This is a genomic window from Sphingomonas sp. (genome assembly GCF_036388435.1).
Lineage (GTDB): Bacteria > Pseudomonadota > Alphaproteobacteria > Sphingomonadales > Sphingomonadaceae > Sphingomonas.
The window spans coordinates 1-110031 of the sequence record NZ_DASVRV010000013.1; the positions used below are offsets into that span (position 1 = coordinate 1).

125 protein-coding genes and 2 tRNA genes are annotated in these 110031 nt (G+C 68.5%); 77 read left to right on the plus strand and 50 right to left on the minus strand.

The window, feature by feature from the left end; all coding sequences use genetic code 11:
• Positions 1 to 47: 47 nt before the first annotated feature.
• From VF592_RS03215 to VF592_RS03225, 3 genes are read right to left on the minus strand one after another with little or no spacing between them, the layout of a single operon-like run.
• Positions 48 to 530, minus strand: a complete 483-nt coding sequence (locus tag VF592_RS03215) for a hypothetical protein (protein ID WP_331004163.1) — start codon at positions 528 to 530, stop codon at positions 48 to 50.
• A gap of 59 nt (positions 531 to 589) precedes the next feature.
• On the minus strand, positions 590 to 2020 hold the full coding sequence (locus VF592_RS03220) for an AMP nucleosidase (protein WP_331004164.1): 1431 nt from the start codon (positions 2018 to 2020) through the stop codon (positions 590 to 592).
• A gap of 56 nt (positions 2021 to 2076) precedes the next feature.
• Positions 2077 to 2556 carry a peroxiredoxin gene (locus VF592_RS03225; RefSeq protein ID WP_331004165.1) on the minus strand — a complete coding sequence of 160 codons (480 nt, stop codon included), beginning with the start codon at positions 2554 to 2556 and terminating at the stop codon, positions 2077 to 2079.
• Positions 2557 to 2655: 99 nt separating this feature from the next.
• Here VF592_RS03225 and VF592_RS03230 point away from each other — a divergent pair, with 99 nt between their 5' ends.
• The 11 genes from VF592_RS03230 to VF592_RS03280 all read left to right on the plus strand — a co-directional run bounded on the left by VF592_RS03230 (position 2656) and on the right by VF592_RS03280 (position 19885).
• A complete protein-coding gene (locus tag VF592_RS03230) occupies positions 2656 to 3216 on the plus strand; it encodes a YqgE/AlgH family protein (protein WP_331004303.1) in 561 nt (186 codons plus the stop codon).
• Positions 3217 to 3466: 250 nt separating this feature from the next.
• Entirely contained in the window at positions 3467 to 4888 is a 1422-nt protein-coding gene (ahcY, locus tag VF592_RS03235; protein WP_331004166.1) for an adenosylhomocysteinase, read from the plus strand.
• Positions 4889 to 5115: 227 nt separating this feature from the next.
• Positions 5116 to 8112 carry a TonB-dependent receptor plug domain-containing protein gene (locus VF592_RS03240; RefSeq protein ID WP_331004167.1) on the plus strand — a complete coding sequence of 999 codons (2997 nt, stop codon included), beginning with the start codon at positions 5116 to 5118 and terminating at the stop codon, positions 8110 to 8112.
• Positions 8113 to 8255: 143 nt separating this feature from the next.
• On the plus strand, positions 8256 to 10583 hold the full coding sequence (locus VF592_RS03245) for a sensor histidine kinase (RefSeq protein WP_331004304.1): 2328 nt from the start codon (positions 8256 to 8258) through the stop codon (positions 10581 to 10583).
• Positions 10580 to 11020, plus strand: coding sequence for a tRNA (adenosine(37)-N6)-threonylcarbamoyltransferase complex ATPase subunit type 1 TsaE (gene tsaE / locus VF592_RS03250; protein ID WP_331004168.1), 441 nt, complete (start codon positions 10580 to 10582; stop codon positions 11018 to 11020). Before VF592_RS03245 ends, tsaE begins: the two co-directional genes overlap by 4 nt.
• Positions 11017 to 11979, plus strand: coding sequence for an aminoglycoside phosphotransferase family protein (locus VF592_RS03255; RefSeq protein ID WP_331004305.1), 963 nt, complete (start codon positions 11017 to 11019; stop codon positions 11977 to 11979). The genes tsaE and VF592_RS03255 overlap by 4 nt, the downstream gene beginning before the upstream one ends.
• Positions 11976 to 12731, plus strand: coding sequence for a nucleotidyltransferase family protein (locus VF592_RS03260; RefSeq protein WP_331004169.1), 756 nt, complete (start codon positions 11976 to 11978; stop codon positions 12729 to 12731). The genes VF592_RS03255 and VF592_RS03260 overlap by 4 nt, the downstream gene beginning before the upstream one ends.
• A gap of 70 nt (positions 12732 to 12801) precedes the next feature.
• The gene (addB, locus tag VF592_RS03265) at positions 12802 to 15708 is read left to right on the plus strand and encodes a double-strand break repair protein AddB (RefSeq protein WP_414714150.1); all 2907 of its coding nucleotides are present in this window, start codon (positions 12802 to 12804) and stop codon (positions 15706 to 15708) included.
• On the plus strand, positions 15692 to 19123 hold the full coding sequence (gene addA / locus VF592_RS03270) for a double-strand break repair helicase AddA (RefSeq protein WP_331004171.1): 3432 nt from the start codon (positions 15692 to 15694) through the stop codon (positions 19121 to 19123). Before addB ends, addA begins: the two co-directional genes overlap by 17 nt.
• A 68-nt stretch (positions 19124 to 19191) precedes the next feature.
• Entirely contained in the window at positions 19192 to 19512 is a 321-nt protein-coding gene (gene trxA, locus VF592_RS03275) for a thioredoxin (RefSeq protein WP_331004172.1), read from the plus strand.
• A gap of 88 nt (positions 19513 to 19600) precedes the next feature.
• Positions 19601 to 19885 (plus strand): virulence factor, encoded by a 285-nt coding sequence (locus tag VF592_RS03280; protein ID WP_331004173.1) that lies wholly within the window; start codon positions 19601 to 19603, stop codon positions 19883 to 19885.
• Here VF592_RS03280 and argJ read toward each other — a convergent pair.
• Both argJ and VF592_RS03290 read right to left on the minus strand, forming a co-directional pair.
• Positions 19882 to 21102, minus strand: coding sequence for a bifunctional glutamate N-acetyltransferase/amino-acid acetyltransferase ArgJ (argJ, locus tag VF592_RS03285; RefSeq protein ID WP_331004174.1), 1221 nt, complete (start codon positions 21100 to 21102; stop codon positions 19882 to 19884). The genes VF592_RS03280 and argJ overlap by 4 nt on opposite strands.
• Before the next feature lie 42 nt (positions 21103 to 21144).
• On the minus strand, positions 21145 to 21702 hold the full coding sequence (locus VF592_RS03290) for a hypothetical protein (protein ID WP_331004175.1): 558 nt from the start codon (positions 21700 to 21702) through the stop codon (positions 21145 to 21147).
• 170 nt (positions 21703 to 21872) lie between these two features.
• Here VF592_RS03290 and VF592_RS03295 point away from each other — a divergent pair, with 170 nt between their 5' ends.
• The 4 genes from VF592_RS03295 (at position 21873) to secA (ending at position 25937) form a co-directional block, all read left to right on the plus strand.
• Positions 21873 to 22457, plus strand: a complete 585-nt coding sequence (locus tag VF592_RS03295) for an energy transducer TonB (RefSeq protein WP_331004176.1) — start codon at positions 21873 to 21875, stop codon at positions 22455 to 22457.
• Positions 22454 to 22762, plus strand: a complete 309-nt coding sequence (locus VF592_RS03300; RefSeq protein WP_331004177.1) for a hypothetical protein — start codon at positions 22454 to 22456, stop codon at positions 22760 to 22762. Before VF592_RS03295 ends, VF592_RS03300 begins: the two co-directional genes overlap by 4 nt.
• 75 nt (positions 22763 to 22837) lie before the next feature.
• Complete coding sequence (locus tag VF592_RS03305; protein WP_331004178.1) at positions 22838 to 23092, plus strand: hypothetical protein; 255 nt, start codon at positions 22838 to 22840, stop codon at positions 23090 to 23092.
• Between the two features lie 103 nt (positions 23093 to 23195).
• Positions 23196 to 25937, plus strand: a complete 2742-nt coding sequence (gene secA, locus VF592_RS03310) for a preprotein translocase subunit SecA (RefSeq protein ID WP_331004179.1) — start codon at positions 23196 to 23198, stop codon at positions 25935 to 25937.
• Between the two features lie 164 nt (positions 25938 to 26101).
• Here the strand turns inward: secA and VF592_RS03315 are convergent, their stop codons facing one another.
• The 4 genes from VF592_RS03315 to moaA form a co-directional block, all read right to left on the minus strand.
• Positions 26102 to 26716, minus strand: a complete 615-nt coding sequence (locus tag VF592_RS03315) for a CC0125/CC1285 family lipoprotein (protein ID WP_331004180.1) — start codon at positions 26714 to 26716, stop codon at positions 26102 to 26104.
• 80 nt (positions 26717 to 26796) lie between these two features.
• Positions 26797 to 26871: transfer RNA gene (locus VF592_RS03320), tRNA-Asn, on the minus strand.
• An 88-nt stretch (positions 26872 to 26959) separates the two neighbouring features.
• A complete protein-coding gene (locus VF592_RS03325; RefSeq protein ID WP_331004181.1) occupies positions 26960 to 27739 on the minus strand; it encodes an NAD kinase in 780 nt (259 codons plus the stop codon).
• A complete protein-coding gene (moaA, locus tag VF592_RS03330) occupies positions 27736 to 28767 on the minus strand; it encodes a GTP 3',8-cyclase MoaA (RefSeq protein ID WP_414714145.1) in 1032 nt (343 codons plus the stop codon). The genes VF592_RS03325 and moaA overlap by 4 nt, the downstream gene beginning before the upstream one ends.
• 77 nt (positions 28768 to 28844) lie before the next feature.
• Here moaA and VF592_RS03335 point away from each other — a divergent pair, with 77 nt between their 5' ends.
• The gene (locus VF592_RS03335) at positions 28845 to 30494 is read left to right on the plus strand and encodes a GGDEF domain-containing phosphodiesterase (protein WP_331004182.1); all 1650 of its coding nucleotides are present in this window, start codon (positions 28845 to 28847) and stop codon (positions 30492 to 30494) included.
• A gap of 365 nt (positions 30495 to 30859) precedes the next feature.
• On the plus strand, positions 30860 to 31282 hold the full coding sequence (locus VF592_RS03340) for a hypothetical protein (protein WP_331004183.1): 423 nt from the start codon (positions 30860 to 30862) through the stop codon (positions 31280 to 31282).
• Between the two features lie 80 nt (positions 31283 to 31362).
• Here the strand turns inward: VF592_RS03340 and mfd are convergent, their stop codons facing one another.
• Together mfd and VF592_RS03350 are read right to left on the minus strand one after the other, a co-directional pair.
• A complete protein-coding gene (mfd, locus tag VF592_RS03345) occupies positions 31363 to 34818 on the minus strand; it encodes a transcription-repair coupling factor (protein WP_331004184.1) in 3456 nt (1151 codons plus the stop codon).
• On the minus strand, positions 34818 to 35084 hold the full coding sequence (locus VF592_RS03350; protein ID WP_331004185.1) for a succinate dehydrogenase assembly factor 2: 267 nt from the start codon (positions 35082 to 35084) through the stop codon (positions 34818 to 34820). Before VF592_RS03350 ends, mfd begins: the two co-directional genes overlap by 1 nt.
• A gap of 74 nt (positions 35085 to 35158) precedes the next feature.
• On the opposite strand from VF592_RS03350, the gene recG reads away from it, so the two are divergent.
• Complete coding sequence (recG, locus tag VF592_RS03355) at positions 35159 to 37207, plus strand: ATP-dependent DNA helicase RecG (protein WP_331004186.1); 2049 nt, start codon at positions 35159 to 35161, stop codon at positions 37205 to 37207.
• Here recG and VF592_RS03360 read toward each other — a convergent pair.
• The 5 genes from VF592_RS03360 to serS form a co-directional block, all read right to left on the minus strand.
• Entirely contained in the window at positions 37204 to 37518 is a 315-nt protein-coding gene (locus VF592_RS03360; RefSeq protein WP_331004187.1) for a PilZ domain-containing protein, read from the minus strand. The genes recG and VF592_RS03360 overlap by 4 nt on opposite strands.
• Before the next feature lie 74 nt (positions 37519 to 37592).
• On the minus strand, positions 37593 to 38816 hold the full coding sequence (gene tyrS, locus VF592_RS03365) for a tyrosine--tRNA ligase (protein WP_331004188.1): 1224 nt from the start codon (positions 38814 to 38816) through the stop codon (positions 37593 to 37595).
• Between the two features lie 43 nt (positions 38817 to 38859).
• Positions 38860 to 39936, minus strand: a complete 1077-nt coding sequence (locus VF592_RS03370; protein ID WP_331004189.1) for a M23 family metallopeptidase — start codon at positions 39934 to 39936, stop codon at positions 38860 to 38862.
• Between the two features lie 5 nt (positions 39937 to 39941).
• On the minus strand, positions 39942 to 40715 hold the full coding sequence (gene surE, locus VF592_RS03375; RefSeq protein WP_331004190.1) for a 5'/3'-nucleotidase SurE: 774 nt from the start codon (positions 40713 to 40715) through the stop codon (positions 39942 to 39944).
• Positions 40716 to 41993 (minus strand): serine--tRNA ligase, encoded by a 1278-nt coding sequence (serS, locus tag VF592_RS03380; RefSeq protein ID WP_331004191.1) that lies wholly within the window; start codon positions 41991 to 41993, stop codon positions 40716 to 40718.
• A 90-nt stretch (positions 41994 to 42083) separates the two neighbouring features.
• Between serS and VF592_RS03385 the strand changes: the two genes are divergently transcribed.
• From VF592_RS03385 to VF592_RS03405, 5 genes are all read left to right on the plus strand, one after another.
• Complete coding sequence (locus VF592_RS03385) at positions 42084 to 42602, plus strand: host attachment family protein (RefSeq protein ID WP_331004192.1); 519 nt, start codon at positions 42084 to 42086, stop codon at positions 42600 to 42602.
• 98 nt (positions 42603 to 42700) lie between these two features.
• Positions 42701 to 42931: a hypothetical protein gene (locus VF592_RS03390; RefSeq protein ID WP_331004193.1), complete on the plus strand. Its 231-nt coding sequence runs from the start codon at positions 42701 to 42703 to the stop codon at positions 42929 to 42931.
• 162 nt (positions 42932 to 43093) lie between these two features.
• Positions 43094 to 43432 (plus strand): hypothetical protein, encoded by a 339-nt coding sequence (locus VF592_RS03395; protein ID WP_331004194.1) that lies wholly within the window; start codon positions 43094 to 43096, stop codon positions 43430 to 43432.
• 779 nt (positions 43433 to 44211) lie between these two features.
• Positions 44212 to 44577, plus strand: coding sequence for an RNA polymerase-binding protein DksA (gene dksA / locus VF592_RS03400; RefSeq protein ID WP_331004307.1), 366 nt, complete (start codon positions 44212 to 44214; stop codon positions 44575 to 44577).
• Between the two features lie 70 nt (positions 44578 to 44647).
• Positions 44648 to 45028: a PilZ domain-containing protein gene (locus VF592_RS03405; RefSeq protein ID WP_331004195.1), complete on the plus strand. Its 381-nt coding sequence runs from the start codon at positions 44648 to 44650 to the stop codon at positions 45026 to 45028.
• Positions 45029 to 45064: 36 nt separating this feature from the next.
• Here the strand turns inward: VF592_RS03405 and VF592_RS03410 are convergent, their stop codons facing one another.
• Positions 45065 to 45220: a YdcH family protein gene (locus tag VF592_RS03410; RefSeq protein WP_331004196.1), complete on the minus strand. Its 156-nt coding sequence runs from the start codon at positions 45218 to 45220 to the stop codon at positions 45065 to 45067.
• 156 nt (positions 45221 to 45376) lie between these two features.
• Between VF592_RS03410 and VF592_RS03415 the strand changes: the two genes are divergently transcribed.
• Entirely contained in the window at positions 45377 to 45574 is a 198-nt protein-coding gene (locus tag VF592_RS03415) for a YdcH family protein (RefSeq protein WP_331004197.1), read from the plus strand.
• Between the two features lie 22 nt (positions 45575 to 45596).
• Positions 45597 to 46082, plus strand: coding sequence for a DUF1465 family protein (locus VF592_RS03420; RefSeq protein ID WP_331004198.1), 486 nt, complete (start codon positions 45597 to 45599; stop codon positions 46080 to 46082).
• Here VF592_RS03420 and VF592_RS03425 read toward each other — a convergent pair.
• The 6 genes from VF592_RS03425 to VF592_RS03450 all read right to left on the minus strand — a co-directional run bounded on the left by VF592_RS03425 (position 46079) and on the right by VF592_RS03450 (position 50460).
• Positions 46079 to 47044, minus strand: coding sequence for a nitronate monooxygenase family protein (locus tag VF592_RS03425; RefSeq protein WP_331004199.1), 966 nt, complete (start codon positions 47042 to 47044; stop codon positions 46079 to 46081). The two genes, VF592_RS03420 and VF592_RS03425, sit on opposite strands and share 4 nt — an antisense overlap.
• Positions 47045 to 47093: 49 nt before the next feature.
• Positions 47094 to 47618, minus strand: coding sequence for a gamma carbonic anhydrase family protein (locus tag VF592_RS03430; RefSeq protein ID WP_331004200.1), 525 nt, complete (start codon positions 47616 to 47618; stop codon positions 47094 to 47096).
• Between the two features lie 254 nt (positions 47619 to 47872).
• A complete protein-coding gene (locus VF592_RS03435; RefSeq protein WP_331004201.1) occupies positions 47873 to 49138 on the minus strand; it encodes a tyrosine-type recombinase/integrase in 1266 nt (421 codons plus the stop codon).
• Entirely contained in the window at positions 49138 to 49371 is a 234-nt protein-coding gene (locus VF592_RS03440) for a hypothetical protein (protein ID WP_331004202.1), read from the minus strand. The genes VF592_RS03435 and VF592_RS03440 overlap by 1 nt, the downstream gene beginning before the upstream one ends.
• A gap of 208 nt (positions 49372 to 49579) precedes the next feature.
• The gene (locus VF592_RS03445) at positions 49580 to 49705 is read right to left on the minus strand and encodes a hypothetical protein (protein WP_331004203.1); all 126 of its coding nucleotides are present in this window, start codon (positions 49703 to 49705) and stop codon (positions 49580 to 49582) included.
• Complete coding sequence (locus VF592_RS03450) at positions 49702 to 50460, minus strand: hypothetical protein (protein WP_331004204.1); 759 nt, start codon at positions 50458 to 50460, stop codon at positions 49702 to 49704. The genes VF592_RS03445 and VF592_RS03450 overlap by 4 nt, the downstream gene beginning before the upstream one ends.
• Positions 50461 to 50536: 76 nt before the next feature.
• On the opposite strand from VF592_RS03450, the gene VF592_RS03455 reads away from it, so the two are divergent.
• On the plus strand, positions 50537 to 50743 hold the full coding sequence (locus tag VF592_RS03455) for a hypothetical protein (protein ID WP_331004205.1): 207 nt from the start codon (positions 50537 to 50539) through the stop codon (positions 50741 to 50743).
• A 160-nt stretch (positions 50744 to 50903) separates the two neighbouring features.
• On the opposite strand, the gene VF592_RS03460 is transcribed toward VF592_RS03455, so the two are convergent.
• The 11 genes from VF592_RS03460 to VF592_RS03510 form a co-directional block, all read right to left on the minus strand.
• The gene (locus VF592_RS03460) at positions 50904 to 51284 is read right to left on the minus strand and encodes a hypothetical protein (protein ID WP_331004206.1); all 381 of its coding nucleotides are present in this window, start codon (positions 51282 to 51284) and stop codon (positions 50904 to 50906) included.
• Complete coding sequence (locus VF592_RS03465) at positions 51281 to 51505, minus strand: hypothetical protein (RefSeq protein ID WP_331004207.1); 225 nt, start codon at positions 51503 to 51505, stop codon at positions 51281 to 51283. The genes VF592_RS03460 and VF592_RS03465 overlap by 4 nt, the downstream gene beginning before the upstream one ends.
• A complete protein-coding gene (locus VF592_RS03470) occupies positions 51502 to 51843 on the minus strand; it encodes a DUF3307 domain-containing protein (RefSeq protein WP_331004308.1) in 342 nt (113 codons plus the stop codon). The genes VF592_RS03465 and VF592_RS03470 overlap by 4 nt, the downstream gene beginning before the upstream one ends.
• Before the next feature lie 127 nt (positions 51844 to 51970).
• Complete coding sequence (locus tag VF592_RS03475; RefSeq protein WP_331004208.1) at positions 51971 to 52456, minus strand: hypothetical protein; 486 nt, start codon at positions 52454 to 52456, stop codon at positions 51971 to 51973.
• On the minus strand, positions 52438 to 52806 hold the full coding sequence (locus VF592_RS03480) for a hypothetical protein (RefSeq protein WP_331004209.1): 369 nt from the start codon (positions 52804 to 52806) through the stop codon (positions 52438 to 52440). The genes VF592_RS03475 and VF592_RS03480 overlap by 19 nt, the downstream gene beginning before the upstream one ends.
• Positions 52807 to 52841: 35 nt before the next feature.
• Complete coding sequence (locus tag VF592_RS03485) at positions 52842 to 53267, minus strand: hypothetical protein (RefSeq protein ID WP_331004210.1); 426 nt, start codon at positions 53265 to 53267, stop codon at positions 52842 to 52844.
• Complete coding sequence (locus VF592_RS03490) at positions 53264 to 53518, minus strand: phosphopantetheine-binding protein (protein WP_331004211.1); 255 nt, start codon at positions 53516 to 53518, stop codon at positions 53264 to 53266. Before VF592_RS03490 ends, VF592_RS03485 begins: the two co-directional genes overlap by 4 nt.
• Entirely contained in the window at positions 53515 to 53679 is a 165-nt protein-coding gene (locus VF592_RS03495) for a hypothetical protein (protein ID WP_331004212.1), read from the minus strand. The genes VF592_RS03490 and VF592_RS03495 overlap by 4 nt, the downstream gene beginning before the upstream one ends.
• Positions 53680 to 53815: 136 nt before the next feature.
• The gene (locus VF592_RS03500; protein WP_331004213.1) at positions 53816 to 54097 is read right to left on the minus strand and encodes a hypothetical protein; all 282 of its coding nucleotides are present in this window, start codon (positions 54095 to 54097) and stop codon (positions 53816 to 53818) included.
• Positions 54094 to 54450 (minus strand): hypothetical protein, encoded by a 357-nt coding sequence (locus VF592_RS03505; RefSeq protein ID WP_331004214.1) that lies wholly within the window; start codon positions 54448 to 54450, stop codon positions 54094 to 54096. Before VF592_RS03505 ends, VF592_RS03500 begins: the two co-directional genes overlap by 4 nt.
• Before the next feature lie 3 nt (positions 54451 to 54453).
• Complete coding sequence (locus VF592_RS03510; protein ID WP_331004215.1) at positions 54454 to 55044, minus strand: hypothetical protein; 591 nt, start codon at positions 55042 to 55044, stop codon at positions 54454 to 54456.
• 295 nt (positions 55045 to 55339) lie between these two features.
• Between VF592_RS03510 and VF592_RS03515 the strand changes: the two genes are divergently transcribed.
• The 44 genes from VF592_RS03515 to VF592_RS03730 all read left to right on the plus strand — a co-directional run bounded on the left by VF592_RS03515 (position 55340) and on the right by VF592_RS03730 (position 90952).
• A complete protein-coding gene (locus tag VF592_RS03515; RefSeq protein ID WP_331004216.1) occupies positions 55340 to 55945 on the plus strand; it encodes a hypothetical protein in 606 nt (201 codons plus the stop codon).
• A 403-nt stretch (positions 55946 to 56348) separates the two neighbouring features.
• Positions 56349 to 56573: a carph-isopro domain-containing protein gene (locus tag VF592_RS03520; protein ID WP_331004217.1), complete on the plus strand. Its 225-nt coding sequence runs from the start codon at positions 56349 to 56351 to the stop codon at positions 56571 to 56573.
• A 186-nt stretch (positions 56574 to 56759) separates the two neighbouring features.
• Entirely contained in the window at positions 56760 to 56981 is a 222-nt protein-coding gene (locus VF592_RS03525; RefSeq protein ID WP_331004218.1) for a hypothetical protein, read from the plus strand.
• Positions 56978 to 57226 carry a hypothetical protein gene (locus tag VF592_RS03530; protein WP_331004219.1) on the plus strand — a complete coding sequence of 83 codons (249 nt, stop codon included), beginning with the start codon at positions 56978 to 56980 and terminating at the stop codon, positions 57224 to 57226. The genes VF592_RS03525 and VF592_RS03530 overlap by 4 nt, the downstream gene beginning before the upstream one ends.
• The gene (locus VF592_RS03535; RefSeq protein ID WP_331004220.1) at positions 57216 to 57641 is read left to right on the plus strand and encodes a hypothetical protein; all 426 of its coding nucleotides are present in this window, start codon (positions 57216 to 57218) and stop codon (positions 57639 to 57641) included. Before VF592_RS03530 ends, VF592_RS03535 begins: the two co-directional genes overlap by 11 nt.
• Positions 57642 to 57833: 192 nt before the next feature.
• Positions 57834 to 58028 carry a conjugal transfer protein TraR gene (locus VF592_RS03540; protein WP_331004221.1) on the plus strand — a complete coding sequence of 65 codons (195 nt, stop codon included), beginning with the start codon at positions 57834 to 57836 and terminating at the stop codon, positions 58026 to 58028.
• Positions 58025 to 58498: a hypothetical protein gene (locus VF592_RS03545; protein WP_331004222.1), complete on the plus strand. Its 474-nt coding sequence runs from the start codon at positions 58025 to 58027 to the stop codon at positions 58496 to 58498. The genes VF592_RS03540 and VF592_RS03545 overlap by 4 nt, the downstream gene beginning before the upstream one ends.
• Positions 58495 to 61110: a DNA methyltransferase gene (locus VF592_RS03550; protein ID WP_331004223.1), complete on the plus strand. Its 2616-nt coding sequence runs from the start codon at positions 58495 to 58497 to the stop codon at positions 61108 to 61110. The genes VF592_RS03545 and VF592_RS03550 overlap by 4 nt, the downstream gene beginning before the upstream one ends.
• Positions 61111 to 61187: 77 nt before the next feature.
• Complete coding sequence (locus VF592_RS03555) at positions 61188 to 61400, plus strand: hypothetical protein (RefSeq protein WP_331004224.1); 213 nt, start codon at positions 61188 to 61190, stop codon at positions 61398 to 61400.
• Positions 61397 to 61675 (plus strand): hypothetical protein, encoded by a 279-nt coding sequence (locus VF592_RS03560; RefSeq protein ID WP_331004225.1) that lies wholly within the window; start codon positions 61397 to 61399, stop codon positions 61673 to 61675. Before VF592_RS03555 ends, VF592_RS03560 begins: the two co-directional genes overlap by 4 nt.
• Positions 61672 to 61998, plus strand: coding sequence for a hypothetical protein (locus tag VF592_RS03565; RefSeq protein WP_331004226.1), 327 nt, complete (start codon positions 61672 to 61674; stop codon positions 61996 to 61998). The genes VF592_RS03560 and VF592_RS03565 overlap by 4 nt, the downstream gene beginning before the upstream one ends.
• Entirely contained in the window at positions 61995 to 62726 is a 732-nt protein-coding gene (locus tag VF592_RS03570) for a helix-turn-helix domain-containing protein (RefSeq protein ID WP_331004227.1), read from the plus strand. The genes VF592_RS03565 and VF592_RS03570 overlap by 4 nt, the downstream gene beginning before the upstream one ends.
• Positions 62727 to 62799: 73 nt before the next feature.
• A complete protein-coding gene (locus VF592_RS03575; RefSeq protein WP_331004228.1) occupies positions 62800 to 63270 on the plus strand; it encodes a hypothetical protein in 471 nt (156 codons plus the stop codon).
• 5 nt (positions 63271 to 63275) lie between these two features.
• Positions 63276 to 64034, plus strand: a complete 759-nt coding sequence (locus VF592_RS03580; RefSeq protein WP_331004229.1) for a hypothetical protein — start codon at positions 63276 to 63278, stop codon at positions 64032 to 64034.
• 81 nt (positions 64035 to 64115) lie between these two features.
• Entirely contained in the window at positions 64116 to 64502 is a 387-nt protein-coding gene (locus VF592_RS03585) for an HIRAN domain-containing protein (protein WP_331004230.1), read from the plus strand.
• A gap of 364 nt (positions 64503 to 64866) precedes the next feature.
• On the plus strand, positions 64867 to 65244 hold the full coding sequence (locus VF592_RS03590) for a hypothetical protein (RefSeq protein ID WP_331004231.1): 378 nt from the start codon (positions 64867 to 64869) through the stop codon (positions 65242 to 65244).
• 52 nt (positions 65245 to 65296) lie between these two features.
• The gene (locus tag VF592_RS03595; protein ID WP_331004232.1) at positions 65297 to 67318 is read left to right on the plus strand and encodes a phage terminase large subunit family protein; all 2022 of its coding nucleotides are present in this window, start codon (positions 65297 to 65299) and stop codon (positions 67316 to 67318) included.
• A complete protein-coding gene (locus tag VF592_RS03600) occupies positions 67318 to 67533 on the plus strand; it encodes a phage head-tail joining protein (RefSeq protein ID WP_331004233.1) in 216 nt (71 codons plus the stop codon). The genes VF592_RS03595 and VF592_RS03600 overlap by 1 nt, the downstream gene beginning before the upstream one ends.
• Entirely contained in the window at positions 67530 to 69032 is a 1503-nt protein-coding gene (locus VF592_RS03605) for a phage portal protein (RefSeq protein WP_331004234.1), read from the plus strand. Before VF592_RS03600 ends, VF592_RS03605 begins: the two co-directional genes overlap by 4 nt.
• A 14-nt stretch (positions 69033 to 69046) precedes the next feature.
• Positions 69047 to 71248 carry a prohead protease/major capsid protein fusion protein gene (locus tag VF592_RS03610; protein ID WP_331004235.1) on the plus strand — a complete coding sequence of 734 codons (2202 nt, stop codon included), beginning with the start codon at positions 69047 to 69049 and terminating at the stop codon, positions 71246 to 71248.
• A gap of 81 nt (positions 71249 to 71329) precedes the next feature.
• Positions 71330 to 71599 (plus strand): hypothetical protein, encoded by a 270-nt coding sequence (locus tag VF592_RS03615; protein ID WP_331004236.1) that lies wholly within the window; start codon positions 71330 to 71332, stop codon positions 71597 to 71599.
• Between the two features lie 12 nt (positions 71600 to 71611).
• The gene (locus VF592_RS03620; protein WP_331004237.1) at positions 71612 to 71941 is read left to right on the plus strand and encodes a DUF2190 family protein; all 330 of its coding nucleotides are present in this window, start codon (positions 71612 to 71614) and stop codon (positions 71939 to 71941) included.
• A gap of 89 nt (positions 71942 to 72030) precedes the next feature.
• Positions 72031 to 72657 carry a head-tail joining protein gene (locus tag VF592_RS03625; protein ID WP_331004238.1) on the plus strand — a complete coding sequence of 209 codons (627 nt, stop codon included), beginning with the start codon at positions 72031 to 72033 and terminating at the stop codon, positions 72655 to 72657.
• Positions 72657 to 73091, plus strand: coding sequence for a hypothetical protein (locus VF592_RS03630; RefSeq protein ID WP_331004239.1), 435 nt, complete (start codon positions 72657 to 72659; stop codon positions 73089 to 73091). Before VF592_RS03625 ends, VF592_RS03630 begins: the two co-directional genes overlap by 1 nt.
• 4 nt (positions 73092 to 73095) lie before the next feature.
• A complete protein-coding gene (gene gp17, locus VF592_RS03635; protein WP_331004240.1) occupies positions 73096 to 73494 on the plus strand; it encodes a tail completion protein gp17 in 399 nt (132 codons plus the stop codon).
• 11 nt (positions 73495 to 73505) lie between these two features.
• Positions 73506 to 73940 (plus strand): phage tail tube protein, encoded by a 435-nt coding sequence (locus tag VF592_RS03640; protein ID WP_331004241.1) that lies wholly within the window; start codon positions 73506 to 73508, stop codon positions 73938 to 73940.
• A 1-nt stretch (position 73941) separates the two neighbouring features.
• Positions 73942 to 74304: a hypothetical protein gene (locus VF592_RS03645; protein ID WP_331004242.1), complete on the plus strand. Its 363-nt coding sequence runs from the start codon at positions 73942 to 73944 to the stop codon at positions 74302 to 74304.
• 59 nt (positions 74305 to 74363) lie between these two features.
• A complete protein-coding gene (locus VF592_RS03650) occupies positions 74364 to 74594 on the plus strand; it encodes a hypothetical protein (RefSeq protein ID WP_331004243.1) in 231 nt (76 codons plus the stop codon).
• Positions 74595 to 74634: 40 nt separating this feature from the next.
• On the plus strand, positions 74635 to 75198 hold the full coding sequence (locus tag VF592_RS03655) for a hypothetical protein (RefSeq protein WP_331004244.1): 564 nt from the start codon (positions 74635 to 74637) through the stop codon (positions 75196 to 75198).
• Between the two features lie 295 nt (positions 75199 to 75493).
• Positions 75494 to 75871 (plus strand): hypothetical protein, encoded by a 378-nt coding sequence (locus VF592_RS03660; protein ID WP_331004245.1) that lies wholly within the window; start codon positions 75494 to 75496, stop codon positions 75869 to 75871.
• A gap of 53 nt (positions 75872 to 75924) precedes the next feature.
• Positions 75925 to 76545 carry a hypothetical protein gene (locus VF592_RS03665; protein WP_331004246.1) on the plus strand — a complete coding sequence of 207 codons (621 nt, stop codon included), beginning with the start codon at positions 75925 to 75927 and terminating at the stop codon, positions 76543 to 76545.
• Between the two features lie 248 nt (positions 76546 to 76793).
• The gene (locus tag VF592_RS03670) at positions 76794 to 80276 is read left to right on the plus strand and encodes a phage tail tape measure protein (protein WP_331004247.1); all 3483 of its coding nucleotides are present in this window, start codon (positions 76794 to 76796) and stop codon (positions 80274 to 80276) included.
• Complete coding sequence (locus VF592_RS03675; RefSeq protein ID WP_331004248.1) at positions 80269 to 80949, plus strand: hypothetical protein; 681 nt, start codon at positions 80269 to 80271, stop codon at positions 80947 to 80949. Before VF592_RS03670 ends, VF592_RS03675 begins: the two co-directional genes overlap by 8 nt.
• Positions 80939 to 81514 (plus strand): hypothetical protein, encoded by a 576-nt coding sequence (locus VF592_RS03680; RefSeq protein ID WP_331004249.1) that lies wholly within the window; start codon positions 80939 to 80941, stop codon positions 81512 to 81514. Before VF592_RS03675 ends, VF592_RS03680 begins: the two co-directional genes overlap by 11 nt.
• A complete protein-coding gene (locus VF592_RS03685) occupies positions 81511 to 81846 on the plus strand; it encodes a DUF6950 family protein (protein WP_331004250.1) in 336 nt (111 codons plus the stop codon). The genes VF592_RS03680 and VF592_RS03685 overlap by 4 nt, the downstream gene beginning before the upstream one ends.
• A 54-nt stretch (positions 81847 to 81900) precedes the next feature.
• The gene (locus VF592_RS03690) at positions 81901 to 83418 is read left to right on the plus strand and encodes a phage tail protein (protein WP_331004251.1); all 1518 of its coding nucleotides are present in this window, start codon (positions 81901 to 81903) and stop codon (positions 83416 to 83418) included.
• Between the two features lie 14 nt (positions 83419 to 83432).
• Positions 83433 to 83843 carry a hypothetical protein gene (locus VF592_RS03695; protein WP_331004252.1) on the plus strand — a complete coding sequence of 137 codons (411 nt, stop codon included), beginning with the start codon at positions 83433 to 83435 and terminating at the stop codon, positions 83841 to 83843.
• Positions 83840 to 86176, plus strand: coding sequence for a hypothetical protein (locus VF592_RS03700; RefSeq protein WP_331004253.1), 2337 nt, complete (start codon positions 83840 to 83842; stop codon positions 86174 to 86176). Before VF592_RS03695 ends, VF592_RS03700 begins: the two co-directional genes overlap by 4 nt.
• Complete coding sequence (locus VF592_RS03705; RefSeq protein ID WP_331004254.1) at positions 86173 to 86649, plus strand: hypothetical protein; 477 nt, start codon at positions 86173 to 86175, stop codon at positions 86647 to 86649. Before VF592_RS03700 ends, VF592_RS03705 begins: the two co-directional genes overlap by 4 nt.
• A gap of 37 nt (positions 86650 to 86686) precedes the next feature.
• Positions 86687 to 87199, plus strand: a complete 513-nt coding sequence (locus VF592_RS03710) for a TIGR02594 family protein (protein WP_331004255.1) — start codon at positions 86687 to 86689, stop codon at positions 87197 to 87199.
• A complete protein-coding gene (locus VF592_RS03715; RefSeq protein WP_331004256.1) occupies positions 87196 to 87540 on the plus strand; it encodes a hypothetical protein in 345 nt (114 codons plus the stop codon). Before VF592_RS03710 ends, VF592_RS03715 begins: the two co-directional genes overlap by 4 nt.
• Positions 87541 to 87564: 24 nt before the next feature.
• A complete protein-coding gene (locus tag VF592_RS03720) occupies positions 87565 to 87819 on the plus strand; it encodes a spike base protein, RCAP_Rcc01079 family (protein WP_331004257.1) in 255 nt (84 codons plus the stop codon).
• 206 nt (positions 87820 to 88025) lie between these two features.
• Positions 88026 to 90227 carry a hypothetical protein gene (locus VF592_RS03725; RefSeq protein WP_331004258.1) on the plus strand — a complete coding sequence of 734 codons (2202 nt, stop codon included), beginning with the start codon at positions 88026 to 88028 and terminating at the stop codon, positions 90225 to 90227.
• Positions 90228 to 90718: 491 nt separating this feature from the next.
• On the plus strand, positions 90719 to 90952 hold the full coding sequence (locus tag VF592_RS03730) for a hypothetical protein (RefSeq protein WP_331004259.1): 234 nt from the start codon (positions 90719 to 90721) through the stop codon (positions 90950 to 90952).
• A gap of 25 nt (positions 90953 to 90977) precedes the next feature.
• Here VF592_RS03730 and VF592_RS03735 read toward each other — a convergent pair whose 3' ends face one another.
• The 6 genes from VF592_RS03735 to VF592_RS03760 form a co-directional block, all read right to left on the minus strand.
• Positions 90978 to 91229 (minus strand): hypothetical protein, encoded by a 252-nt coding sequence (locus VF592_RS03735; RefSeq protein ID WP_331004260.1) that lies wholly within the window; start codon positions 91227 to 91229, stop codon positions 90978 to 90980.
• 115 nt (positions 91230 to 91344) lie between these two features.
• Positions 91345 to 91420, minus strand: a tRNA-Lys gene (locus VF592_RS03740).
• 79 nt (positions 91421 to 91499) lie between these two features.
• The gene (mrdA, locus tag VF592_RS03745) at positions 91500 to 93569 is read right to left on the minus strand and encodes a penicillin-binding protein 2 (protein WP_331004261.1); all 2070 of its coding nucleotides are present in this window, start codon (positions 93567 to 93569) and stop codon (positions 91500 to 91502) included.
• A complete protein-coding gene (gene mreD / locus VF592_RS03750) occupies positions 93569 to 94090 on the minus strand; it encodes a rod shape-determining protein MreD (protein WP_331004262.1) in 522 nt (173 codons plus the stop codon). Before mreD ends, mrdA begins: the two co-directional genes overlap by 1 nt.
• Complete coding sequence (gene mreC, locus VF592_RS03755; protein ID WP_331004263.1) at positions 94087 to 94989, minus strand: rod shape-determining protein MreC; 903 nt, start codon at positions 94987 to 94989, stop codon at positions 94087 to 94089. The genes mreD and mreC overlap by 4 nt, the downstream gene beginning before the upstream one ends.
• A 20-nt stretch (positions 94990 to 95009) precedes the next feature.
• Positions 95010 to 96053, minus strand: a complete 1044-nt coding sequence (locus VF592_RS03760) for a rod shape-determining protein (RefSeq protein WP_331004264.1) — start codon at positions 96051 to 96053, stop codon at positions 95010 to 95012.
• 150 nt (positions 96054 to 96203) lie between these two features.
• Here VF592_RS03760 and mutL point away from each other — a divergent pair, with 150 nt between their 5' ends.
• The gene (mutL, locus tag VF592_RS03765; protein WP_331004265.1) at positions 96204 to 97973 is read left to right on the plus strand and encodes a DNA mismatch repair endonuclease MutL; all 1770 of its coding nucleotides are present in this window, start codon (positions 96204 to 96206) and stop codon (positions 97971 to 97973) included.
• An 80-nt stretch (positions 97974 to 98053) separates the two neighbouring features.
• On the opposite strand, the gene rplI is transcribed toward mutL, so the two are convergent.
• The 3 genes from rplI to rpsF are packed head-to-tail and all read right to left on the minus strand — an operon-like array spanning position 98054 to position 99339.
• Positions 98054 to 98644: a 50S ribosomal protein L9 gene (gene rplI / locus VF592_RS03770; RefSeq protein WP_331004266.1), complete on the minus strand. Its 591-nt coding sequence runs from the start codon at positions 98642 to 98644 to the stop codon at positions 98054 to 98056.
• Between the two features lie 12 nt (positions 98645 to 98656).
• Positions 98657 to 98881: a 30S ribosomal protein S18 gene (rpsR, locus tag VF592_RS03775; RefSeq protein WP_331004267.1), complete on the minus strand. Its 225-nt coding sequence runs from the start codon at positions 98879 to 98881 to the stop codon at positions 98657 to 98659.
• The gene (gene rpsF, locus VF592_RS03780) at positions 98881 to 99339 is read right to left on the minus strand and encodes a 30S ribosomal protein S6 (protein ID WP_331004268.1); all 459 of its coding nucleotides are present in this window, start codon (positions 99337 to 99339) and stop codon (positions 98881 to 98883) included. Before rpsF ends, rpsR begins: the two co-directional genes overlap by 1 nt.
• 258 nt (positions 99340 to 99597) lie before the next feature.
• On the opposite strand from rpsF, the gene fabD reads away from it, so the two are divergent.
• From fabD to mltG, 6 genes are all read left to right on the plus strand, one after another.
• Positions 99598 to 100557: an ACP S-malonyltransferase gene (fabD, locus tag VF592_RS03785; RefSeq protein WP_331004269.1), complete on the plus strand. Its 960-nt coding sequence runs from the start codon at positions 99598 to 99600 to the stop codon at positions 100555 to 100557.
• A gap of 30 nt (positions 100558 to 100587) precedes the next feature.
• Positions 100588 to 101019, plus strand: coding sequence for a GxxExxY protein (locus VF592_RS03790; protein WP_331004270.1), 432 nt, complete (start codon positions 100588 to 100590; stop codon positions 101017 to 101019).
• The gene (gene fabG, locus VF592_RS03795) at positions 101019 to 101759 is read left to right on the plus strand and encodes a 3-oxoacyl-[acyl-carrier-protein] reductase (protein WP_331004271.1); all 741 of its coding nucleotides are present in this window, start codon (positions 101019 to 101021) and stop codon (positions 101757 to 101759) included. Before VF592_RS03790 ends, fabG begins: the two co-directional genes overlap by 1 nt.
• A gap of 100 nt (positions 101760 to 101859) precedes the next feature.
• The gene (locus VF592_RS03800; protein ID WP_331004272.1) at positions 101860 to 102096 is read left to right on the plus strand and encodes an acyl carrier protein; all 237 of its coding nucleotides are present in this window, start codon (positions 101860 to 101862) and stop codon (positions 102094 to 102096) included.
• 84 nt (positions 102097 to 102180) lie between these two features.
• A complete protein-coding gene (gene fabF / locus VF592_RS03805; RefSeq protein ID WP_331004273.1) occupies positions 102181 to 103443 on the plus strand; it encodes a beta-ketoacyl-ACP synthase II in 1263 nt (420 codons plus the stop codon).
• Between the two features lie 16 nt (positions 103444 to 103459).
• Complete coding sequence (gene mltG, locus VF592_RS03810) at positions 103460 to 104431, plus strand: endolytic transglycosylase MltG (RefSeq protein WP_331004274.1); 972 nt, start codon at positions 103460 to 103462, stop codon at positions 104429 to 104431.
• Between the two features lie 4 nt (positions 104432 to 104435).
• Here mltG and eda read toward each other — a convergent pair whose 3' ends face one another.
• Genes eda through VF592_RS03845 form a run of 7 tightly spaced genes read right to left on the minus strand, consistent with a single transcriptional unit; the run spans position 104436 to position 109838 of the window.
• Positions 104436 to 105038 carry a bifunctional 4-hydroxy-2-oxoglutarate aldolase/2-dehydro-3-deoxy-phosphogluconate aldolase gene (gene eda / locus VF592_RS03815; RefSeq protein WP_414714151.1) on the minus strand — a complete coding sequence of 201 codons (603 nt, stop codon included), beginning with the start codon at positions 105036 to 105038 and terminating at the stop codon, positions 104436 to 104438.
• A gap of 10 nt (positions 105039 to 105048) precedes the next feature.
• A complete protein-coding gene (gene glk / locus VF592_RS03820) occupies positions 105049 to 106014 on the minus strand; it encodes a glucokinase (protein ID WP_331004276.1) in 966 nt (321 codons plus the stop codon).
• Positions 106015 to 106041: 27 nt separating this feature from the next.
• Positions 106042 to 106746, minus strand: coding sequence for a 6-phosphogluconolactonase (gene pgl, locus VF592_RS03825; RefSeq protein ID WP_331004277.1), 705 nt, complete (start codon positions 106744 to 106746; stop codon positions 106042 to 106044).
• Between the two features lie 52 nt (positions 106747 to 106798).
• Positions 106799 to 108262, minus strand: coding sequence for a glucose-6-phosphate dehydrogenase (gene zwf / locus VF592_RS03830; protein WP_331004278.1), 1464 nt, complete (start codon positions 108260 to 108262; stop codon positions 106799 to 106801).
• Positions 108263 to 108275: 13 nt separating this feature from the next.
• Positions 108276 to 109190 carry an N-acetyl-gamma-glutamyl-phosphate reductase gene (argC, locus tag VF592_RS03835; protein WP_331004279.1) on the minus strand — a complete coding sequence of 305 codons (915 nt, stop codon included), beginning with the start codon at positions 109188 to 109190 and terminating at the stop codon, positions 108276 to 108278.
• Positions 109184 to 109537 carry an SH3 domain-containing protein gene (locus tag VF592_RS03840; RefSeq protein WP_331004280.1) on the minus strand — a complete coding sequence of 118 codons (354 nt, stop codon included), beginning with the start codon at positions 109535 to 109537 and terminating at the stop codon, positions 109184 to 109186. The genes argC and VF592_RS03840 overlap by 7 nt, the downstream gene beginning before the upstream one ends.
• Positions 109500 to 109838, minus strand: a complete 339-nt coding sequence (locus VF592_RS03845) for a MarR family transcriptional regulator (RefSeq protein WP_331004309.1) — start codon at positions 109836 to 109838, stop codon at positions 109500 to 109502. The genes VF592_RS03840 and VF592_RS03845 overlap by 38 nt, the downstream gene beginning before the upstream one ends.
• Positions 109839 to 110031 lie beyond the last annotated feature (193 nt).

Below are 110031 nucleotides of genomic sequence, written 5' to 3' on the forward strand. Positions count from 1 at the left end.
TCGGGCCGCCGGTCGGGATCATGCCCGATCGGCGGCCCGACCATCACTCAGGCGTTGGGCGTGGTCTCGGGGATCATCGATTCGTCGGCGATCATCGCCTCCATCTGCCCGGACGAGTCGGTCCCGTCCGGCTGATGCGCCTTGGTGCCTGTCGCCGATGCCGGCACGGCCTTGTTCTTCGCCGTCGACCCGCGCAGCGCCAGCAGGGCCGCGGTCGCCGCGCCGGCGGCCGCCGCGACCAGGCCACCGGCGATCAGGCCGCGCTTGCCGCCTACCGCGTCGCCGGCCCTGCCCAGCGTGTCGCGCGCGCGATCCGTGCGCGACGGTGCTTTGGCGGCCGGCGTCGATGCGCGGCGCGGGGGTGCCTTTGCCGCGGTCGCCGGCTTCTTGGTCGACGTGGTCGCGGGGCGCGATGCGCGCTTGGTGACGGGCTTGGCTGCTTCCGTTTTCGGGGCCGCCTTGCGCGTCGCGCGACGACGGGGAACGGGTGCGCCGGTCTCGCTGGTGGGGGTGTCGTTCTCGTCGGCCATGGGTGATCTCCTGATCGGTTCGGGAGCGTAACGCACCTGGCCCAAGACGTTTCCGCGCTTCAGCGGAACGGGGGCTCCGCAAAGGCGCGCAGCTTGCGGCTGTGAAGCTTGGCGCCTTCCAGGCGGAGCTGCTCGCAGGCTTCGATGCCGATACGCATATGCTCGCTGATCGCGCGTTCGTAGAAGCGGTTGGCTTGGCCGGGCAGCTTGAGCTCGCCGTGAAGCGGCTTGTCCGACACGCAGAGCAGCGTGCCATAGGGAACGCGGAAGCGATAACCCTGGGCGGCGATCGTCGCCGACTCCATGTCGATCCCGACCGCGCGGCTGAGCGAGAAACGCAGCGCCGAGCGCGAATAGCGCAGCTCCCAGTTGCGGTCGTCGGTGGTGACCACGGTGCCGGTGCGCAGGCGGCGTTTGAGCTCCTCGCCCGATTGCCCCGACACGATCTCGGCGGCGCGGGCCAGCGCCTGCTGGACCTCCGCGATGGCGGGGACGGGGATCTCCGGGGGCAGCACGTCGTCGAGGATATGGTCGTCGCGCAGATAGGCGTGGGCCAGGACATAATCGCCGATCCGCTGGCTGGGACGCAGCCCGCCGCAATGGCCGATCATCAGCCACGCCTCGGGGCGCATCACCGCCAGATGGTCGCAGATCGTCTTGGCGTTGGACGGACCGACGCCGATATTGACCAGGGTGATGCCGGTGCGATCGGGCGCGACGAGGTGATAGGCGGGCATCTGGTGCCGCCGCCACGCGCTGTCGGTGACCAGCCGCTCGACATCGGTCGCGTCCGTGACCTCGACGCCGCCCGCGCCGGACAGGAGGGTATAGCGACTGTCGGGGCCGAGCTGGCTGGCGGCCCAGCGGACGAACTCGTCGACATAGCGGTGATAGTTGGTGAACAGCACGAAGCGCTGCGTGTGTTCGGCCGGGGTGCCGGTGTAATGGCGCAGCCGCGCGAGCGAGAAGTCGGTGCGCAGCGCGTCGAACAGCGCGAGCGGGCGGGTGTCGCCGGCGACATAAAGGCCGTCCGCGACCTCGTCGCCGATATGGGCGAGTTCGGTGGCGGGGAACCAGCGCGCGAGCTCGGAGGCGGAGACCGCGTCCAGGCTGAGCGCGTGGCCGGGATCGAGGACATAGGGAAAGGGGATTTCCTGGCGGCCGGGGACGGCGGAGACGGTGACGTCGTAATCCTCGATCAGCAGGGTGAGCTGTTCGGTCAGGTAATCGGCGAACAGGCCCGGCTTGGTGACGCTGATGCTGTATTCGCCGGGCAGGACCAGCCGGCCGAAGGAGCGCATGGGCGTGGGCCGGTCGGCCTGGCCGCCATAGATCAGTCGGATCTCGGGATAGGCGAAGCTGCCGTCGTGGCGCTGTTCGGGTGTGGGCGGCACGCCCTCGACGAGATAGCGGGTGAGCGCGGCTTTAAGCCGGTCGACGGAGGCGGTATAAAGGCGGTCGAGCTCGGCGACGATGTCGGAAGCGGTCATCGGCGGCGGTTAAGCCGCCGGTGACGCGCTGACAAGTAACCGGGATCAGTTTGCGTTCAGGCCATGTTGGCCAGGAGATGGTCGGCGGAGCTGACGCGGAACTCGCCCGGCGCTTCGACATGAACCTGCTCGACGATGCCGTCATTGACGAGCATCGCATAGCGGCGGCTGCGCTTGCCCATGCCGAATTTGGACACGTCGGCGTCGAGGCCGAGCGCCTCGGCGAAATGGCCGTTGCCGTCGGCGAGCATCGTCACGCCGCGTGCGTCGGTCGACTTGGCCCAGGCATCGAGGACGAAGGCGTCGTTGACGGCCGTGCAGGCGATCTCGTCGACACCCTTGGCGCGCAGCTCGTCCGCGCGGTTGAGGAAGCTGGGCAGGTGCTGCGCCGAGCAGGTGGGGGTGAAAGCGCCCGGCACCGCGAACAGCGCGACGCGGCGGCCGGCGAAGAAGGCGTGGCTGTCCACGGCTTCGGGACCCTGGGGCGTGACCTTGACGAGGTTGGCGGAGGGCAGGCGTTCACCGACGGCGATCATGGTCTCATACTCCTTGGGATTCGTCGCCGATCCCCTTCATCAAGCGGCACGGCAATTCAAGCGCGACGATTTGCCGGTGCGCGCGTTGGACGTGCCATGATGGAGACAACACGCTTTCTCGTCGGGCAATTCCTGCTTGCGACACCCGGGATCGGCGATCCCCGCTTCGAACGGGCGGTGATCGCGCTGTGCTCGCATGACGAGGAGGGCGCGGTCGGGATCGGGCTGGGCGAGGTGATCCCCGGCCTGGGCCTCCACGCCCTGCTCGACCAGCTTGAGATAGAACCGGGCGACGCGCCCGACGCGCCGGTGCATCTGGGCGGGCCGATGGAGACGCGTCGGGGGTTCGTGCTCCATTCGCGCGACTGGGGCGGGCAGGACACGATGGACGTGGCGGGGCGCTGGGCGCTGTCGGGGACGACCGACGTGCTGCGCGCCATCGCGGAGGGCAAGGGCCCGACGCGCTGGACGATCGCGCTCGGCTATGCGGGCTGGGGCGCGGGGCAGCTGGAAGGCGAGTTGGTGCGGCCGGGCTGGCTCAATGTCGAGGGCGCCGCCGACCTGATCTACGCGACCCCGGCCGCCGAGCGATGGTCGGCGGGGCTGGCCGCCGCGGGGGTCGACCCGCGATTGCTGGTGGGGGGAACGGGACGGGCCTGAATATGATGAATGTCCCCCTTAGGATCGGAGGGCGAGGCCGCGTCGTCGGCCGACAGGGCCGAGCGCCGGCTCGCCCCCGTTGTCGGCCGGGTGGCGCATGAGACCAGCCCGAACTGCCCTCGTTCTTGCGCGCCACCTCATATAAAGAATTCTTTATATTTGCTCTGCGGGGCTACCGCCGCTATGGGCGTGGGGTGCCGATCGACCGAACGCGTCTTGGTCGGCCCCAAATCTATCTGGAGATCGTCCCGTGGCCACCGCACTCAAGCCCGAGACTCATGACTATGCCATCAAGGACATCGCGCTCGCCGATTTCGGCCGGGCCGAGATCCGCATCGCCGAAACGGAGATGCCCGGCCTGATGGCGTTGCGGCAGGAGTTCGGCGCGTCCAAGCCGCTGAAGGGCGCGCGGATCGTCGGCTCGCTCCACATGACGATCCAGACCGCCGTGCTGATCGAGACGCTGACGGCGCTGGGTGCCGACGTGCGCTGGGCGACGTGCAACATCTTCTCGACGCAGGATCATGCCGCCGCCGCGATCGCCGCGACCGGCGTGCCGGTCTTCGCGATCAAGGGCGAGAGCCTGGCCGATTATTGGGACTATGTCGGCGACATCTTCAACTGGGGCGCGGGCACCACGGGTCAGACCGCCAACCTCATCCTGGACGACGGCGGCGACGCGACGATGTTCGCGCTGTGGGGCGCCAAGCTGGAGCGCGGCGAGAGTTTCGGCGAGCCGGAGAATGACGAGGAAGTCGAGTTCCAGCGCGCGCTCAAGGCGTTCGTGGCGAAATATCCCGGCTATCTGACCGAGACGGTCAAGAACCTGAAGGGCGTGTCGGAAGAGACGACCACCGGCGTCCACCGGCTGTACGAGATCGCCAAGAAGGGCGAGCTGCCGTTCCCGGCGATCAACGTCAACGACAGCGTCACCAAGTCGAAGTTCGACAATCTGTACGGCTGCAAGGAGTCGCTGGTCGACGCGATCCGCCGCGCCACCGACGTGATGCTGGCCGGCAAGGTCGCCTGCGTGGCGGGTTTCGGCGATGTCGGCAAGGGCTCGGCCCAGTCGCTCCGCAACGGCGGCGCACGCGTCATGGTGACCGAGATCGATCCGATCTGCGCGCTGCAGGCGGCGATGGAGGGTTTCGAGGTCGTGACGATGGAGGAAGCGGTGACCCGCGCCGACATCTTCTGCACCGCGACCGGCAATGCCGACGTCATCACCGCCGACCACATGAAGGCGATGAAGCCCATGTCGATCGTGTGCAACATCGGCCATTTCGACAGCGAGATCCAGATCGCCGCCATGTCGAACTATAAATGGACCGAGGTGAAGCCGGGCACCGACCTGGTCGAGTTTCCCGACGGCAAGCAGATCATCGTCCTCGCCAAGGGTCGCCTGGTCAACCTGGGCTGCGCGACGGGGCATCCGAGCTTCGTGATGTCGTCGAGCTTCACCAACCAGGTGCTCGCGCAGATCGAGCTGTGGACGCGCGGCGAGAACTATCAGAACCAGGTCTATGTCCTGCCCAAGCATCTCGATGAGAAGGTGGCGATGCTCCACCTGGAGAAGCTGGGCGTGAAGCTGTCCAAGCTGTCCGAGAAGCAGGCGGGCTATATCGGTGTGCCGGTCGAGGGGCCGTTCAAGCCGGATCACTATCGCTACTAGACGTGGGTAGTCGTCGACCCGCTACTTTCGCGTCGAGCCGGCGGGGTGCCGACCAGGGCGGGCGCCCTGGTCGGCACCTTAGCTTTTGATGGCGCCGATCATGTTACCGTTAGGCAACACTTAACCAATTTCAGCGCAGGCGATTTCCAGGAATGTTGCGATCGAGACCGTTTGGGTGTCTTAACCGCGATCTTCCGCACGTTTGTCTCCCGCCGAAAGTTCCGTTGATGATCTCGCCGCGCTTCGCCGTCCTGCTGACCTCCATATCCCTCGCCGCATTGGTCGCCGGTCCCGTCGCGGCGCAGACCGCGACCACGCCGCGCCAGGATCCGGTCGACGGCGCCCCGACCGCGGCCGATGTCGCCACACCGACGCAGCAGCCCGACGAAGTCGAGGTGATCGTCACGGGATCGCGCATCGCGCGGCCGGAGATCAGCGCGCCGAACCCGATAACGTCGTTCAGCGTCGCCACGCTCGACCAGTCCGGTCGTACCAACCTGACCGACTTCCTCGCGCAGAATCCGGCGCTGCTCAACTCGGTGACCAGCGCCGATCAGTCGGGTTCTACCGCCGCGTTCGGCGCGGTCGGCACCAACCTGCTCGATCTGCGGGGGCTGGGAACGAACCGTACGCTGGTGCTGATCGATGGTCGTCGTCACGTGGCCGGCATCCCCGGATCGGCGGCGGTGGACATCAATACCATTCCCATCGACCTGCTCGACAGGATCGACGTGCAAACGGGCGGCGCCTCGGCGGTCTATGGCGCCGACGCGGTGTCGGGCGTCGTGAACTTCATCCTGAAGCGTGATTTCGAGGGGCTGCGCGGCCGAGCCCAGGCCGGCATCAGCGAGGCGGGAGACTCCGGGTCCAAGCTGCTGACGTTGACGGGGGGCAAGAACCTCCTCGACGACCGTGCCAACGTGGCGTTGAGCTACGAATTCCGCCAGGATGATCGCGTTTCCGGTTTCAGCCGCGGTCGCGTCGGCGATCCGCTGCGGGCGTTCGGCATCGTGCGCGATCCGACAGACTTTCCCGACGATCCCGCGCGCCCCGATCGGATTCTGACCAACGACCTTCGTTACGCCGACAGCTCGCGCGATGGCGCCGTCGACCTGGACCTGGACGGGCTGCCCGACTTCACGGGCAGCGGCAAGGCGTATGACCGCGGCACGCTTCTGCGCGGGTCGGGCGGGCTGACCCGCGGCGGCGACAGCACGCCTATCGCGGGCTATCAGGGCGATCTCGCACCCGACAACCGCATCCACAATTTCAACCTGCTGACGAGCTTCGCCGTATCCGATGCTTTGCGGCTTTTTGCGCAGGGCAAATACACCAACACCAAGAGCTTCTCGATCGCGCAGCCCGGCTTCGACTTCTTCAATTATCTGGCGGCGGACAATGCGTTTCTGAATGATCGGTTCGGCATCGCGGCGACGGGTGACGGCGCATTGCTGTCGCGCGACAATTTCGATCTGGGCGTTCGCGGCGAGAGCGTGAAGCGCGAGACCTTTCGCGCGGTGGTCGGCGCGGACGGGCGTGTCGGTGAGCGCTCTCGCTATGAGCTGTCCTATGTCTATGGGCAGACCAGAAGCCGTTTCCTGAGCACCAATTACCGTCTCAGCGATCGTTACTTCGCGGCGCTTGACGCGGTGCGCGATCCGGCGACCGGTCAGATCGTGTGTCGGTCGACCCTCGATCCCACCACCAATATCGACCCGAACAACTTCGATCAGCCCGCGACCACCTTCACTCCGGGCCGGAATAGCGGCTGCGCGCCGCTCAACCTGTTAGGCGAGAATGTCAGGAGCCAGGCGGCGCTCGACTTCATCAATGCCGACCTCGTCAATCGGTACAAGGTGCAGCAGCATGTCGTGTCCGGATCGCTGTCCGGCGACTTCGGGCGGCTGTTCGAACTGCCGGGTGGCCCGGTCGCGTTCGCGGTGGGCGGTGAGTATCGCGAGGAGCGGAGCGATTTCGTTTCGGACCCGCTGCTTCAGCAGGGCGCCCTGCTCGATATCGCCCAGATCTCGCCGGAGAGCGGGAAGTTCGATGTGAAGGAGGTTTTCGCGGAGCTCCGCGTGCCCGTGCTGAAGGACTTGCCTTTCGCCGAGACGCTCGAGCTGAACGCGGCGGTGCGTCTTTCGGATTACTCGACCGTCGGGCGAACGGACACCTACAGCTTCAGCGGGATCTATGCGCCGGTCCGCGATATCCGCTTCCGCGGCACCTATGGCCAGGCGGTGCGCGCGCCGAACGTGACCGAGCTGTTCTCGCCGACCAACGGCACCTTCTCGTTCATCGACGATCCTTGCGATCCGGAAAACATCGCGGAGGGAACGTCGTTCCGCGTCGCCAACTGCCGCGCGCAGCTGACCGCCGCCGGCCTCACGCCCGCGCAGATCGCGGGATTCAACCCGGCGAGCGACCCCACCGCGACCGTCAGCCTGCCCGGCCGCGCCGGCGGCAATCCGAACCTGTCCGAGGAAACGGCGCGGACGTGGACCGCCGGTCTGGTCCTGCAGCCGCGCTTCATTCCTCGGCTGACCATCACCGCCGACTGGTACGACATCAAGTTGAAGGACGCGGTGCGTACCGCGACCGCGCAGGAAATAGTCGACTTGTGCGTCGATCAGCCGACACTGGACAACATCTACTGCGCCAACGTGACGCGGAGCGGGACGACGGGGTTCGTAAGCGATTACTTCGTCGGACCGCAGAACGTCGCCGAATTTAGGACGGCTGGTCTCGACGTGCAGGTGAACTACCAGCTCGTGCTCGATCCACGGATCGGGACGTTCAACCTGCGCGTGAACGCAAACTACCTGGACAGGAAGACATTCGTGCCGACGCCTGGTGCCGATGTCGAGGTCGATCGCCTGACGCAGCGCAATCCGAAATATAGCGGTACGCTGGACGTGACCTGGACCAACGGGCCGCTGACGCTGAACTACGGCCTGAACTATTTCAGCAAGACGCGTCGGTTCACGGTCGACCAGATCACCGCGAATCCGGACATCGCAGACCAACGCTTCTTCTTCTTCCGCGAGCGACTGGAACACGATATCCAAGCATCGCTGGCCGTGAACGACGATTTCAGCTTCTACGCGGGCGTCAACAATATCGGTGACAAGAAGGGCGATATCGCGTCGTCTTCCTATCCCTATTCCTTCGTCGGTCGTTCCTTCTACGCGGGTGCGCGGTTCGGGCTCGGCAATCTGTTCTGACCTCGAGATCGAGCGTGCCGAACGGCCGGTCCGCTCAGGAGCGGGCCGGCCGTTTCGCGTTGGACGGTCTTTAGTCCCCTCCCTTCATGGGCTAGGCTCCCGCGGATGAGCGGGGGTGCATCGTGGAGAGCGTGACGGGCGGGATGCTCGCGCTGGTGGGGGCGGTGCTGTTCGTCCTGCTGGCGGGGGCGGGGTGGCTCGCCTTTACGGGTCTGCGCGCGCGGGGTGAGGCCAGGGCGATCGCCGCCGAGAATCAGCGTCTGCAGGCGATGTTCCGCGCCGCGCCCGCGCTGGCGGCTGTGGTGCGCGCGGATGGGCGGGTCGAGATGCCCGAGCGCATGGCCGACTGGCTGGGGCTGAGCGCGCCGCCCGAATTCCTGACCGAACTCGGGGTCGAAGGACGCGGACTGGATCCCGAGGACGCGCAGGGCTTGGCGCACGACGTCAATGCGGCGCGACTGGCGGGTCGGTCCTTCACGCGGGCGGTGCGGCCGGTCGGCGCGGCGCGGACGCTGACGCTGAAGGGCGCGCGCGCGCCCGGTGAGCTGGGGCAGGCCAATGTCGTGCTCTGGGCGTTCGACGCGACGGAGAGCGAGGCGGAGATCGGGCGTCTGCGCGGGGAGGTCGGCACGCTCGGCCAGTCGTTCGACGCGATGGCCGCGCTGATCGAAGCGGCGCCGCTGCCCATGTGGTATCGCGACCGCGACCTGCGCTTGACGATGGTCAACTCGGCCTATGTGGACGCGGTCGAGGGCAAGGATGCGGCCGATGTGGTGACACGCGGGCTGGAACTGGTCGAAGCGTCGGGAGCGGGTGGGCCGCTGGCCGGGGCGGCGGCGGCGCGCGAGAGCGGGCGTCCGCACGCCCAGATGCTTCCCGCCACCATCGGCGGCGCGCGGCGCGCGCTCCGGCTGTACGATGTGCCGCTGCCGACGGGCGGCGTCGCGGGCTTCGCGATCGATGTCGAGGAATTGGAGCGCGCGCGGGTGGCGTCCAAGCGCTTCGCCGAGGCGCAGCGCGCCATGCTCGACCGGCTGTCGGCGGGGGTGGCGCAGTTCGGCGCGGACCGTGCGCTGGTATTCTGCAACCAGCCCTTTCGCCGCATGTTCGCGATGCGCACCGAATGGCTGTCCGACCGGCCCGAATTCGACCGGGTGCTGGAACGGATGCGCGAGGCGAACCGCCTGCCCGAGGTGCGCGACTTCCCCGGCTGGAAGGCGGAGCGGCGCGAATGGTTCACCAACACCGACGGCGCGGCCGAGGAGGCGTGGCATCTGTCCGCGGGCACGCATCTGCGCGTCGTCGCCCAGCCATTGCCGGACGGCGGGTTGCTGCTGATCTTCGAGGACCGGACCGAGCAGGTGCAACTCGCGAGCGCGCGCGACACGCTGCTGCGCGTGCGGACCGCGACCTTCGACAATCTGTTCGAGGCGATTGGCGTGTTCGGGTCGGACGGAAGGCTGCAATTGTGGAACACCCGTTTCCGCGCGCTCTGGGGGTTCGAGGAGGAGTTTCTGGGGAGCCATCCGCGCGTCGACGCCTTCGCGGACGCCGCCGCGCCACGGCTGGCGACTCCGGCGCGCGCGGCGCTGATCGGCGAGCTGGTGCGGTCGGCGACGAGCGAACGGCAGCAGCGCGGGGGACGGGTGGCGTTCGCCGATGGGCGGCATTTCGAGTTCGCGGCCGTACCCCTGCCCGACGGTAACGCGCTGTTCACGATGCTCGACATCTCCGACAGCCGGCGGATCGAGCGCGCGCTGCGCGAGCGCGCGGAAGCGCTGGAGGCGGCCGACCGGGTGAAGACGGCGTTCGTGGCGAACATGTCCTATGAATTGCGCACGCCGCTCACCTCGATCAGCGGGTTCGCGGAGATGCTGCACGGCGGCTATGCCGGGGCGCTGAGCGAGCAGGGGGACGCCTATGTCGAGGCGATCCTCGATTCGGTCGAGCGGCTGGGGCTGCTGATCGACGACGTGCTCGACCTGACCAAGGGTGAGGCGGAAGGCGGGATCGAGCGGGGCGATGTCGACCTGGCGTCGGTCACGCGGGCGGCGGCGGAGACGGTGCTGCCCGCCGCCAAGCGCCGGAGATTGGACTTCGCGGTCGAGGTGGCGCGGTCGACGGGGCGGGTGACGGGCGATGCGAAGCGGCTGCGCGAGGTGATCGAGCATCTGCTGCGCCATGCGGTCGCGGCGACGCCCGAGGGCGGGCGCGTGCTCCTCCACGCCGACGGCAACGCATCGCGCGCGCGGATCGTCGTGTCGGACAATGGGCCGGGCATGGACGAGGCCGCCGCCAAGGCGGCGTTCGAGCGCTTCGCCGAGCCGGGCATCCAGCCCGGCGGCGAGCGGGCGCTGGGACTGGGGCTGCCGCTCGCCAAGCAGTTCGTCGAGGCGCATGGCGGCGACATCGCGCTGGTCAGCGAATTGGGCGAGGGAACGCTGGTGACGGTGGAGTTGCCGCGGCGGTGAGGCTGGCGGATGCGCAGGCGACCGAGGCGCTGGGCGCGTCGCTGGCGGGAGTGATCCGGGCGGGGGACGTGATCGCGCTGTCGGGGCCGCTGGGCGCGGGCAAGACCAGCGTCGCGCGGGGATTGCTGCGGGCCTTAGGATTAGCGGGGGAGGCGCCGTCGCCGTCTTTCGCGATCGTCCAGCCCTATGCGCCGCCCGAGGTGCGGGTGCCGGTGCTGCATGTCGACCTGTACCGGATCGATGATCCGGCGGAGATCGAGGAGCTGGGCTTGGACGAGGCGCTGGTCGATTCGGTGCTGGTCGTCGAATGGCCCGAGCGCGCGGGCGGGGGGTGCTGGCCCGGCGCGTTGCGGCTCACCCTGTCGATCGAGCCCGACGGCGCGCGCGCCTTGACTTGGGAGGGTTCGGCGGCTTGGGAGCGGCGATGGCCGACATGACCCCGCCGGCGGGCGCCGCCGCCTTTCTCGACAGCGCCGGATGGGGCGGGGCGGCGATCCTGCCGCTGGCGGGCGACGCGTCGTTCCGGCGTTACTTCCGCGTCGAGCAGGGCGCCCGGCGCGCGGTGCTGATGGACGCGCCGCCGCCGCACGAGGACCCCCGGCCCTTTCTGGCCGTCGGCGACTGGCTGGTCGAGCGGGGCTTCGCGGCACCCCGGACGCTGGCGTCGGACCTGGACCGGGGCCTGGTGCTGCTGGAGGATTTCGGCGACGCGCGGATGCGCGAGGTGGTGGATGCCGAGCCCGCGCGCGAGGGTGCGCTCTACGCGGCCGCAGTCGACATACTCGTCGCGTTGCGCCGCCATCCGGCGGGGCCGTTCGCGCCCTATGACCGCGCGGTGCTGCACCGCGAGGCGAGGTTGCTGGTCGAGTGGTATTGTCCGGCGGTGGGGCTGGAAGTCGACCTAGAGGGTTACCGGGCGGCGTGGGACACGGTGTTCGACCATGTACTGACGGCCGAACCGGTGACGGTGCTGCGCGACTATCATGCCGAGAATTTGATGCTGGTGGGAGACGGGCTGGGCCTGCTCGATTTCCAGGACGCGCTGGCCGGGCATCCGGCCTATGACCTTGTGTCGCTGCTGAAGGACGCGCGACGCGACGTCGCGCCGACGCTGGAGGCCGCGATGCTCGCGCGGTATCGCGGCGCGACCGGGGCGGGCGAGGATTTCACGCGCGCCTATCATGGGCTCGGCGCGCAGCGGAACGCGAAGATCATCGGCATCTTCACGCGGCTGTGGAAGCGCGACGGCAAGCCGCGTTACCCGACACTCGCGCCGCGCGTCTGGCGCTATCTGGAGCGCGATCTGGCGGAACCGGTGCTGGCGCCGGTGCGGCGCTGGTTCGACGCCAATATCCCGCCCGACAGGCGCGGCGATCCCATGGCGATCGCCGCATGAGCGAGGCGCTGGCGCTGCGCCCCGATCCGGGCGGCACCGTGCCGCGCACCGCGATGGTGATGGCGGCCGGCCTGGGCAAGCGGATGCGCCCGCTGACCGCGACCCGGCCCAAGCCGCTGGTCGAGGTCGGGGGCAAGGCGCTGATCGATCATGTGTTCGACCGGCTGCGCGCGGGCGGGGTCGAGCGCGCGGTGGTCAATGTCCATTACCTCGCCGACGCGCTGGAGGCGCATCTGGCGGCGCGGGTGCGCGGGATCGACGTGATCGTGTCGGACGAGCGCGCGCGGCTGATGGAGACGGGCGGAGGGCTGGTCCAGGCCCGGCACCTGCTGGGCGACGATCCGGTGCTGGTCGTCAACAGCGACAATCTATGGGTCGACGGGCCGGTGGACGCGACGCGGCTGCTCGGCTCGCGCTGGGACGACGGCGCGATGGACGCGCTGCTGCTGCTGGTGCCGCTGGCGCGCGCCAACAGCCACAAGGGGCAGGGGGATTTCCACATGGCCGCGGACGGGCGGATCACCGGGCGGCGCGAGCCGGGCCGTGCCGCCCCGTTCGTGTTCACCGGCGTGCAGATCATCCACCCCCGACTGATCGCCGACTGGCCCGAGGGGCCGTTCTCGACCATGTTGTTCTGGGAGCGGGCGATCGCCGCCGGGCGGCTATACGGGATCGTTCACCAGGGCCTGTGGTTCGACGTGGGCACGCCCGAGGCCATTCCGCGCGCCGAGGCGATGCTCGCCGGTGGCTGAGGCCAGGACAGTCGGGGCGGGCGCCCCGCGCGTCTACACCATCCCCGATCACCGGGCCTTTTCGGACGCAATGGTCGCAGGGCTGATGCGGCGGTTCGGGCCCGACCCGATGGCGATCGCGCGCGGCATCGTGCTGCTTCCTAACAACCGCTCGGTGCGCGCGATCACCGATGCGTTCGTGCGCGCGAGCGGGGGGGCGATGCTGCTGCCCCGGCTGGTGGCGCTGGGCGATCCCGATCTGGGCGAGGGGGTGGGCGCCGCCCTCGATCCGGTCGACGCCGACCCGATTCCGCCCGCGGTGCCGCCGATGCGGCGCCGCATGATGCTGGCGCGGCTGATCGCCGAGGAACGCGAGCGGGCGGGGCAGGCGATCGAGACGGGCGAGGCGGTGCGGCTGGCGGGCGAGTTGGCGCGCACGCTCGACCAGCTGACCGTGGAGGAGGTCGCGCCCGAGCGGCTGCGCACCATCGACCTCGCGCCCGAGCTGTCGGAACATTGGCAGCGCTCGCTCCAGCTGTTCGAGGTGATCCTGGACCGCTGGCCCGACGAATTGCAGGCGATGGGGACGATCGACGCGGCCGACCGGCGCGGGCGCGTGATCGACCGGCTGGCGGAGCGGTGGCGGGGGGACCCGCCGGCGGGTTTCGTGTGCGCGGCGGGGGTGACCGATTCGGCGCCCGCGGTCGCGCGATTGTTGCGCGGCGTCGCCGAGATGCGGCGCGGGCTGGTCGTGCTCGCCGGGCTCGACATGCGGATGCCCGACGACGAATGGGAGGCGCTGGGACCGCACGCGCCCGATCCGAATGGCGGGCGGGCCAAGCGGTCGATCGAGACGCATCCCCAATTCCACCTGAAGCTGCTGCTCGGCCGCATGGGGCTGGCGCGCGGCGAGGTCCGGCGATGGCTTGACGGGAGCGATCACGACGCCAGCGTCGCGCGCGGGCGTGCGATCACCAGCGCGCTCGCCCCCGCCGAGGCGACGGGCAAATGGAGCACCCTGCGATCGGAGGACCGGCGCCTGACGGGGGTGTCGGCGGCGGAATTTCCGACCCCCGCGGCGGAGGCGCAGGGGATCGCGCTGGCGCTGCGCGCGGTGGCGGAGATTCCGGGGCGGACCGCCGCGCTCGTCACCCCCGATCGCGCGCTGGCGCGGCGGGTGGGCGTGCATTGCCGACGCTGGGGCATCGAGATCGACGATTCGGCGGGGCGGCCGCTGGCATTGTTGCCGCCCGGTACGCTGTTGCTGGCGCTGGCCGAGGCGGCGGCGCAGCGCTTTCCGCCGCTGACGCTGCTGACGCTGCTCAAGCATCCGCTGGTCAGGACGGGGGAGCGCCGGCTCGACTGGCTGCGCGGGGTGCGCGCGCTCGACGGTGTGCTGCGGGGACCGAGGCCGGCGCCGGGGCTGGAGGGGATAGACGCCCATCTGTGCGACGAGCTGGTGCGCGACGCCAAGGCGAGGGCGATCGCGGGCGCCTGGTGGCCCGAAGCCCGCGCGCTGCTGGAGCCGGTGGCGGCAACCTATGGCAAGGGGCCGCACCCGATGGGCGGGCTGATCGCCTGCCTGCGCGAGGCGGCGAACGGGCTGTGCGGCGACGCGCTGTGGGCAGGCGCGGCGGGGCGGTGTGCGGCCGAGTTCCTGAGCGACCTGGAACGCGAAAGCGGATGCGGGCCGCAGGCGATCGATCCGCAGGCGCTCGCGCCGCTGCTGCGCGTCCTGCTCGACGAGCAGGCGGTGCGCCCGGCGTTCGGCGGCCATCCGCGCCTCGCCATCTATGGGCAGATCGAGGGACGGTTGCAGTCCGCCGATCTGATGATCCTGGGCGGGCTGAACGAGGGCGTCTGGCCGGGAACGCCCGCCCCCGACCCATGGCTGGCGCCGCGCATCCGGCAGGAGCTGGGGCTGCCCGGACTGGAACGGCGGGTGGGGGTGGCCGCGCACGATTTCGGGCAGGCGCTGGGGGCGCCCGAGGCGCTGATGACGCGAAGCCGCCGCGACGAGAAATCGCCGACGCTGGCGTCGCGCTTCTGGCTAAGGCTGGAGGCGCTGGCGGGCGAGCGGTTCGAGCGGGCGCGCGACCTGGAGGCCTGGGCGGAGGCGATCGACGATCCGGGCGAGCATCTGCCCGCCGATCGGCCCGCCCCCGCGCCGCCGCCCGAACTCCGCCCGACCCGCATCTCGGTGACCGAGGTCGACCGGCTCAAGGCCGATCCGTACGCCTTTTACGCGCGGCGGGTGCTGGGGCTGTCGCCGATGGAGCCCGTCGACGCCGATCCGAGCGCGGCGTGGCGGGGGAGCGCGGTCCACCTGATCCTGGAGCAATGGTGGCGGCATGACGGCGCCGATCCCGCCAAGCTGCCGGCGCGCGCGCGGGCGCTGATGGCGGACGAGCTGACCCATCCGATGATCCGCGCGCTCTGGTCGCCCCGGCTGATGGAGGCGATCGACTGGATCGCGGGGTGCGTCGCCGCCAATGCCGAGGCGGGCCGGCGCGTGCTGGAGGCGGAAGGCGCGGGGCGGGTCGAGATCGGCGGGGTGACGCTGAGCGGGCGGTACGACCGGATCGACCGGCTGGCCGACGGCGGGCTCGCGATCGTCGACTACAAGACCGGGCAGGCGCCGTCGACGGCGGCGGTGCGCGAAGGGTTCTCGATGCAGCTGGGGATGCTGGGGGTGATTGCCGAGCGGGGCGGGTTTCCGGGGGTGGCGGGCCGCGCGGAGGCGTTCGAATATTGGTCGCTGGCCAAGCACCGCGACGGGTTCGGCAAGGTGGTGTCGCCGGTCGATCCCGACGGCGGGAGGGACAAGGTGCCGACGGGCGAGTTCACGACGGTCGCCGCCGCGCAGTTCGTCGCGGCGGCGACGAAGTGGCTGACGGGGGACGAGCCGTTCACCGCCAAGCTGGTGCCCGAACATGCGCCCTATGCCGAATATGACCAGCTGATGCGGCGCGACGAATGGTATGGCCGTGAGGACTGACGCCCCGCTCCCTCCGCTCCATGGCGAGCAGCGGGCGGCGTCCGATCCGTACGCGCATGTGTGGCTGTCGGCGTCGGCGGGGACGGGCAAGACGCAGGTGCTGGCTGCGCGGGTGTTCCGGCTGTTGCTGCGCGGGGTCGATCCGGGTGCCATATTGTGCCTGACCTTCACCAAGGCGGGCGCCGCCGAGATGGCCGGGCGGATCGGGCGCCGCCTCGCCGCCTGGGTGCGGATGCCGCTCAAGGACCTGGCGGCCGACCTGGCGGCCCTGGGCGAACGGCCGATACCCGAGATGCAGGAAGCGGCGCGCACGCTGTTCGCCAAGGTGCTCGACGCGCCGGGCGGGGGCATCCGCATCCAGACGATCCACGGCTTCTGCCAGGGGCTGCTGGCCGCGTTCCCGGTCGAGGCCGGGCTGGGGCCAGGCTTCCGACCGCTGGAGGCGCGCGAGGAGGCGGTGCTGCTGCGCGACACGCTGGCGTCGATGCTGGGCGAGGCGGAGCGCGAGGGGCGAGCGCGGCCGGTCGCGGTCATCGGCGCGCTCAGCCGGCGGCTGGGTGAGGGCGGGGCGGAGCAGTTCCTGATCGAATGCGCGCGCGCGGGTGGGGCGCTGGAAGCGGTGCCGTCGGGCGTGCAGCCCTGGCTGCGGCGCGCGCTCGACCTGCCGCAGGGCGATATCGCCGTGGCTTTGGCCGCGCGGTGCGCGGAGGTCGACGAGCACGCGCTGGAGCGGATCGGGGAGGCTAACCGCGCCTGGGGCACCGCGACCGGGGTCAAGGCGGCCGAAACGGTCGCGCGCTGGCTGGCGGCGGACGCGGCCGGACGGCTGGCCATGCTGGACGCGGTCGCGGGCGTCGTGCTGACGCAAAAGGGCGGGCCGAAGAAGACGGGCAAGAAGCTGCTCGACCTGGAGCCCGACTATGACGCGCTGGCGGCCGAGTTCGGCGACTGGGCGGCGGAGACGCGGTCGATCGCCGCGCGGGCCGGCTATGCCGATCTGCTCGCCGACGGGCTGGAGGTCGGGCGGGAATTCGCGCGGGCCTATGGGGCGGCGAAGCGGCGGGTCGGCGGGGTCGATTTCAACGACCTGATCGCGCGGACCGTGGCGCTTCTGGAACAGCCGGGAATCGGCGACTGGGTCCGCTACAAGCTCGACCAGGTGACCGAGCATGTGCTGATCGACGAGGCGCAGGACACCAATGTCGACCAGTGGCGGATCATCCGCGCGCTGGTGGACGAGTTCTTCGTCGGGCGCGGCATCTATGCCCCGCGCACCCGGACGCTGTTCACGGTGGGCGATTACAAGCAGGCGATCTTCGGGTTCCAGGGAACCGACCCCAAATATTTCGAGGCGGCGGAGCGGTCGTTCGGCGCGCGCGCGGGCGAGGTCGGCGACGAGGACCTGCCCGAACAGGATCGCGGGCTCCCGTTCCGGCAGCTGTCGCTGACCCAGTCCTTCCGTTCCACCCGGCCGGTGCTGGAATTCGTCGACCGGGCGCTCGCCGTCATCCCCGAACCCGGATTGGGGCTGTACGACGCGCCCGAGACGCATCGGAGCGAGGTGCCGGGGCCGGGCAGCGTGACCTTGTGGCCGCCGGTGATCGGCGGCGGGTCGGACGAGGACGAGGAGGGCTGGATCGACGACGCCGTGCGCGAGAATGCGCGGCGGATCGCGGTGGCGATCAAAGGCTGGCTGCGGGACGGGCTGATGCTCGAATCCAAGGGCCGCCCGCTCCGGCCCGAGGACGTGATGGTGCTGGTCAAGCGGCGCGGCGAGCTGGCGTCGCTGCTCGTCGCGCGGCTGTACGCGGAAGGCGTGCCGGTGGCGGGGGTCGATCGGCTGCGGCTCAACGCGCCGCTGGCGGTGCAGGACCTGCTGGCGGCCGTGCGCTTCGTGCTCCAGCCCGAGGACGACCTGTCGCTGGCGAGCCTGCTCGTCTCGCCGCTGCTGGGCTGGACGCAGGACGAGCTGATGCACGGCGCGGTCAGGCGCGCGACGAGTCTGTGGCGGCACCTGCAGGAGCGCGAGCCGGCGGAACGGCTGCGGCCGCTCCGCGCGATGCTGGCGCGGGCCGATCTGCTGACGCCCTATGCGTTTCTGGAGGAGCTGTTGTCGGGCGCGCTCGACGGGCGGCGCAAGCTGATCCGGCGGCTGGGGGCCGAGGCGCGCGATCCGATCGAGGAACTGCTCAACGCCGCGCTCGCCTTCGAGACCACGACCACGCCGTCGCTCCAGCGTTTCCTTGACTGGTTCGATCGGGGAGAGGTGGAAATCGTCCGCGATCCGTCCGCGCCGCTCGATGCGGTGCGCGTGATGACCGCGCACGGGGCCAAGGGGTTGCAGGCGCCGCTGGTCATCCTGGCCGACGCGACGATCGATCCGACGCTGACGCCCCGGTCGGTGCTGCGCTGGAGCCCCGACGATCTGGAGACGACCATTCCCGTCTTCCGCCCGCGCACGGCCGAGCGGGGCGGCCCGATGGGCGCGGCGATCGAGGCGACAGACCGGCGCGAGCTGGAGGAGCATTGGCGGCTTTTCTACGTCGCGGCGACGCGGGCGGAGGAGCGGCTGGTGATCGCGGGGTCGCTGGGGCCGCGCGCCAAGGGGATGCCGCCCGCGATGAGCTGGTTCCGCGCCGCCGCCGATGCTCTCGACGCGCTCGGCGTGGAGCGCGCCGACGAGGATCCCCGGGGCGAGCGAGCCTTTCACGGCCTGGTTCCCGAGCGCCCGGTGCGGCGTCGTGCGTCAGAGCGGGGCGAGCCCGGCCCGGCGGTGGCGCTGCCCGGCTGGGCGACACGACCGGCGCCCGACGAGCAGCGTCCGCCGCGCCCGCTGGCGCCGTCGGCGATCGGCGCCGACGCGGTCGCCAACCCGCCGCCGTCCAACATCCTGCGCGCGGCGGCCGAACGGGGGGCTCTGATGCACGCGCTGTTCGAGCGGCTGCCGCCCTGTCCGCCCGACAAGCGCCGCGCGGCGGCGGAGCATTGGCTCGCGACCGTGGGGCGCGTCGAGGCCGCCGGCGAGCGGACCGCGATCGCGGAGGCGGCGCTCCGCGTCATGGAGGACCCGCGCTTCGCCGAACTGTTCGGCCCCGATTCGCTGGCCGAGGCGCCGATCACCGCGGTGGTCGACGGCGGCGTGGTGTCGGGGACGGTCGACCGGCTGCTGATCGACGACGCGCTGGTGCGGGTGGTCGATTTCAAGACCACGCGCGCCGTGCCGGGAACGCTTGAGGAGGTGCCCGATTATCATCTGCGCCAGATGGCCGCCTATGTCGCGGCGCTGCGGGTGATCTTCCCCGGCCGCGCGGTCGAGGCGGCGTTGCTCTACACGGCCGGGCCGGTGTCGTTCAGCCTGCCCGACGCGCTGATCGAGGCGAACAAGCCGCGCTTCGCGGGCGCGGAGCAAAGCTAGGTCGAGCTTCGTTGAGCGGGGGCGATCGGATGCCTAGATGTCCGCCGAGCAATCACAGGAGTGTTACAATGCCCACCAAGACCGTCACCGACCAGAGCTTCCAGGCGGACGTGCTCCAGTCCGACAAGCCGGTGCTCGTCGATTTCTGGGCGGAGTGGTGCGGACCGTGCAAGATGATCGGGCCGTCGCTCGAGGAGCTGTCCGACGAGCTGGGCGAGCAGGTGTCGATCGTGAAGCTCAACATCGACGAGAATCCCGACGCGCCGGGCAATTACGGCGTACGCGGCATTCCGACGATGATCCTGTTCAAGGCTGGGGCTCCGGCGGCGACCAAGGTCGGCGCGGCGCCGAAGAGCCAGCTCAAGGGATGGCTTGAGGGCGTACTTTAAAGTCGCCCACTCGAATAAAGATGGATTCTTAGTGGGTCAGCTAGGTCATAATCGTAAGGGCGATCATAGAGCCGGGGGAGGTGGAAGCATGTATGCTATCGTGTTCGATCTCGACGTGAACATGCTTGAACAAACATATCCTAATCCGTCTTGGCGTAATGCCTACCGAGACGTTGGTGATCTTCTGATCCGCCGTGGATTCGAACGACAACAAGGGTCCACCTACTTCGGTGGAGAGAATACGACGGCAGTTGATTGCGTCCTGGTCGTGCAGGAGCTGAGTCGCACCTATCCATGGTTCAGCCCGTCCGTCACCGACATCCGCATGTTACGAATTGAGGAAAATAACGATCTCTCTCCCGCTCTGACCTAGCTGCGGTAATCGGCGTTGATCGAGATGTAGCCGTGCGTCAGGTCGCACGTCCACATCGTCGCGGCGCCCTCGCCGAGGCCCAGGTCGACGCCGATCTCGACCTCCTGGCCCTTGAGGTGCGCCGCGACGGGCGCCTCGTCATAGGCCTCGACCGCGACGCCGTTCCGCGCGACCTGGGTGTCGCCGAAGCGGATCGCGAGCAGGTCGCGGTCGGCGGGCTCGCCGGCCTTGCCGACGGCCATGACGACGCGGCCCCAATTGGCGTCCTCGCCGGCGATAGCCGTCTTGACCAGGGGCGAGTTGGCGATCGACTGGGCGACGCGGTGGGCGCTGCGGTCGCTTTCGGCGCCGGTGACGCGGATCTCGATCAGCTTGGTCGCGCCCTCGCCGTCGCGGACCACGAGCAACGCCAGCCGGCGGCATAGGTCGTCGAGCGCGGCGCGAAACGCGTCGGCGCCGGGGCTGTCGTCGTCGGCGAGCGGGACGTTGCCCGCCCGGCCCGTCGCGAAGGCGAGCACGGTGTCGCTGGTCGAGGTATCGCCGTCGACGGTGATGCACGAGAAGCTATGCGCGTTCGCATGGCTGAGCGCGCGCTGAAGGAACGCGGCGTCGCAGGCGGCGTCGGTGAAGATGAAGCCGAGCATCGTCGCCATGTCGGGCGCGATCATCCCCGATCCCTTGATGACGCCCACCAGGGTCACCGTCCGGTCGCCCAGCACCGCGCGCGCCGTCGCGCCCTTGGCGAAGGTATCGGTCGTGCTGATCGCGTCGGTCATCTCCCGCCAGCCGCATGGCGGCGCGGCATAGGCGAGGTCGAGCCCCGCCTCCGCCTTGTCGACCGGCAGCGGCACGCCGATCACCCCGGTCGAGGCGACGAACACGTCGGACGGGCGGCAGCCCAGCGCCTGGGCGGTACGTGCGGCGATCGCCTCCACCGCCTCGCGCCCGCGCGCGCCCGTGAACGCGTTGGAATTGCCCGCATTGACGACCAGCGCGCGCGCCTGGCCCAGCGTCAGCGCGGCGCGGCACCAGTCGACCTCGGGCGAGGGGCAGCGGCTTTGCGTCAGCACGCCCGCGACCGTCGTGCCCGGGTCGAGCGCGACGAGGCTCAGGTCGCACCGGTCCCATTCCTTGTACCGGGCGCGCGCCACGCGCGGCGTCGCGCCGGCGATGGCGGGGAGGTCGGGAAAGGGTCGGGCGAGCGGGGACAGGGTCATGCGCGGCTCATAGGCGGCGCGACCGGGCGGGCCAACCGGGGATCAGCCGGGGTCCTTGCGCAAGCCCCCATCGGCGTCCGCGAGCAACCAAGGGCGCAGGAGCTTGCGGATGCGCGGCAGGATGACCCAGGTCAGCGTCGCGGTCATGACGATCGAGGTGAGTGCGAGCTCGGTGGGCTGCGGCAGCTCGAACGGCAGCAGCGTGACCGCGAAGTTCAGGAACAGCAGCAGCGGGAACACGATGACCCAGGTGGCGATCCAGGTCTTCCATTTGGGGATGGCGGTCTCGCTGGCGACACGGACCTGGATATGACGGCCGATCTCGACCTGGCTGCAGCCGGACGAGAAGGCATCGGCTTCGGCGTTCAGCGCGTGGCGGACGGGGGCGTCATGCCAGCGGCGCGCGTCCTCCTCCGCCCTGAACCGGTGGACGGCGTACACCAGGCCGCTCGGCTGTTCGAGGCGGACGACATGCTCGGCGCCGGCTTCGGCCTCGGCGGCCGCGTCGAGGCGTTCGGCCCAGCGGGCGAATTCCTCCTCATGTCCGGCCTTGATGAGGCGGGTGGTGATGAGCGCGGCGGTCTGTCGGGTCTGGTGCATCGGCGGCGAACGCACGAGACGTGCGCGAAGTCGCGCGAGGCGAGGCCGGGCATCGCCCGACGGGCTTGCGCGGTGTCGATCGCCTATGCTCTCCTGTCCTCCGGCGACGATGGGGATGGATCGTGATCGGTCGAGGAATGAGGGCGGTCACGGGTGCGATCCTAGCGGCCATGGCGGGTGGCGCTTGGGCGCAGGAGACCACGCAGCCGGTTCCGCTGAGCAGTCCGGCAAGCTGGATCACGGCGGAGGATTATCCGCCGGACGCGATCCGGGCGCGGGCGGAGGGGCGCGTCGTCGCGACGCTCGGTATCGATGCGACCGGCAGGGTCACCTCCTGCGCGGTCCGGGCGTCGAGCGGGAACGCGATGCTCGACGCGGCGACCTGCGCGGTGATGACGACGCGCGGCCGCTTCAAGCCGGCGACCGGCCCCGACGGGAAGCCCGTCCCTTCCAGCTATACGATGCCGGTCCGATGGTCGCTGCCGCAGGGAACGGCCGCGCCGCCCGTCGAGATCACCGCCGCCACCAAGCTGGACATGGAGATCGCGGTCGAGCTGAACCTGGACGGCGACGGCAAGCTCCTGACCTGTCGCGTGGTGGCTGAGACGATGCCCAGCTTCGCCACCGGGTCGGCCCGGCCCTGTGCGCAATTCGGGCCGGGCGTGCAGGTCGCGCCAGGCCTTCGGCGTGGTGGCCGGCCGGTCGCGTCCAAGGTGATCCAGCGGATGACCCGCCGGGTGGAGCTCGCGCCATGAACCGCCGGGCCGCCACCGCCTGGGCGAGCGGGCTCGCCTGGGTCGCGCTCGCCGGGGTGGGGCAGGTGCCGGCGGGCGGCGCGATGGAACTGGGCCGCGGCGCGGTGTCGAACACGAATGTCGCGGTGACCGTCAGGCTCGATTCGGAAGGGCGGGTGCTCTCCTGCCGATCGGGGCCGCGGGGGCAGGCGGCCTGCCTGAGCTTTCCCAAGGGGCGCGTCGTGTCGTTGCCGCTGCGGCGCAACGGCAGGCCGGTGCGCGGGCGCATGACGGTGTCGACGACGACGGTGGTCAGCGCCGAGTAACGCGCGCCACGTCCGCCCAAGCCGGTCGGCCGCACGGATGGACGGAGCGGACGGCGTGGGCTAAACCCATGCGCGATGCGTCTGCTGTTGTTCCTGTCCGCGATCCTGGCCGCGCTGTCCGGCGTGGGTGGAGCGTCCACAGGCGACGCCGCCCGGATCAGCGCCAGCGCGCGTACCGAGCAGGGGACGGCCGTCCGCGTCGCGGCGGTCGCCCGCGTCGGTGATCCGACGCCCGTGCGCGGCTGGAGCCGGATCGCTCCCCCGCCGCGTTTGGCCGCGCAGGTCGTCGGCCCCGACCGGCCGCTTTATGCGGAGCGTCGGCGCGAGTAGCGCGACGGACATATTTGCATCGGCTTCGGCCGCTTCCCATCTCCTGCCCATTCCCGCGGGCCGTCCCGGCGGCTGCCCGCCCGCTTATTCCAGGAATTCGTCCATGCTCGGCGGCTTTGCCAAATCCCTGTTCGGGTCGTCCAACGACCGATACGTCAAATCGCTCAACCCCCTGCTCGCGAGGATCGCGGGGTTCGAGCCCGCGCTCCAGGCCATGTCGGACGACCAGCTCGCCGGACAGACGGCGCTGTTCCGCGAGCGGCTGGCGGACGGCGCCAAGCTCGACGACCTGCTCCCCGAAGCGTTCGCGACGGTGCGCGAAGCGGCCAGGCGCGTGCTCGGCCAGCGGCATTACGATGTGCAGATGATCGGCGGAATCGTCCTTCACCGGGGCGAGATCGCCGAGATGCGCACGGGCGAGGGCAAGACGCTGGTCGCGACGCTCGCCACCTATCTCAACGCCTTGCCGGGCGACGGCGTCCATGTGGTGACGGTCAACGACTATCTCGCGGCACGCGACGCGGAGTGGATGGGGCGGGTCTACCGCTTCCTGGGCATGTCGGTGGGCGTGATCGTCCCCAATCTGACCGACCAGCAGCGGCGCGACGCGTACGCGGCCGACATCACCTATGGCACGAACAACGAGTTCGGCTTCGACTATCTGCGCGACAACATGAAATATGAGCGCAGCGCGATGGTCCAGCGGCCCTTCGCCTATGCGATCGTGGACGAGGTCGATTCGATCCTGATCGACGAGGCGCGCACCCCGCTCATCATCTCGGGCCCGACCGACGACAAGTCGGAGCTCTACATGTCGGTCGACGCGGTGGTGAAGCGGCTCGCGCCCGAGGATTACCAGAAGGACGAGAAGCAGCGTTCGATCGTGCTGACGGAGGACGGCACGGAGAAGGTCGAGCGGATGCTCGAGACCGCCGGGCTGCTCCAGGGACAGAATCTCTACGACTTCGAGAACACGCAGGTGGTCCACCACCTCAACCAGTCGCTACGCGCCAATGTCATGTTCAAGCGCGACACCGATTACATCGTCAAGGACGACAAGGTCGTCATCATCGACGAGTTCACCGGCCGCATGATGGACGGGCGGCGCTGGTCGGACGGCCTCCACCAGGCGGTCGAGGCCAAGGAGGGGGTCGAGATCGAGCCCGAGAACCAGACCATGGCGTCGATCACCTTCCAGAATTATTTCCGCATGTACCCCAAGCTGTCGGGGATGACCGGCACGGCCGCGACCGAGGCGGCCGAATTCTACGACATCTACAAGATGAACGTGGTGACGATCCCCACCAATGTCGGCGTCAAGCGCGTCGACGAGGAGGACGAGTTCTACAAGGACACGCCGGACAAGTTCCGCGCCATCGCCAGGAAGATCCGCGAACATGCCGAGCGCGGCCAGCCCGTGCTCGTCGGCACCGTATCGATCGAGAAATCCGAGCTGCTGAGCGATTTCCTGGTTCAGGAAGGCGTGGAGCATTCCGTCCTGAACGCGCGCCAGCATGAGCAGGAGGCGCGGATCGTCGCCCAGGCCGGGCGCGAGAGCGTGGTGACGATCGCGACCAACATGGCCGGGCGCGGCACCGACATCCAGCTGGGCGGAAACCTGGAATTCCGGGTCGAGGACGAGCTGGGCGCCCTGCCCGAAGGTCCCGAGCGCGATGCCGCGATCGCGCGGATCAAGGCGGAGATCGCTGAGGAGAAGGCGCGCGTGCTGGCCGCGGGCGGGCTGTTCGTGCTCGGCACCGAGCGGCACGAGTCGCGGCGCATCGACAACCAGCTTCGCGGCCGGTCGGGCCGCCAGGGCGATCCGGGCTTGAGCCGTTTCTACCTGTCGCTGGACGACGATCTGCTGCGTATCTTCGGTCCGGACACGCTGTTCGCCAAGATGATGCGCAACAATATCGAGGATGGCGAGGCGATCGGCTCGAAATGGCTGACCAAGGCGATCGAGACCGCGCAGAAGAAGGTCGAGGCACGCAACTACGACGTGCGCAAGCAGGTCGTCGAATATGACGACGTGATGAACGATCAGCGCAAGGTCATCTACGAACAGCGCGCCGACATCATGGACGCCGATGCGGTCGGCGACGTGGTCGTCGACATGCGCGCCGAGACGGTCAACGTCTTGGTCGGCGAGGCGTGCCCGCCCAACAGCTATCCCGAGCAATGGGACGTGGCGGGCATGAAGGCGCGTTTCGAGGAGGTGCTGGCGCTCGACCTGCCGATCGACGACTGGCTCAAGGAGGAGGCGATCGACCCCGAACTGGTCGAGGAGCGCGTCCGCGCCGCCGCCGATGCGGCGATCGAGGCCAAGGCGGCCGATCTCGATCCCGAGACCTGGACCCAGGTCGAGAAGTCGATCCTGCTCCAGAATCTGGACCATCATTGGAAGGAGCATCTGGCCACGCTCGACGCGCTGCGTCAGGTCGTCCACCTGCGCGCCTATGCGCAGAAGACGCCGCTGAACGAGTATAAGCAGGAGGCGTTCGCGCTCTTCTCGCGGATGCTCGACGCGATCCGCGAAGATGTGACGCGGACGGTCGCCCATGCGCAGTTCCGCGTCGACATGCCGCCGGCGCTGCCCGAGTTGCCCGACTTCATCACCAGCCATTTCGACCCGTTCACGGGCGAGGACGACACGCGCGACCTCGACTCGGCGGCGCGCGGGCTCGTGAGCGCACAGCTCCCGCCGCTGTCGATCCCGCGGCCCGAGCCGATGGAGATGGGCGAGGACCCCGCCAGCTGGGAAGGCGTGGTCAGCCGCAACTCGCCCTGCCCGTGCGGGTCGGGGCGCAAGTACAAGCATTGCCACGGGACGGTGACCGCGTGAGGCGGGCGTGAAAAAGCCGCCGGTGCTGGGGAGCACCGGCGGCTTTTTCTTATCGGGCGGGGGCGACACGGGCAAAGCCCGTGTCGTCGAACACCGGGAGCGACGAACCGTCGTTCCCGGTGTCGGCCGCGCCCCGCGATCCTTCCTTGTCTAAGGCTTGGGCCTTAGCCGCGGTCGCGGGGCAGGACCACCGTCGGCCCAACCGTGTCGATCACCCGGCGCGCGTCGAAGGCGCGCAGATTGTCGCGTGGGATGGGACCGCGACGCATCACGATCTCGGCGGTCGCCTCGAACCGGTCGACCTGACGGATGTCGAAATCGTTGCCGAAGCCGCCGAACCCGCCGAACCCGCCATAGCCTCCGTAGAAGCCGCCGAACCGGCGATAGCCGAAGGGACGTCCGTAAAAGCTCCACGCCGGACCCCAGGCGCCAAAGCCGGGACCGAAGCCGCCATAGCCGAGGCCGGGCGTGGTGTAGGTACGGGTCTGGCGGTCAGTGTCGCGCTCGGCCGTGACGAAATAGTCATAGCCTTGTTGCAGCGTGAGTTCGGCGGCGCGGAAGAGCAAATAGCGCTCCACCGTGTCGCGCTCGGTCACGCTGTTGCCGCCGAAGCTGACGAGATAGCGATCGGGTTCGATCCGCTGCTCGCTATAGCCGGTGCGGTTGAAGCCCTGGCCACGCGCCGGGCGGTAGGTGGTTTCCGTCGCGCAACCCGCGACGACGAGAGTGCCGGTCGCGAGCGCGGCCAGCAGAGCCTTGCGGCCAAGTCCAAGACGCATCTTTACGTTCTCCGTTCGCGGCGAATGCGGCGAATAGACCGCCCATTAACAACCAGTTACGGAACGTCCGATGAACGAAATGGCTCCCCGGGCCTGATTCGAACAGGCGACCATTCGATTAACAGTCGAACGCTCTACCGCTGAGCTACCGGGGAACACTTTTCCACCGAGCGGAGCCGCTCGGGAGGGGCGCCTATGGCAGCGGTTTTCGGGGAGATCAACCCCGCGCCCGCGCGTGCCCGCTCAGGCGATGAACTGTTCCATGGTGATGCGGTCGTCCAGCGCGTGTTCGGGGTCGAACAGCAATGTCAGCGCCCGCGCGCGGTCGACCGAGATGTCGACCCGCGCCACGTCGCGCACCTCGTTGTGATCGGCCACCGCCGATACGGGCCGCTTGGCGGGGTTGAGCACGCGCAGCGAGATCTGCGCCTTGTCGGGCAGGATCGCGCCGCGCCAGCGCCGCGGGCGAAACGGGCTGATCGGGGTGAGCGCGAGCAACGCGGAGCCGAGCGGCAGGATCGGGCCCTGCGCCGACAGGTTGTACGCGGTGGACCCCGCCGGGGTGGCGACCAGGATGCCGTCGCAGGCGAGTTCGGGCATGACCACGCGGTCGTTGACCGTCACCTCCAGCTTGGCGGTCTGGCGGGTCTCGCGGAGCAGCGACACCTCGTTGATCGCGGGCAGTTGATGGACGCGGCCGTCATTCCCGGTGACCGTCGCCGCCAGGGGCGAGATGCGGAACGGCTTGGCGCGCAGCAGGCGTTCCGACAGGCCATGATGGCGCCAGTCGTTCATCAGGAAACCGACCGTGCCCAGGTTCATGCCGAACACCGGCACGGCCGGCCGTCGCCGCGCGAGCATCGCATGGAGCGTCTGGAGCATGAAGCCGTCGCCGCCCAGCGCCACGACGAGGTCGGCGTCCTCGAACGGGACCCAGTCGTCGGCGTCCGCCAGGTCGCGCGCGGCGGCCTGGGCGGGCGGCGTCGGCGAGGCGACCAGCGCGCGCCGCGGCTGGTCGCTCATCCGCCGGTGACGCTCATGTGACGCGCGACGGCGGGCCCGTCGCCGACGCCGATGCGGAAGTCATGGCGTGCCGGCTTGATCCGCAGCCCCAGATCGATCGCGGCGTCGAGCGCGGCAACGCCGCCGTCGCGCAGCGCGGCCTTGAGGTCGACCTGGTCGTCATGGCCGAGGCACAGATACAGCTTCCCCTCGGTCGTCAGGCGGACGCGGTTGCAGCCGTCGCAGAAATTGGCGGTGAGCGGGGATATGAGCCCGAGGCGCGTCGCGCCGCCATCGACCGACCAGTAGCGCGCGGGCCCGCCGCTGCGGTGGGCATCGCGGGTCAGGGTGAAGCGGTCGGACAGGGCCCTGAACACCTCGGTCAGCGGCAGGAAGCGGTCGACGCGGTCCTCCTCGACGGCGCCGAGCGGCATGGTTTCGATCAGCGACAGGTCGAACCCCTCGCGCGCCGTCCAGGCGAGGATGTCGGGCAGTTCATGCTCGTTCAGCCCGCGCAGCGCGACGGTGTTGATCTTGACCCGGAGCCCCGCGTCGCGCGCCGCGAAGACGCCGCCGAGCACCTGAGCGAGATCGCCATGCCGCGTGATGTGGCGAAAGGCCGCCGGATCGAGGCTGTCGAGGCTGACGTTGACGCGGCGGATACCGGCGGCGTGGAGACGCGGGGCGTGCTCCGCCAGGCGCGTGCCGTTGGTCGTCATCGTCAGCTCGTCCAGGCCGTGCCCGACATGGGCGCCGAGCCGGTCGACGAGTTCGCCGACATCGCGACGGACGAGCGGCTCGCCCCCCGACAGGCGGATCTTGGTCACGCCGCGCGCGATGAACCGCTCGGCGATGATCGCGATCTCCTCCAGCGCGAGCAGCGCCGAACGGGGCAGGAAGGTCATCCGCTCGGCCATGCAATAGCGGCAGCGCAGGTCGCACCGGTCGGTGACGGAGATGCGCAGATAACCGATCGCGCGACCATGCGCGTCGATCAGTCCGGGCGCGTCGACCGGATGCGGTTCGGCGGGACTGGTCGGGACTGCCACGTCCTTGAGCTAGGGCGGGACGTGCCGCGCGACAAGCCCGTTTACCCGGAGGCCCCGCGCGGCCTAGACGCGAAGGCGTGAGCGGGGGCGGGGACATCATCGAATTCGACGCCGATCGCGCGCTGGCGATCCTGTCGTTCCGGCAGCTCGACGAGCTGGTCCAGCTCGCCAGCGGGGCGGGGTGGCGGGTCGTCGGCGCGCGGCGGCTGGAGGAGGTCGACCTCCCCGCGGCAGGCGCGGCGGTGACGGTGGTCGACGCGCGCGGCGCGCTGGACGAGGGGCTGGGCGCGATCCGGACGCTGGCGCCTGCGGTCGAACGCGCCGGCGGGGCATTGCTCGCGCTGGTATCGCGCGGGGATGCGGGGTCGATCGGCGCGATCCTGGAGGCCGGCGCCACCCATTTCCTGCTCAGCCCGGCGGGCGAGGGCGAATTCGTGCACGCGATCCGCTTCGCCGAGCGGCTGACCGAGCGGCTGGGGCGTGCCGACGTGCTTCCCCGGCGGCGGCGGGGCGATCCGGTGCCGGTGGCGCAGGTCGGGGACGCGGTAAGGCGCTGGACGGCGGGGCGGCTGGCGGCCGGGCGCCCGGTGATCGCCGCCTGCGTGGCGCTGACGAGCTTCGAGCTGGTCAACTCCGCCCATGGCCGCGCGATCGGCGACGCGATCCTCCAGGCCGCCGCCGAGCGGCTCCAAGCGATCGCGACCGCGCTGTTCGGGTCGGACGCGATCGTCGCGCGGACCGCCGGGCCGGAATTCCTGCTGGCCGGCGATGCGGGCGCGGCGGACGCCGATGCGCTCGTCGCGCGGGTGACGGCCGACCTGTCCGAGCCGTTCGGGCGCGCGGTGGTCGGCGCGCGCGTGGGCGTCGCGACTTCGCGGGCCGGGGAGGATGCCGGCGCGCTGATCCGGCGTGCGGGAGCGATGCTGGCCCCGGTCGACCAGGGGCTGGCGGCGGAGGCGCTGGCGGTCGATGTCCACCACGCGATCGGCGACGGGCAGATCGCGGTGCTGTTCCAGCCCCAGGTCGAGATCGCGACGGGGCGGATCGTCGGGGTCGAGGCGCTGGCGCGCTGGACGCATCCGCGGCTGGGCGCGGTGGGCGCGGAGGCGCTGTTCGCGGCGGCGGAGCGCGCCGGGCTGGGACTGGCGCTGTCGGAGCATGTCCAGCGGCTGGCGCTCGACAGCGCGGCCGGCTGGCCGACGGCGCTGTCGGCGCTGCGACTGTCGATCAACGTCACCGCCGAGGATGTCGGCGGCAGCGACTTCGCCGAACGCTTTCTCCAGCGCGTCGCGGCGGCGGGGTTCGTGCTCGATCGGCTGACCGTGGAGATCGTCGAGACGGGGCTGATCGGCGATCTCGACCGCGCGGCCGCGCTGCTCGCCCGCTTGCGCGCGGCGGGATGCCGGACCGCGATCGACGATTTTGGGACGGGCTATTCGAGCCTCGCCTATCTCAACGCGCTGCCGCTCGATTATCTGAAGCTCGACATGTCGCTGGTGCGCGGGATCGAGCGCGACGGGCGCGAGCGGGTGGTGGCGCAGGGCGTGCTGGCGCTGGCGCGGTCGCTGGGGCTCCACACGATCGCCGAGGGGGTGGAGACGGCGGCGCAGCGCGACCTGCTGGCGCGCGAGGGGTGCGAGCTGTTTCAGGGGTTCCTGTGCGCGGGGGCGTTGGATGTGGCGGGGCTCGCGGCGCTGGTAGAGCCTCGTTTCGGGTCTCCCGCGTAGGCGAGAGAGCGAGGGGCGCGAGCGCGGAAGGTCACTAAGGTCACGCCAAGAACGCCTGGTCGCCGGGCCTACGAACCTGAACAAGTAGAGGGAAGTAGAGGCGTGAACGAGGTTCGGCGTGAGCCGGAACGCGGCGGACGCGGCCACCTCTGTTGCGTTGCGAGCCGCTTGCCTAGATCGACAAGGCGAAAGAGCAGGACTTGGGACGGACCCGAGTCGGCGGAGCGTCTCCGATGGTAGGGATGCTGTAGGACAGCGACTTCCTTGACGTCTGCTTTCGACCCGTAGCGGGTATCCAGCGCCGGTCGGTCAACGGCCCCGTTCCTCCGATTGCAGAGATAGTCGACATGTGAAATGTAGTTTGAATGAAGTTAGCAGGTCCGCTCCTCGTACTCCTCACCATCAGCGCTTGTGGCTCAAGTGAGAAAACTCGCCAGCAGAGATTGATGAATGAAATCGAGGCAAAACTGAAATTGCCGAAAGGCTCACTCCCGTTAGCGCAACATGCCCGGTACTACACTGAATATCGTGGTAGAGTTCTCGCAGCATACACGACTGAGATTGAGACGAGAGCCGCCGACTATGGTTGTTCGGACATGCAGGCTAATATGAGCCTTAAAGAGGTGTCAGGTCCAGCGGCTGCTGACTTGCGGCCGGGCCGTCGCCGATGGGTGCAATTCAGTGATTATCCTGCGGTGGCTTCTGAAGGTTGTCGGGCTGTTCAGATTCAGTACGACGCATCGACCAAATCGGTCGAGTACGCGGAATGCGCGATGCCGGATTACTGAGGTGGACGCCAAGCTGGCCGACGAGGACGAACGGCCGCCAGCCACTCGAAATCGTTGCTGTCCGCCAGAATGCGCCCGCCCTACCCCGCCGCCTTCGCCAGCCCCCGGCTGATCTGCAGCGCGCCGTTGAGCCGCGCCTTGGGATCGGCCCAGGCGCGGGTCACGACCAGCTTGCTGTCGGGGCGCAGGCGGGCGATGCCGCCGAGCTTCTCGACATAGGCCATGACGCCCGCCGGGTTGGGCGGCTTGTCGTCGTGGAACGAGATCAGCACACCCTTGGGACCGACATCGATCTTGGCGACGGCGGCGCGCTTGGCGTTCATCTTGATCTCGATCACGCGGATCAGGTTCTCGGTCGGGTCGGGCAGGGGGCCGAAGCGGTCGATCATCTCGGCTGCGAACGCCTCGACCTCCCGCGTCTCGTCCAGGTCGTTGAGGCGGCGGTAGAGGCCCATGCGCAGGTCGAGGTCGGGGACGTAGTCGTCGGGGATCAGGATGGGCGCGTCGACGGTGATCTGGGGCGAGAAGTCGCGCGGGCGCGAGGCGAAGCCGCCCGCCTTGGCGTCCATGATCGCCTCCTCCAGCATCGACTGGTAGAGTTCGAAGCCGACCTCCTTGATATGCCCCGACTGCTCGTCGCCGAGCAGGTTGCCCGCGCCGCGTATGTCGAGATCGTGGGAGGCGAGCTGGAACCCGGCGCCGAGCGTGTCGAGGTCGCTGAGCACCTTCAGGCGCTTGTCCGCCGCCTCGGTCATCTGCCGTTCGGGCGGGGTGACCATATAGGCATAGGCACGCGTCTTGGACCGGCCGACGCGGCCGCGCAGCTGGTAGAGCTGCGCCAGGCCGAAGCGGTCGGCGCGGTGGACGATCATCGTGTTGGCCGACGGGATGTCGAGCCCGCTCTCGACGATGGTGGTCGAGACCAGCACCTCGAACTTCTTGTCGTAGAAGGAGGACATGCGTTCCTCGACTTCGGTCGGGGACATCTGACCGTGGGCGACGACGTAGCGGATCTCGGGCACCTCCTTCCGCAGGAACTCCTCGATATCGGGCAGGTCGGCGATGCGCGGCGTCACCACGAAGCTCTGGCCGCCCCGGTAATGCTCGCGCAGCAGCGCCTCGCGCAGGACGACGGGGTCCCAGGGCATGATGTAGGTGCGGACCGCGAGGCGATCGACGGGCGGGGTCTGGATGACCGACAGGTCGCGGATGCCCGACATCGCCATCTGCAGCGTGCGTGGGATCGGCGTAGCGGTCAGCGTCAGCATATGGACATCGGCCTTGAGCGCTTTCAGCCGTTCCTTGTGGGTGACGCCGAAACGCTGCTCCTCGTCGACGACGACGAGCCCCAGCCGCTTGAAATCGATGTTCTTCGCCAGGATGGCGTGGGTGCCGACCACCACGTCGATCGTGCCGGCCGCCAGCCCCTCCTTGGTCGCCTTGGCCTCGCCGGCGGTGACGAGGCGCGAGAGGCGGCCGATGCGCATCGGAAAGCCTTCGAAGCGCGCGACGAAATTATTGTAATGCTGGCGCGCGAGCAGGGTCGTGGGGCAGACGATCGCGACCTGCTTGCCCGCCATGGCGGCGACGAAGGCGGCGCGCAGCGCGACCTCCGTCTTGCCGAAGCCGACATCGCCGACGACGAGCCGGTCCATCGGCTTGCCTGCCCCCAGATCGGCGATGACGTCGCCGATCGCGCGGTCCTGGTCCTCGGTCTCCTCATAGGGGAAGCGATCGACGAAGCCGGGATAGCCGCTCCCATCGGGCTCCAGCACCTCGCCGGGATGGAGCGCGCGTTCGGCGGCGGTGGCGATGAGCTCGCCCGCGATCTCGCGGATGCGCTCCTTCATGCGCGACTTGCGCCGCTGCCACGCCTCGCCGCCCAGGCGGTCGAGCGTCGCGCCCTCCTCGCCCGATCCGTAGCGCGACAGCACGTCGATATTCTCGACGGGCACGAACAATTTGTCCCCGCCCGCATATTCGAGCGCGACGCAGTCATGGGGGCTCTGGCCGACCTTGACCGAGGTCAGGCCGAGATAGCGGCCGATGCCGTGTTCGGTATGGACGACGAGGTCGCCGGGCGAGAGCGTCGCGAGTTCGGCCAGGAACGCGTCGGCCGACTTCTTGCGCTTGGTGCGGTGGATCAGCCGGTCGCCGAGCATGTCCTGCTCGGTCAGAAGCGCGACGCCGGGCGCGGTGAAGCCATGGTCGAGCGGCAGGACGATCAGGGCCACCCCGCTGGCGGATTGGCCGAGCGCCTCCTGCCAGGTGTCGACGGTCTTCGCGCCGGTCAGGCGGTGATCCTTGAGCAGCCCGCCCAGCCGCTCGCGCGCGCCGATCGAATAGCTGGCGAGGATGGGCTTCTTTCCGGCGCGGCGCAGGCGACCCAGATGATCGACCACCGCCTCGTACAGATTGACGCCCGACCCGCGCTCCGGCCCGAAATCGCGTGGGCCGTCGACCGCGAAGTCGAGGACGGTCGCGCTTTCGGGTTCGTGGAAGGGCGTGGCGAGATGGGCGCGCGCGCCGGTCAGCCGCTCGTTCCACTCGTCGGCGGCGAGGTAGAGCGATTTGGGCGCGAGCGGGCGGTAGCTGCCGGGCTGGGCGGCCTCGGCGCGGCGGCGATTCTCGAAATAATCGGCGACCGCCTCGAACCGGCTCTCGGCGGCGGCGACGCTGCCCGAGTCGCGCAGGACGATCGCCTTGTCGTCGAGATGGTCGAACAGGGTCGCCAGCTTCTCCTCGAACAGCGGCAGCCAATGTTCCATGCCCGCGAGGCGCCGGCCCTCGGACACGGCCTGGTAGAGCGGGTCGCCGGTCGCGGTGGCGCCGAAGCGCTCGCGGTAGGCGCCGCGGAACCGCTTGATCGACTCCTCGTCGAGCAGCGCCTCGGAGGCGGGAAGGAGGGTGAAGCCGTCGAGCCGGCCGGTGGTCCGCTGGTCGTCGGCGGAGAAGGTGCGGACCGATTCGATCTCGTCGCCGAAAAAGTCGAGGCGCAGCGCCTGTTCCTCGCCGCTCGGGAACAGGTCGACGATGCCGCCGCGCACGGCATATTCGCCGTGATCGTGGACGGTGTCGGTGCGGACGTAGCCGTTCGCCTGGAGCAGCGCGGCCAGCTTGTCGCGGTCGATCCGCTCGCCGGGCATCAGCGTCGCGACGAGCTGGCGGATGCGGAAGGGCGTCAGGACGCGCTGGGTGGCGGCGTTGGCGGTGGTGAGGACGAGCTGCGGCCGGTCGCGCCGGCCCTGGAGCCGGTGGAGGCAGGCGATCCGCTCCGCCATGGTGCGCAGATTGGGCGAGGCGCGGTCATAGGGCAGGCAGTCCCAGGCGGGAAAGCTCAGCACCTCCAGGTCGGGCGCGAAGAACGGCGCACACTGGGCCAGCGCGCGCATGGCGGCATCGTCGGGGGCGACGAACATCACACGTGACGGCGCGGCGCGGGCGAGGTCCGCGAGGAGCTGGGGCTGGAACCCGGTCGGCACGCCCGAGAGAGTGAGCGGGCCGGGAGCGGTGAGGATGGTCTTCAGGTCGGGCATCAACGCGCTACGGGCACATAGGTCAGCGCGCGCATCCGCTCCATCATCGGGCCGCCCCACTCAGGCGGGCAGGCGATCGACCCGATCGCCCAGCCCATGATGTCGACATCCTGTTCCTCGAGCAGCGCCTCGAACCAGTCGAGTTCGCTCGCGTCCCACTGGGCCGAATGCGCGTCGAAGAAGCCACCGATCATCAGATCGGCCTCGCGCGTGCCGCGGTGCCAGGCGCGGAAGCGCAGGCGCTTGAGGCGGATTTCGGGGTCCATGGGCAGGCTCCAACGGCGATCGGCCCACGGGCGCTGGCAGCGGCCGTCGGCTGGTGTATGGCGGGCAGATAGTCATGCGGCCCGACATCCTCAATCCGTTGTTCGCGGAAGCGACCGCGCTCAAGGGCGTCGGCCCCGCTCTGGCCAAGCCGCTGGAGCGGCTGAAGCTGGAGCGCGTGGTCGACATCGCCTTTCACCTGCCGGCCGGCCATGTCGACCGCTGGGCGCGCGACGAGCTGATGCAGGCCGATGTCGGCCGCACGATCGCGATCACGCTGCGCCCGGTCGATTATCGCCTGAGCGGCGGGCGCGGGCCGACGCGGGTCCAGGCGACCGACCGCCGGGGCAACCCTGTCAGCCTGACCTATTTCGGCGGGGCGTCGGGCTATGTGAAGAAGCTGCTGCCGCTGGGCGAACCCAGGCGGGTATCGGGACGGCTGGAGCAGTACGGCCAGGAGCTCCAGATCGTCCATCCCGAGATCGAGGGCGACGAGCGGTTCCGCGACCGCGAGGCGATCTATCCGCTGTCGGAGGGGATCACGTCGCGCCGGCTGGCCGCGCTCGCGGCGCAGGCGATCGCGCGCGCGCCCGCTTTGCCCGAGTGGATCGAGCCGGGGCTGAAGGAAGCGCGCGGCTGGCCCGACTGGCGCGACGCGCTGGAGCGGGTGCATCTCGACCCCGCCGACCTGAAGGCACGCGAGCGGCTGGGCTATGACGAGGTGTTCGCCAACCAGCTGGCGATGACGCTGGTCCGCGCCGACACGCGCAAGCGCCAGGGCCGCGCGCTGGTCGGGGACGGGCGGCTGCGCGACCTGTTGCGGCTGCCCTATGAACCGACCGGGGCGCAGGCGCGGACGGTGCGCGAGATCGAGGGCGACCTGCAACAGACCGCGCCCATGCTCCGCCTGCTCCAGGGCGATGTGGGATCGGGCAAGACGCTGGTCGCGCTGATGGCGCTGCTGATCGCGGTCGAGGCGGGGGCGCAGGGGGCGATGCTCGCGCCGACCGAGATCCTGGCGCGGCAGCATTTCGACACGTTGCAGCGGATGCTCGCCGGGCTGCCGGTGACGGTCGCGGCATTGACGGGCCGCGACAAGGGCCGCGCGCGCGAGGCGACGCTGATGGGGCTGCAATCGGGGGAGATCGACATCCTGGTCGGCACCCACGCCATCTTCCAGGAGGCGGTCGGCTACCGCGACCTCGGACTGGTCGTGGTCGACGAGCAGCACCGTTTCGGGGTCGCGGAACGGCTGCTCCTTTCGAACAAGGGCGTGCGTCCGCCGCACCTGCTGGCGATGACCGCCACGCCGATCCCGCGCACGCTGACGCTGGCGCAATATGGCGAGATGGATGTCAGCCGGCTCGACGAGATGCCGCCGGGCCGCAAGCCGATCGAGACCCGCGTCGTGTCGGAGGACCGCTTCGACGAAGTGGTCAACGCGCTCGGGCGGCACATGTCCGAAGGCGGCCAGGCCTATTGGGTGTGCCCCTTGGTCGAGGAAAGCGAGAAGAGCGACCTAGCCGCCGCTGAGGCGCGCGCCGAGGTGCTCCGGGCGCGGTTCGGCGAGCGGGTCGGGCTGGTCCATGGGCGCATGAAGCCGGCCGAGAAGGACGCGGTGATGACCGCCTTCGCCGGCGGACGGTTGAGCGTGCTCGTCGCGACCACCGTGATCGAGGTCGGGGTCGACGTGCCCAACGCCACCCTGATCGTGATCGAGGCCGCCGACCGGTTCGGGCTGGCGCAGCTCCACCAGTTGCGCGGGCGCGTGGGGCGGGGCGGGGGGCTGTCGCGCTGCCTGTTGCTGCGGGGCGGGGCGCTCAGCGAGACGTCGCGCGCGCGGCTGGCGTTGATGCGCGAAACCAATGACGGCTTCCGCATCGCGGAGGAGGATCTGCGCCTGCGCGGGCCGGGCGAGATGCTGGGCAAGCGGCAGTCGGGGGAGGCGGAGTTCCGGCTCGCCGCGCCCGAGATGCTCGCCGACCTGCTCCAATGCGCGCATGACGACACGCGGCTGCTCGTCGACCGCGACGGCGGGCTGGAGGGCGCGCGCGGCCAGGCGGCGCGGATCGCGCTCTACCTGTTCGATCGCGACGCGGGGGTGCAGCTGCTCCGATCGGGTTAGGCGGTCGGGAGCGTCCCGAGCAGGGTCCGATATTCGCGGGGGGCGATAGGACGATCGAACTGGCAGCCGATCCGCCCGCCTAGCGACCAGCGGACCCGGCCCGCGACCTGGCCCAGCATCGGCAGCGTGACCCGGATGGTTGCCCCCGGCTCGTAAGTCTCGTCGCACCGCGCCATCAGCCCGCCCGGCGAGATGTTGACGACGAGCATGATGGTCGGGCGCCCGGCGGGGTCATAGGCGCGCGCACGGTAGTGAACCTCGTCGCGCGGTTCGCTCCGTACTTCCGTTAAGTCCTGAACCTTGCTCGCCATTTCCGGCTCTCCCCTGCGCCATGGTTAGCGGTGGGAGAGATAAGCGCAACGGAACGGCGATGGTTTACGCGCGGCTAACCACGAACGAGCAACCCATGCTGCTTCTTGCCCGCCGACAGGCGGACCGGCTGGCCGGCGACCTCGATCGTCGCGGTTTCCGATCCGATCTTTTCGCCGTCCATGCGGGCACCGCCGCCGGCGACCAGGCGTCGTGCCTCGCCCTTGGACGCGCAGAAGCCCAGGCCGATCAGCGCGTCGACGATCGCGATCGGTCCGGTGACGGTCAGCGTCGGCAGCGCCGCGTCGGCCGCGCCCTCCTCGAAGGTGCGCCGCGCGGTCTCGGCGGCGGCATCGGCGGCGTCGCGCCCGCGGCACATCGCGGTCGCTTCGGTGGCGAGCACCTTCTTCGCCTCGTTGATCTCGGCGCCGGGCAGCGCTTCCAGTCGCGCGATCTCGTCCAGCGGCAGGTCGGTGAACAGCCGCAGGAAGCGGCCGACATCCGCGTCCGCCGTGTTGCGCCAGAACTGCCAATAGTCGAAATGCGGCAACTGGTCCTCGTGCAGCCACACCGCGCCCGAGACGGTCTTGCCCATCTTGCCGCCATCGGCGGTCGTCAGCAGCGGCGTCGTGACCCCGAACACCTCGGCCCCGTCCATCCGCCGTGCGAGGTCGACGCCACCCACGATATTGCCCCATTGGTCCGATCCGCCCATCTGCAACCGGCAACCCGCGCGGCGCGACAGTTCCAGGAAGTCATAGGCCTGGAGGATCATGTAGTTGAATTCGAGGAAGCTGAGCGACTGCTCCCGGTCGAGCCGCAGCTTGACCGAGTCGAAGCCGAGCATCCGGTTGACGGAGAAATGCCGCCCGACCTCGCGCAGGAAGGGTATATATTCGAGGCGGTCGAGCCAATCGGCATTGTCCAGCATCACCGCGTCGCTCGGCCCGTCGCCGAACACCAGGAACCGCTCGAAGATGCGCCGGATCGACGCGACATTGGCGGCGATGCTCGGCCCGTCGAGCAGCTGCCGCGCCTCGTCCTTGAAGCTGGGATCGCCGATCTTGCCCGTGCCGCCGCCCATCAGCACGATCGGCTTGTGCCCGCATTGCTGAAGGCGGCGCAGGAGCATGATCTGCACCAGGCTGCCGACATGGAGCGAGGGCGCGGTCGGATCGAAACCGATATAGCCGGGCACGACTTGGGCGTCGGCGAGCGCGTCGAGCGCGGCGGCGTCGGTGAGCTGGTGCAGGTAACCGCGCGCGTCGAGGGTGCGGAGCAGGTCGGAGATATAGGCCATGGACGCGCGGTAGCATCGGCGAGCGCGCCGAGTCACCCCGCGCTCAGGACCTGGGCAATTGCCCCAGCGGATCGACCGGGGTCCGGCCGCGCCGCAGCTCGAAATGCACCTCTGGCTGGTCGGCCTGTCCGCTGTCGCCCGACAGCGCCAGCGTGGCGCCGCGCTTCACGCTCTGCCCGCGCTGGACGAGGAGCTTGGAGGCGTGGCCATAGACGCTGGTCCAGCCATCGCCATGCTTGACGATCACGAGTCCGCCGAGCGTGGCGACGCCATTGCCGACATAGGCGACCACGCCGTCTGCCGCCGCCTTGATCGGCGTATCGGTGGGCACCGCGATCTCGATGCCGTCGTTGCGCTCGCCCGACTGGCCGCGTCCGAACCGTTTCACCACCTGCCCGTCGACCGGCCAGGCGAAACCCGAGCGCAGCCGCGCGGGCGCAACCACGGCGGCGGTGGCGGGCAGGACGCGCGCGGGGGTCGTCACCGGCCGGGCCGGCGCCTGGTCGCTCGCGAGCGCAGGCTCGCCGCCGGTCAGGATGTCGTCGACGTCGAGCGTGAACGCGGCGGCGCGCTCGGCCAGGCTGGGCGTGCCGCGCCGGTCGCCGGGAATGTCGACCCGCTGGCCGACGCGCAGCACATAGGGATCGACCAGCTGGTTGGCGGCGACGATGCGCGACCATTCGACGCCGTAGGCGCGCGCGATCGCGATCCCCGTCTGGCCGGGGCGGACCAGGTGGAAGCGCCCGGCCGGGATGGCGAGTCGCTGGCCGACCCTGATGGTGAAGGGCGGCTCGATTGCATTGGCGCGGGCGATCGCCTCCGACCCGGCTCCCGTCTTCTCCGCCACGCGGCGCAGCGTGTCGCCCGGCTCGACGATATAGGTCGCCGCGGCGACCTCCTGCGCGTCGGCGGTGACTGGGCGAGCTTCCCAGGCCGGGCGCGGCGCGGGCAGCGCCTCCACTTCCTCGTCGCCGCGGCGAGCTTCGAAGTCGGAAAGCTGCGCCTGCGACACCGGCCGGGCGAGCGTGGGCGGGGGCGGCGCGGCGTCGCTCGCGGGTGCGACATCACCCGGAATGCAGCCGGTCAGGAGCGCCGCGCCCAGGATGAGAGCGGACCGCATCGCGCCTATCCGAGCGCCCGCCCGAACGCGGCGAGCGAGGGCTCGTGCGTCAGGTCGAGGTGGAGCGGGGTGACCGACACATAGCCCTCGCCGATCGCGTGGAGATCGGTGCCGGGCTCGGGATCGTGCGGCACGCGCTGAAGCCCGATCCAGTGATAATCGAAGCCGCGCGGGTCGGTGCGGTCATGGACCTTGACGCGCCCGTGATCGCGCAAGCCCTGACGGACGACGCGCATCCCGCGCACCCGGTCGGGCGCGAGCGGGGGAAAATTGACGTTGACGGTGGTGCGCGGCGCCCAGTCCGCCGCGATCAGCGGGCGCAGGACGCGCTCGCCCCAGGCCTCGGCGGCGGCGAAGGAAACGGCGTCGCCCGGTGCCTCCTCGTCCTCGGCCACGGCATAGACCTGGCTCATCGCGACCGATCGGATGCCGGCGAAGGCGCCTTCCATCGCGGCGGACACCGTCCCGGAATAGGACACGTCCTCCGCCAGGTTCGCGCCGCGATTGACCCCGGACAGGATCAGGTCGGGCGCGTGGTCCATGATCGACGCCAAAGCCATCATCACCGCATCGGTCGGGGTGCCCGTGACCGCGAAACGCCGGTGGTCGAAGCGGCGGACGCGGACGGGGCGGGTGATCGTCAGCGAACGGCCGGTGCCCGACTGTTCCTCGGCGGGGGCGACGATCCAGATGTCGTCGGAGAGCGTCCGCGCGATCCGCTCCAGCACGGCCAGCCCCGGCGCGTGATAGCCGTCGTCGTTGGTCAGCAGGATGCGCATCTATTTCGGCTCCAGTCGGTCAAGCCTGCCCAGATAGGGGCGGAGCGCGGTCGGCACCGCGACCGATCCGTCCTCCTGCTGGTAATTCTCCAGCACCGCGACGACCGTCCGCCCGACCGCGAGGCCCGAGCCGTTGAGCGTGTGGACGAAACGCGTGCCCTTCTCGCCCTCGGGCCGGTAGCGCGCGTTCATGCGCCGCGCCTGGAAGTCGGTGCAGGTCGAACAGCTCGAAATCTCGCGATACGCGCCCTGGCCCGGCAGCCAGACCTCCAGGTCATGGGTACGCGCCGCGGTGAACCCCATGTCGCCTGCGCAAAGCAGCATCCGGCGATAAGGCAGCTCCAGCGCGTCGAGCACGCCCTCCGCGCACGTCGTCATTCGTTCATGCTCCGCCTCCGACAGGTCGGGGGCGACGATCGAGACCATCTCCACCTTGTCGAACTGGTGCTGGCGGATATAGCCGCGCGTGTCGCGCCCGGCCGCCCCCGCTTCGGAGCGGAAACAGGGGGTCAGCGCGGCGAAGCGGAGCGGCAGCTCGCCCTCGCCCAGGATCTTCTCGCGGACGATGTTGGTGAGCGACACTTCCGCGGTCGGGATGAGCCAGCGGCCATCGGTGGTGCGAAACAGATCCTCGGCGAATTTGGGCAATTGCCCCGTCCCGAACACCGCCTCGTCGCGCACCAGCAGCGGCGGCGCGACCTCCTCATAGCCATGCTCCTGGCATAGCCGATCGAGCATGAACTGGCCGAGCGCGCGCGCCAGCCGGGCGGCCGGGCCGCGCAGCAGCGTGAAGCGCGCGCCGGCGATCGCGACCCCGGTCTCGAAATCGAGCCCCAGCGCGGGGCCGATCGCGTCATGCTCGGCGGGCGCGAAGGCGAAGTCGCGGCGGTCGCCCCGCTCGTGGACGACGAAATTGCCGCTCTCGTCCGTGCCGTCGGGCACGTCGGCCGCGGGCAGATTGGGGAGCGCGGCGAGCGCGGCGTTCAGCTCGTCGCCGATGCGGGTCTCGTCGGCTTCCAGGCGCGGCAGTGCTTCCTTGAGCACGGCGACCCGCGTCATGAGCTCGTTCGCGCGCGCTTCGTCACGCGACGCCTTGGCCTGGCCGATCGCTTTGGACAGGGCGTTGCGGTCCGTCTGCGCGGCCTGCGCCTCGGCGACGCAGGCCCGGCGGCGTTCGTCCAGTTGCAGCAAGGCGGCCGAAGGCGGCTCCACGCCCCGCCGCGCGAGCGCGGCGTCGAACGCGGCCGGGTCGTCCCGGATCAGGCGGATATCGTGCATGGGCCCAGGCTATGGCGAGCACCCGACGCACGCGCAACCGCCGAGCGGTCGGGGGCGTTCACCCCCCGACCGCAATAAGGAGAATACCCCATGCACGTGCCGAACAACGCCTATGTGCTCGTGGCGGACGGCCGCAAGATGCTGTTCCTGCGCAACGACGGCGACGAGGAATTTCCGAATCTGCAGGTCGAGCTGGCGGAGGAGCATCCCAATCCCCGCGACATCGACCAGAAGACCGACCAGGCGGGGCGGGCCTCGTCCCAGCGCTCCGGCGTGTCCGCCCCGGCGGGCGCGAGCGGGGGGTCGAACCAGCAGGGGCCGGCCGGCGGCGGCGGCGCCCAGTTCGCGCAGGGCGGCGGCACGATGGGCGAAGCCGATTACCACCAGCTCGAGGAGGATCGCTTCGCCGGCGAGTGCGCCGACATGCTGCGCAAGCGCGCGCTGGCCCGCAAGTTCGACAAGCTGATCGTGGTCGCCCCGGCCAGGACGCTGGGCGAGCTGCGCAAGCATTATCACAAGGAGGTGGAGAGCCGCCTGATCGGCGAGCTCGCCAAGGACCTGACGGGCCATCCGATCCCCGACATCGAGAAAGCGCTCAAGAACGCCTGACGTGAAAACGGGCTCGCGGCCGGAAAGGCGCGAGCCCGTTTACCACCCCCTGGCTTGGGAACAGGGGGCGATGGGGTCAGCCGGCGACCGCGCCCGTCTTGCCCAGCCGCTTGCGCGCGACGAGCGCGGCAGCCGCGACCCCGAACAGGATCACCATGGGCGGAGCGGGAACGGGCGACGGATTGCCGCTCGATCCGCCGGTCGATCCGCCCGACGAGCTGGAGCTGGACGAGGAACTCGACGAGCTGGACGACGACCCGCCCATTCCGCCGGTGCTGCTCGTGCTGCTCGATCCGTTGGAGCTGAACCCGCCGGTCGAGGAAGAATAACCGCTCGATGAGGAGGAAAAACCGTCGCTCGACGAGCCGTACCCACCGGTGCTCGAACTGCTCGCCTGACCGCCCGAGGACTGGTTCTGGTTTTGGTTCTGATTTTGGTTTTGGTTCTGATTTTGATTCTGGCTGTTCGTGTTGTCGATCTTGACGTCGACATTGCCGCTCGACGTCGAACTCGACACATTGCCGGACGACGAGGACGACACGTTCCCCGACGAGGAACTCGATACATCGCCGGAGGACGACACATTGCCGGACGACGAGGAGGAGACGTTCCCCGACGAGGACGACACCACATTGCCGGACGAGCTCGACGACGAGACGATGTCCCCGCCCGAACTGCTCGACGTGGAAGAAACCACGACGCTTCCGCCCCCGCCCCCGCCGCCACCGAACGAGAAGCCGCCGCCAAAGCCGCCGCCGCCGCCGAAAAAGCCGCCCCCCCCGCCGATCACGACCGGCACCGATCCGGCGCTCGCGAGCAGGGGGCCTTGAACCGGCAGGGGGACGGGCGCGGCCTGGCTGGCCACGGTGACCACCGCGGGCGGGCAACTCGCCTGCGTCGTCGTCGTGGTCACGCGCCGGACCCGCGGGCGGGAGACGACCTGGGTCTTGTGAACGACGCGCTTCTTGACCTTCTTGACATAGGTCGCGTTCGCCGGCCGCTCGGCGACATGCACCGCGCCGCCGCCAAGAACCGCGCCGCCGCAAGCGCAAGCGCAGAGTTTCGCCATCGCCATCCGCACAGACATGCCGTTCATCCCCTCTTGGTGGCGCCCGCAGGACGCCGGGTCCAAGCTTTGCCGTAACACGACTCTCGCAAGCCGCTTGCCTGAGAAGGGCAAAGGAGCCGTTAAGTGCAAGCACGTTAACGACGAAAGCGCGGGATCGACACCCGATTCGATTACCTGGTCCGACAGAAACGGCCTTAACGTGTCAACATGAAACAGATGCGGGACTTCATGTCGATAGCCCGCCGCGCGACGGAGGTGATGCCGCTTTGCAACGGCGCGACCTAAACACGCATCAATATTGCGCTGCAGCAGATGTTTAGTCCGATTCAGTCGCTTGTCCGGCCGTTCAGCGAAGATTATAGGCCCGATCGCCAAGGGGGCGGTTTCCCGAACGGATCGGCTTGGTTGCCGGTCCCGACGGGAAGGGGAGAATATGATATGGCAAGCGCGTTTATTCGGGCGGATCGGTTCGAGGGCTTGGCCTTGGCGGCCGCCAATGACGGCGATGAGGGTTATCGGCCGCACGCCGACGAACCCTTTATGAGCTTGCGGCAGCAGGCCTATTTCCGGCGCAAGCTGGTCGGCTGGCGTGACGCGATCCGGATGGAGGCGCAGGGCACGTTGAGCCACCTCCAGGTCGACTCGATGCGCGAGGCCGACCTGAACGACCGCGCGTCCACCGAGACCGACTGGTCCATCGAACTGCGCACCCGCGACCGTCAGCGCAAACTGATCGCGAAGATCGAAGCGGCGCTTCGCCGCATCGACGAGGGCGAATATGGCTATTGCGAAGTGACGGGCGAGCCGATCAGCCTCGGCCGGCTGGAGGCGCGGCCGATCGCGACCATGACGGTCGAGGCGCAGGAGCGGCACGAACGGCACGAGAAGGTGTCACGCGAGGATTAGGCGAGCGCTTATGGGCGATCGGCGCGCGACTTAACCCTTCGTCAACCCGTCCGGACTTACCCGTGCGGGCATGTCGGACGCGATCACCTCCACACCCCTGGGCGCCTCGCCGGCGTCGAACGACGAACCCACGACCGGGCAGCGCGGGCGCAAGCGCGACAGCCTGTTCCTGGCCGCGCGACTGCGCGTCGGTGGCGAGGAAGCGACCGACATCCGCGTCCGCAACCTGTCGGAAGGCGGGCTGATGATCGACAACGTGCCACCGATGGCGATCGGCACCGCGCTGGTCGTCGAACTGCGCAACATCGGCGCCGTTCCGGGGAGGGTCGCCTGGTACACCGAAGGGCGCGCGGGAATCGCGTTCGATCTGCCCATCGATCCGATCAGGGCGCGAAAGCCGATGACGATCAAACCCGTGCCGCTGATCGATCCGCGACTGAAGCGACGCTGATCCGTCCCGGCTCGACGATGTCGATGCCGCGCCGCTTCAGAGCCGGGCGATCTCCTGCTTCAGTCTCAGCTTCTGCTTCTTGAGGTCGGCGATGACGGTCGCGTCGGGGGCCGGACGTTGGCTTTCCTGCGCGATACGTTGATCGAGCGCGGAATGCTTGGTCGCCAGGGCCGCTTGGTGCGATGACTGCATGGTGCCGAAACCTCCTGGTTCGTGTTGGGGTGGTGAGTAAACCACGGGCCCCGAGAAAAGTCGCGTACCCTCGGGCGGCCGATTCGACGTAATCCCGCTTTTCAGCGACGGCCCGTTGTTCCATGCGGGTGGCGGGGCTTGGCGGAGGTGGACCGGATGGACGAAGCGGTGATCGCAGCGCGGCTGGAGCAGCTCCGGATCGAGCATCGCGATCTCGACGCCGCCATTCTCGCGCTGGTGGAAAGCGGCTCGACCGACCAGCTGCAAATGGCGCGGCTGAAGAAGCGCAAGCTGCGGCTTCGCGACGAGATCGTCCTGCTCGGCGATCAACTCATCCCCGACATCATCGCCTGATCGGTTCCGGAACGGGACACGGATGGGTCTGGGCGCCGGCTCGACGCCGTGGCAGGGCGGACGGGTGACCGTCGACCCGCTTCAACGCCGCCTGCGCGACGCGCTTTATGCCGAGACGATGCTGCTCGCCGATGAGGCGCGCGGTTATTTCGACGATGAACTGCGGCGGGAGACCGGGCCGCTCGACCCGCTCGCGCGGGTTCAGGTCTCCTGCGAATCGCTCAAGGTCACGACGCGCCTGCTGCACGCCGTCGCCTGGCTGCTCACCTGGCGCGCGGTCGATGCCGGAGAGATCGGACCCGCCGAGGCGCGGTCGCCCTCCAGGCGCCTCGGCGCATCGCCGGCGAACGACGCAGCCGCCCACGCCCTCATGCCGGAGCGGGCGCGCGCCCTGGCGACCGCGAGCATCGACCTGCACCGACGCGTGGCCCGCCTCGACAGGGCGGCCGGCGAAGCCGCGCCCAGTCCCGCCCGCTCGATCCAGGACCGGCTCGCCCGCGCCTTTTAGTCGGCGAGGCCGATGCGACCCCGCGCCGCCAGATATTCGCGCTCCATACGGTCGACCCGCACCGCCACATCCTCGACCGCCACGACCGCGCCGATGCCCTGGCCCGATCCCCAGATGTCGCGCCACGCCTTGGGCTTGCTGGAATTGCCCCCGCCGAAATCCATCGTCTTCAGATCGCCCTGAGGCAGGTTGTCGGGATCGAGCCCCGCGCGCTCGATCGATCCGCGCAGATAATTGCCGTGCACGCCGGTGAACAGGTCGGAATAGATGATGTCGGACGCCTTGCCCTCGACGATGCCCTGCTTGTAGTCGGCTTCGGCATTGGCCTCGGTCGTGGCGATGAAGGGCGAGCCGATATAGGCGAAATCCGCGCCCATCGCTTGCGCCGCCAGGACGGCGTCACCCGTCGCGATCGACCCCGACAGCGCCAGCGGCCCGTCGAACCATTGGCGGATTTCCTGGATCAGCGCGAAGGGCGACAGCCGCCCTGCATGGCCGCCCGCGCCCGCCGCGACCGCGATCAGCCCGTCCGCGCCCTTTTCGATCGCCTTGCGCGCATAACGGTCATCGACCACGTCGTGCAGCGCAATCCCGCCCCAGGCGTGAACGGCGACGTTCAGGTCCTCGCGCGCGCCGAGCGAGGTGATGACGATCGGCACCTGCCACTTCGCGCAGGTCTGCAGATCGGCCTCCAGCCGGTCGTTGGACTTATGGACGATCTGGTTGACCGCGAAGGGCGCGGCCGGGCGGTCGGGATGGTCGCGGTTATGCGCCGCCAGTTCCTCGGTGATGCGGTGCAGCCACTCGTCGAGCAAGGTCTGCGGCCGGGCGTTGAGCGCGGGAAAGGAGCCGACGATCCCCGCCTTGCATTGCGCGATCACCAGCTCGGGCCCGGAGATGATGAACAGGGGCGAGCCGATCACGGGCAGGCGCAGGCGGTCGAAGATGGCGGGCAGGGTCATGACCCGACCGTGTAGCGGAAGCAGGCGGCAAGTCCAGATGAGGGCGCGGTCAATCAACCCGCCGCAAGTCCTCGGCGAAGGATCGCGCCTTTGCGACATAATGGGCGGCCGACATCAGCAAGGCCGCCCGCGCAGCGCCGTCCAGGTCGCGCACGGCGCGCGCCGGGCTGCCGACGATCAGGCTGCCGGGCGGAAAGCTCTTGCCCTCGGTGACCAGAGCGCCCGCGCCGACGATGCACCCGTCCCCGATCAACGCTCGGTTGAGCACCACCGCGCCCATGCCGATCAGTGCGCCGGAACCGACCGTACAGCCGTGCAGGATCGCATGATGCCCGATCGTGCAGTCCTCGCCGACCGTCAGGGGCGTTCCCGGATCGGAGTGGAGCATGGCGCCCTCCTGCACGTTCGTCCGCGCACCGATGCTGATCGGGCTATTGTCCGCCCGGATCACCGCGCCGAACCATATGCTGGCGTCCTCGCCCAGAACGACATCGGCGATCAGATCGGCGCTGGGCGCGATCCAGGCGGTCGGGTGGATGGTGGGGCGGACGCCGCCCAGTTCATAGATCGGCATCGGCCAGCTCCTGCTTCGACGCCGGAATCGTAACGACGGCGGCGCGCGATGAACAGGAGGATGGTGGACGCACTTGGGCTCGAACCAAGGACCCGCTGATTAAGAGTCAGCGGTTTATTCAATTAATTCAACGGCTGTTCCGACCGTTTCACGATTTGATCCTCATTACCTATGCATCTACGCCCCGTCAAATGTCGGAAAAGGCAAGGGCGGGTCAGAGCGGCTGACTTTTCGACCGATCGCCGCTGACATCTTCACCGCCCGTCCAGCGCACCGAGCGCCTCGACATGCGCCCGCCGGGTTGCCGCGATGCGCCGCGCCTTCTCCTCGCTGGCCTTGTTGTAGATGGCGGTCACCGCGAGCGTCTTGTGACCCGAGACGGCGCGCACGTCGTCGACACCAGCATCGCCCAGTTCGGTGATGCCGCCATGACGAAAGCCGGTGAAGGTCATGGACTTCGGCAGCTTGGCCTCGACGCAGATCGCGCGGTGGACGGTCGACATGCGCCGCTCCTTGTACGGTTGCCCGGAGCGCTCCTCGACAACGATCAGATCCTGCCCCGCGCGCCTGACAGCTTGGGCGCGCGCAAGCTCCTCCTCCAGCTCGGGGTAAAGCGGGACGCGCTCGACCTTGCCCTCCTCGCCGGGAACTTCGGCATAGAGCGGCAGCACGACCAGGTTGCCGGTCTTGGCCTGGACCAGCGTGATCCGCTCGCCCGCCACGTAGCCGTCGAACGGAATGCCGCGGCTTTCCCTGTCATCAGGGTCCTCGAAGCCGAAGGCGTCGGAGACCCGCTGGCAGCATTCGAATACCAGCGCGGCGGCGGTCGCCATCGACTGGAATCCGAGCGCGCGCGCGGTCTTTCGGTACAGGTCGTATTCCGTCCGCGAGGTCGGCCGATTGCCCTTCGCGGCAGTGCTCTTCAGCCCCATGCCGGCAAACGGGTTCTCGGTCACGCCGGTGGTGCGCTTGTGGCGTACCGCCCAGGTCCAGATCAGCCTGCAAACCTGCATGGCATAGGTCGCCTGGCGCTCGCCCGTCTCGCGGCGGAGGCGGGCATAGAGCTTGTCCGCCGAGGTGGCGTCGATCTGCTTCGCGGCGCGGCGGCCGAGCGGCTGCCCGCCCTTCGTGTCGAGCGCGGCGAGCATGTTCATCAGCTTCGAATAGTCGGCGCGTGTTTTGTGCGCGTTCTTCCTGAACCGCTCCTGGTCCCGATACCAGGCGAACAGCCAGTCGACGGAGCCGGGCAGGATCTTCGCTTCGCCCCCGCCGTGCCCGGTGCGCCACTCGGCGAGCGCGGTGTTGAGCAGGTCGGCCTTCACAATCGCCGCAGCGAGGTCAGCGCCGAGCGCCTCGGAGTGCAGGAGGCAGGGCCGACCGTGGCGGACGCGCGGCGCCTCGGCCCCGGTCGCCGGGTCCCGTTCGGGCCGCGCCCAGGGCGGCAGTTCCCAATAATAGCCGGTCCGGCCGCCCGACAGCTTCGTCGCGCGCACATAGGCAGGCAGGCGCATCATCGCCATCAGAACTCGATCGGCCCGTCGTCGGCTACCGTGTCGAACAAGGCGCCCAGCGCGGCGTCCAAATCCGCGCGCGGCGCGATATGCTCGCCGCGGGGCCCGCGCGGCCGGAACCGCACTCGGCCGCACCGCTCCCATTCGCGCAGCTGGGTCTCCGCCACGCCGGTATAGGCGAGCGCGAGGTCGCGGTTCATCGCGACGGGCCAATTGGGGAAACGTTCGAGCGGGACGCCCACTACTCTCCCCTCCTATGCGAAAGGTCGGGGGTGGGGGTGCGGTACAACGGCGTACAGGTGCCGCCGACGCGCCGCGCGTGGTCAACGGCGGTCGGCTCGTCAGCATGAGCCAGCACCCAGGTCTCGCCAGCTTTCACCCACTCTACCAAGAAAGCATCGGCCTCACGCTCCACCAGCCCGTCGACAGGCTCGGGGGTGTTGGGGGCCGTCACTTGCACCGCTCCTGATACGAGATTCGTTGGACGGCGCGGCTTTGCTCCTGAGCAGCAGTGCAGCTACTAATTTGGCAAAGCGCGATGATGTAGAGCGCGATGGCGGCGATCGGACGGCTCATGCCCCCTCTCCCTTGCCGGTGGCGGCGATGGCGTCTGCGCTCGGCTCCGATCCGGTGAGGGGTAGGGCGGAACTCGAAGCCGATCGCATCGCCGCAGCAAGAAGGGCTCGCCACCAGAACCGGCCGCGATGTCCGTAGCCGCGCTCCATCTCCCCGAAGTGACATCCTTCCAGCTCGCCCGCACCCATCAGGAAATCAACCAAGCGTTTCGGGATCGCGACTGTCGGCTCCGCTGCGATCGGTTCGCTTGAAGGGGTGGCGAGGGCGGAGTCGGTAATCACGTGCCGCCCCTTATCGGACGCGTGACCGATCACGCGTTCGGTGATTTCGACAATGCGATGCTCGGCAGTATCTACCCACCGCGCGTTCTCACTCGCCATCTCGCGAAACGCTTCTTCGCGATCGGTTAGTGATTGCGTCCTATGCAACCCGTCGCGGAAGCCCCCGCCACCGGGTCGCTTCCACTCGCCACCGTTGCGCCATTCTAACTCGTACCGGGTGGTCAGCCGCTCCCCATCCACTGACCCCACCGGCGCGGGGTGCTCGGATGCTTCGCGCGTGTTCCAGGCGGCAATGGCTTCGGCACGATCCAACCGCGGCGGCAAAGTCAGGCACCTGTCCTGCTGGCACCATACGCCGAAGTTGATCGTCACGAACGCTTGTCCGCTGCATCTAGGACATGGTTTCAACGCCTCCGCATCCCCGGCCATGCTGGGCTTATCCACAATAATCTCCTTTGCGCGAAATAAACGCATTTGCGCTATTGACGATAAGTGCATGTGCGCTTATTACCTGTGCATCGGCCACGGAGGCCCGACCAGGAGACATTAAATGACCACCTACACCGCCGCCATTGACGCCCGTGAGATCAGCTTCGACGCCCCAACGCTCATCGCTGCCAAGGTCCGCGCCCGGCGCGAGTTCGACGGAGGATACATCGGTGATCGCATCCGCATCGCCGAACACACCAACACGCACGGCCCGGTCGTCGTCTCGACCGGTACTGTGGGTCGCAAGGGCTGGCGCGATGCCCGCTGAGCCCAAACGCCGCCCCGGCCGCCCCTCCAAAGGCGACGGGGCCAAGCGCACCATCAGCACTCGACTGTCTCCCGACGTGATCGCAGCCAAGGATGCATCGGGCAGGACATATGACGACCTCCTGCGAGGAGCGCTCGGGCTGTAGAGGCCCATGCTGGGCTTATCCATGGGTTGGTCCTTTCAGGGCGGCGCGGGCAGCACGGAGCTTGCCGAATGTGATAGTGATTGCGACGGTATTGCTGTCGGGCAGGTCCCAAGCCTCGCCGCACAATGGCGCGGGCAGCAGGTCGGACAGAGCTTCCCGCACCCGCTCGCTCGCCTCTCCCGCATCGGTCGGGGCGGCTAGGCGGTCGGCCGCGTCGAGAAGGGCGGGGAGACGGGCGAGCAGAGCCTGGCGCGCGCGATTGGCGGTATGGAAAGTGGTCCACCCCCTTGCCCATGCCCACGCGGGCGGACCGCGATCTGCTGGCCAGGCCTCGTGCGCCGCCAGCAGCTCGCGCAGCCGCGCCACCTCCTCGCGGGAGATCGGTTGATTGGTCATGCGGGAGTCTCCGAAAGCTGCTGGCGGACGGTCAAACCGAACGGCGTCACACGCCGGAACGCGACCGAATACGTGTCAACGATCCCTTGCGGCCATGACTTTCGCTCCACGCGCGCGGGCACGAGTATGCGGGCGTCGAGCGTCGGCTTGGCGGACGCCAGTACCCGCTTCTGCGCATCTGTCAGGTCAGCGAGTGCTCGCTTGATGGCGCGGTCGCTCACTGTGCGTCACCTTTCGGGGATGGGAGGTCGGGCCTCCGTGCGATCAGCGCCCACGCCAGCTTGCACGCTAGGTGGATGGCCTGATCCTGATTGTAGGACAGCTTGCCCCGGCACTTGGCGTCGTCGATCGCGGCGTGGATCACCGTCTCGACTAGGCCGAGCAATGGAGAGCGCGTCACCAGCGCGACCATGCCACCGTGGATCACCGCGTGCGCCCCTAGCGCCTGATACCAGGGCACGCCGGGGATTGGCGCGTTACGATTTTTGGCCTTGGCGAGAAAATCGCCCTGTAGTGGGTAGTCGCAGAGCGCGTGGCCTGCGACGAGGGTCAGCAACATGGTCACGTTTCCTTGCCTTTCTCATCACGAACTTCTGGGACAATTTGTCCTTTGCACCGGCAAAATGATCCGGGACGGCAAGGTCGAAAACAGCGCCTGCGCGTGTCTGGGCGGGGCTTGCGACCCATCATGCCAACGCCTCCAGCCAACGGATTGTGTTCGCCCATTTGCGCTCGTCGTCGGCGTTGCATTCCAAGCAGCCCCGGATGAGCCGCAGCGATCGACGGGCCTCGCTTAGAATGTGCTGACGTTCCTCGCGTCGCCCCTCCGCCCGTGCGGCGGATTGGTCGGAGGGAGTGGACGCATGGGCGGCTAGCGGGTCTACCGGGAACGTGTTGTCCGCAATCGACGCGGCCAAGCTAGCGGCGTGAGTCTCAGCGTCCCACGGCCACCGAGCGACGGTGAAGTTCATCAGCGGGTCGTGGTAGTGCGGGACCGGATTGCGGCGATGCCAGAATATCGTCCACTGCGCGGCCCACAGTTGCGCGGTCGCACGATCCGGGGCGGGATGCACGTCGTCCATGCCGGTGACATGCATGCACCACAGGGCGTCATCGCTCCCTGCATTAGAAGAAGGGGGGATAGAGGGGTGGGTCAGAACGGGATCGGACATAGCCGGTTCTCCTTTTCGCGCGCCGCGTCGTACCGGAGCCATTCGCGAAACGAGTAGCTGCTGTCGGCATCGCGGAAGCGCTGGTAGCGTTGTTGTGAGCGGGTCAGCTTCGGCGGCGCGGGGCTGTTCGCCGTGACCCACGCCCGGCCCGCGTCGGTGACGTGGAACAGGTCATCCCCGCCGAATATGCCGACTGCAGCTCGGCAGGTCATCAGGCCGCGTTCGGTCGCGTCAACGCAGGTGTCGTGATCGCGATGGCCGGGTCCGCAGACGAAATGCGAGCGATATCGGGTGCCGCGTCCATACTCGTCCGTGCCCAGCGCGTGTTGCAGGACATGCAGGATCGCCACCTCCGTCTCGGGGACGCCCTGTCCTTGGTTGAGGATCATGAGGGGCTGGCCTGGGAGAGGGCGTTCCAAGAGGCAATCGCACGCGGCCAAAGCTGGCGGTTGCTCCAGAAGTCGTCCTCAACTTGGTCGTCAACGAACAGGTCGACAACGAAATCCGCTTCGTCCTTACTGCACTCAGCAACGGCTCGCGCTGCCCGCCAGAGGTCCCGCGCTTTGTCGGCCGGCGCGCAATAGGTGGCAACCGTCGTCGGCTGCTGGTCGTCATCGGTCACGCCGCAAAGATGAACTCCGGTCGCCGGCGGATCGTAGTTGCTCACCTGATCGCTTACCAACGATCCGTCGCGGCGATACATCGCCCGGCGCGCGGTGGCGGCATTCTCGACATATGCCGTTCGCCATGGTCCCTCCAGCGCCTCCCCATCCAGGCGGGTTCCGAGGGGAGGGGTGGGGGATGCGGTCACAGCGTCACCTGTTCGCCGCGCGCTGCCACCAGCACCTCGACCTGCGCGATTACCGCGGAGATCGTCGTCGTCTCGTCGAGCGCGTCGTCGAGCGGGAGGCGGACCCCGAACGCGGCCTCGATCTCCACCTCGATCGCGACCAGGTCGGCGAAGTCAGCGCCGCGGTCCGATAGGGTCTGGGCATCGACGGGCGCGGCGCTGGCGGGCAGAAGCTCGTCGATGATCGCGCGAACGCGGTCGGCGATGCTCATCGGCCGATGATCCAGGTCGCGACGCCCAGGGCCAGGAACCCAAGCGCGGCCACCTCGACACGCCGCGTCGGCGGAAGATCGCGCAGCGCGCGGGAGGGCTTGCACGCCCGGCAGCGGCAGAACTGATCGTGCAGCGGATTGGCATGGTCGACGATGTGCATCAGGCCCTCGTGAGAAACTGGCGGCGAAAAGGGTGAGGCGCGCGCGGCGCGGCGACGGTCGCGCAGATGTGCGCGGGTGGGCGAAGGGCGGGCTCGGCGAGCATGCGCGCGAGCGGAGCGATGCGGTCGCGCACCATCAGGCGCCGGCCTTCGTTACGGTGGAAGAACTGTGCCGGTTTTCGGAAGAGAAGTTCCAATCCGCGTCGCGGTGGAACGTCTCGACCAGCTCGCGCCCGAAGATCGTGACGAACCAGCGGTGCTTGCGCGACGCCGCCGCGGCGCCGCGCACCTCGGCGAGGTTGTGCCGCTGGAGCCAGCACAGGGACGGGTTGCGAAAGCTGGCGGGGTAGCCCTCGTCGAGCGCTTCGACCAGAACCAGCGTCTTCCACTGCGCGGGGCTAAGATCGGCGGCGGTCACAGCTCAGCGCCCCACAGCGACGTCGCGAGCGCCAGCTGGTCGATCCCGTGCAGCTCGTTCCACGCGGCCGAGCCGATGACGTGGACCGCGGTCGGACCCGTCCGGTGACAGCGCGGGCAGAGCGGCAGCACCAGCCGATGGTCGCGCGTGATGCGGGCCGACCCGTCGTAGATCACGTGATGCACCTCGACCGGCCAGGACGAGCAGGCGATGCACGGCATGGCCGCGATGCGCTCGTGATGGCGCTTGTGCGCGGCGGGCTTGGGCCGTGGGCGCGCGACGATCCGAGAGCGGGACAGGGTGGCCCGGCCGGGCTTCAGCGGCGTCCGGCGCGCGATGGGGGAGCGACGCACGCATCAGTCGGCTTCGGTCAGCGCGCACATCCGCTCGACAAGGTCGAGCGCCGACGCCTGCAAATCGCGTCGGGTGGAATCCAGCGCCGACCGCGCCGCCGACCACGCCGCCGACCGCGCCGCCGACCACGCCGCCGACGCATCATCGCGAACGGCCTCCAGCGGACCGCGCAACGACGGCATCTGCGCCGTCTCGACAATCGCGGGCAGCGCGGCGAGGTTGTCGGCCTGCTTCGTCAGGCCCGCCAGTCGGAGCCAGGCGGGCGTATGGACGCGGATATACCAGTCGACGGCCAGCAGCGCCCGGCGCTCGGAGAGCTTCTCGCTCCCGGCGGTGCCGACGGTCAGCGGGATGAGCGGCAGGAGCATTCGGCGCTCCTCGTCGGGCAGCGCGTCGTTCCAGGTGCGCAGGAACGCGGCGATGGCCTTGTCGACACAGGCCGGGTGATCGGAGAACGGCTCGCGGGCGATGTACGCCGCCGCCTCCATCGCGCACATGCCGACCGCCGGGTCCGTGTGATCGCCCTTGTCCAGGCCACGGGTCTGGACGGATGCCCAGCGCTCTTCGTCTATGGTGATCGGCTGTGTCGCCACGGTGATCGTCTCCAGCGCGGCGGGGCGCCGCTGTCTGGCAACCTTGTATTCGCATTGAACACAGAGTGTCAACAGTCCGTATTCACCATGCGAACATTATTTCGCTTGCCTATGCGCATCAGAAATGGAACATACGTAGAACACTAAGTTGCAGAATTGTGAATCTCCGCTGATTGCGTTTGCGCGTTCGTGGGCTATGTTATTGAAGTCACACAGGGAGGACCTTGCGTTGAGTGCCTTGGAGGCTGTTCGCTCCGCGTACCTGGAGCAAGCGGTCCATGCTTTCAGAAATCGTGTGACGAGCAATCTCGATCGGTTGCCCGAGGCGATCTATGCGGTGGGGACCGACGGAAATATCACCTACTACAATGCGGCTTGCGTGCCCTTTGCGGGTCGAATCCCCCGGCTCGGCGTAGATCGATGGTGCATTATGGCCGGCATCTACACGCTCGAAGGCGCGCATGTGCCTATGGAAGAATGCGCCGTTGCGGCAGTGGTTCGAGACGGCGTCGCGATTCGCGGGCAAGCCATAGGCCAAAAGGCTGACGGATCGCGAGTTCGCCTAGAGGGCTACCCGACGCCTGTGTATCAGAACGACAACGGCACTGGCGAGCTGCTCGGCGCGGTCAACATGCTGGTTGCGGTTAAGACGAAGCGCATCGTCCGACCGGCGTCGTGCTATCCGATCTGCATTGAATGCGCGCCGCAATGCAAGGCAGCGCTGTACGCGCTAAGGCCGGTTGCTAGCCAGATCGTTGGGTTAGAGCAAGAAGTACGCCGCGCGTCTGAGCAGGATCGCCCCGCGCTTCTGGCGCGGATCGATACACTTCGGACAAGTCTCGTAGCACTTGCGCGGCGCTTACGACCCCACCGGGCGCAGGCTCTTGGCCTCCTAGAATAATGCGGCCCAGGACATCGACGATTGCCGTGGCTACGGGCAGAGTGAGAGGCGCGGCGACCTCGTCCGACATCTCGACCTCAGGAAGCCCGGTCAGCGCGAGGACCTCGTCCTGGGTGATGGGCGGCTTTCCCCTGCCGGCGAACACGCGCGCAAACTCAATGGCTTTCGGAAGCGCTAGCGTACCATCGGGGCGGTAGTCAGGCTGAAAATAACGGGGCAGTCCGCCCCGCTTCACCCCTAGCTCGGCCGCGATTTTCTCGAACGACAGTCCGCTGCGCTTCTTGAGGCGCAAAAGCCGCGTCCCGACTGAATCCGTATTGTCTGACATTCGGGGGAGATTGCCGCATACGGCTGTATTCATACTAGCTTGACAGTTTGTATTCGACGTGAGTACAAACTGTTTATGGATCAGCAGAGCCCCATTACGTCCCTTATCGACCGCTTCGGCGGCATACGGCCGATGGCCCGCGCACTCAGCATCACGCCGGGCGCGGTGCAAGGGTGGAAGAGCCGCGAGAAAATCCCGGTCGATCATTGGCAGGCCATCGCCGCTGCGGCGAAGGCGCAACGCATCGCGTTCAAGATGACTGAGTTGCTGCCTGCGTCCGACACCCAGGTGGCGGCATGATCATCGCGGGCATAGACATCGGCCGCGCGGGTTTCACGGTGTCGGCAGGCCGCCAGACGGCCGGGTGCGTCACTCTGGCGGAAGTGGAAGGCTTTCTGGCGCGAGCGGCTTCGCCCGACCGAACCACGTCGACAGCATCTTGCGGGCTTGCTGATGCTGGTCCTCCTCCCCGTGGGGGCGAAGAGCATGAAGCATAAGCTGCTCAATCCCTTGGAGATCGCCTGCGTCAATGACGTGTCGCTGACCAAGGATGCTGCAAAGTTCCGCGAAGCCGGCGGTAACGGCGGCGATGGACGCGCGGATTTGTTCGTCGTGCAAGATTCTAGCCCTCCGTCGGTGCGTTGCAACACGACGATAGCCGGACGGGGAGGGGCCGCAAGCCTCTCCCCCGAAGGGCAGGTCAGATGACCACCTACATCGACGACCAGTCCGACCCCGGCAGCTGGCAGCGCGCGCTCGATCGCGCCTGCCTCGCCGGTCGAGTCTCCGACCACGGTTCCCCCGATACGGCCGCGCTTCCCCCTGGCGGTGGCCGTACCCTCCCCGGCGTGCCCCTGTGTTCCCGCGCCGGGGAGGTTCATCTTCAGCAAGGTCGCGGCCCGGATCATGTCGATCCTGGTACGCCGATGGAGGCGCGTCATCATGTCGGGTGAAAGCCGTTTGGCGCAGGATGTCGCGGAGCGGCAGACGGCGATGTTCGCGTCGTTCGTGGGGCAGGGGCGGTATACCACCCGCGCCGCCCTCGCCGCGGCCTCGCGCATCCCGGAGAGCACTCTGCGCAGCTACGCGGGCGGGGCGGCGATGCCCCTCCACGCCGTGCTGGCGCTGCGCCCGCACCTGCCGGGGCAGGCGATCAACATGCTCACCGAGCCGGGCGGCTACCGCCTGGTGGAGGTCGAGACCAGCGATACGAACTGGGACGTCATCGCGGCAGGCGCTGCCGGGCTGACGTTCGAGATCTGCGATGCGCGGAAAGACGGCGTGGTCGACCATGTCGAGCGGGCGCGACTGCGCACCCGCGCGCGCGGCCTGATCGCCGAGCTCTCTGATGTCATCGGCGACGAGTGAGGTTCTAACCGGCCGGGCCCGATCCCGGCTCAACTGAGGTCAGATCAATGCAGGCGATAGGAGCCGCGAAGCCTCGTGCTTTCGCGACAGGAAAGGTGCGTCCGGCGAAAGCCGTGATCATGGACGCGGTCCCGGTAGAGGTCAGCGCCCTGCCGAGATGGAACGAGCGGCTCCGCTGGCTGGCACGCGCCCGTGGCTGATCCCGTGGACCAAGCGAACGACTTCGCCGCGGCATACACCGATCGCGCGATCCGCGCCGCGCGCCAGCCGGTTCCGGCCGGGGTGGCCGGTGTGTGCGACGAATGCGGCGACGACAGCCCGCGGCTGGTGGGCGGGCGCTGCGCGCCGTGCCGCGAGCCGAAGCGGGCAGGGGGCGGCCGCCGATGACCAGCCCATTCCCGCCCGAGCGCCTCGCGCCTGCTCTGGCCGCGATCACGGCCGCGGCCGATGCCGGCAGGCGCTGCCCGACGAACCGGGAACTTGCCGACCTGATCGGGGGCGAGACCGGCGCGCTCGGCCAGCAGGCCGTCCACGCCCTCGAACGCGCAGGCCTGATCAAGGTCGATCGCTTCGCTCAGGCTCGCCGCGTCACGATCCTCGCGACCGGGCAGGCGACGTTCGTGAAAGCGGGCCAGTGGCCGAACGTCCGGGTCGGCCTGCGATACACGAAGCCCCGGCCGGACAAGGTCTGCACGCGCGACACCCGCGCGGATCCGGTGCTGAACGAAAAGCTGACCGAGGCACAGATCGAGGCGCGGCGCGTGGACAGCTCGACGTGTCGGCGCTGCGGCGCGCGGGTGGCGGTCGGGTGCGAGCACGCCGCCGCCAATCCCCACAATTCCGGAGCATCAGCATGACCGAGCAGCCGAGCTACCGCGCCTTCCTGGAGGCGAAGATCCCGACTGCGCCGCTGGCGGGTCTGCCGTGCGACCTCAGCGAGGTGCCGACCCATCTCGTGGACGGGCGCGAGCTGAAGCCGCACCAGCGCCATGTGATCCGCTGGGCGGTGGAGGGCGGCCGGCGCGCGCTGTTCGAGGCGTTCGGGCTGGGCAAGTCGATGCAGCAGCTGCTGATCCTCGACATCATCCTGCGCAAGCGCGCGGCGGCAGGTGAGCGAGGCCTGGGATTGATCGTCGCGCCGCTGGGCGTGCGTCGCGAGTTCATGCGGGACGCGGAGCTGCTGGGCATCCCGATCGCGTTCGTGCGGTCGGACACGGAGATCGAGGCTCAACTTCTGATCGCGGCGGCCAGCGACGTTGCCCGTCCGCCGCTCCTGCTCACCAACTATGAGAGCGTGCGAGACGGCAAGATCACGATCGCCCTGTTCACGGCCGTCAGCTTGGACGAGGCCAGCGTCCTGCGCTCCTACGGGTCGAAGACGTTCCAGACGTTCCTGCCGCTGTTCGATGCGGTGCCGTACCGCTTCGTCGCGACGGCTACGCCATCGCCGAACCGCTACAAGGAGCTGATCCATTATGCCGGCTTCCTGGGGGTCATGGACACCGGCCAGGCGCTGACCCGGTTCTTCCAGCGCAATGCGCAGAAAGCGGGGGACCTAACCCTCTACCCGCACAAGGAAGAGGAGTTCTTCACCTGGCTGAATAGCTGGGCGGTGTTCCTTCAGCGCCCGAGCGACCTGGGGTTCAGCGACGAAGGTTATGACCTGCCCCCGATCGCGGTGCGCTGGCACGAGGTGCAGGCCGACCTCGCCAGCGCCGAGGTCGAGAGCAACGGGCAGGGCCGGTTGATGCGCAGCGCGGCGCTGGGGGTGGTGGACGCGGCGCGGGAGAAGCGCTCGACGCTCGGCGCGCGGATCGCGGCGACCGAGGCGATCGTCACCGCCTCGCCGGCGGACCACTTCCTGCTCTGGCACGACCTCGAGGACGAGCGCCGCGCGATCGAGGCGACGTTTCCTGGCATCGACACGGTCTACGGGACGCAGGATCTCGATCGGCGCGAGGGGATCATCTCCCGGTTCGCCGAAGGCATGTCGCGGCTGCTCGCGGCGAAGCCGATCATGCTGGGCTCGGGCACCAACCTCCAGCGCCACTGTCACCGCGCGATATTCGTTGGCGTCGGGTTCAAGTTCAACGACTTCATCCAGGCGGTGCACCGCATCCAGCGGTTCCAGCAGCCGCATCCGGTCGAGATCGACATCATCTACGCCGAGACGGAGCGCGAGGTCGTGCGCGATCTACAGGCGAAGTGGGCCCGTCATGACGAGCTGACCGAGCGCATGTCGGAGATCATCCGACGGCACGGGCTCGCGCATGATGTCGCGCTGGCTGGCCTCGAGCGCGCCATCGGCGTGGATCGGAGCGAGGCCAGCGGCGCGGGCTGGCGTCTGGCGCATAACGACTGCGTCGACGAAGCGGCGCGGCTCGACGGGAGTTCCGTCGACCTCGTCGTCACCAGCATCCCGTTCTCGAACCATTATGAGTACACGCCCAGCTACAACGATTTCGGCCATACCGACGACGACGCGCACTTCTTCGCGCAGATGGATCACCTGACGCCGAACCTGCTGCGCGCACTCGCACCCGGCCGACTGGCCTGCATCCACGTCAAGGACCGGATCATGTTCGGCAACGTGACCGGCGAGGGCGTGCCGACGGTGAACCCGTTCCACGCCAAGTGCATCGAGCACTACATCCGCCACGGCTTCCAGTTCATGGGCATGATCACCGTCGTCACCGATGTCGTTCGAGAGAACAACCAGACCTATCGGCTCTCCTATTCGGAGATGCTGAAAGACGGGACGAAGATGGGCGTCGGCTGCCCCGAATACGTCCTGCTGATGCGCAAGCCGCAATCCGACCAGTCGCGCGGCTATGCCGACCGGCCGGTGGTGAAAGACCGTGCGGCGTACAGCCTGGCGCGGTGGCAGATCGACGCCCATGCCTTCTGGCGCTCGAGCGGTAACCGCCCGCTTCACGCGGCGGAGCTGGCCGACGCAGCCGCCCGGTTCGCGGCCATGCCGACCTCGGTCCTGCCCAAGCGGTTCCGCGAGGACACTCGCGACCTGGTGCATGATCACGAGGCGCATGTCGCGGTCGGGGAAGCCGTCGCGGACCGGCCGGCCAGCGACAACAACGGCACGCTCCCGCGCACCTTCATGGCGATCGCCCCCGGCTCGCATCACCCTGATGTATGGGACGACGTGGTGCGGATGCGCACGCTGAACGCGGAGCAGGTCCGCAAGGGCGCCGAGAAGCACGTCTGCCCGCTCCAGTTCGACATCGTGGACCGGCTGATCGAGCGATATTCGATGCCCGGCGAAATGGTGTTCGACCCGTTCTGCGGCCTCGGGACCGTTCCGATGCGCGCGCTGGCGCTCAAGCGCCGCGGCGGCGGGAGCGAGCTCAACCCCGGATATTGGGCGCAATCCGTCCAGTATCTGCGCGACCTGGAGCGCGAGATGGCCGTGCCGACCCTGTTCGACCTGCTCGAGTTGGAGCAGGCGGCGTGACGCCCGCGTCGCCAGCCCCTTGTTCCTCGTTCGAGGAACAGCGCCGCAAGCCCTGCCCGGTCAGCCGAATGGTGGGGATGGAGCGCGCCGCCGAGCTGCTCGGCCGCGGCGGCCAGCGCGAGATCGCCACCGTGCTGGGCATAGAGCCCCGCGCGCTTCGCTACAAGACTGCGGGACGGTCCGGCATTGACGACGTCGACCTGACGATCACGGCGGATTTCCTCGACACCCGCGCCGCGCGGATGATCGAACTCGCCCGCAAGCTGCGCCAGGAGGCGGTCGGACGATGAGCACTCGTCGCGCGCAAGAGCGAGACCTGCGCCACGATGCCGACCCGATCCGGTTCGGTGCCGCTGCTGTGAAGTGTGAAGGCTTCACGCCCGATTGCTCCTACCATCAGCGGTGCATGATGGGCGGCGAGTGTTTCGCGTCTCCGCCGCATCTCGTCGCCGCGCGCATGATCGAGAAGCAGGTGCTTGATCCACTGCCAGACGCTCCTGGCGTCCATAGGGCGTACATCCGCGAGGTCGTGACGATGTTGCGCGAGGGGCGGGTACGGCTATGACCGACCTGTTCGCTTACCCTCACCGGCCCGGCGCCAAGGCCCGCGATACCTCGCGTGCGGCGGGCGCCAGCATGGCGTCGGTATCGAGCTCCCTCCAGGCTAAGGTGCTCGACCTGTTCGAGCGGTCCAACGGCATGACGGCGGACGAATGCGCCGGGCGGCTGGGGATCAGCATCCTCAGCATCCGCCCGCGCGTCACGGAGCTCGTCCGCCTGGGCAGGCTGCGGGACAGCGGCGGGCGGCGGGCGAACGGGTCCGGCCGCTCCGCGATAGTCTGGGTGCCCGTGTTCCCGGCGAAGCTGCGGGGGCAGCGGGTCGCGTGAGCATTCGCCTGATGACGACCGTGTGGGACCTCGACCTTCCGCCTGGCGAGAAGCTAGTCCTGCTGGCGCTCGCCGATCAGGCGAACGACGAGGGCCGTCAGTGCTGGCCTGCCGTGTCCACCATCATGAAGCGGTCCGGTCAGGGGGAGCGCACGGTTCGGCGCGCGCTTCATGATTTGGAGGCGAAGGGGCACCTTACGCGGCATCACCGCGACGGCGGCAGCACGCAATACCACCTCCACCCCGGCCAGATTGGCACCCCTGCCAAATCGGCACCCCTGCCAAATGCGACCGCTACCCCTGCCAAATCGGCACCCAAACCTTCAGGAACCACCACTTCCGAGAAGGACAAGCCTTCTCGGAAGAAGCGCGCGGCTAAGCCGCCCGCCTTCGCTCTGCCCGCCGATATTCCCAGCGAACCGTGGGCGGATTTCGAGGACATGCGCCGCCGCATCGGCAAGCCGATGACGCCCAAGGCCCGAGACCTCGCCGTGACCCGGCTCCGAAAGCTGGCGGACGACGGCTTCCCGCCCGGCGACGTGCTGAACCACTCCACCCTCAACAACTATCAGGGCCTGTTCCCGCCGAAGGACGATCAAAATGGACAGAGACGAAATGACGCCGTGGCAGGACATGACCGGCAACGTGGTTCGGCCAGCGGCATGGGACCAACCGTCGATGCGGCCCAGCGCTTCCTTGCCCGACGGGAGGCGGCGCCCGAAGGATAGCCTGACCCCGGCGACTGACCGCGAGTTCATCGCGATCCTCACGCCGTGCCTTCAGCTGGTAGCGCCATCTGGCATGTCGCCGGACGCGCAGGACACATGGTTCGAAGCGGCGCGGCTGGCGCTGGCCGACCTGCCGGTCGATCTGCTGAAGCGCGGCGCACAACACGCGATGCGCCATGCCGATCACCCGGCCAAGATCGTGGCGCTGATCGTGAAGGATACGGCCGGGCTGCTGGAAGATAGACGGCGGCCGGTCGGGTCGAAGATCTGGGAGGGCGCGGACAACGCCCCGCGCGCGCTGCCGGCGCCCGGCGGCGAGCGCGGCACCGCGACCGAACTGGACGCGATCTGCAAGCGGTTCGCGGTCGGGCGATATGCGCGCGAGCAGTCCGGCCGAGGCTCCGGCCCGACCCCTATGGGGCTCAACCCGGAGCGCTCCTGCCGGACGCCTGCCCGCGACGATTACATCCGCATGGGCGTCGATCCGGCGGTGCTCGACAAGTTGGCCGCGGCGGACAGCGGCAAAAACGGGGAGGCAGCGTAAGGGTTATGGGGCGGGCAGATCATCAGGGCAGGGAAGGGGGATGGTGCATCCTGCGCACCAGCGGCCCGCGCACGCTGGCGCTGGCGCGGTCGCTGGCGGCGGCGGGGTTCGAGGTGTGGACGCCCGCCCGGACCTTCCGCCGTGTGCTTCAGAAGGGGCGTAAGGGAGAGCGCAAGGTGCAGGTCGACGCCCCGATCCTGCCGACCTTCGTGTTCGCCCGCGCGAGTCACCTCTCCGCGCTGGCCTATGCGGCAGCCGAGCCTGTCAGCCCGCATCCACCATTCTCGATCTTCCGCCATGGCGGACGCATCCCGCTGGTGAACGGAAGCGACGTGGCCGGACTGCGCGACGAGGAGGGTCGCGCTGCAGAAGCATGGCGAGCCCTGCTGGACGCGGACACGCGGGAGGAGGCGCAACGCATCCGCATAGCCGCGCTCAAGACGGAGCGAGCCCGGCGCAAGGCACAGCGCGCCGAACGACGGACATTCCAGCCCGGCGATCAGGTGGACATAGGTGAGATGCCCGCCTTCACCGGCAAGATCGGTACGGTCATCAAGGGAGACGGACGCTCTGCCTTGGTCGACTTCGGCGGCGCGTTCCCGATGCGTATCGAGGCTTGGCGTTTGTCTCCCCATGATGTACAGGAAGAGAACATCGCCGCACAAGCGGCTGCGGGGTTAGTTGATCTGGGGCTTCGTGCTCTTGCGCTCCCTGACCACACCGACCGACGCGCGCCGCGCTCGGGCGGACAAGCGAAGCTATGACGAACGGCAGTTCCCGTTGACCCTTTCGTGAGCGCTTCCCAGCGCCTCGGGCACCTGCCATGCTTCGTGCCGGAGGACGGCATGGGCGCAAATGATCGGTCGCTGAATATTGTCGGCGAGAGCTTCAAGAACACGGACGGCGGCAGCCGCCAAGCGGAGATCAAGCGTTGCCGGCCAGGTGAGAGGGTCGAGCTTGTCCGCGAGCCGGGCAACAAGCACGACGAGATGGCAATCGCAGTGCTCAGCGCGCGCGGTATTCAGATCGGCTACATCGCTTCCGACCATGCAGCGTGGCTTGCGCCGAAGCTCGACCGCGGCGATCGCGTTCCAGCTATAGTCGAGCGCATCAACGGCGGTGAACCTGGCAAGCCATCCCTCGGCGTCTGCATCCGGGTGAACTGGAGGGGCGAGGAGGTTAAGAAGCCGGGCCGGCGAGGCCTCCTTGCCCGACTCTTCGGCTCGGATTGAAGAGCCCCATTGCATTGGGTCCTTCCTGGGCTCCCGCCGGATACGGGGTCCAACGGCGCATCGAACGCCCAGCGTTGAGGTGTAAAAGGTGTCCGCACCCGATTTGTCCGCACCCCGCTGGGTCAGCGCACGCGAGTTCGCGCGGCTCGATGGGTGCGATGAGGGCCTTGTACGGCGTGCCATAAAGGCCGGGAAACTGCCGATTTCGGCGGAAAAGAAGCTCGACGCCGCGTTGGCCGGCACAGGGTGGCGAAAGCAGAACCGCGCGGCCGGCGCCCGTGCGGACAGTCCGAAAAAGTCCGCACCAAATGTCCGCAGTGCGGACTCGGCACCGCGCCGCCGGGCGCCGCCGTCGGCGGAAGAGGTGGAGGAGGCCGAAGACGGCCTGTTCGCCGAAGAAGCGGAGGACTTTCTCAACAAGGTGTTGAACGGCGAGTATGCCGACACCGGCACCGCCGAGCGGATCAAGGAAAACGCGCTTGCGGCGAAGCATCTGCTGGCGGCGCGGAAGACGGCGGGCAACCTGGTCGAGATCGAGCACGCCGAGACGGTGTTGTTCGAAACGCAGCGCGGCCAGCGTGACGCCTGGATGAATTTCCCGACGCGGATCGGACCATTGCTCGCGGCGGAGCTGGGACTGGAGGCGGACAAGGTCGTGGAGGCCCTGACGGTCCATGTCCACCAGCAGCTCGACGATCTCGGCGACCCCGAAGCAAACTTCACCGCCGATCAGGAAGGCTGACCGGCTCCGGGCATCGGCCCGGCGCGGATGGAAGCCCCCGCCGCGCATCAGCGTGGCGCAGTGGGCGGATGACGAACGAAAGCTCGCAAAGGAGGCGGGCTCGACATCGGGCAAATGGCGAACCAGCACCGTCGAGGTGGCGCGCGGGCCGATGCTCTCGGTCACCGAGCCGGGCGTCCACATCATCACGGCGATGGTCTGTACGCAGCTGCTGAAGACCTCGCTGCTCGAAAACACGTTCGGCTATTTCGCGCATCTCGACCCCGGCCCGATCCTGATCGTGCAGCCGAAAGAGGACGCGGCCGAGCAGTTCTCGAAGGAGCGCATCACCCCGCTGATCCGGGCAACCCCGGCGCTGCGGAAGATCTTCGGATCGGGCATGTCCCGCAACGCCGACGAGACGCTGCTCTATAAGGCGTTCCCCGGCGGGTTCGCGGCGCTCGCGGGCGCGGGCAGCCCCGACAACCTCGCGCGCCGGCCGATCCGCATCGGCATGTGCGACGAGGTCGACAAATACCCGATCACGAAGGAGGGCAACCCGCTCGATCTCGTCGACGAGCGCATGGCGACCTTCGCGAACTGGCTTTCGGTCCGCGCCTGCTCGCCGACGATCTCGGGCGAAAGCCTGATCGAGGACAGTTACAATGCCGGCGACCAGCGGCAGGCGTCCGTCGCCTGCCCGCACTGCGGTCACCGCAATTTCCTCGAGTTCTTCCGCCACGTCCATTGGGAAACGGACGAAGAGACCGGCGAGCATCGGACCGCGCGCGCGCAGATCCACTGCGAGGCGTGCGGGGCGGGGTGGTCGGAAGGGCAGCGGCTCCGGGCCCTCCAGACCACTCGCTGGCATCAGACCAAGCCGTTCACCTGCTGCGGCAAGCGGCACGTCCCGCTCGAAGATTACGAGCGCGTCTGGCGGGACCCGCCCGGCGGCGACAATGCGCCGAGCGCGGTGGACCTGATCTGGAACTGGTGGGCGTCCGATCGCTGGGCGGTGTACCGGGCCACCTGTTCGGACTGCGGCCGGTGGGCGATCAACAACGAACACGCCTCGTTCACCGCGTCTAAACTGTTCAGCCCCTGGCCGAAAGACGCCCCGCCCAAGATCGCGGCGAAGTGGATCGCGGCGAAGAGCGACCCGGACAAGCGGGTCACCTTCGACAATACCCAGCTCGGCAAGCCGCACCAGCGCCAGTCGTCGAAGGACGTGGCGGCCGAAACGCTGGCCGCGCGCGCGGAGCGGTGGGCGGGGGAGGTGCCCGAGGGCGTCGGCACGATCACTGCGGGGCTCGACACGCAGGATGACCGGGTCGAGATCGAGTTCGTCGGTTGGGGACACGGCGAGGAAAGCTGGTCGCTCGACCATATCATCGTGCCGGGCGATCCGGCCGCCGACGAGTTCTGGACGCGGGTCGATCGCGAGCTGCAGCGGACCTTCAAGCGCGCGGACGGCCGCGAGTTCATCGTCCAGGCGGCCTGCATCGACTCGGGCGGCCATCACACGCAGCAGGTGTACAAATTCGCCAAGGCCCGGCTCGGGCGGCATGTGTGGGCGGTGAAGGGGCAAAGCTCGCGCAACGGCGAGCGCACGCCGGTCTGGCCGATCGTGAAGCCGAGCGCCGCCAACCGGCAGAAGTTCAAGCCGGTGATCGTCGGCACGAACAGCGCCAAGGACTCGATCAGGAACCGCCTCGGCATCGAGGAGCCCAGCCCCGGCTATATGCATTTCGACGGGCGCCGGGATCTCGGCTGGTACACGCAGCTGACCGCGGAGCGGCTGATCACCAAGGTCGTGGCGGGCCGCCGCTTTACCGTCTGGGACCTGCCCAAGGGCAAGGCGAACGAAGCGCTCGACTGCCGCGTCTACGCCTATGCCGCGCTCGCCGGGCTGATGCATCTGGGCATGAAGCTGAACGCGGTGGTGGAGGCGGTGTCCCCGGCGCCAGAGGCGGCGCAGGCTGCCGCGCCCAAGACGCCGAGCGGGATCGAGCCAGCGCCGAAGAAGACCGCGCGGCCGAAGGCCATGAACTTCGCCGCCCGAAAAGGTGGCGGCTGGGTGAACAGGAGGCGGTGATGGCCTATACCGAAGCCGACCTGACCAAGGTGCGGGCCGCGATCTCGTCGGGCATCCGCCGCGTGACGTTCGCGGATGGCCGCTCGACCGAATATCAGAACCTCGACCAGCTGCTCGCGGCCGAAAAGGCGATCGAGGGCGCGCTCGCCGACGGAGCGGCTGTCGGGCAGCGTCGTCGCCGCATGACCGTTCTACGCGTGGCGCGTTGCCGGTGAACTGGATCGACCGCGCCGTCGGCTTCGTCGACCCGACTGCCGGCCTTCGCCGTCAGGCCGCCCGAAAGGCGCTGGAGCGGTCCGCGCCACCGCGGGCGGCGACGCGCGCGAACCGTCGATCTGATCGCGACTGGAACATCAACACCGGCAATCCAAACGATGCCCGGCCGGGCCGCTTCGTCAGTCGCCAGACCGTGCTGAAGCTGGTCGCGGAAAACCCGTTCGCGAAGAAGGCGATGAACGCGCTGCTCAACAGCGTCGTCGGCTGGGGCATCAAGGGGGTGCCGAGCGGGTCGAAGTCGCTGAAGGCGGCCTGGGCCGAATGGATCAAGGTCTGCGACTTCAACGGTCGGCTCGACCTCTACGGTCTCCAGGAACTGTGGGCGCGATGCATGTTCCGGGACGGCGACACGTTCATCGTCAAGCGCCTTGTCGCCGGCGCGAGCGGCATTCCGATCCGCCTGCAGTCGTTCGACAAAGCCATGCTCGCGGTGAGCAAGATCGGCGAGGGGATCAGCAGCGGCATCGAATATGACGGCGATGGCCGCGTTACCGCCTATCATTTCTACCGTACCCGGCCGGGTCAGCGTTGGTGGACCGGCGAGACGGTCCGCTTTCCCGCCGACGAGGTGATCCACCTCTATCATGCCGAGTTTTTCGGCCAGACCGAGGGCGTCTCGATCTTCGAGAGCGTCGTGAAGCGCCTAGGCGATGTGGACGAAGGGATCGAGGCGGAGGTCGTGAAGGCCAACATCTCGGCGTGCCTGGTCGGCTTTCGCTACCGCAAGCCGAACGCGAACCCGGACGAGGACGAGTCGATCGGCATGCCGGTCGACCACGGCTCGGACCGCCCGCCCGTCGAGGAACTGGTGCCCGGCGTCGTGGAGACGCTGGACCCCGGTGAGGAGATCGTCTTCTCCAACCCGCCCCGGAGCAGCGGCATCGCTGACCTTGCGCGTATCGCGCTCCTCGCGTCGGCGGCCGGCATCGGCACGACCTATGAGCAGATGACCGGCGACCTCTCGAATGTGAACTTCTCCAGCTACAAGGCTGGTCGGCTTGAGTTCAATCGCACCGTCGGCCGCGTCCAGTACCTGACGTTCATCCCGATCGCGCTCGATCCGATCTGGGGCTGGTTCTACGGCTTCGGTTCGTCGACCGGTCAGTTTCCGAAGAAGAACGTGCCGATCACCTGGACCCCGCCCCCGATCGAGTCGATCGACCGCATGGGCGATGCGGAGGCCGACGTGCTGGAGATGGAAGCCGGGCTCGAAAGCCGCGGCAACCTCATCGCCGGTCGCGGCTATGACGAAGACGAGCTGATCGAGCAGATCGCGGCAAGCCGCGCGAAGTCACAGGCCAAGAGCCTCACCTTCAAGGGTGATATCGTCGAGGGCTCGACCGACACCGGCGCTGCCGTTCCGAACGACCGCGCCGCCGAGATCATGCTCGGCCGCGCGATGATGCGGATGATCCGGCGCGCGCGCGCCGACGCCTAACCCAGGAGCAGCTGATGACCGAACCCAACCCGGCGCGGCAGCGCGCCGCCGATCGACCGCGCGCGGATGGCGAGATCGTCACCGCGCCTCTCCCGCCGATGCCGTCGAAACGCAAAGCCGCCCTCCTCGCGGGCGTGCTGCTCGGCTCCGCCGTCGCCGGCATCCTGACCCGCGAAGCGCCCGCCCCGCAGGGCGATCCCGCCGAGCGGCGCCAGCCCCAGACCGGCGGGCGCGGCACGCGCGCGCTGTCCGTGACCCCAGACAGCTACAATGCCGAGGCGCGCACCGTCGAGGCGATCCTGTCTGCCGGGTCGCCGGTGCGGCGCTACTATTTCACCGAAGAGCTGGAGATCAGCGCCGAGGCGATCGACCTCGGCCGTGTCGAGCGCGGCATCTGCCCGCTGCTCGACACGCACAACCAGTACGAGCTCGGCGCCGTGCTCGGCCGCATCTCCGGGGTGCGGATCGAAAACGAGCAGCTGATCGGCACGCTCCACTTCTCCGATACCGAGGCCGGTCGTGCCGTCGAGGCCCGCGTCGCGGCCGGCGAGTTGCGGGCCATCTCGATCGGTTACCGTGTCACAAAGTGGCAAATCACCGCCACCGACGAAAACGAACACGAGACCTGGCGCGCTGTCGCCTGGGAGCTGCTCGAAGCCAGTCTCGTCCCCGTTCCCGCTGATCCGAACGCCGTGGTTCGGTCGAACACAGGGACCCCCGCCCACGGAACTGAAGAGGAAGATGATATGAACCGGAACCTGCCGGGCGGCGGTGTCGCTCACCCGAATGCCAATCGTGGAGCGGCCCAGCCCGCCCAGCAGCCCGCGTCCCAGACGACCGTCGTCGTCGAGCCGGACGGGTCCAGCCGTACGGAGCCGAACAGCGACGCCGCGCCGGCCGCGCAGCGCTCCCCGACGATCGCGGCCAGCCGCATCCTCGAACTCTGCGCCCGGACGGAGGAACTCGGCGCGACCTTCGCGAACGACCTGATCCGCGACAGCGAGGCAGGCACCCTGACCGAGGCCGCCATGCACCAGCGCATCGGGGACCACCTCGTCGCGGCCCGGCAGCGTCCGAGCATCGACGCTCGCGCGGCCGGCCACAGTCAGGACGAAGACGCCTATCGCCAGGCGCTCTCCGACGCGGTGTCCCTTCGCGCGAACCCGACCGACGCGCTCGACGACGACCCCGCGCGCCCGGCCGCCCAGCGCCTCCTCGCCGCGCGCGACTTCCGGGGGATGACCCTGATGGAGCTGGCGCGGTTCCACCTGGGCCGAACCGGCGTCGACACGCGCGGCATGGGCAGGCTCGACATCGCGGGTGCCGCGCTCGGTATGCGCTTCGGCGCGATGACGACCAGCGACTTCGCGAACGCGCTGTCCTACGCCACCAACCGGCGCGTCCGCGCGGCGTTCGCCGCGGCTCCGCAGACGTTTCGTCCGTTCGTGTCGACCGGCACCTTGCCCGACTTCAAGCCGACCCAGATCGTCGGCCTGGGCGATGCCCCGGCGCTGCTGCTCGTCCCCGAGATGGGCGAGTTCAAGCGGGGCGCGGTCACCGACACCGGCCTGACCTATCGCCTGCAGACCTATGGCCGCGTGATCGCGATCAGCCGCCAGGCGATCGTGAACGATGACAAGGACCTGTTCGGGCGCATCCCGACGATGTTCGGCCGCAAGGCGGCGGACCTGGAGTCCGATCTCGTCTACGGCACGCTGCTCGGCAACCCGACGATGGGCGATAACCAGCCGCTGTTCAGCGTCGCCGCGGGCAATCTGGCCTTGGTCGGCACCGCGATCACCGTCGCCTCGGTTTCGGCCGGCGAGACGGCCATGCTCCAGCAGAAGAACGACGAGGGCGGGTTCCTCACCATCCGCCCCGAGTTCCTGATCGTCGGGCCGCTCCAGAAGGTCGCCGCGCAGGCGTTCCTGACCGCGGTCGCCGCGGGCAAGACGGCGGACGTGAACCCCTATCCGGGCAACCTCCAGCTCATCGTCGATCCGCGCATCACCGGTTACCAGTGGCTGCTGTCGGCATCGCCGGACGCGTTCGACACGATGGTGCTCGCGCACCTCGACGGCCAGGAGGAGCTGTTCACGGAAACCCGTGTCGGGTTCGACGTGGACGGGGTCGAGAACAAGGCCCGCCTCGACGTTGGCGCGGCCGTGGTCGACCGGCGCGGCTTCTACCGCAACCCCGGCGCCGCCCCTGCCTGAACGGCATAGCGGCGGCGCTCCGGTGCCGCCGTTCCCCTGACCCCAACGGACCGGCGCGGCGCGCTGGCCGGGAGACCCGACATGCAAACCATCAAGCTCAAAGGCCCGGCCGTGATCAACGGCGCGGTGCGATATCCAGCCGAAGGCGCCATTCCCGTCAGCGACGGGGAGGCCAAGAAGCAGCGCGACGCCGAGAACGTAGACGACGGCGAGAGCGACGACCTCGACGGCAAGTCGGTCGCCGATCTGAAGAAGATCGCCGAACAGGACGGCATCGACCTCGGCGAGGCCACCAAGAAGACCGACATCATCGCCGCGATCCGCGCTCACCGCGCGACGCCGGCCGAATAAGGAGCAGACCCGATGAAGAACTTCATCCAGCCGGGCGTCAACCTGGATTGTATCGCCCCATACGCGCTTGCCATCGGCAACGGGTTTCTCGACGGCGACGAGTTCGCGGTCGCCTCCACCGACGCTGCGCCGGGCGCCCCGGTCGTTGGCGTCACGGCGGGCGTATTCGAACTGCCGAAGGCGGCAGTCGCGATCACGCGCAAGACCCGCGCCTTTTGGGACAACGCCGCGCGCCTCGTGACAAACGTGGCGGCGGGCAACAAGCTCATCGGCATCTTCCAGGCCGGCGCGGCCTCGGGCGCGGCCACCGTCGCGGTCAAACTGGTCGCCTCGCCGACATGACCCCGTAGACCGGGCTTCCCCCTTTGCCCGGTGAACCTCGCCGGGCGGCGTGATCACAGTCTCGCCGCCCGGTTTGCAGGAGCAGCTTCATGGACCCATTCGAGGCTGCGCTTGATGCCCTATTCCATGCGCCAGGTTCGTTGGCCGCGCTATACGTGTCGGTTTCGGGGCCAGCTTCACCGATCCGGGTAATCTGCCGACAGCGGGTCGCCGAGATCGGGACCGTTCGACCAATCCGTGAAGTGAGCGGGCGGCTCATTGATATACGTCGAAGCGAGATACCGAACCCGCAGATCGGCGACGCCGTTCTGTTCAGCGGGTCGACGTTCGTGGTTTCGGCACCGCCGGAAATCGACGCCGAGGGCCTGACCTGGACCTGTGAAGTTCCGAAGCTGGAGCGTGTCGTCTCAGTCCTTCGCGCCGCGCCCGCCCCAAACAGCTACGGCGATCATGATCTCTCCATGCAGGAGATCGCGACGGTTCAGGCCGCTCGTGTTGATCAGACCGGTCGCGAAAGCGACGGTCAGGCTGCCACAGGAAATCAGATCACCGCGTGGCGCGCGGCAGCGTTTTTTGCGCTCTGGGACGAGACCGTGGCATCGATCAGGCCGGCAGACCGCCTGGTTGATGGTGGGGATGTATTTGATATTCAGTCGATAGCCGAGATCGGGCTGCGCATTGGTGTCGAGATCACCGCCATTGCCAGAGCCGAGTGATGCGGACCGGCTTCAAGATCTCTGGCTTTGGCGAGATGGACCGGCGCCTGCTGGCAGTCGATCGCGCGATGGACGACAACCGGGAGGTAATGGCCGTCCTCTTGGCTGCGCTTGAGCCGGTCGCCGAAGGCGCGCGGCAGATCGTGCCGGTCCGGTCGGGCAAGCTGCGCCGCGAAATCGCTACCTCCGATCGCGCCTTGGACGCGCCCGCCGAGCGCGGCATCGCCGCCTATGTCGGCCCGAGTGTGGCTGCCGAATATGCGGACGAGGTCGAGATGGGGCGTCCGGCCCGCGTCGAGCCCTCCGGCCGGGAACATGACGCGACCCGACCCCATCCGTACATGCGGCCGAGCTGGGACGCGGAAGTGGCCAACATGCCCGCTTCAGTCGCCGACGGCCTGGGTCGATTGATCAAGCGTGCTGCGGAGGGCTGAACGCATGTCGATGACCGCCCGGCTGCGCGACATTCTGCGCGCAGCACCATCCATTCAGGCCTTGGTCGACGCGCACGTCCACCGAGACGAGCGGCCGCAAGGTGAACCGCTTCCGGCGGTTGTTCTGCTCCTCATCAGCGATCCGCGACCGCTTACCTTTTCCGGGCCGCACACTGTGCGCGCCGCGCGCGTTCAGATCGACTGTCTGGCGAGCAGCCGTGGCCTAGCAGAAGCTATCGGCGATGCGGTGATCGAAGCGGTCGACGGCCGCGCGCTCGCCGATGCGGACGGCTTCGAAAGCGCGCGCATCCTGAATGTCCGGCACGACAGCAGCCGCGACCAGCCCGCGACCACGTTCCGCACGGCCATCGACGTGATGGTCTGGCACCACCCCGCACCCTGAGGAGACTACCCATGGCAGGAAACAGCCAGGCGATGACCGGTCTCGGCATCGTCATCGAGATGAAGACGACGCCGACCGGCACCACCTATGCCGAAATCGGTGAGCCGTTCGAGATCACGCCGCCCCAGCAGATGGACGACGAGATCGAGGTCACGCATTTCCAGTCGCCCGACGGCACGAAGGAGTTCATCGGCGGCCTTACCGATCCGGGCGAATGCACCTTCACGGTCAACTATGTCCCCGGCGGCGCGACCGAGACGTTGCTTCTCGAAGCCAAGGGAACGCGCAAGCCGCGCGGCTTTCGCTTCACCTGGCCGAACGGTGTGACCTGGGAGTTCGACCTCCTGATCCGTGGCCTCCAGCCGAGCGCTCCGCTGAACGACCGACTCACCATGGAGGTGACCGGACGTGTCAGCGGTTCGATCGTCCGCGGCGCGGCCGACTGAGATGGCGAACGGCATCAAGGGTGAGGTCGGCTTCAAGGTGGCCGGGAGCGACTGGACGCTTGTCTATGACTTCAACGCGCTATGCACGATCGAGCAGGAGCTCGATGTGGATGTCGCTGATGTCGGGACCAAGCTGTCCAGCCCGAGCATGATACGCTCCGTGTTTCGCATCGGCCTCGAAGCGAAGCACGGAGGGATGTCGGATTTGGAAGCCGGTCGGCTAATCCATGATCTGGGGGCGCAGGCCTCGGCAGAGGTCATCGGCCGCGCGTTCCAGGCGGCATTCCCCGAGGCAGCTTCCGCCGACGCGAGCGCGGAGGGAAACGCGCCGACGAAGCGGGGTGGGACTGGTCGCGGGCGCTGACCATATGGGTCGAGCTCGGCCTCGACCCGGACGGGTTCTGGCGCTCGACACCGCGCCTGATGACGCTGATCGTCGAGGGCAAGTCGCGGCGGGCGCTGGCGGCGCATGACGATCGCGCCTGGCTGGCTTGGCACATAGCCTCGCTCCAGCGCGCCAGGCGGATGCCGCCGCTCAAGAGCCTGACCGCCAAGCCGAAAGCGAAGAAGAAGGGTCCTATGGGCGCAGACGCGATGCTGACGATGGCACGCATGTGGTCGGCAGTGGCTGGGAAGGGGGAGTCGACAGTTTGAAAGGGTAGTTGCTAAGCAGGCCGCTGAAAGGGAAGCGACTATGAATGGGTTAGCGACGCCAAGGAGGCGTAAAGTCAGCTTGCCGCTGGGCTTTGGAATAATCTTCCTGCCGGTCATTTTCGCTTGGTTTACCCTTCGCAAAGGCCACTCGACAAAGGCCAGAGTGCTTGGGCTGGGCTGGATGGTGCTGTTCTCAGTGTTTGCGGCCTCGCCGCGAAAGAGTTCGATGCCTGACACGGCGAAACAAATCGAGCCTGTCGATAATAAGCAGGCTAAGCCCGCCATACGGTCAGCAGATGAGGACAGACAATCTCAATTTGATCGTTCATTCGTCTTAGAAGTTCGGGCCGAGAAGGCTGTGAAGGACCTACTTCGAGACCCGAACAGCGCGGAGTTCGGCAAGCATCTATACGACGTTTCGACTGGCACGGTCTGCGGAGAGGTGAACGCAAAAAACGGCTTCGGCGGGTATACTGGCCGAAAGCTGTTTATCTATCAGAATGGCGAAGTGCGCTACCCTGAGGATATGGAGCCGGAGGCGGGCGAGATTGCGATATCAGCCTGTGCTGGTGCGCGCGGTCGCGAACAATTGTCCCGAGATTGATCAAGTTACCTGCTGGGGGTTAGCCCCTTATCTACAAGGCGGCGGATTGCTTCGGCGCGGGAGGGAACGCCCGGCTGAGATGCTCTCCAAGCGTCGATCGCAGCGACCTCGCGAGAGGTCATCATAATGGGGATACGCTGGTCTCTAAGGTCGGTCATGAGCGCTGCTTATGCTAAAGGCACAACAGACACAAGTCGCTTGACAGACAAGCACAAGTAGCACAATAAGCACAACAGAGCGGCGGGCCGCTACGAACGCCCCGCCGCTCCTGACCACCACGCGAAAGGACCGCGCCATGGCTTCCACCGCCTCGACCCCCTCCCGCCGCGCGCTGCTAGGTGCGTTCATCGCCGCGCCGCTCGCGATCAGCATTCCCGCAGCGGCTCAGGGTCACGCATCCGCCCCGATCGGCGGCAATCGTCACGACGGATGGCGAGCCGAGTATCGGAGCCTCTTCCACCAGTGCGATCAGGCCGACGGCGACGATGCGACGCAGCGGGTGTACGCGCAGATGGCCGCGATGCAGCGGCGGATCACGAACACGCCAGCCCGGACGTTGGCGGAGGCGCAGTCGCAGATCCGCTTCCTGGTCGATCAGGACGAGTTGGGCATGGAGCTCGCGGGCGATGAGATCATGGCGCTGCTGCGCGATATCGCACGGTTCATGGTGTGACGGCGGCGTTAACCGGAATCACGGGAGGGGCACGGGGTGCTGAGGTTGGTCCGGTGAACGAAAAGCTTTATATCGTGCCGGAATTAACCCCGGCTGGGATGAGATTTGACCAGCCCCCTGCTGATGGCGGCTCAGAGATCAATCATCTTCTCGTCGAAATGTTCGGCTGGTTCTCTCTGAAATGCGCTCGGGCGATAAATGGCGCGTGTAAAGATCGGGATTATAATCGTGCGCTTGATCAGATAGAAAAAGCGCGGGATGAGGTTATGCGAAGTGGCCTGTGGTCCGAAGCCTACTCGGACTTATGGGTGACCGCATATGTCCACATTATCGACGGGAGATCACGATCTGCCCCCCGCGAGCTGGACTTGCAAAAGCATATAAGGGCGAATCTCTCTGCGTTCATTGACGGTATCAGTGTTCCTGTTCGATCAAAGGGCGGTAAGGGTCTTTGCGACATCCTAGTGAAGCTCGCGGACGGTTCTGAGTGTCCGGTTGAGGTTAAGCTCGGAAAGTTTGATAAAGCGGCGAAGAGCCAACTCAGGCGGTACATGGAGTTTTACGGCGCTAAACGCGGCTTCGCTATCGCCGCGACACTGGCAGTCGAACTAGACCCGGATATGGAGTTCGTACCCGCTGGTGACTGGCGCCAGTCGCTTGAGGGGCGTGCCTAGGATCGGCGCTCAAGCAAAGAAGCCGCTGACTACCCGGACCACCACGTAGGAGCGGATGCGGTACGGCAAGGCCTTCTAATGCAGGCGACGCCAGCGTCATCAGCAGCGACCATCGCAGCTACGCCGCCGCGATGGTCGAGGCGCTCAGCTACGGCCTGCCGGTCGTTTACTCCGGCTCCTAGCAGCCTCAAGAATACTGCTCGGAAGGGCGGTCCGGTTCGGGCCGCCCTTTGTCATGGGAGAGCAAGATGAGCGACGCAGTGATCGGCGCCCTTCGGGGCGTCCTGGTACTCGACACCAGCGACTGGTCCCCCGCGATCGGCCGCGCGCGCGGTGATCTGACGGGTCTGCGCGGCGCGCTGGAGCTGGTCGCGCGCACGATGGACGAGGTTGCCCGACGGGCGCGCGCCGTCGGAACGGGGCTCACCGTTGGCCTGAGCGCGCCGCTGGCCGCGCTCGCCGCGACTTCGGCGAAGACCGCGAGCGGTTTCGAGAAGTCGATGAAGAACGTCGAGGCCGCGCTGAAAGGCGTCACCGGCAAGGAGCTGAAAGAGCTGGCGTTGGCTGCTCGGGAGCTTGGCCCCAAGGTCGGCAAAGGGGCTACCGAAACGGCCGATGGAATAGAGGCGCTCGGCCTAGCGGGCGTGTCGACCGCAGACATCTTGGGTGGCGCGCTGAAGGCGTCGCTAGACTTGGCGGCGGCGGGCGCAGTTCAGCTTGCGCCAGCTACTTCGCTCGTTACCGACGTTATGGGGCAGTTCAAAAAGACAGCGGCCGACCTGCCAGTTATCGTCCAGAATGTGGTCGGAGCGCTGGACTCTTCGAAGTTCGGCTTCATTGACTTCCAGCAGGCCGTCGCGCAGGGCGGCGGCATTGCGAAAGAGGCGGGCATCTCCTTCGCCGACTTTGCGACTGCGATTTCAGCGACGAGCACCCAGTTCAGCAGCGGCAGCGACGCGGGAACCAGCTTCAAGACGTATATTCAGAGTTTAGTGCCGGTGTCCAAGGACGCTGAGTTCGCGATGAACCAGCTCGGGTTAGAGTTCTTCGATGTTCGAACGAAGCGGATGAAGCCTTTGGTCGAGCAGGCGGACATGCTGCGCAAGGCGCTCGGCAACCTGAACGACAAGTCGAAGTCAGACGCCCTGAAAACGATTTTCGGCGCCGACGCGGCGCGCACCGCAATCGGCCTGATGAACCAGGGTCGCGAAGGCATCGAGAAGCTCCAGCGCGAGATCGCGGGCGGTGATGTCGGGGCCAAAATCGCGAAGCGCCTGGAGGGCGAGGCTGCCGCGACGACGCGGATCGCCAACGCCTGGGAGAGTGTCCGCATCGCGATCGGCGAGGCCGGGCTGCTCGAGCTGATGACCCGCGTTAAGGCCGCGTTCGCGGGCGTGCTGGAGAGCATAGCGGGCGCGAGCCCGGCCGTGCTGAAGGTGGGCGTGGTGTTCGGGGCCGTAGCAGCCGCGCTCGGGCCGCTCGCGCTCGTGCTCGGCTCCGTGGCCGGTCTGATCATCGGCCATGTGGTCCGGGGCTTCGGCACTCTCGGCCGCATCGCCGCGCTCATCATCTCGCCGATTTCCGCGCTCGCCAGCGAGATCAGCGCGCTCGTGCTGCGGTTCGGCCTGTTCCGTGGCCTGGCCGCGATCGGGCGGCTGCTGCTGGGGCTGGGTGGGCCAATCACCTGGGCTATTGCCGCCGTGATCTCGCTGAAGGACGGGATCGCGGCCGGCCTGCAGGCGGTGTCGACGATCGCGGAGCAGACGCTCGGCGGGCGCCTCGGGGACCTGCTGAACCAGCTCGGCGCGCTGTTTACCTCCGTAGTTAATGGACCGATAGGCGGCGCGCTTTCAAAGCTCGGCGCGCTGATCGGCGTCGTGCTCGACGTGCTCAACACGTTCGCAGCGGTCGTGATCGAGGCGGTCGGGCAGGAGCTGGTCACCGTGATGGCTGTCGCGATAGAGGCGGTATCGGGCGTGATCGCGGTCGTGCAGCAGGTCGTGACCGCGGTCGCCGCGCTGCTGACCGGCGATTTCGCGAGCGCCTGGAGCGCCGCCGCGGCAGCGGTAGACGCGGCCTGTCAGACGATCGTCAACATCGTGACGGCCATCTTCCCGGAGGCGACGATCGCAATCCAGGCGATGTACGAGGCCGCGAAGGCGTTCCTGGTCGATGGGTTTGCGAGCATCGGCGCGCTGTTCGTCGGCATCGTTCAGGGCGCGGTATCGGCGGTCGGTGAAGCATTCCCCGGCGTCGTTTCCGCGGCGAAGTCGGTCTACGAGGGCGTGAAGGGCTGGCTGGTCGACAAGTTCGGCGGGCTGATGACCTGGATCGGCAACGCCGCGAAGTGGATCGGCGACAAATATGCTGCGCTGAAGGAGCGACTGGGCCTGGGCGCGAGTGCGGCTGGTGACAGTTCCGAAGCGCCGGCCGCTCCCAAGCCAGTCGTTGCTCCGCCAACGCCGGCCGGAACGCGCAACGTCAGTTTCGAGCAGCCCAAGGCGGCGAAGAAGGTTCGCGAGAAGAAGGGCCGCAATACCGAATATGACGGGCAGAACCGCGAGCAGCTGCGCGAGCAGATCGCGCTCGAAGCCGCCCGACTGCGCGGCGACCACGCAGCCGTGCGCCTGATCCAGGACCGCCTGGACATGTCGCGCCAGATTGAGGCGTATCAGCGCACCGGCCTGACCCTCGACCAAGCGCGCGCGGCGGCTCAGCGGGATATGAAGGAGATCGCAGCCGCGCGGTTGGACGCACAAGGTCAGGAGATGGCCCGCCAAGAACTGGGGCACCAGCTTGATGTCGCGCGCATGAGGAACGAGCACGGACTCGTCGAGGCGCTTGAGCGTGAGCATGAAATAAAGGAGCGAATTGCTCGGTTCCGTGCTGATGGACTTTCCACTGCGGAAGCGGAGTTGCGCTCGGCGCGGCAGCAGCTGGAGATTGATGAGGCCCGTGCGCAGATTCGTCGCGAATGGTTCGAGCGAGACGCGCGCTCTCGCGCCATTCGCATGGCGGAGCTTCGGGGCGATAGCGAAGAAGGCATCCGGGCCCTCAAGCGTGAGGAGGATATCGCGCGGCGGATTGAGGACCTGCGGAACGCGGACAAAGCCATGAGCGCGGGCGCCGCGCGCAAGCAGGCGGAGACCGAATGGAGCGAGGAGGATAAGGCCCGCCAGACCGGCGTGTTCCGCGACACGTTCAAGGAGGGCGTGCGCGCCGCGCTCGACGGTGACCTGAAGGGCTGGTTCAAGAACTGGTGGCGCGACCGTGTCGCCAAGGGAATGGAGGAGGCGCTGAACAGCCTTGCCGACCTGATCGCTGGCCTGTTCTCCGACCTTCGGAGCGGGTCTAGCAGCGGGGCGCTGGATACGATCGGCAAAGCCATCGGGTCGGTGCTCGGGGGCGAGTCGTCTCGCCCTTCGTCGGCGGAACAATCCGCAGCGGCGTTCAGCTTGCCCGGTTTTGCGACGGGCGGTTCGTTCAAGGTCGGCGGAATGTCGGGAGTTGATCGTAACGTGGTCGCATTCCGTGCCACAAAGGGTGAGATGGTCGACATCCGGCGGCCAGGCAACGACAACGGAGCTGGCGGCAGCACCACCGTCCATCAGACAATCCAGTTCAGCGGCGCCGTGGACCTCGCGACCCGCTCCGAGGTGTACCGCGTGGCGGACGCAGCCCGGCAATCGGCCGTGCGGGCTATCAGGGAGGCGGACCGCCGCCGTGGCTGACATCGCATGGCCCGACGATCTCGTTCCCTACCGGGTCGCCTTCCACCTCCAGCCCCATGTCGGGGGGCAGGAAAGCCCGGTCACGCGCACCCGGAAGACCTACGGCCTGTCGGCGCCGCGCTGGCTCGCGCGGCTGACGTTCCGAGGCGGGTATGGCGGGGAGGTCAGGCGCGGGGAGCAGGGGGGATATGGCGCCCGGCTCGACTCCTTGATCGCCGATCTCCACGGCGGGTTGAACATCGCCGTCTTTCACGACTGGCGCCGCCCCAAGCCGGTCGGGCCGGTCGACCGCGCCACGGCGCTCCGCAGCGCCGGGGCGCCGAAGGGCGCGACCAGCATGATCGTCACGGGGTTCGCGCCCGGCGGGCGGGCGCTGGGCATCGGCGACTATATCGGCGGCGACGGGCGCCCGCACCTCGTCAGCATGGCGGCCACGCTCGCGGCCGGCGGCGCCTTTGCGGGCGCGGGCACGATCCTGGCCGATGCCACCGGCGCGGCGCTCGTCGGGTTCAATCCCCCACTCTCGGCCGACATCCCGGCAAACACGGTGCTGACCTGGCCGGTGACGGGTCGGTTCGAGCTGATGAACGAGGACGCGGGGCAGAACGAAACGGAAGTCGGATCGCTGTCCGAATATGCGCTGGATTTCGTGGAGAAGCTCGGTGCCGCGTAACCTTGACCCCGCGCTCCAGAGCGAGATCGAGAAGCCGGAGCTTCGCCCGTTCCTCGGGCTGCACATCGATCTGCCCGATCCGGTGTTCGCGGTCACCGGCAATACCTCGCTCACCTATGACGGGAACGAGTGGACGGCCATCGGCGGCATCGGCTCGATCGACACGATCGGGGAAGGCACGGACGGTTCATCGGTCGGGGTGACCGCGACCTTGTTTCAGATCCCTTCCGAGTTTCGCGACGACATCGCCGACCAGGCGGTGCGGGGGTGCCTGTACGAGCTGTACGTCGGCGCGCTCGATCCCTCCTATCAGGAGGTGGTCGGGTTCAAGAACATCTGGAAAGGCCGGCTCGACACGTACGAGATACTCGACGCCGGTGACACGATCACGGTCAGCGCGGGAGGCGAAAGCCGGATGCGCGACCAGCGCCGCCCGGCGATCAAGCGCTTCACGGACTGGTGGCAGCAGCGCCGCCACCCCGGCGATCTCGCGTTCCAGTATGTCAGCCGCATGGTCGAAGCGAACATCCTCTGGGCAAAGGCCAAGCAAGACGCGGTGCTGTGAACGACCCCGGATGGGATCACCATTGCGGCGATCTCTGGCGGCAGCATGTGCTGAGTTCGACGGGTCGCGACATTTGCGACGTGGTGGGCCGCTCGCCCCGATCGACGCGGGATTGGGTGGCGATGATGCGCAGGCTCGGCGTGCGTGACATGTCGGGTGTGATCGGCGCGGTTCACGGCGAACCCATCCCGTACCGCCTGGCTGGTCGCGGCGACATCGTGCGGCGGGGCTGGGCGATCGGCATCTGCCGGGGTGACCGCGCGGAGTTCTTCGGCGGCGTCATGGTGCGCATGAAATATGTCGATGCCGCTTGGCGGCTGAACGGCAGATAGGAGGCTGTCATCGGCAAGGTTGTTTCAGCCGTCTGGCGGTCGACCTACGGGGTGGTGACCGGCTTCATCACGGACGGCACGCAAGGCGCCCTTCGCGGCCTGAGCAACTTCGTCACCGGGTTCACCGGCGGGCCCTCGGCCGCGATCATGAACACGCTCTCGGAGGTCGCCAGGTCGCTCGGCGCGTCGGCTCCGACCACGAAGGGCGGCACGCCGGGGGTGTTCCGTCAGGCGGTCTCGAACAGCTTCATCATCTACGGGAAACGACGGGCCGGTGGCCTGCTGATCTTCTTCCATCCGCTCGGCAAGGAGTTCCGCTACTTCGTGATCGCCGTCGCGGGGCACCGATGCAAAGGCGTCACGCGCTGGTGGCTGGGGGAAGAGGAAGTCACCGTGGACGGCGCTGGGAAGGTGACCAGCGGGCGGTATGCGAACAAGGGCTGGCTTTGGTTCAGCCGGGGCACCGACGATCAGGTGGCCCACCCGACCTTCGTCGCGGAGACGCAGGGCAAGTGGACCGCCAGCCACCGCGGGCAGGGCACCGCGCTGATCTATGCCAAGTTCCAGATGTCCGACGAGGTGGTGCAAGCGGGGATGCCGAACATCACGGCGGAGGTGGAGGGCAAGGACGATATCCTCGATCCGCGCACCGACACGCGGGGTTACACGCGCAACGCCGCCCTGGTGTTCTATGACTGGCTTGCCCTTGCTCGCGAAGAGGGCGGGTTCGGCGCCTATCCCGACGAGATCGACGACGATTGGGTCGCGGCCCAGGCGAACGTCTGCGACGAAATGGTCGACACGCCAGCCGGTCAGGAGCGGCGGTACGAGTTCGACAGCTACATCCAGACCGGCGCCGCGCCGAGCGAGGTGCGCGACACATTCGTCACCTGCTGCGCGGGCGCGTTCACCTATAGCGGCGGGAAGATGCTGTTGCGGCCCGGCTATTATGTCCCGCCATCCGCGACCCTCAAGGAGGACGATCTGGCCGGGCCCATCACGGTTCCCGCCCTTCTGGCTGGCGACCAGATGTCGAACGAGGTGACCGGCACCTATATCGAACCGACGCTATACCAACCCAGTGACGTACCGACACGATCGCTCGATGCGACCGACATCCGCCAGACCTCCTACGATCTGCCGCATGTCACCTCGATCTATCGGGGGCAGCGCATCCTCGAAATCTACCTGCGCAAAGCCCAGGCCGAACGCCGGGTCAGCTGGCCGATGAATATCATGGGCATCGCCATCTCGACGCTCGACACCGTGCAGCTGGCGACCGCGCGGTACGGCCTGTCGAACTACGTGTTCCAGACCGTCGGGTGGGGGTTGAGCCAAGACTTCTCGGTCGCGCTCCAGCTTGAGGAGCACAATGCCGAGATGTTCGAGTTCACGACGGGCATGTACGCGGCGGTCGGAGAGGTGGGCGACCTCGTGCCGGCCGATCCGATCGCGGACACCGTGGCCAGCGCTGGTTCCGCCGGCAGCGTCACCGACGGCACGACCACCTACACCCCTGCCCAGATCAAGACGCTCGAAGAGCGCCTGAACGCGCTCGAACAAGCCCCCTAACCGCGAGGCCCATCATGATCCATCCGGTAGCCGAGACGCTGATCGCGTATCGGTGGCAGCCCTATGTCGAGTTGATCGAGATATCGGGGCTCGACCTCGGCGCGGCCGGGGTCACCCTGCAGGTGCGCGCCTATCCCGACGCGCCCGGCGAGCCGCTGATCCACATCAACCGCAACGACAACCCGAATGCCGAGGGGATCGCGGTCGCGTTCGTCGAGCAGGTGGACGGGCTGTCGACCTACACGCTCCAGCTGCGCATCAACGAGACCAGTCTCGAAGCATTGCTGCCCTACCCCGGCAACGGGCTCGAACCCGGCCGCCCGCTGGAGCTGGCCTATGACCTCGTGATCGACGCCGCTGGCCTGCCCAAGTCGCGATGGATGACCGGCACCTTTCTCCTCGTCCCCGGAGCCAACCAGGCATGATCAGGCTTCGCTACGTCTCGAACGAGCGCAAGGTGCTCAAGATCGTCGGCGCGGATGCGCTCGCGGCCATGCTGGGTAGCGCGCTCTCGCGCGCGCTGGCGACGATCTCCAGCGCAGAGGCGACCGCGGTCGTGACCGCGATGACGGACGCGCTCGATGCGGTCGCGGCCGCGCGCGGGGAGGCCATGGAGGCCGTCGACCTCGCGACCGCCATCGTGGCCGGGTTCGCGGGCGATGTCGTGGCGCAGGGCAACGTCCCGATCCGCTCGACCATCGAAGGCTTTCGCGCGCTGCCGATCCCGGACGGCACGGCCTCGCTCATCATCAAGGGCCTGATGGCCGCCGATGACGGGCTGGGCGGGTCGTTCGCTTGGGACCCTGACTCCCTGCTGCCCGATGACGGCTCGGGGGTTCTCCGCCCGGACGGCATCGCGCCCGACGAGCCGGGCCGGGCCATCCGCGAGGCTCCGCGCACGTCCTGCTGCGCCGCGCACCTGACCGCCGCGCGCGAGCATAACGACAATGTGCCGCTGCCGATCGCGGTGTTCGACGGCCGGGTCTGGGGCCTGATGGGCGGCAACATCGTCTTCGCGGAAGTCGGGGACGAGGACAATTGGAGCGGCACGTTCGCGCCCGGCGTCCCCGGCGGGACGGTGAAGCTGATGCGCACCAGCGACGGCGAGGTGATCGGCATCGGCCCGGCCGCGATCTACAAGTCGAGCGGCTGGGGCACCGGCCCCGTGACGTGGACCCAGAAACAGGCGAACAGCGGCGGGAGCGCGACGTTCCTGTCGTTCGGCGCTGACGGCGACGGGACGCGGTTCATCGTCGGCGAATATTCCACCAACCCTGCGACCTGGTCGGACTCCACCTATGCATGGATCAGCACCGATGCCGGGGAGACCTGGACCGCGCGCTGGAACAGCAACGTCCAGGCACCCGCGTCCGGCCCGAGCCAGAGCCATATCCACGGCTGCGCCTATGACCGCTGGAGCCGCATCTTCTTCGTGTGCGAGGGGCATGGGCCGGGCGTCGGCATCTACTACTCGCTCGACGAAGGGGTGAGCTGGGCCAAGGTCACGAAGCTCGGCTTCCCGATGACGACCGCGCCCACCACGATCACTGCCACCGATCTGGGCATCGTGTGCGGGTCGGACAGCGAGTATAACGGGCTCTACATCCTCGACCGCGCAGCCGACCCGGCGGACATGTTCCTGCGCTGGGCATGGGAGTGGAACCGGGGCGCCGATCAGCTCAACGGGTTCGCCAATACCAGCTTCCGCGATCCTGCGACCGGGATCGTCTATGTCGCGTTCCGCGCCGAGGGACCGAACACCGTCTATGGGGGCGGGCGGCTGGTCATCGCCGCGTCCGATGGCGCGAGCGCGTCGGTCGTTTACGATAGCCCGAACGTCGCGGTCACGGGCTATCGATCGCCCTTCTACCTGACGGTCTCGCCGGGCAAGCGCCGCCTCACGCTCAGCATCTTCAACGAGACGGCGGGACTGCCGGGCCGGTTGACCGCGACGGTGCCGCCTCCGGGCGTCCAGGCGGACACGCTGCGTGATCCGGGCGGTGTGCTGTTCGGCCGTCGCATGAGCCCCGTGGGAAGCCTTGCGATCGGAGGCGACTCGGAGGCCGGGTTTCGCAGCGTGTCGGGTGGCCCGCGGTCGCGGGCGAACGGTGAGACGGGTGAGCAGCGCACGGCTTATGGCTGGCGCGCGCTGGCCCTGGGCAACTTCGCCACGGCGATCGGCGCGGATGTCGTGGTGGCACTCACTGCGGCGAACGCGACGGCGGGCGGACGCGGCGCGCGCGCGAACGGCACCAACGCGACCGTCTGGGGCTTCCAGGCCATCGGTGGGCTGAACGGTACAACTGTCGGCGCGCAGGCGGAGGCAGGCGATCAGGGGGTCGCGCTCGGCGTCAACGCCAAATCCACAGGGCAGCTATCGGTCGCCTTGGGCGCCCGTGCCTGGGCCATCCTGACCGGCACCACGGCGGTCGGGTCGGACGCCAACGCCAGCGGCGCGTTCGGCACCGCGATCGGGCGGCTGTCCTCGGCGGGGCTGAACAACACCGCGCTCGGTGCGGGAGCATGGGCGCACGGCGACAGTTCGGTTGCGCTCGGCAAGGACGCCAAGGCGCTGCACTCGTCTTCGGTGGCGCTGGGCGTCGGGAGCGTGACCGACGGCGCCGACCAGGTGATGATCGGTAATCGTCATCTCGTGATCACCGATCCCGGCCACGGCGTGATCCGTACCTCGCAGAACGGGAGCCGCTGGCGGGACGTGGTGTCGAACACCGGCGTGATCTCGACGGTGCCGGCATGAGCACCGCCAGCCCCGCCGCGCGCGCGGTCGCCAACACCGTGCATACGGTCGCCCAGAACGCGCCCATCACCGTGAAGAGCGAAACCGGCTTTTGGACGGCAGCCGGCGTGTGGACGGGTGTCGTCATCGCCCTGATCACGCTGGCCGCTGGCGTAGTCCGGGTGTGGCCCCGTCTGGTCGAACTATTCATGGGCCAGCGCCGGGCGGACATCGAGGATTTACGCAAGCGGATCAGCGAGCTCGAAACCAAGGTCGATGCCGCCCACACGGCCGCCCACACGGCCGAGATGAAGCTCGTCTACGCGGTCGCAGCGATCCAGCTGCTGGCGGCGAAGGTCCGGGCCGACAACCCGAACGACCCCACACTCGCGCAGGCGATGGAGCTGCTCGCCGCGGCGACCAGCGGCGGCTTCCCCGGCATCGACCAGCGGCTCGCGGCCGGGCTCTCAAAAATGCGCGGGACGAACGAATAGCGACTCGTCGCTGATCAAATCCGATTGGAGAAGCATCATGGCAGCGAAAGAACCGGCGTGGCTCCTGGCCGCGCGGGCGAAGCTCGGCACGCGCGAGGCGGCCGGGTCCGCGAACTCGTCGACGATCATGGGCTGGGCCAAGCGGCTCGGGTCGAAGATCGTCGGGATGGCATACAACGCGGACAGCGTACCCTGGTGCGGCCTGTTCGTCGCGACGTGCTTCCACGAGGTCGGGATCGCGCCCGTGTCGATCGCGGTTCGCGCGAAGAGCTGGGCAACCTGGGGTGCGCGGCTGCGCCCCGACCGGCTCGCGCCCGGCGCGGTGCTGGTGTTCGAGCGCCAGGGCGGGGGGCATGTCGGCTTCTATGTGGGCGAGGACGCGGCTGCGTATCACGTCCTGGGCGGCAACCAGGGCGATGCGGTGACCGTCACCCGCATCGCCAAGGACCGGCTGTTCGCCAGCCGGTGGCCGATCGGCCAGCCGGTGATCGGCGGGCCGGTGCAGCTCTCGGCGCGGGCGGGGGTTCCGCTGTCGAGGAACGAGGCGTGACGCAGGCGCGGCTGTTCGCCAACGTCATCGGCGCCGCGCTGATCACCGGCTTTCTGGGCGCGCTGGCGGCGCTGTTCGTCGTGCCGATCCCCGAGGCGAACCGCGACCTCGTGACCTACATGCTCGGCCAGCTGTCCGGGTTCGCGGGCGGCATCATCGCCTACCACTATGCCAGCAAGGCAGGGGACACGCGCGCGCAGGACCTGGACGCGGCCCGGTCGGTCAATCTGGGCAAGACGGTCGACCTCGCGCGCGAGGCGCTCGCCGCCACGCCGTCCGGCCCAGTCAAAGCGACGATCGTCAACGACGACGCTGATCCCGTGCCCGTCACGCCCGCCTGACTCACCCCGCCTGAAAGGAATATCATGCCCGACAAGTTCGCCGGCTACGCCGACAGCGTCGACTCTCCCGCAGCCACCTACCAGCCGGTCGTGAAAGGTCCCGGCGACCTGCCGACGGTGACCAAGGCGCTGCTCGTCGGCGTCGCGGGAACGGCCAACCTCGTTCAGCCCGACGGTACGCAGCGCGACAACGTCCCGCTCCAGCAGGGGTACAACCCGCTTCGTGTGCTTAAGGTGCTGACGGGTGGCACGGCCGACAACATCTGGGCGCTTTCCTGATGATAGGGTTCGGGTTCGGACAGACGCGCGCTACCCTGCTCCGGGGCGGGGCGGGAGGAGCGATCCTCCCGCCGGTCGCCGACACGGCCGCGCCCGTCATCTCGTCGCCGTCCAGCTATAGCGTCAGCGAGAACTCGCCGCTGAGCGGCGCCTCGGCCGCAAACGAGGCGGTCACCTGGAGCAAGACAGGTCCCGATGCGGCACTGGTGACGCTGAACCCATCGACCGGCGCGTGGTCGATCGCCGCGCAGGATTTCGAGATGCGGCAGGCGCTCTCGTGGACCCGCACCGCGACCGACGCCGCAGGTAATGCGACCTCGCAGCTCGTCTCGATCCAGATCCTGAACCTGAACGACACGAACCCGGCCGCCTTCGCGTTCGGCGACCTGCTCGACGTGACGACGGGCTCGGTCCAGACCTCGAATACGATCACGGTCGCGGGGCTGGGCGCATCCGATAGCGCCGTCGCGGCGGTGAGTGGTGCGATGTCCAGCGAGCTGTCGAGGAACGGTGGCGTGTGGAGCGCCGGACCGGTGAGCGTGGTAAACGGCGACACGATCGCGGTGCGGCACATCGCCGCGGGCGCGAACTCGGCCGCAACCGCGACAACGCTCGCGATCGGCGCGACGACCGACACCTTCGTCACCACGACCGTCGGCGCGGCGGGGAGTGCGCTTATCCCGGTCGGCGGCACCTTCGCTTGGGTCGGGGACGGCTTGAGCGCGATCGACGCCGGCGTAGGTCCGGGCGCCACCAATGCGCCCCACCAGTTCCAGGCCCTCATGGCTGGACTGGTTCAGCCGACGGCGCTCCCGGTGCTCGCGCAGTCCGGGACGACCATCAAGACGGACGACGGATCGAACCGCGCCTGGATCATGCCGGTGGCGATCAACGCCGCCGCCGCACAGACCCCTGACCTCTTTATCATGGGATCGATGGGCGCGAACGATAACGTGCTCGCGACGGCGCCTGGCGTGAACCCCGCCTCGGGCCAGACCACCAACCCGAGGCTGCAGGACTGGTACGACGCGGTGGCTTACGCCTATGCCAAGTTCCAGGCCTATGGCGGAAAACGGTTCCGGGTCGTGGCGACGATCGCGTCGACCAAAGCGGGCGAGACGGTCGTCGATAGCGGAGAGACCCAGGACCGCCGCACCCGCGTCTGGGCCGCGCAGGCGGCGTTCGTCGCGGCGCTGGGCGGCGGCGATAGCAAGGTCGCCTTTGTCGGTCTGACCGGGATGCTGCCCCCCTCGGCCTATTCCAGCAACACGGCCAGCTCGTTCGTCCACATCGACCAGCGCGGCGCATATTACATCGCCGCTGCCTTGAAGGCTTCGCTCGACGGGCACATCGAAGCCAAGACCCCGGCGGAGATCATGGACCTGATCGTGGCGGGTACGTATCCGCTGCAGGGCGCACAGCTTGATACCGATGCCGCGCTGACTGGCACGGCGGGAACGGTGACCGGCCCAGGCGTTACCGGCACGATCGCGACGAGCAAGCTGATCGCCAACACGACCGGCGCGACCGGCATCACCGTCTCGCAGGTGGGCACGGCAGGCGGCCGCACCAAAACGGTGGTCGACTTCGCCGCCGCCACCCCGACGACGGCGAATGGTCGCCTGCTGTTGCAGGACCGTCTCAACATGACGATCGCCGCTACGCCGGGCGCCTATGTGATGACCGGCGCGCTGATGCGCGCCAGCCCCGGCTTCTGGAACTTCGGCTCCGACTTCCTCGGCAACAACTTCGGCAAGTGGGGCGGCGGTGCCGCGTCGTTGGCGGCACCCGCATCTCCGGGCGCGTCGACCGGCACACCGGCGCAGGAGGCCGCCGCCAGTCCGATGGACACGCTGGTACTGACCAACCCCCTTCCGGTTTACGGGAGCAGCACGACCTTCGCCGGCAAACGCGGTTTTGCGCTGTACTGGCCGAGCGGGTCGACGCTTGCGGGCAGCTTCGAAATCGAGCGACCCTTCGCACACCTCGTGAACGAGCGGACTCGCCACGCGCCCGCCTATCTGGGAGATGTGATGACGATCGGCGGCAACCGCGTCGCGACCGGCGCGGGCAGCGTCGCCGGCGTAAGCGCTCCGCTAATGCGGTTGAGCGGGACCGTCTCTCAGGCGGCGGGTGGAACGGTGCGCTTAGAGCCGGGCCTCTGGACGCCGCGAGGACTGACAGAGGCCGACTTCGTCGGTCGCCATATCTATGCCGGTGGAGTCGCCGGCCAAGCCGGCACCGGCACCGGTGCGCTCATCGCCACGCTGTCCGGATCGACCTGGACCCATATGGTCGCCGCTGGCGCTGTCGCGACCGGCACGGTGCTTTACCCGGAAGCGGACGTCGACAACGGGATCGGCGGGACGGTGACGGTGCGTTCGCTGATCGGATTGATCGTTACTTAAGCGCGCGGCCTCGCGTCACCAGGCGAGATGTTCGTCGGTGCAGGACTCGCAGAAGCGCCGATTGTCGAGCTTCTCGCGCGGCTCCCGACATGCCCGGCACAGGTCCGGCGGCGTCCTGAGCGATTTCAGGAGATTTACCAGTCGTCCTATCCCGCGCGTCACAAATAGCATCATCGAGCCTATCATGCTGATAATGCGGCGGGACGCAATCCCAGGCATATCGTGAAAGCGCGAGCGCCAGGCGCGCGTCCTCTGGCAACACCTTGGGTGATCGGCGCTTGATATATTGCTGGAGGTAGGCCGGGTTGCGCCCGAGAGCCTCGGACACCGCGGTCAGGCTCTCGCCACGCGCGGCGGCGGTTGCAGCGACCTTGGCGCGCACCTCCTCGGGCCCGAGCGGGGCAGGGGTGGCATAGCAGGATTGGGGGCTTGCCGACTCGTCCATGCCGCGAGCATAGGGCGTTCCGCTTCTGTTCTCAAATCGAGTCGCGATGTCCCGCCGCAAGCCACCGCCCGCGTCGCTGTCCGAACTGGTCGAGGATCGGTGGAACCTCCACATCATCTGCCGGTGCGGTCGCATCGAGAACAAGCCGGCCCGGCCGCTGCTCGCCATGTTCCAGGCGCGAGGCTGGGCGGACGACTTCGCCACCTTGTCCGCGCATCTGCGGTGCATCAAGTGCGGCGAGCGCCCACAAAAGCTGGACGGCGTGCGCGGCTGGGGCTGATAGGGCCGGCCGCGGCCTACCCTGATCAGGACACGCCGCGAAGGCGGTCCACGTAAGCAGCCGCATCCTCAATCGGCACCACCGGGATGACGCGGAAGTTTCTCGTCCGCTCCGCGTGCTCGACCAGCGCGAACAGATCGTCAGCGGTCATGCCGCTGTCCAGATCGAGCACGTCTCCCTGCTCCAGCTTGGCGCTGAGCCAGCGGCGGGCTCGCGAAATCGGGAGGTCGATCGCCGGGCTACGCGACTCGGCGGAAGGTGCATCGGGCTTGTCCATCGCGGCACCCTATCACACCGGCTTGACCCGGCAAGTTGTCGGAATGGCGTGTCGGAACATGTCGAGGGAACATCGCTCCCCCGAGCAGAAAACCCAGCATTTACAACGTGAAAGGTGGTGGACGCACTTGGGCTCGAACCAAGGACCCGCTGATTAAGAGTCAGCTGCTCTACCAACTGAGCTATGCGTCCATGACCGGGCGCCGGCGGAAGGCCGCGGGCACGATCGGAAGCGGGCCGTTAGCATCCGCGTCCGGGGTTGCAAACCCTTTTATTGATCCCGCTCGGTGGTGCCGTCCTCGGCCACGGTCGAGCCTGCGGGGCCGAGGGCGGCGAGCGCGGCCTGGGTCTCGTTGGCGAGCGCGGTCGCCGCCTCGACCGCGGCGGCCTCGCTGGGCACCACGCCGTCCGTCCTGGTCGCCACCGCGCTCGCCTCCGCGTCGCGCGCGGCCTTGTAGGCGGCGGACTGGGCCGCGAGCCGGGTGGCGATGTCGCCGCCCCATTCCTCCTCCAGCGGCGCCAGCGACGCCAGGGCGCGCTCGCGGTCGTACAGAAAGGTGACGATGTCGCTCGCCATCGGCGCGGCGGTGACGATGTGGCCCGAATGTTCGAGCACCACCGCGATCGCATAACGTGGCTGGGCGGCGGGCGCGAAGCCCATGAACAGCGAATGGTCGCGCAGCTTGAACGGCAGCGCCGAGTCGCCGAGCACCCCCGAGCGCCGTTCCGCCATGGTGATGCGGCGGACCTGAGCCGTACCGGTCTTCCCCGCCAGCTCGACGCCGGGTATCTTGAGACGCGCCCGCCCGGCGGTGCCGCCGCCGTTCACCACCGCCCACATCGCGTCGCGCACCACCGCCAGATGCTCGGGCGCGGCGTCGAGCGCGGGCGGGTCGCGGTCTACCTTGCGCGCCAGCAACGTCGGCTTCACCACGCGCCCGCTCGCGATCCGCGCCGCCATGACGCAGAGCTGGAGCGGGTTGGACAGCACATAACCTTGGCCGATCGACGAGTTGAGCGAATCGGCGACCGTCCACTTGTCCTTGTATTTCCGCAGCTTCCACGCACTATCAGGCACGGTGCCGTAACGCTGCGTGTTGAAGGGCAGGTCGAACTTCTCGCCCATGCCGAGCGACCGGGCGACGGGCGCGAAGGCGTCGTAGCCAAGTCGCCGCGCCATTTCGTAGAAATAGATGTCGCAGCTTTGCGCGACCGCCTGGCGCATATCGACCGCGCCGTGCCCGCGCCGCTTGTGGCAGTGGAACAGGCCGCTCCCGACGCGCAGCGCGCCCGAGCAGGAGATGCGCTCGGCCGGATTCACCCCCGCCTTGAGCAGCGCGAGCGAGTTCATCGGCTTGACGGTCGAGCCCGGCGGATAGAGTCCCTGCGCGATCTTGTTCATCAGCGGCACGTGATCGTCGTCGGACAGCATCTTCCATTCGAGCTGGCTGATGCCGTCCGAAAAGCTGTTCGGATCATAGGCGGGCATCGACACCATGGCGAGCAGCTCGCCCGTGCGGCAGTCCATCACCACGACCGATCCCGAATGGGGGCCCAGCCGCCGCGCCGCATATTCCTGCAGGCCCGCGTCGATCGTCAGCCGGACGTTGCGCCCGGGCTCGTCGGGCTTGGTTTCCAGCGCCTGGACGAGCTTGCCACCCGCGGTGACCTCGATCCGCTTGGCCCCCGCCTCGCCGCGCAGCAGCGGCTCCAGCGTCTTTTCCAGCCCGTCCTTGCCTAGCTTGAACCCGGGGGTGACATAGAGCTGGTCGCGCGTTTCCTTGAACTGTTCGGCGGTGGCGGCGCCGACATAGCCGGTCAGGTGGGCGACCGCCGCGCCCGCTGGGTAATGCCGCGCGAAGCCGCGCGTCGGCACCACGCCGGGCAGTTCGGGCAAGCGGACGCTGACGGCGGCGAAACGCTCCCAGTCGAGCTTTTCCGCCACCTGCACCGGCTGGAACCCGGCCGCGCGTTCCAGGTCCAGCCGCAGGCGGGCCATCTCCTCGTCGGGCAGCCGCAACAGGCCGGCGAGCAGCGGCAGCACGCGATCGGGCTCGTGAAACCGGTCGGGAATGATGTCGACGCGGAAATCGGTGCGGTTGTTCGCGATGGGCAGTCCGTTGCGGTCGACCAGCCAGCCGCGCCGCGGCGGCATCAGCGTCATGTCGACGCGGTTGCTTTCGGACAGCAGATTATACCGGTCGTTCTCCGCGACCGCGAGCCAGCCCATGCGGCCGGCCAGCGCGAGCCCCACCGCGCCCTGCGCCGCGCCGAGCAGCCAGGCGCGGCGCGAAAAGCTATAGGCCTGGGTCGCCTCGCTCATGATCGGTTGGTGACGCATCAGCCCTCGCTTTGCCCACGCCGCCGGTCGATCCAGGCGACGATCCGCACGAACAGCGGGAAAAGCAGCACGGAGACGGCGATCTGGACCGCCAGCACCGGCGCGACCGGGGCGGCGAGTGGTGCGGCCACCAGCCGTCCGAGCAGGAGCGTCGCCGCGACCAGCCCGGCCGCGATCAGCCAGTCCTGCCCGAAATCGCGATCGGGAAAGCGTTGTTCGACGAGGTCGATCACCAGGAAACACAAACTCCACGCCAGCACCGCGCTGCCGAGCGGCTGGCCGCTCACCAGGTCGTCGAAGAAGCCGAGCGGTGCCGCCGCCCAGCGCCGGAGCGCGAAGCGGGCGAGCAGCCGCCAGGTCAGCAGCATCAGCAACCCGAGCGGGGGCAGCAGCGGCAAGGTCGCGACGACGGGCACGGCCGTCAAGGCCGATGCGCCCAACACGGTCGCCCAGGGCAGCGCGCGCGCGCGTGCAGGCGGCAGGACGGGGGCGAAGGGCCGATAGTCGAGGGCGTCGCTCATCCCGCGGGGCCGGGCTTGCTGGGCGGCGGGGCGGGCGGCAGGGCCGGGGAGGGGGGCGGCAGCGGCAGGAAGGGCCGCTCCACCAGTGCGAAATCCAGCGTGTCGGCGCGCGCCACCGTCCGGCCGAGCACGGTGTCGCGTCCGGTCGCGACGACGCGGGCGACCGGAATGCCCGGGGGATAGATGCCGCCCGTCCCCGACGTCACGAACAGGTCGCCCGCGGCGAAGCGCACGCCCAGATCGTCGACCGAGCGGATATCGACCGCCCCGTCGCCGCGCCCCGCCACGATGGCGGGCAGGCCGTCGCGCGTCCGGCGTACCGGAACCACGCTGTCGGGATCGACGAGCAGCAGCACGCGCGCCGCGTTCAGCCCCGTCTCGACCACGCGGCCGACCAGCCCGTCCGGGCCGCGCACCGGCATGCCCGGCCTGACCCCCGCGACCCGCCCGGCGTTCAGCAACGCGAAGCGGCGCGTGCTCCCCGCGGTCGACCCGACCAGCCGCGCGCTCACGACCGCCGCCGTGCTCCGGTCGCGGAGTGCCAGCAAGGTCCGCAGCCGGCGATTGTCATGGGCGATCGCGCGCGCGCGGGTGAGAAGCCGGCGGGTCGCCGCCGCTTCCCGCCGCAGCCGCTCATTCTCGTCATGCACCGCGAAATAGGTGCTGATCGCGCGCGGGACCGACAGCATCGCCTGTCCGCCGCCGGACATCAGCGAGGCGATCGGCGTGGTCACCTCCGCGACGCTCATGCGGAGCGCCGAGAAGAGGGGCGGATTGAGCGTGGACAGCAGCAGCAGCACGGCGCCGACGCCCACGCCGGCGACCGCGACCACATAGCTCAGCAGGACTCCATATTGTCGCCGCCGGGAGAAGCCCGGCCGCCGGTCGCGACCAGCCATCGCTCCTGTGCTCCGCCGGATCAGCCGCTCTGAAGAACGCCGCGGTACATCGGATCCTCGAGCGCGCGCCCGGTGCCCAGCGCGACGCAGGTCAACGGATCCTCGGCGACGGTCACGGGCAGTCCGGTCTCGTCGCGCAGCACCTCGTCCAGCCCTTCGAGCAGCGCGCCGCCGCCGGTCAGGACGATGCCCTGGTCGACGATGTCGGCCGCGAGTTCGGGGGCGGTATTCTCCAGCGCGACGCGCACGCCCTCGACGATCGTCGCCACCGGTTCCGACAACGCCTCGGCGATCATGCCCTGGTTGATCATGATCTCCTTGGGCACGCCGTTGACGAGATCGCGGCCCTTGATCGGGATGACTTTGCCGATACCGTCGGCCGGCGGGCGGGCGATGCCGATCTCCTGCTTGATCCGCTCGGCCGTCGCCTCGCCGATCAGGAGATTGTGGTTGCGACGCACGTACGAGACGATCGCCTCGTCCATCTTGTCGCCGCCGACGCGTACCGAGGTGGTGTAGGCCAGCCCGCGCAAGGAGAGCACCGCGACCTCGGTCGTCCCGCCGCCGATGTCGACGACCATCGATCCGATCGGCTCGGTGACCGGCATGTCGGCGCCGATCGCGGCGGCCATCGGCTCCTCGATCAGCCATACCTGGCTGGCGCCGGCATTGGACGCGGCGTCGCGGATCGCGCGGCGTTCGACCTTGGTCGATCCCGACGGCACGCAGATCACGATCTCGGGAAAGCGCGCAAAGAAATTGCGGGGGCCATGCACCTTCTGGATGAAATGCTTGATCATCTGCTCGGCCACGTCGATGTCGGCGATGACGCCGTCGCGTAAGGGGCGGATCGCCTCGATCGTGCCCGGGGTCTTGCCCATCATCAGCTTGGCGTCGTCGCCGACCGCCTTGACGCGCTTGACGCCGTTGATCGTCTCCACCGCCACGACCGACGGCTCGTTCAGGACGATGCCGCGTCCGCGCACATAGACCACGGTGTTGGCGGTGCCCAGGTCGATCGCCATGTCCTGCGACATGAACTTGAAGAAGCGCGAAAAGGACATGGAGGCGGTTCAATCCCGTTGAGCGCCGGCGGCCCCCCACGGGCGACGGCGGATCACATCATCTCGCGGGCACGCGCATCACGTCACCGGGCGCCAGGTGTTCGCGTTTGCGGGTCGCGGGATGCCCGCCGTTGGTCTAGGACGTGACCCATGTCAATAAGAAGGCTGCCCGAACGGCTGGTCAACCGGATCGCCGCCGGTGAAGTGGTCGAAAGACCCGCCAGCGCGTTGAAGGAGCTGGTCGAGAACGCGATCGACGCGGGCGCCGCGCGGATCGCAATATCGCTGCGCGCGGGCGGGATCGAGCGGATCGAGGTCGCCGATGACGGCTCCGGCATGACCCCCGCCGACCTGGCGCTGGCGCTCGAACGTCACGCCACCTCCAAGCTCCCGGAGAGTCTCGTCGGAGAGGAGGGGGCGATCGAGGCGGTCACGACGCTAGGTTTCCGGGGCGAGGCCTTGCCCTCGATCGCGAGCGTCGCGCGCTTCACCATCGAGTCGCGCCTGCGCGGCGCTGATGGCTGGGCGCGCGTGGTCGACAACGGCCTGGTCGAGCGGGAAGGCCCCGCCGCGCTCCCGCCCGGCACGCGGGTGATCGTCGAACAGCTGTTCGCCAGGCTGCCCGCCCGGCGCAAGTTCCTGCGCTCGGGGCGCTCCGAATATGCCGCCTGCCTCGACATCGTGCGGCGGTTGGCGATGGCGCGGCCCGATATCGCCTTTGCGGTCGAGCATGACGGCCGGCGCGTGCTCGCCGCCGATGCGGGCGACGATCGCCCGCGCCGCGTCGCCGCGCTCACCGACCGGATGCTCGGGGAGAATGCGGTCCCGATCGACCTGGAGCGTGACGGCTATCGCCTGGGCGGGGTGGCGAGCCTGCCCACCTTCAACCGCGGCGTCGCCGACCACCAATATCTGTTCGTCAATGGCCGCCCGGTCCGCGATCGCCTGCTCATGGGCGCGATCCGCGGCGCCTATGCGGAGATGCTTCCGCGCGACCGGCACGCGATCGTCGCGCTGTTCCTCGACCTGCCGCCCGAGCTGGTCGACGTGAACGTCCATCCCGCCAAGACCGAGGTGCGCTTCAGCGACGCGGTGCTCGTGCGCGGGCTGATCGTGTCGGGGCTGCGCCGCGCGCTGGACGCCACCGGCCACCGCGCGGTCCGGCGCCCGACCGAGGCGGCGCTCGGCATGTGGCGACCCGAGCCGATGCCCGAGATGACGGGAGATCGCGCGGTGCCGGTGCTCGACCCCCCGCTGGTGCGCGAGGCCCGGCCCGACTTTTTCACCGCGCCCCCGCAGGCGCGCGCCGAGCCCGCCTGGTCGCCCCCGCCCACGACCACGCATCCGCTGGGCGTCGCGCGCGGGCAGGTGGCCACCACCTATATCGTCGCGGAGGCGGAGGACGGGCTGGTGCTCGTCGACCAGCATGCCGCGCATGAACGCATCGTCCTCGAACGGCTGCGCGCCGCTGCGTTGGGCGGGCGCGTCGCGGCGCAGGCGCTGCTGCTGCCCGAGGTCGTCGAGCTGGACGAACCCGGCTGCGACCGGCTGGAGGCGCGGTCGAGGGAGCTGGCCGATTTCGGGCTGGAGATCGAACGCTTCGGCCCGCGCGCGATGCTGGTGCGCGCCACGCCCGCGCCGCTCGGCCGGCCCGACACGGCCGCGCTCCTGGCCGATCTGGCCGACGAGCTCGGCGCCTATGACGAGGCGCTGTCGCTCCGCGAGCGGCTCGACCATGTCGCCGCCACCATCGCCTGCCACGGCTCGGTGCGCGCGGGCCGGGTGCTGAACGTCGCCGAGATGAACGCGCTACTGCGCGAGATGGAGGCGACGCCGCATTCGGGCCAGTGCAACCATGGGCGACCGACCTGGGTGAAGCTGGCCCATGCCGATATCGAGAAGCTGTTCGGGCGGCGTTGACCCGGCGCCGACTAACGTGAAAAGGGCCGCCCGGATCGACATCCGGACGGCCCTTGTAGTTTGGTATTGGCGCGAAAGCCTCAGCCCTGGGGCTGCTGCTCCGTCTCGACCTCGGCGGTCGCGCCGGGCTCGGCGTTGGGATCGTAATCCTCGACGAAGCCGGCCTCGTCGCGCTCGAACATCGACGCCATGACGTCGACGCCCTCGGCCTGCATCGCCGCTTCCTCGGGCGAGCGGGCGACGTTGACCTTGACGGTCACCGCGACCTCTGGGTGGAGCGAGACGCGCACGTCGTACACGCCGATCGCCTTGATCGGGCGGTCGAGCACGATCGCCGACTTGGCCACCTTGTGACCGTCCGCGACCAGCGAATCGACCAGATCGCGCACCGCGACCGAGCCGTAGAGCTGGCCGGTGTTCGACGCCTGACGGATCAGGGTCACCGACACGCCCTCGAAGGTCTTCGCCTCGGCCTCGGCCTCGCCGCGACGATTGGCGTTGTCCGATTCGATCCGCGCGCGGTTCGAATCGAACACGCGGCGATTCGCCTCGTTGGCCCGCAGCGCCTTCTTGCGGGGCAACAGGAAGTTGCGCGCGAAGCCGTCCTTGACCGTGACCACGTCGCCGATGGCGCCGAGCTTCTCGACGCGCTCAAGCAGAATAACGTCCATCTATCGGACTCCTTACTTCACGACATAGGGCAGCAGGCCCAGGTGACGGGCGCGCTTGATCGCGATCGCCAGCTCGCGCTGCTTCTTGCCGGACACCGAAGTGATGCGGCTGGGGACGATCTTGCCGCGCTCGGACACGAAGCCCTGGAGCAACCGGACGTCCTTGTAATCGATCCGGGGAGCGTCCTTGGCGGAAAAGGGGCAGCTCTTGCGACGGCGGAAAAACGGACGTGCCATTATGCGGCCTCCTCTTCACGGTCACGACGGGGACGGTCGGGGCGGTCGCCGCGATCGGAGCGCTCGCCGCGGTCCGGGCGATCGCCACGGCCCTCGCGGCCGCCTTCGCGGTCGCCGCGACGCTCGCGGTCGCGCTCCTGCTTGCGCATCATCACGGTCGGGCCCTCTTCGAGCGCGTCGACGCGGACGGTCATGTAGCGGATCACGTCCTCGTTGATCTGCGTCTGCCGCTCGAGCTCCGCGACCACGTCGCCGGGCGCCTCGATCTCGAGCATGACGTAATGCGCCTTGCGGTTCTTCGCGATCCGATAGGCGAGGCTGCGAAGGCCCCAATTCTCGGTCTTGACCACGCGGCCCTGATTTTCGGTGACGATACGGGTGGCGTTTTCCGCCAGAGCGTCCACCTGCGCCTGTGCCAGATCCTGGCGCGCAAGGAACACATGCTCGTAAAGAGCCATGCTGCTTCTTTCATCTTGGCCGATCGCTGACGCCCGCCCCATGCGATGCGCCCCTCCGGCTTTCTTTCGACATTCGGTGATCGCGCGACGGATAGCCGCCGGCACGATCCGCGCACCTTACCGACTTGCCCGCAAAAGGCAAGGCGGGCGGGGCGATGCCCGTCGCGGTGCTCACGACCGGGCTGGTCCGCGCCCGCGCCGGTTGACCCCCGCCCGGCGGCTCGCCTAGTCGAACGGCGACAGCCCAAGGAGTTCACGGTGCGCGCATTCATCTTTCCCGGCCAGGGAAGCCAGGCGGTCGGCATGGGCCGCGCCCTCGCCGATGCGAGCGCGACCGCGCGCGACGTGTTCGGCGAGGTCGACGAGGCGCTCGGCCAAAGCCTGTTACGCCTGATGAGCGACGGTCCGGCCGACGCGCTTCAGCTCACGGAGAACGCCCAGCCCGCGATCATGGCCAACGCCGTCGCGACGCTCCGGGTGCTCGAGCGCGAGGCGGGCGTCCGCCTCGCCGACAAGGCCGATTATGTCGCCGGCCACAGCCTGGGCGAATATAGCGCGCTCTGCGCGGCCCAGGCGCTCGACCTGGCGACGACCGCCCGGCTGCTCAAGCTGCGCGGCCAGGCGATGCAGCGCGCGGTCGCCGTGGGCGAGGGAGCGATGGCGGCCCTGCTCGGCGCGAACGTCGAGCTGGCGGGCACGATCGCGGGCACGGCGGTCGACCAGATCCTGGCGGAAGGCGGGCCCGAGCTCGTCTGCACCGTCGCCAACGACAACGACCCCGGCCAGGTCGTCATCTCCGGCCACCGCGCCGCCGTCGAGCGCGCCGTGGCGCTCGCCAAGGGGCTCGGCGCCAAGCGCGGGGTGATCCTCCCCGTCTCGGCTCCCTTCCATTGCAGCCTGATGGAACCCGCCGCGCGCGAGATGGAAGCCGCGCTCGCCGACGCCGACCTGCGCGGCCCGCTGGTGCCCGTCTACGTCAACGTCGACGCCGCACCCGTCGCCGACCCCGGCGCGCTCCGTCACCTGCTGGTCCAACAGGTCACCGGCATGGTCCGCTGGCGCGAATCGATCGAGCGCATGGTCGCCGAGGGGGTGACCGACTTCGTCGAGTTCGGCGGCAAGGTGCTCGGCCCCATGGTCAAGCGCATCGCCCCCGACGCGAACGCGATCAGCGTGGTGTCGATGGACGACATCGACGGGCTGGTGAAGGCGATCTAGGGTCACGCGGAGGCGCGGAGGCGCGGAGAAGTGAAGAACCTTGACGACATAAGCGGCGATGTCATCGATCTGGCACTTCGGCTGCACCGGGAGCTAGGGCCGGGACTGCTCGAAAGCGTGTATGAAATCGTTCTTGCCAGCAAGCTGGCGAGCTTGGGCCATCATGTCGCGCGCCAACACCCGGTCGACATAGAATTCGACGGCATGCGGTTCGAGAATTCCTTCCGGGTCGATCTGCTGATCGACAGGCGCTTGATCGTCGAGATCAAGTCGGTCGAGCGGCTGAACCCGGTCCACGGGAAGCAGCTGCTGACCTATCTACGTCTGATGAAACAGCCCGTCGGGCTGCTTATCAATTTCGGCGGCGAAACGCTTAAGGAGGGGCTCCGGCGCGTGGTCAATGATTACACCCCCTCCGCGTCTCCGCGCCTCCGCGTGAACCAACCTTCTGGGAGAAGCTGATGTTCGATCTCACAGGCATGACCGCCCTCGTCACCGGCGCCTCGGGCGGGATCGGGTCGGCGATCGCGCGGGCCTTGGCGGGGCAGGGCGCCCGGCTCGCGGTTTCGGGGTCGAACCCCGACAAGCTCGACGCGTTTCTGGCGACGCTCCAGGGCGACCATGTCGCGCTCCCGTGCGACCTGTCCGACCCGGCCGCGGTCGACGCGCTCGTCCCGCGCGCGGTCGAGGCGCTGGGGGGCAGGCTCGACATCCTCGTCAACAATGCCGGGGTCACCCGCGACAATCTGACGATGCGGATGAAGGACCAGGAATGGGCGGACGTGATCGGCGTCAACCTGGAGGCGGCGTTTCGCCTGATCCGCGCGGCCGCCAAGCCGATGATGAAGGCGCGCTTCGGGCGGATCGTCTCCGTCACCTCGGTCGTCGGTGCGACGGGCAATCCCGGCCAGGCCAATTATGCCGCGTCCAAGGCGGGGCTGGTCGGCCTGTCCAAGGCGGTAGCGCAGGAGCTGGCGACGCGCGGCATCACCGTCAATTGCGTCGCGCCCGGCTTTATCCGCTCGGCGATGACCGACGCGCTGCCCGACGCGCAGAAGGCGCAGCTCGCGACGCGTATCCCCGCGGGAACGCTGGGCGAGGGCGAGGACGTCGCCGCCGCCATCGTCTATCTCGCCAGCCGCGAGGCGGGTTACGTCACCGGCCAGACGCTGCACGTCAATGGCGGCATGGCGATGATCTGACCCGCTCCGAGGCGCCCGCACCGGGATCAGACGCTTGCGCGCGGCAAAACCCCGTTCTACGTGCGTTCAGGAACACCACGCTTACGCCAAAGGGAAGAATATGAGCGAGACCGCCGACCGCGTGAAGAAGATCGTCGTCGAGCACCTCGGCGTCGAGGCCGACAAGGTGACCGAGGATGCCAGCTTCATCGACGACCTGGGCGCGGACAGCCTCGACATCGTCGAGCTGGTGATGGCGTTCGAAGAGGAATTCGGTGTCGAGATCCCCGACGACGCGGCCGAGAAGATCGGGACCGTCAAGGACGCGATCACCTATATCGACGAGCATCAGGCCTGAGCCCAATCGCTCGACGGACAGGAACGGCTCCCGCCCGGATCGCCGGCCGGGAGCCGTTTTCGTTTACGGAACAAGGATAAGCAGATGCGGCGTGTCGTCGTAACCGGACTGGGGCTCGTGACGCCGCTGGGCGCGGAGGTCGAGCGTGTCTGGGCCAACCTTCTCGCCGGGCGCTCCGGCGCGGGGCCGATCACCCGCTTCGATCCCACCGGCTATGCCTGCCGCATCGCCTGCGAGGTCAAGCCGGCCGATCACGAATATGGCTTCGATCCCAATTTGCGCGTCGATCACAAGGTCCAGCGTCAGGTCGATCCCTTCATCATCTTCGGCATCGACGCCGCCGGCCAGGCGCTGGAGGATGCCGGCCTGACCGACATGTCGGAGGAGGAGCGGTTCCGCGCGGGCTGCACCATCGGCTCCGGGATCGGCGGGCTGCCCGGCATCGAGAGCGAGTCGATCGTGCGTCACGAAAAGGGTCCGCGCCGCGTCTCGCCGCACTTCGTCCATGGCCGGCTGATCAACCTCATCTCGGGCCAGGTCTCGATCAAATACGGGTTGATGGGCCCCAACCATGCGGTCGTGACCGCCTGTTCGACCGGGGCGCACGCGATCGGCGACGCCGCGCGGATGATCGCGATGGACGATGCCGACGTGATGCTCGCGGGCGGGGCCGAGGGAGCGATCTGCCCGCTCGGCATCGCCGGTTTCGCCCAGGCGCGCGCGCTCTCCACCAACTTCAACGACCAGCCCGAGCGTGGCTCGCGTCCCTATGACCGCGACCGCGACGGGTTCGTGATGGGCGAGGGCGCCGGGGTGCTGGTGCTCGAGGAATATGAACATGCCCGCGCGCGCGGCGCGAAGATGTACGCCGAAGTGATCGGCTATGGCCTGTCGGGCGACGCCTATCACGTCACCGCGCCGCATCCCGAGGGGTCGGGCGCGTTCCGGTCGATGCAGATGGCGGTGCGCAAGTCCGGCCTCGCGCTGGAGGACATCGACTATATCAACGCCCATGGCACCTCGACCCCGCTGGGCGACGAGCTAGAGCTGGGCGCGGTCCGGCGGCTGTTCGGCGACGCGCTGAACGACGTGTCGATGAGCTCGACCAAATCGGCGATCGGCCATCTTCTCGGCGGTGCGGGGGCGGTGGAATCCATCTTCTGCATCCTGGCGATGCGCGACCAGGTCGTGCCGCCGACGCTCAACCTCGACAATCCCAGCGAGAATTGCGTCGGCGTCGACCTGGTGCCGCACGTCGCCAAGGAACGCCCGGTCCGCGCGATCCTCAACAACAGCTTCGGCTTCGGCGGCACCAATGCCAGCCTGGTGATGAGGCCGGTGGCGTGATCGCCCGAACGCGCGCGTGAGGCGGCTCGGCTGTGCCGGCGCCGCCGCGGCCGTACTGCTGCTGGTCGTCATCCTCTTGGGGGTGCGCGGCTGGAACGGCGAGGGTCCGGCCGAACGCCCGCTGACCGTCCAGATTCGCCAGGGCTCCAGCCTCGCCGCCGCGGCCACCCGCCTGGAACAGGCCGGCGCGATCCGTTCCGCCTCGCGCTTCCGCCTGCTCGCCCGCCTATTGGGGTCGGGCGACTCCATCAAGGCCGGCGAATACGGCATCCCCGTCAAGGCGAGCCCGTCCGCGATCCTGGCGCTGCTCCAGCAGGGCAGGACGCTCCAACGCCTCGTGGTGGTGCCCGAGGGCTATCCGTCGGTGCTCGTCCACGAGGCGCTGATGCGCGCGCAGGGGCTGGTGGGTGACGTGCCCGTCCCGGCCGAGGGATCGATCCTCCCTGACAGCTACGCCTTCCAGCGCGGCGATACCCGCGCCGAGGTCGTCGGGCGGATGCAGGCGGCGATGCGCCGCTACCTCGCCGAGGCATGGAAGAAGCGCAAACCCGGCATCGCGGTTTCGACCCCCGAACAGGCGGTGATCCTCGCCTCGGTGGTCGAAAAGGAGACGGGCAAGCCGTCCGAGCGGCGCACCGTCGCGGCAGTCTACGGCAACCGCCTGCGGGTCGGGATGCCGCTTCAGGCCGATCCCACGGTCATCTATCCGATCACCAAGGGCCGCCCGCTCGGCCGCCGCATTCTGCGATCCGAACTGAACGATTCGGAAAACGGCTACAACACCTATGCGCGTCAGGGACTTCCGGTGGGCCCGATCGCCAATCCGGGCCGGGCGTCGATCGACGCGGTGCTCGATCCGGCGCCGTCGGAGGCGCTCTACTTCGTCGCCGACGGCACGGGCGGGCATGTGTTCGCGAACACCCTGGCCGAGCACAACGCCAATGTGCGCAAATGGTACGCCATCCGCCGCGCGCGCGGCGAGATGTAGCCCGTCAGCGAAGCATCGCCGCCGCCCGCGCCGTCCGCTCGACCTCGGCCGGGCTGCCGCCGTTCAGCCACGTCCCGCCGACGCACAACACCGAGTCGAGCGCGAGCCAGTCGGCGGCGTTGGCCGGCGTGATCCCGCCCGTGGGGCAGAAGCGGCATTGCCCGAACGGCGCCGCCAGCGCGCTCAACGCGGCGCGGCCGCCGCTCGCCTCGGCCGGAAAGAATTTGAACCGGGTCAGCCCGAGGTCCAGCCCGCGCATGATGTCGCCCGCGCTGGAGACACCCGGCAGATAAGGGACGCCGCTCGCCAGGATCGGCTTGGCCAGACGATCGGTCAGCCCCGGCGAGACGATGAATTCCGCGCCCGCGTCGACGGCCGCGCCGAACTGCTCGGCGGTCAGGACCGTTCCCGCCCCGACGATCGCGCCCGGCACCCGCTTCATTTCGGCGATCGCGTCGAGCGCGGCCGGCGTCCGCATCGTCACCTCCAGCACCCGAAGGCCCCCGGCGACGAGCGCCCGGGCCAGCGGATAGGCCTGGGCGGCGTCCTGCAGGACAAGCACCGGAATGACGGGGGAGGCCCGCATGATGTCGTCGATGCCGATCATATCGTTCCCGTCATCCATGCGCTTGGGCGAACGCCGCGGCCGCCCCGAACAGACCGGGCTGGGGGTGGGTGATCAGCTTCACCGGAATGGCCGCCATGCGCGACTGGAAGCGCCCCTTCGCCGCGAACCGCTGGTCGAAGCCCGATCGGAGCAGCTTGTCCTTGACCCGCAGGCCCAGCCCGCCCGCGATCACGACGCCGTGCGCGCCGTGCGCCAGTGCCAGATCTCCCGCCACCGCGCCCAGCGCCAGGCAGAAACGGTCGAGCGCCGCCAGCGCCAGCGGGTCCGTGCCCTCCAGCGCTTCCTTCCAGATCGTCCTGTCGTCGCGGCTCGCGACCGGACGCCCTTCCAGCTGGGCCAGGGTCTCGTAGATCGCGACGATCCCCGGCCCCGAGCAGATGCGCTCGACCGACACGCGCGTATAGGTCCGGCGCAGCCTTTTCATGATCGCGTCCTCGATCGTGTCGAGCGGGGCGAAGTCCATATGCCCGCCCTCCGTCTCGATCACCCGGTAGACGCCGTCCTGCTTGAGCACGGCCGCGACGCCCAGCCCGGTGCCGGGGCCGCACACCGTCGTCATCCCCTCGGCCGGCAGCGGGATGTCCGGGCCGCACAGATGGACGAGCTGATCCTCCCCCACCTGCGCCACGGCATGGCCGACCGCGCCGAAATCGTTGATCAGCACATGGGTATCGACGCCCAACCGCTCCGGGATCAGCGACGGGCGGATGATCCAGGGATTGTTGGTCATGCGGATCACGTCGCCGTCGATCGGCGACGCGATCGCGATCCCGGCGGCCGAGGGCAGAGGCCGCCCCGCCCGCTCGCCGAACGCGGCCCAGGCCGTCTGGAAGCTCGCGAACTCGGCGACCTTCAGCGTGACGGCCTCGCCCAGCCGGATCACGCGACGATCCGCGATCTCGGCGATCGCGAAACGCGCATTGGTGCCGCCGATATCGGCGGCGACGATCTCCACCTCAGCGATCCTCTGGGCGGATGGCGGTCACGCCGCCCAATGGATATCGACGGGCAATTCCACGTCCGCCAGCACCCGGCCGATCGGATAGCGCGACAGGGCGCCCTGCTCGATCGCCTGTTCGACGACCTTGCGCTTGTCGGCGCCGGTGACCGCGATCATCAGCGCGCGGGCGGTGACGATGCCCTGGCGGCTGAGCGTGACGCGCGCGACGGGCGCCTCGGGCGGCAGCGGATCGGGCATGACGCCCAGCGCGCGCCGCTCGCGCGGGCCGGCCAGCGCCTCGTCGTAATCGGGGCCGGGAAAGATCGACGCGGTATGCCCGTCGGCACCCACGCCCAGCAGGCACAGGTCCAGCGGCCAGTGCAGGTCCTGCATCAGCGCGTCGGCCGACCGTCCCGCCGCGCGGTAGTCCGCGGTCGCGTTCGGCACGACCGGCATCACGCGCGCGCCTTTGGGCAGGAACGCCTTGGCGATCATGGTCACATTGCTCAGCGGATCGCCTAAGGGTACGATCCGCTCGTCGGTGGGCACGATGGTCACGCGCTTCCAGTCGAGCTTGGCGCGCGCGAGCTTGTCGTAGATCGCAACCGGGGTCTTGCCGCCCGGCAGCGCGACGACGGCGCTGCCGCGCGCGTCGATCGCGCTTTCGATCACGAACTGCACGTCGCCCGCGACCGCCTCGGCCATCTCGGCCGCGTCGTCATAATCCCACCATTCGATCTCGGTCATGTTCGTTCCTTCGGCCGCGTCCCGCCGGGGCGGGATCGGGCAAGAGTGCGGGTCATTCGTCGTGCCAGGTCACCCCGTCGCGCTCGGTCAGGGCGATCGCGGCGGAGGGCCCCCAAGTGCCCGTGGGATAGGTTTTGGGCTTCATCCGGTTCTCGGCCCAGCCCTCGCGGATCGCGTCGATCCAGCGCCACTGCGCCTCCACCTCGTCGCGGCGGACGAACAGGGTCTGGTCGCCCTCGATCAGGTCGAGCAGCAGCCGTTCATAGGCGATCCGCCGCCTGGTGCCCGCGAATTCGCAGTCCATGCTCAGATTGAGCGGCACCTCGCGCAGCCGCACCCCGTCGCGGTCGAGCCCCGGCTCCTTGGCCATCACGAGCAGCTGGACATATTCCTCGGGCTGGAGCCGGATGACGAGCATGTTGGGCTGGAGCTTCCCGCCGCGCGACGCGAACATCGAATGCGGCACGGGCTTGAACTCGATCGCGATCTCCGACCGCCGCGTCGCCATGCGCTTGCCGGTGCGCAGGTAGAAGGGCACGCCCTGCCAGCGCCAGTTGTCGACATGCGCCTTGATCGCCACGAAGGTCTCCGTCGATGACTCCTTGCCCAGCTCGTCGACATAGCTCCGGACGATCTTCCCGTCGGTGGCGCCCGCGACATATTGCCCGGCGACGACATGGGTCTCGACCTCGGCCGCGGTGATCGGACGGAGCGAATGGAACAGCTTGGCCTTCTCGTCGCGCACCGCCGTGCCGTCGAAGCGGGCGGGGGGCTCCATCGCGATCAGGGCGAGCAGCTGGAGCATGTGGTTCTGCACCATGTCGCGAAGCGCCCCCATGCCGTCATAATAGCCCGCGCGCTCCTCCAGCCCGACGGTCTCGGCGATGGTGATCTGGACGCTGGCGATCCCCCGCGCGTTCCAGATCGGCTCGAAGAAGGAATTGCCGAAACGCAGCGCCAGGATGTTCTGGACGGTCTCCTTGCCCAGATAATGGTCGATCCGATAGGTACGCGGCTCCGGAAAGGCGGCGAACACCGCCTGGTTGATCTCCCGGCTCGACGCGAGGTCGTAACCCAGCGGCTTCTCCAGGCCGATGCGCACCGTCTCCCCCGTCAGCCCGATCGAGGCGAGCCCGGTTATCGCGGGCTCGAAGAGCGAAGGCGCGGTCGACAGGAAGATCGCCAGCCCGCCCGCCACGTCGCCGACCTTCTCGGCCAGCGGCGCGAAGCCCTCGGCGTCCGACAGGTCCATCGCCTGATAGGTCAGCCGCTCGACAAAGCTGGTGATGGTGGCCGCGTCGTTGCGATCCTTAGCGAGGTATTTCTCCAACGCCTCCTCGGCGAAGACGCGGTAGCTCGCATCGTCATGCTCCGACCGCGCGGCGCCGATGATCGTCAGTCCCTCGGGAAGCAGTCCGTCCGCATGGAGGCCGTAGAGCGACGGCAACAGCATCCGCTGCGCCAGGTCGCCGGTGGCGCCGAACAGGAGCAGCTTGGCGACGGGATTGCGGGCCATGGTGACGCTCCGATCAGACGACGAGGCCGGCGAGAGGGTCTAGCCCCGCCATGATGTTCAGATTCTGGACGGCCGCCCCGGCCGCGCCCTTGCCCAGATTGTCCAGCGTGGCGACCAGCCGCGCCTGCCGGTCGCCGGCATCGGCGAAGACGTAAAGGTCGAGCATGTCGCTCGGCGCCGCGTGCCCGGCGAGAAGCAGCTCGTCGGGCTGGTCGTCATGTACCCGCACGACGGGCTGTCCCTCGAACGCGGCGGCCAGGCAGTTCAGCAGCGCCGCGCGGCCCGGCGCCCCAGGCATCGCGGCGAGCGGGAGCGGCACCTCGACGATCATGCCGCGAAAGGCGCGCGTGACGGTGGGCGCGAACAGGGGCGGATGCGCCAGCCCGGCATGGAGCCGCATCTCGGCGACATGCTTGTGCCCCAGCGAAAAGCCGTAATCGCGGAACGCCAGGTCGCCGTCTCGCTCGAACCGCTCGATCAGCGCCTTGCCCCCGCCCGAATAGCCGGATACCGCGTTCACGCTGTACGGCCAGTCGGACGGTATCAGCCTCGCGCGGACCAGCGGCGCGATCAGCGCCAGAAAGCCCGTCGGGTAGCAGCCGGGGTTGGACACCCGCGACGCGCCGGCGACGTCGAAGCCGAGTTCGGGAAAGCCATAGGTCCAGCCGTCCGCGACACGGTGCGCGCTCGACGCGTCGATCACGCGGGTGCGGGCGTTGCGGATCAGCGCAACCGCCTCGCGCGCGGCATCGTCGGGCAGGCACAGGATCACGAAATCGGCGTCGTTCAGCGCTTCGGCGCGGGCCGCCGGATCCTTGCGGCGATCCTCCGCCAGCCGGATCAGCGAGAAGTCCCCGCGCCCCGCCAGCCGCTCGCCGATTTCCAGCCCGGTGGTGCCCACCGCGCCGTCCATGAACACGCTCAACATGCGCGGTGCGCCTCCAGCGCGTCCGTGTCGACATAGCCGACCAGCGCGACGCCCGGCGCGATCCCCCAAGCGTGATCGCCCGCGAATTCGAGCACCTCGAACATATCGCCCGCCGCCAGATCCGCGAGCGGCGTGGAATCGGTCTGCCGCCCGGAACGCAGGGCCGCGGTCCTCGCGAGCCGGTGCGGGGCGGGGGCGGCGTAATGCGGCGCGAACACCCTGTCGGCCAGGCGAACATCGGCCAGGTCGCGGCGCACGGCGTGAACTAGCGGATCGAGCTGCACCGACCGGCCGGTCAGCGCGAAGCGCCTACGCGCGGCCGGCTCCGGCGTTGGTGCCACCGTCATCGGCAGCACCGTCTCCGTCGCCGATGAACTGCCCGAATTCTTCAAGAAACTCCGCCCCTTCGGATGTGCGCGCGACGAAGATGTTGCGCTTGTCGCTGTCGTCGCGTTGGCGGCGCAGATAGCCGAGCCCCCCCAGCCTGTTCAAGGCGCGCGTCACGACGGGCTTGGACACGTTCAGCGCCCGCGCCAACCCCCGAACCGTATGCGGCCCCGGATTGAGGTAGACCAGAAGGAGCAACGCCATCTGGCGATTGGTCAGGTCCGGCTCGCCGGATCGGACATAATCCACCAACGTCGCCATCCAGGTGGATAGAGCGGAAAGACCGGACGGTGCGCGCGAAGGGTAGGCGGCTGTGGCCACGGAAGGATTCCACTTGCTGGGCCGGGGATGTGCCCCCGGAATAACTCTTTGCTGAAACCTTAACGCCGCGCGACTGGCATAGTTTCCCTTGCACCGAGCGAGCATCGGGCGCCGCCGCCCGGTCGGTTGATCA

Bases quoted from the DNA above. Each gene is read 5' to 3' on its own strand.
- VF592_RS03455 (WP_331004205.1), top strand. From the start codon at position 50,537: ATGACCACCTACACCGCCGCCATTGACGCCCGTGAGATCAGCTTCGAC.
- mrdA (WP_331004261.1), bottom strand. From the start codon at position 93,569: ATGCGTCACCAACCGATCATGAGCGAGGCGACCCAGGCCTATAGCTTT.
- VF592_RS03625 (WP_331004238.1), top strand. From the start codon at position 72,031: ATGGACCCATTCGAGGCTGCGCTTGATGCCCTATTCCATGCGCCAGGT.
- VF592_RS03730 (WP_331004259.1), top strand. From the start codon at position 90,719: ATGTCCCGCCGCAAGCCACCGCCCGCGTCGCTGTCCGAACTGGTCGAG.
- VF592_RS03245 (WP_331004304.1), top strand. From the start codon at position 8,256: ATGCTCGCGCTGGTGGGGGCGGTGCTGTTCGTCCTGCTGGCGGGGGCG.
- VF592_RS03735 (WP_331004260.1), bottom strand. From the start codon at position 91,229: ATGGACAAGCCCGATGCACCTTCCGCCGAGTCGCGTAGCCCGGCGATC.
- VF592_RS03695 (WP_331004252.1), top strand. From the start codon at position 83,433: ATGATCCATCCGGTAGCCGAGACGCTGATCGCGTATCGGTGGCAGCCC.
- VF592_RS03660 (WP_331004245.1), top strand. From the start codon at position 75,494: ATGGCTTCCACCGCCTCGACCCCCTCCCGCCGCGCGCTGCTAGGTGCG.
- VF592_RS03760 (WP_331004264.1), bottom strand. From the start codon at position 96,053: ATGTCCTTTTCGCGCTTCTTCAAGTTCATGTCGCAGGACATGGCGATC.
- VF592_RS03230 (WP_331004303.1), top strand. From the start codon at position 2,656: ATGGAGACAACACGCTTTCTCGTCGGGCAATTCCTGCTTGCGACACCC.
- addA (WP_331004171.1), top strand. From the start codon at position 15,692: ATGGCCGTGAGGACTGACGCCCCGCTCCCTCCGCTCCATGGCGAGCAG.
- fabF (WP_331004273.1), top strand. From the start codon at position 102,181: ATGCGGCGTGTCGTCGTAACCGGACTGGGGCTCGTGACGCCGCTGGGC.
- dksA (WP_331004307.1), top strand. From the start codon at position 44,212: ATGAGCTTGCGGCAGCAGGCCTATTTCCGGCGCAAGCTGGTCGGCTGG.
- VF592_RS03220 (WP_331004164.1), bottom strand. From the start codon at position 2,020: ATGACCGCTTCCGACATCGTCGCCGAGCTCGACCGCCTTTATACCGCC.
- VF592_RS03445 (WP_331004203.1), bottom strand. From the start codon at position 49,705: ATGAGCCGTCCGATCGCCGCCATCGCGCTCTACATCATCGCGCTTTGC.
- VF592_RS03705 (WP_331004254.1), top strand. From the start codon at position 86,173: ATGAGCACCGCCAGCCCCGCCGCGCGCGCGGTCGCCAACACCGTGCAT.
- VF592_RS03555 (WP_331004224.1), top strand. From the start codon at position 61,188: ATGGAGCGCGCCGCCGAGCTGCTCGGCCGCGGCGGCCAGCGCGAGATC.
- VF592_RS03385 (WP_331004192.1), top strand. From the start codon at position 42,084: ATGCACGTGCCGAACAACGCCTATGTGCTCGTGGCGGACGGCCGCAAG.
- fabG (WP_331004271.1), top strand. From the start codon at position 101,019: ATGTTCGATCTCACAGGCATGACCGCCCTCGTCACCGGCGCCTCGGGC.
- VF592_RS03470 (WP_331004308.1), bottom strand. From the start codon at position 51,843: ATGTTGCTGACCCTCGTCGCAGGCCACGCGCTCTGCGACTACCCACTA.
- VF592_RS03255 (WP_331004305.1), top strand. From the start codon at position 11,017: ATGACCCCGCCGGCGGGCGCCGCCGCCTTTCTCGACAGCGCCGGATGG.
- VF592_RS03405 (WP_331004195.1), top strand. From the start codon at position 44,648: ATGTCGGACGCGATCACCTCCACACCCCTGGGCGCCTCGCCGGCGTCG.
- VF592_RS03640 (WP_331004241.1), top strand. From the start codon at position 73,506: ATGGCAGGAAACAGCCAGGCGATGACCGGTCTCGGCATCGTCATCGAG.
- VF592_RS03840 (WP_331004280.1), bottom strand. From the start codon at position 109,537: ATGACGGTGGCACCAACGCCGGAGCCGGCCGCGCGTAGGCGCTTCGCG.
- VF592_RS03495 (WP_331004212.1), bottom strand. From the start codon at position 53,679: ATGCACATCGTCGACCATGCCAATCCGCTGCACGATCAGTTCTGCCGC.
- VF592_RS03240 (WP_331004167.1), top strand. From the start codon at position 5,116: ATGATCTCGCCGCGCTTCGCCGTCCTGCTGACCTCCATATCCCTCGCC.
- VF592_RS03710 (WP_331004255.1), top strand. From the start codon at position 86,687: ATGGCAGCGAAAGAACCGGCGTGGCTCCTGGCCGCGCGGGCGAAGCTC.
- VF592_RS03655 (WP_331004244.1), top strand. From the start codon at position 74,635: ATGAATGGGTTAGCGACGCCAAGGAGGCGTAAAGTCAGCTTGCCGCTG.
- VF592_RS03575 (WP_331004228.1), top strand. From the start codon at position 62,800: ATGTCGCCGGACGCGCAGGACACATGGTTCGAAGCGGCGCGGCTGGCG.
- argC (WP_331004279.1), bottom strand. From the start codon at position 109,190: ATGTTGAGCGTGTTCATGGACGGCGCGGTGGGCACCACCGGGCTGGAA.
- VF592_RS03565 (WP_331004226.1), top strand. From the start codon at position 61,672: ATGACCGACCTGTTCGCTTACCCTCACCGGCCCGGCGCCAAGGCCCGC.
- pgl (WP_331004277.1), bottom strand. From the start codon at position 106,746: ATGACCGAGATCGAATGGTGGGATTATGACGACGCGGCCGAGATGGCC.
- VF592_RS03520 (WP_331004217.1), top strand. From the start codon at position 56,349: ATGGATCAGCAGAGCCCCATTACGTCCCTTATCGACCGCTTCGGCGGC.
- VF592_RS03560 (WP_331004225.1), top strand. From the start codon at position 61,397: ATGAGCACTCGTCGCGCGCAAGAGCGAGACCTGCGCCACGATGCCGAC.
- VF592_RS03300 (WP_331004177.1), top strand. From the start codon at position 22,454: ATGAACCGCCGGGCCGCCACCGCCTGGGCGAGCGGGCTCGCCTGGGTC.
- VF592_RS03460 (WP_331004206.1), bottom strand. From the start codon at position 51,284: ATGACCAATCAACCGATCTCCCGCGAGGAGGTGGCGCGGCTGCGCGAG.
- trxA (WP_331004172.1), top strand. From the start codon at position 19,192: ATGCCCACCAAGACCGTCACCGACCAGAGCTTCCAGGCGGACGTGCTC.
- addB (WP_414714150.1), top strand. From the start codon at position 12,802: ATGGTCGCAGGGCTGATGCGGCGGTTCGGGCCCGACCCGATGGCGATC.
- VF592_RS03650 (WP_331004243.1), top strand. From the start codon at position 74,364: ATGACGCTGATCGTCGAGGGCAAGTCGCGGCGGGCGCTGGCGGCGCAT.
- VF592_RS03425 (WP_331004199.1), bottom strand. From the start codon at position 47,044: ATGACCCTGCCCGCCATCTTCGACCGCCTGCGCCTGCCCGTGATCGGC.
- VF592_RS03315 (WP_331004180.1), bottom strand. From the start codon at position 26,716: ATGCGTCTTGGACTTGGCCGCAAGGCTCTGCTGGCCGCGCTCGCGACC.
- VF592_RS03420 (WP_331004198.1), top strand. From the start codon at position 45,597: ATGGGTCTGGGCGCCGGCTCGACGCCGTGGCAGGGCGGACGGGTGACC.
- VF592_RS03305 (WP_331004178.1), top strand. From the start codon at position 22,838: ATGCGTCTGCTGTTGTTCCTGTCCGCGATCCTGGCCGCGCTGTCCGGC.
- VF592_RS03630 (WP_331004239.1), top strand. From the start codon at position 72,657: ATGCGGACCGGCTTCAAGATCTCTGGCTTTGGCGAGATGGACCGGCGC.
- VF592_RS03530 (WP_331004219.1), top strand. From the start codon at position 56,978: ATGACCACCTACATCGACGACCAGTCCGACCCCGGCAGCTGGCAGCGC.
- VF592_RS03295 (WP_331004176.1), top strand. From the start codon at position 21,873: ATGGCGGGTGGCGCTTGGGCGCAGGAGACCACGCAGCCGGTTCCGCTG.
- VF592_RS03450 (WP_331004204.1), bottom strand. From the start codon at position 50,460: ATGCGTTTATTTCGCGCAAAGGAGATTATTGTGGATAAGCCCAGCATG.
- VF592_RS03610 (WP_331004235.1), top strand. From the start codon at position 69,047: ATGACCGAACCCAACCCGGCGCGGCAGCGCGCCGCCGATCGACCGCGC.
- VF592_RS03435 (WP_331004201.1), bottom strand. From the start codon at position 49,138: ATGGCGATGATGCGCCTGCCTGCCTATGTGCGCGCGACGAAGCTGTCG.
- VF592_RS03600 (WP_331004233.1), top strand. From the start codon at position 67,318: ATGGCCTATACCGAAGCCGACCTGACCAAGGTGCGGGCCGCGATCTCG.
- tyrS (WP_331004188.1), bottom strand. From the start codon at position 38,816: ATGGCCTATATCTCCGACCTGCTCCGCACCCTCGACGCGCGCGGTTAC.
- eda (WP_414714151.1), bottom strand. From the start codon at position 105,038: ATGATCGGCATCGACGACATCATGCGGGCCTCCCCCGTCATTCCGGTG.
- VF592_RS03280 (WP_331004173.1), top strand. From the start codon at position 19,601: ATGTATGCTATCGTGTTCGATCTCGACGTGAACATGCTTGAACAAACA.
- VF592_RS03225 (WP_331004165.1), bottom strand. From the start codon at position 2,556: ATGATCGCCGTCGGTGAACGCCTGCCCTCCGCCAACCTCGTCAAGGTC.
- VF592_RS03370 (WP_331004189.1), bottom strand. From the start codon at position 39,936: ATGCGGTCCGCTCTCATCCTGGGCGCGGCGCTCCTGACCGGCTGCATT.
- recG (WP_331004186.1), top strand. From the start codon at position 35,159: ATGCGGCCCGACATCCTCAATCCGTTGTTCGCGGAAGCGACCGCGCTC.
- VF592_RS03490 (WP_331004211.1), bottom strand. From the start codon at position 53,518: ATGAGCATCGCCGACCGCGTTCGCGCGATCATCGACGAGCTTCTGCCC.
- VF592_RS03410 (WP_331004196.1), bottom strand. From the start codon at position 45,220: ATGCAGTCATCGCACCAAGCGGCCCTGGCGACCAAGCATTCCGCGCTC.
- VF592_RS03580 (WP_331004229.1), top strand. From the start codon at position 63,276: ATGGGGCGGGCAGATCATCAGGGCAGGGAAGGGGGATGGTGCATCCTG.
- surE (WP_331004190.1), bottom strand. From the start codon at position 40,715: ATGCGCATCCTGCTGACCAACGACGACGGCTATCACGCGCCGGGGCTG.
- VF592_RS03340 (WP_331004183.1), top strand. From the start codon at position 30,860: ATGAAGTTAGCAGGTCCGCTCCTCGTACTCCTCACCATCAGCGCTTGT.
- VF592_RS03525 (WP_331004218.1), top strand. From the start codon at position 56,760: ATGAAGCATAAGCTGCTCAATCCCTTGGAGATCGCCTGCGTCAATGAC.
- VF592_RS03535 (WP_331004220.1), top strand. From the start codon at position 57,216: ATGTCGGGTGAAAGCCGTTTGGCGCAGGATGTCGCGGAGCGGCAGACG.
- VF592_RS03430 (WP_331004200.1), bottom strand. From the start codon at position 47,618: ATGCCGATCTATGAACTGGGCGGCGTCCGCCCCACCATCCACCCGACC.
- VF592_RS03350 (WP_331004185.1), bottom strand. From the start codon at position 35,084: ATGGACCCCGAAATCCGCCTCAAGCGCCTGCGCTTCCGCGCCTGGCAC.
- VF592_RS03845 (WP_331004309.1), bottom strand. From the start codon at position 109,838: ATGGCGACGTTGGTGGATTATGTCCGATCCGGCGAGCCGGACCTGACC.
- VF592_RS03700 (WP_331004253.1), top strand. From the start codon at position 83,840: ATGATCAGGCTTCGCTACGTCTCGAACGAGCGCAAGGTGCTCAAGATC.
- VF592_RS03800 (WP_331004272.1), top strand. From the start codon at position 101,860: ATGAGCGAGACCGCCGACCGCGTGAAGAAGATCGTCGTCGAGCACCTC.
- gp17 (WP_331004240.1), top strand. From the start codon at position 73,096: ATGTCGATGACCGCCCGGCTGCGCGACATTCTGCGCGCAGCACCATCC.
- secA (WP_331004179.1), top strand. From the start codon at position 23,196: ATGCTCGGCGGCTTTGCCAAATCCCTGTTCGGGTCGTCCAACGACCGA.
- VF592_RS03475 (WP_331004208.1), bottom strand. From the start codon at position 52,456: ATGTCCGATCCCGTTCTGACCCACCCCTCTATCCCCCCTTCTTCTAAT.
- VF592_RS03585 (WP_331004230.1), top strand. From the start codon at position 64,116: ATGGGCGCAAATGATCGGTCGCTGAATATTGTCGGCGAGAGCTTCAAG.
- VF592_RS03620 (WP_331004237.1), top strand. From the start codon at position 71,612: ATGAAGAACTTCATCCAGCCGGGCGTCAACCTGGATTGTATCGCCCCA.
- serS (WP_331004191.1), bottom strand. From the start codon at position 41,993: ATGCACGATATCCGCCTGATCCGGGACGACCCGGCCGCGTTCGACGCC.
- rplI (WP_331004266.1), bottom strand. From the start codon at position 98,644: ATGGACGTTATTCTGCTTGAGCGCGTCGAGAAGCTCGGCGCCATCGGC.
- VF592_RS03260 (WP_331004169.1), top strand. From the start codon at position 11,976: ATGAGCGAGGCGCTGGCGCTGCGCCCCGATCCGGGCGGCACCGTGCCG.
- VF592_RS03415 (WP_331004197.1), top strand. From the start codon at position 45,377: ATGGACGAAGCGGTGATCGCAGCGCGGCTGGAGCAGCTCCGGATCGAG.
- mutL (WP_331004265.1), top strand. From the start codon at position 96,204: ATGTCAATAAGAAGGCTGCCCGAACGGCTGGTCAACCGGATCGCCGCC.
- rpsF (WP_331004268.1), bottom strand. From the start codon at position 99,339: ATGGCTCTTTACGAGCATGTGTTCCTTGCGCGCCAGGATCTGGCACAG.
- mreC (WP_331004263.1), bottom strand. From the start codon at position 94,989: ATGGCTGGTCGCGACCGGCGGCCGGGCTTCTCCCGGCGGCGACAATAT.
- VF592_RS03645 (WP_331004242.1), top strand. From the start codon at position 73,942: ATGGCGAACGGCATCAAGGGTGAGGTCGGCTTCAAGGTGGCCGGGAGC.
- VF592_RS03290 (WP_331004175.1), bottom strand. From the start codon at position 21,702: ATGCACCAGACCCGACAGACCGCCGCGCTCATCACCACCCGCCTCATC.
- VF592_RS03545 (WP_331004222.1), top strand. From the start codon at position 58,025: ATGACCAGCCCATTCCCGCCCGAGCGCCTCGCGCCTGCTCTGGCCGCG.
- VF592_RS03670 (WP_331004247.1), top strand. From the start codon at position 76,794: ATGAGCGACGCAGTGATCGGCGCCCTTCGGGGCGTCCTGGTACTCGAC.
- VF592_RS03550 (WP_331004223.1), top strand. From the start codon at position 58,495: ATGACCGAGCAGCCGAGCTACCGCGCCTTCCTGGAGGCGAAGATCCCG.
- VF592_RS03325 (WP_331004181.1), bottom strand. From the start codon at position 27,739: ATGAGCGACCAGCCGCGGCGCGCGCTGGTCGCCTCGCCGACGCCGCCC.
- rpsR (WP_331004267.1), bottom strand. From the start codon at position 98,881: ATGGCACGTCCGTTTTTCCGCCGTCGCAAGAGCTGCCCCTTTTCCGCC.
- zwf (WP_331004278.1), bottom strand. From the start codon at position 108,262: ATGGCCCGCAATCCCGTCGCCAAGCTGCTCCTGTTCGGCGCCACCGGC.
- VF592_RS03615 (WP_331004236.1), top strand. From the start codon at position 71,330: ATGCAAACCATCAAGCTCAAAGGCCCGGCCGTGATCAACGGCGCGGTG.
- VF592_RS03215 (WP_331004163.1), bottom strand. From the start codon at position 530: ATGGCCGACGAGAACGACACCCCCACCAGCGAGACCGGCGCACCCGTT.
- mfd (WP_331004184.1), bottom strand. From the start codon at position 34,818: ATGCCCGACCTGAAGACCATCCTCACCGCTCCCGGCCCGCTCACTCTC.
- mreD (WP_331004262.1), bottom strand. From the start codon at position 94,090: ATGAGCGACGCCCTCGACTATCGGCCCTTCGCCCCCGTCCTGCCGCCT.
- VF592_RS03720 (WP_331004257.1), top strand. From the start codon at position 87,565: ATGCCCGACAAGTTCGCCGGCTACGCCGACAGCGTCGACTCTCCCGCA.
- argJ (WP_331004174.1), bottom strand. From the start codon at position 21,102: ATGACCCTGTCCCCGCTCGCCCGACCCTTTCCCGACCTCCCCGCCATC.
- VF592_RS03360 (WP_331004187.1), bottom strand. From the start codon at position 37,518: ATGGCGAGCAAGGTTCAGGACTTAACGGAAGTACGGAGCGAACCGCGC.